Source organism: Qipengyuania aquimaris (assembly GCF_020171965.1).
Lineage (GTDB): Bacteria > Pseudomonadota > Alphaproteobacteria > Sphingomonadales > Sphingomonadaceae > Qipengyuania > Qipengyuania aquimaris_A.
The window spans coordinates 280,291-391,996 of sequence record NZ_JAIUZK010000002.1; the positions used below are offsets into that span (position 1 = coordinate 280,291).

114 protein-coding genes and 4 tRNA genes (2 of these 118 running past the window's edge) are annotated in these 111,706 nt (G+C 62.7%); 61 read left to right on the plus strand and 57 right to left on the minus strand.

Annotated elements, in window-relative coordinates; all coding sequences use genetic code 11:
• Both LCM24_RS08955 and rimO read right to left on the minus strand, forming a co-directional pair.
• A protein-coding gene (locus LCM24_RS08955; protein WP_224803713.1) for an EAL domain-containing protein crosses the window boundary here: on the minus strand, positions 1-2,149 show its 5' portion. 197 nt of this gene lie to the left of the window's left edge; the window shows 2,149 of its 2,346 coding nt (coding positions 1-2,149); it begins with the start codon at positions 2,147-2,149; the stop codon falls past the left edge of the window.
• A 250-nt stretch (positions 2,150-2,399) separates the two neighbouring features.
• A complete protein-coding gene (gene rimO, locus LCM24_RS08960; RefSeq protein WP_224803714.1) occupies positions 2,400-3,809 on the minus strand; it encodes a 30S ribosomal protein S12 methylthiotransferase RimO in 1,410 nt (469 codons plus the stop codon).
• 76 nt (positions 3,810-3,885) lie between these two features.
• Here rimO and LCM24_RS08965 point away from each other — a divergent pair, with 76 nt between their 5' ends.
• Entirely contained in the window at positions 3,886-4,296 is a 411-nt protein-coding gene (locus tag LCM24_RS08965; RefSeq protein WP_160594298.1) for a DUF1761 domain-containing protein, read from the plus strand.
• Here the strand turns inward: LCM24_RS08965 and LCM24_RS08970 are convergent, their stop codons facing one another.
• From LCM24_RS08970 to serS, 3 genes are all read right to left on the minus strand, one after another.
• Positions 4,297-5,391 carry a potassium channel family protein gene (locus LCM24_RS08970; protein ID WP_090478559.1) on the minus strand — a complete coding sequence of 365 codons (1,095 nt, stop codon included), beginning with the start codon at positions 5,389-5,391 and terminating at the stop codon, positions 4,297-4,299.
• Positions 5,392-5,465: 74 nt separating this feature from the next.
• Positions 5,466-6,230 carry a 5'/3'-nucleotidase SurE gene (gene surE, locus LCM24_RS08975; protein WP_090478093.1) on the minus strand — a complete coding sequence of 255 codons (765 nt, stop codon included), beginning with the start codon at positions 6,228-6,230 and terminating at the stop codon, positions 5,466-5,468.
• Positions 6,227-7,507 (minus strand): serine--tRNA ligase, encoded by a 1,281-nt coding sequence (gene serS / locus LCM24_RS08980; protein ID WP_224803715.1) that lies wholly within the window; start codon positions 7,505-7,507, stop codon positions 6,227-6,229. Before serS ends, surE begins: the two co-directional genes overlap by 4 nt.
• Here serS and LCM24_RS08985 point away from each other — a divergent pair.
• Complete coding sequence (locus LCM24_RS08985; RefSeq protein WP_224803716.1) at positions 7,506-8,942, plus strand: sulfotransferase family protein; 1,437 nt, start codon at positions 7,506-7,508, stop codon at positions 8,940-8,942. The two genes, serS and LCM24_RS08985, sit on opposite strands and share 2 nt — an antisense overlap.
• Positions 8,943-9,002: 60 nt before the next feature.
• Here LCM24_RS08985 and LCM24_RS08990 read toward each other — a convergent pair whose 3' ends face one another.
• Positions 9,003-11,327, minus strand: coding sequence for a TonB-dependent receptor (locus tag LCM24_RS08990; RefSeq protein WP_224803717.1), 2,325 nt, complete (start codon positions 11,325-11,327; stop codon positions 9,003-9,005).
• A 120-nt stretch (positions 11,328-11,447) separates the two neighbouring features.
• Here LCM24_RS08990 and LCM24_RS08995 point away from each other — a divergent pair, with 120 nt between their 5' ends.
• Both LCM24_RS08995 and LCM24_RS09000 read left to right on the plus strand, forming a co-directional pair.
• The gene (locus tag LCM24_RS08995) at positions 11,448-12,059 is read left to right on the plus strand and encodes a TetR/AcrR family transcriptional regulator (protein WP_224803718.1); all 612 of its coding nucleotides are present in this window, start codon (positions 11,448-11,450) and stop codon (positions 12,057-12,059) included.
• Between the two features lie 54 nt (positions 12,060-12,113).
• Positions 12,114-12,374: a hypothetical protein gene (locus LCM24_RS09000; RefSeq protein WP_224803719.1), complete on the plus strand. Its 261-nt coding sequence runs from the start codon at positions 12,114-12,116 to the stop codon at positions 12,372-12,374.
• Positions 12,375-12,433: 59 nt separating this feature from the next.
• Here the strand turns inward: LCM24_RS09000 and LCM24_RS09005 are convergent, their stop codons facing one another.
• The 6 genes from LCM24_RS09005 to sppA form a co-directional block, all read right to left on the minus strand.
• Complete coding sequence (locus LCM24_RS09005; RefSeq protein ID WP_224803720.1) at positions 12,434-14,236, minus strand: hypothetical protein; 1,803 nt, start codon at positions 14,234-14,236, stop codon at positions 12,434-12,436.
• The gene (locus tag LCM24_RS09010; protein ID WP_224803721.1) at positions 14,237-15,922 is read right to left on the minus strand and encodes a TIR domain-containing protein; all 1,686 of its coding nucleotides are present in this window, start codon (positions 15,920-15,922) and stop codon (positions 14,237-14,239) included.
• An 86-nt stretch (positions 15,923-16,008) separates the two neighbouring features.
• On the minus strand, positions 16,009-19,062 hold the full coding sequence (locus LCM24_RS09015; protein ID WP_224803722.1) for an NAD(P)-binding protein: 3,054 nt from the start codon (positions 19,060-19,062) through the stop codon (positions 16,009-16,011).
• Positions 19,059-20,024 carry a carotenoid biosynthesis protein gene (locus LCM24_RS09020; protein WP_224803723.1) on the minus strand — a complete coding sequence of 322 codons (966 nt, stop codon included), beginning with the start codon at positions 20,022-20,024 and terminating at the stop codon, positions 19,059-19,061. The genes LCM24_RS09015 and LCM24_RS09020 overlap by 4 nt, the downstream gene beginning before the upstream one ends.
• Positions 20,025-20,161: 137 nt before the next feature.
• A tRNA-Val gene (locus tag LCM24_RS09025) sits at positions 20,162-20,236 on the minus strand.
• A gap of 86 nt (positions 20,237-20,322) precedes the next feature.
• The gene (gene sppA, locus LCM24_RS09030; protein ID WP_224803724.1) at positions 20,323-22,200 is read right to left on the minus strand and encodes a signal peptide peptidase SppA; all 1,878 of its coding nucleotides are present in this window, start codon (positions 22,198-22,200) and stop codon (positions 20,323-20,325) included.
• Positions 22,201-22,311: 111 nt separating this feature from the next.
• Between sppA and LCM24_RS09035 the strand changes: the two genes are divergently transcribed.
• Both LCM24_RS09035 and LCM24_RS09040 read left to right on the plus strand, forming a co-directional pair.
• Positions 22,312-23,337, plus strand: coding sequence for an aspartate carbamoyltransferase catalytic subunit (locus LCM24_RS09035; RefSeq protein WP_224803725.1), 1,026 nt, complete (start codon positions 22,312-22,314; stop codon positions 23,335-23,337).
• Positions 23,334-24,566 (plus strand): dihydroorotase, encoded by a 1,233-nt coding sequence (locus tag LCM24_RS09040; RefSeq protein WP_224803726.1) that lies wholly within the window; start codon positions 23,334-23,336, stop codon positions 24,564-24,566. The genes LCM24_RS09035 and LCM24_RS09040 overlap by 4 nt, the downstream gene beginning before the upstream one ends.
• Before the next feature lie 63 nt (positions 24,567-24,629).
• Here the strand turns inward: LCM24_RS09040 and LCM24_RS09045 are convergent, their stop codons facing one another.
• The 3 genes from LCM24_RS09045 to LCM24_RS09055 are packed head-to-tail and all read right to left on the minus strand — an operon-like array spanning position 24,630 to position 27,278.
• Positions 24,630-25,958, minus strand: a complete 1,329-nt coding sequence (locus LCM24_RS09045) for a tetratricopeptide repeat protein (RefSeq protein WP_224803727.1) — start codon at positions 25,956-25,958, stop codon at positions 24,630-24,632.
• 42 nt (positions 25,959-26,000) lie between these two features.
• Positions 26,001-26,531: a hypothetical protein gene (locus LCM24_RS09050; protein WP_224803728.1), complete on the minus strand. Its 531-nt coding sequence runs from the start codon at positions 26,529-26,531 to the stop codon at positions 26,001-26,003.
• 30 nt (positions 26,532-26,561) lie between these two features.
• Positions 26,562-27,278, minus strand: a complete 717-nt coding sequence (locus LCM24_RS09055; protein WP_090478130.1) for a ParA family protein — start codon at positions 27,276-27,278, stop codon at positions 26,562-26,564.
• 215 nt (positions 27,279-27,493) lie between these two features.
• Here LCM24_RS09055 and LCM24_RS09060 point away from each other — a divergent pair, with 215 nt between their 5' ends.
• The 4 genes from LCM24_RS09060 to bfr all read left to right on the plus strand — a co-directional run bounded on the left by LCM24_RS09060 (position 27,494) and on the right by bfr (position 30,688).
• A complete protein-coding gene (locus LCM24_RS09060; protein ID WP_224803729.1) occupies positions 27,494-28,483 on the plus strand; it encodes an SPOR domain-containing protein in 990 nt (329 codons plus the stop codon).
• Positions 28,484-28,550: 67 nt separating this feature from the next.
• Positions 28,551-29,813: a DUF418 domain-containing protein gene (locus tag LCM24_RS09065; RefSeq protein ID WP_224803730.1), complete on the plus strand. Its 1,263-nt coding sequence runs from the start codon at positions 28,551-28,553 to the stop codon at positions 29,811-29,813.
• A gap of 66 nt (positions 29,814-29,879) precedes the next feature.
• Positions 29,880-30,071, plus strand: coding sequence for a bacterioferritin-associated ferredoxin (locus LCM24_RS09070; protein ID WP_160594314.1), 192 nt, complete (start codon positions 29,880-29,882; stop codon positions 30,069-30,071).
• Positions 30,072-30,190: 119 nt separating this feature from the next.
• Positions 30,191-30,688 (plus strand): bacterioferritin, encoded by a 498-nt coding sequence (gene bfr / locus LCM24_RS09075; RefSeq protein WP_160594315.1) that lies wholly within the window; start codon positions 30,191-30,193, stop codon positions 30,686-30,688.
• On the opposite strand, the gene LCM24_RS09080 is transcribed toward bfr, so the two are convergent.
• Entirely contained in the window at positions 30,689-31,180 is a 492-nt protein-coding gene (locus LCM24_RS09080; protein WP_224803731.1) for a DUF2721 domain-containing protein, read from the minus strand.
• On the minus strand, positions 31,180-32,613 hold the full coding sequence (gene der / locus LCM24_RS09085) for a ribosome biogenesis GTPase Der (protein WP_224803732.1): 1,434 nt from the start codon (positions 32,611-32,613) through the stop codon (positions 31,180-31,182). The genes LCM24_RS09080 and der overlap by 1 nt, the downstream gene beginning before the upstream one ends.
• A gap of 88 nt (positions 32,614-32,701) precedes the next feature.
• On the opposite strand from der, the gene LCM24_RS09090 reads away from it, so the two are divergent.
• A complete protein-coding gene (locus LCM24_RS09090; protein WP_224803733.1) occupies positions 32,702-33,280 on the plus strand; it encodes a CHAP domain-containing protein in 579 nt (192 codons plus the stop codon).
• Here LCM24_RS09090 and LCM24_RS09095 read toward each other — a convergent pair whose 3' ends face one another.
• Positions 33,281-33,565 (minus strand): DUF3297 family protein, encoded by a 285-nt coding sequence (locus LCM24_RS09095; RefSeq protein WP_160594318.1) that lies wholly within the window; start codon positions 33,563-33,565, stop codon positions 33,281-33,283.
• Between the two features lie 55 nt (positions 33,566-33,620).
• A complete protein-coding gene (locus LCM24_RS09100; RefSeq protein ID WP_224803734.1) occupies positions 33,621-33,866 on the minus strand; it encodes a hypothetical protein in 246 nt (81 codons plus the stop codon).
• Positions 33,867-34,013: 147 nt separating this feature from the next.
• On the opposite strand from LCM24_RS09100, the gene LCM24_RS09105 reads away from it, so the two are divergent.
• Both LCM24_RS09105 and tig read left to right on the plus strand, forming a co-directional pair.
• A tRNA-Leu gene (locus LCM24_RS09105) sits at positions 34,014-34,098 on the plus strand.
• 68 nt (positions 34,099-34,166) lie between these two features.
• Positions 34,167-35,783 (plus strand): trigger factor, encoded by a 1,617-nt coding sequence (gene tig, locus LCM24_RS09110; protein ID WP_224803735.1) that lies wholly within the window; start codon positions 34,167-34,169, stop codon positions 35,781-35,783.
• A gap of 68 nt (positions 35,784-35,851) precedes the next feature.
• Here tig and LCM24_RS09115 read toward each other — a convergent pair whose 3' ends face one another.
• Genes LCM24_RS09115 through LCM24_RS09125 form a run of 3 tightly spaced genes read right to left on the minus strand, consistent with a single transcriptional unit; the run spans position 35,852 to position 40,856 of the window.
• The gene (locus tag LCM24_RS09115; RefSeq protein ID WP_224803736.1) at positions 35,852-37,219 is read right to left on the minus strand and encodes a cation:proton antiporter; all 1,368 of its coding nucleotides are present in this window, start codon (positions 37,217-37,219) and stop codon (positions 35,852-35,854) included.
• A gap of 6 nt (positions 37,220-37,225) precedes the next feature.
• Positions 37,226-38,767: an amidase gene (locus LCM24_RS09120; protein WP_224803737.1), complete on the minus strand. Its 1,542-nt coding sequence runs from the start codon at positions 38,765-38,767 to the stop codon at positions 37,226-37,228.
• A gap of 40 nt (positions 38,768-38,807) precedes the next feature.
• Complete coding sequence (locus LCM24_RS09125; protein WP_224803738.1) at positions 38,808-40,856, minus strand: TonB-dependent receptor plug domain-containing protein; 2,049 nt, start codon at positions 40,854-40,856, stop codon at positions 38,808-38,810.
• Between LCM24_RS09125 and LCM24_RS09130 the strand changes: the two genes are divergently transcribed.
• The 4 genes from LCM24_RS09130 to LCM24_RS09145 all read left to right on the plus strand — a co-directional run bounded on the left by LCM24_RS09130 (position 40,855) and on the right by LCM24_RS09145 (position 44,107).
• Entirely contained in the window at positions 40,855-41,118 is a 264-nt protein-coding gene (locus LCM24_RS09130; RefSeq protein WP_224803739.1) for a hypothetical protein, read from the plus strand. The genes LCM24_RS09125 and LCM24_RS09130 overlap by 2 nt on opposite strands.
• Positions 41,115-41,828, plus strand: a complete 714-nt coding sequence (locus LCM24_RS09135) for an ATP-dependent Clp protease proteolytic subunit (protein ID WP_090478160.1) — start codon at positions 41,115-41,117, stop codon at positions 41,826-41,828. The genes LCM24_RS09130 and LCM24_RS09135 overlap by 4 nt, the downstream gene beginning before the upstream one ends.
• A gap of 191 nt (positions 41,829-42,019) precedes the next feature.
• Positions 42,020-43,285, plus strand: coding sequence for an ATP-dependent Clp protease ATP-binding subunit ClpX (gene clpX, locus LCM24_RS09140; protein ID WP_090478163.1), 1,266 nt, complete (start codon positions 42,020-42,022; stop codon positions 43,283-43,285).
• Between the two features lie 147 nt (positions 43,286-43,432).
• On the plus strand, positions 43,433-44,107 hold the full coding sequence (locus LCM24_RS09145) for a response regulator transcription factor (protein ID WP_224803740.1): 675 nt from the start codon (positions 43,433-43,435) through the stop codon (positions 44,105-44,107).
• Positions 44,108-44,181: 74 nt separating this feature from the next.
• Here the strand turns inward: LCM24_RS09145 and LCM24_RS09150 are convergent, their stop codons facing one another.
• Positions 44,182-46,935 carry a TonB-dependent receptor domain-containing protein gene (locus LCM24_RS09150; protein WP_224803741.1) on the minus strand — a complete coding sequence of 918 codons (2,754 nt, stop codon included), beginning with the start codon at positions 46,933-46,935 and terminating at the stop codon, positions 44,182-44,184.
• A gap of 108 nt (positions 46,936-47,043) precedes the next feature.
• Complete coding sequence (locus LCM24_RS09155; RefSeq protein WP_224803742.1) at positions 47,044-48,612, minus strand: hypothetical protein; 1,569 nt, start codon at positions 48,610-48,612, stop codon at positions 47,044-47,046.
• Positions 48,613-48,877: 265 nt separating this feature from the next.
• Between LCM24_RS09155 and LCM24_RS09160 the strand changes: the two genes are divergently transcribed.
• The 10 genes from LCM24_RS09160 (at position 48,878) to LCM24_RS09205 (ending at position 60,396) form a co-directional block, all read left to right on the plus strand.
• Positions 48,878-49,261 (plus strand): hypothetical protein, encoded by a 384-nt coding sequence (locus LCM24_RS09160; protein WP_224803743.1) that lies wholly within the window; start codon positions 48,878-48,880, stop codon positions 49,259-49,261.
• Between the two features lie 147 nt (positions 49,262-49,408).
• Positions 49,409-50,041 carry a lytic transglycosylase domain-containing protein gene (locus LCM24_RS09165; protein ID WP_224803744.1) on the plus strand — a complete coding sequence of 211 codons (633 nt, stop codon included), beginning with the start codon at positions 49,409-49,411 and terminating at the stop codon, positions 50,039-50,041.
• A gap of 6 nt (positions 50,042-50,047) precedes the next feature.
• Positions 50,048-50,350, plus strand: a complete 303-nt coding sequence (locus tag LCM24_RS09170; protein WP_224803745.1) for a TrbC/VirB2 family protein — start codon at positions 50,048-50,050, stop codon at positions 50,348-50,350.
• A gap of 1 nt (position 50,351) precedes the next feature.
• Positions 50,352-50,636, plus strand: a complete 285-nt coding sequence (locus LCM24_RS09175) for a type IV secretion system protein VirB3 (protein ID WP_090478181.1) — start codon at positions 50,352-50,354, stop codon at positions 50,634-50,636.
• Positions 50,626-53,061, plus strand: coding sequence for a VirB4 family type IV secretion/conjugal transfer ATPase (locus tag LCM24_RS09180; protein WP_224803746.1), 2,436 nt, complete (start codon positions 50,626-50,628; stop codon positions 53,059-53,061). The genes LCM24_RS09175 and LCM24_RS09180 overlap by 11 nt, the downstream gene beginning before the upstream one ends.
• The gene (locus tag LCM24_RS09185) at positions 53,058-54,230 is read left to right on the plus strand and encodes a type IV secretion system protein (RefSeq protein WP_224803747.1); all 1,173 of its coding nucleotides are present in this window, start codon (positions 53,058-53,060) and stop codon (positions 54,228-54,230) included. The genes LCM24_RS09180 and LCM24_RS09185 overlap by 4 nt, the downstream gene beginning before the upstream one ends.
• Complete coding sequence (locus LCM24_RS09190) at positions 54,227-55,000, plus strand: TrbG/VirB9 family P-type conjugative transfer protein (RefSeq protein ID WP_224803748.1); 774 nt, start codon at positions 54,227-54,229, stop codon at positions 54,998-55,000. Before LCM24_RS09185 ends, LCM24_RS09190 begins: the two co-directional genes overlap by 4 nt.
• On the plus strand, positions 55,000-56,133 hold the full coding sequence (locus tag LCM24_RS09195) for a TrbI/VirB10 family protein (protein ID WP_224804927.1): 1,134 nt from the start codon (positions 55,000-55,002) through the stop codon (positions 56,131-56,133). Before LCM24_RS09190 ends, LCM24_RS09195 begins: the two co-directional genes overlap by 1 nt.
• A 15-nt stretch (positions 56,134-56,148) precedes the next feature.
• A complete protein-coding gene (virB11, locus tag LCM24_RS09200; RefSeq protein WP_224803749.1) occupies positions 56,149-57,177 on the plus strand; it encodes a P-type DNA transfer ATPase VirB11 in 1,029 nt (342 codons plus the stop codon).
• Between the two features lie 201 nt (positions 57,178-57,378).
• Positions 57,379-60,396, plus strand: coding sequence for a TonB-dependent receptor (locus LCM24_RS09205; RefSeq protein ID WP_224803750.1), 3,018 nt, complete (start codon positions 57,379-57,381; stop codon positions 60,394-60,396).
• A gap of 57 nt (positions 60,397-60,453) precedes the next feature.
• On the opposite strand, the gene LCM24_RS09210 is transcribed toward LCM24_RS09205, so the two are convergent.
• Positions 60,454-61,170, minus strand: a complete 717-nt coding sequence (locus LCM24_RS09210) for a queuosine precursor transporter (RefSeq protein WP_224803751.1) — start codon at positions 61,168-61,170, stop codon at positions 60,454-60,456.
• Between the two features lie 60 nt (positions 61,171-61,230).
• Here LCM24_RS09210 and LCM24_RS09215 point away from each other — a divergent pair.
• Positions 61,231-61,307 (plus strand) — tRNA-Arg (locus LCM24_RS09215).
• A gap of 5 nt (positions 61,308-61,312) precedes the next feature.
• On the opposite strand, the gene LCM24_RS09220 is transcribed toward LCM24_RS09215, so the two are convergent.
• The 9 genes from LCM24_RS09220 to leuC all read right to left on the minus strand — a co-directional run bounded on the left by LCM24_RS09220 (position 61,313) and on the right by leuC (position 67,497).
• Positions 61,313-62,095: an NUDIX hydrolase gene (locus tag LCM24_RS09220; protein WP_224803752.1), complete on the minus strand. Its 783-nt coding sequence runs from the start codon at positions 62,093-62,095 to the stop codon at positions 61,313-61,315.
• A gap of 283 nt (positions 62,096-62,378) precedes the next feature.
• Positions 62,379-62,711 carry a Grx4 family monothiol glutaredoxin gene (gene grxD / locus LCM24_RS09225; protein ID WP_090481791.1) on the minus strand — a complete coding sequence of 111 codons (333 nt, stop codon included), beginning with the start codon at positions 62,709-62,711 and terminating at the stop codon, positions 62,379-62,381.
• 41 nt (positions 62,712-62,752) lie between these two features.
• On the minus strand, positions 62,753-62,986 hold the full coding sequence (locus LCM24_RS09230; protein WP_224803753.1) for a BolA/IbaG family iron-sulfur metabolism protein: 234 nt from the start codon (positions 62,984-62,986) through the stop codon (positions 62,753-62,755).
• 4 nt (positions 62,987-62,990) lie between these two features.
• Positions 62,991-63,317 (minus strand): DUF1476 domain-containing protein, encoded by a 327-nt coding sequence (locus LCM24_RS09235; protein ID WP_224803754.1) that lies wholly within the window; start codon positions 63,315-63,317, stop codon positions 62,991-62,993.
• A gap of 73 nt (positions 63,318-63,390) precedes the next feature.
• The gene (locus LCM24_RS09240) at positions 63,391-64,389 is read right to left on the minus strand and encodes an NADPH:quinone oxidoreductase family protein (RefSeq protein WP_224803755.1); all 999 of its coding nucleotides are present in this window, start codon (positions 64,387-64,389) and stop codon (positions 63,391-63,393) included.
• The gene (gene leuD, locus LCM24_RS09245) at positions 64,386-64,997 is read right to left on the minus strand and encodes a 3-isopropylmalate dehydratase small subunit (protein WP_224803756.1); all 612 of its coding nucleotides are present in this window, start codon (positions 64,995-64,997) and stop codon (positions 64,386-64,388) included. The genes LCM24_RS09240 and leuD overlap by 4 nt, the downstream gene beginning before the upstream one ends.
• Positions 64,997-65,839 (minus strand): N-acyl homoserine lactonase family protein, encoded by an 843-nt coding sequence (locus LCM24_RS09250; protein WP_224803757.1) that lies wholly within the window; start codon positions 65,837-65,839, stop codon positions 64,997-64,999. Before LCM24_RS09250 ends, leuD begins: the two co-directional genes overlap by 1 nt.
• A gap of 23 nt (positions 65,840-65,862) precedes the next feature.
• On the minus strand, positions 65,863-66,021 hold the full coding sequence (locus tag LCM24_RS09255; protein WP_090481808.1) for an isopropylmalate isomerase: 159 nt from the start codon (positions 66,019-66,021) through the stop codon (positions 65,863-65,865).
• Between the two features lie 39 nt (positions 66,022-66,060).
• On the minus strand, positions 66,061-67,497 hold the full coding sequence (leuC, locus tag LCM24_RS09260; protein WP_224803758.1) for a 3-isopropylmalate dehydratase large subunit: 1,437 nt from the start codon (positions 67,495-67,497) through the stop codon (positions 66,061-66,063).
• 93 nt (positions 67,498-67,590) lie between these two features.
• On the opposite strand from leuC, the gene LCM24_RS09265 reads away from it, so the two are divergent.
• The 3 genes from LCM24_RS09265 to LCM24_RS09275 are packed head-to-tail and all read left to right on the plus strand — an operon-like array spanning position 67,591 to position 69,301.
• Complete coding sequence (locus tag LCM24_RS09265; RefSeq protein ID WP_090481811.1) at positions 67,591-67,986, plus strand: acyl-CoA thioesterase; 396 nt, start codon at positions 67,591-67,593, stop codon at positions 67,984-67,986.
• A gap of 56 nt (positions 67,987-68,042) precedes the next feature.
• Positions 68,043-68,804 carry a fatty acid desaturase gene (locus LCM24_RS09270; protein ID WP_224803759.1) on the plus strand — a complete coding sequence of 254 codons (762 nt, stop codon included), beginning with the start codon at positions 68,043-68,045 and terminating at the stop codon, positions 68,802-68,804.
• Positions 68,801-69,301: a sterol desaturase family protein gene (locus LCM24_RS09275; RefSeq protein WP_224803760.1), complete on the plus strand. Its 501-nt coding sequence runs from the start codon at positions 68,801-68,803 to the stop codon at positions 69,299-69,301. Before LCM24_RS09270 ends, LCM24_RS09275 begins: the two co-directional genes overlap by 4 nt.
• A 37-nt stretch (positions 69,302-69,338) precedes the next feature.
• On the opposite strand, the gene LCM24_RS09280 is transcribed toward LCM24_RS09275, so the two are convergent.
• The 13 genes from LCM24_RS09280 to LCM24_RS09340 all read right to left on the minus strand — a co-directional run bounded on the left by LCM24_RS09280 (position 69,339) and on the right by LCM24_RS09340 (position 73,754).
• On the minus strand, positions 69,339-69,497 hold the full coding sequence (locus tag LCM24_RS09280; protein WP_090481816.1) for a YqaE/Pmp3 family membrane protein: 159 nt from the start codon (positions 69,495-69,497) through the stop codon (positions 69,339-69,341).
• 80 nt (positions 69,498-69,577) lie between these two features.
• Positions 69,578-69,928 (minus strand): YbaN family protein, encoded by a 351-nt coding sequence (locus LCM24_RS09285; RefSeq protein WP_224803761.1) that lies wholly within the window; start codon positions 69,926-69,928, stop codon positions 69,578-69,580.
• A 1-nt stretch (position 69,929) separates the two neighbouring features.
• Positions 69,930-70,337, minus strand: coding sequence for a SufE family protein (locus LCM24_RS09290; RefSeq protein WP_224803762.1), 408 nt, complete (start codon positions 70,335-70,337; stop codon positions 69,930-69,932).
• Between the two features lie 43 nt (positions 70,338-70,380).
• Complete coding sequence (locus LCM24_RS09295; protein WP_177201893.1) at positions 70,381-70,554, minus strand: hypothetical protein; 174 nt, start codon at positions 70,552-70,554, stop codon at positions 70,381-70,383.
• The gene (locus LCM24_RS09300; RefSeq protein ID WP_090481825.1) at positions 70,551-70,787 is read right to left on the minus strand and encodes a hypothetical protein; all 237 of its coding nucleotides are present in this window, start codon (positions 70,785-70,787) and stop codon (positions 70,551-70,553) included. The genes LCM24_RS09295 and LCM24_RS09300 overlap by 4 nt, the downstream gene beginning before the upstream one ends.
• Before the next feature lie 32 nt (positions 70,788-70,819).
• Positions 70,820-71,113 carry a hypothetical protein gene (locus LCM24_RS09305; RefSeq protein WP_224803763.1) on the minus strand — a complete coding sequence of 98 codons (294 nt, stop codon included), beginning with the start codon at positions 71,111-71,113 and terminating at the stop codon, positions 70,820-70,822.
• On the minus strand, positions 71,110-71,424 hold the full coding sequence (locus LCM24_RS09310; RefSeq protein WP_224803764.1) for a hypothetical protein: 315 nt from the start codon (positions 71,422-71,424) through the stop codon (positions 71,110-71,112). Before LCM24_RS09310 ends, LCM24_RS09305 begins: the two co-directional genes overlap by 4 nt.
• Positions 71,424-71,732: a hypothetical protein gene (locus LCM24_RS09315; RefSeq protein WP_224804928.1), complete on the minus strand. Its 309-nt coding sequence runs from the start codon at positions 71,730-71,732 to the stop codon at positions 71,424-71,426. Before LCM24_RS09315 ends, LCM24_RS09310 begins: the two co-directional genes overlap by 1 nt.
• Positions 71,732-72,037 (minus strand): hypothetical protein, encoded by a 306-nt coding sequence (locus LCM24_RS09320; protein WP_224803765.1) that lies wholly within the window; start codon positions 72,035-72,037, stop codon positions 71,732-71,734. Before LCM24_RS09320 ends, LCM24_RS09315 begins: the two co-directional genes overlap by 1 nt.
• Positions 72,038-72,061: 24 nt before the next feature.
• Positions 72,062-72,436, minus strand: coding sequence for an envelope stress response membrane protein PspC (pspC, locus tag LCM24_RS09325; RefSeq protein ID WP_090481839.1), 375 nt, complete (start codon positions 72,434-72,436; stop codon positions 72,062-72,064).
• Positions 72,433-72,729 carry an envelope stress response membrane protein PspB gene (gene pspB, locus LCM24_RS09330; RefSeq protein ID WP_090481842.1) on the minus strand — a complete coding sequence of 99 codons (297 nt, stop codon included), beginning with the start codon at positions 72,727-72,729 and terminating at the stop codon, positions 72,433-72,435. Before pspB ends, pspC begins: the two co-directional genes overlap by 4 nt.
• Before the next feature lie 3 nt (positions 72,730-72,732).
• On the minus strand, positions 72,733-73,515 hold the full coding sequence (gene pspA / locus LCM24_RS09335; RefSeq protein ID WP_412093801.1) for a phage shock protein PspA: 783 nt from the start codon (positions 73,513-73,515) through the stop codon (positions 72,733-72,735).
• 86 nt (positions 73,516-73,601) lie between these two features.
• Positions 73,602-73,754: a hypothetical protein gene (locus tag LCM24_RS09340; RefSeq protein ID WP_199800090.1), complete on the minus strand. Its 153-nt coding sequence runs from the start codon at positions 73,752-73,754 to the stop codon at positions 73,602-73,604.
• A 158-nt stretch (positions 73,755-73,912) separates the two neighbouring features.
• Here LCM24_RS09340 and pspF point away from each other — a divergent pair, with 158 nt between their 5' ends.
• The 11 genes from pspF (at position 73,913) to rbfA (ending at position 85,500) form a co-directional block, all read left to right on the plus strand.
• A complete protein-coding gene (gene pspF, locus LCM24_RS09345) occupies positions 73,913-74,935 on the plus strand; it encodes a phage shock protein operon transcriptional activator (protein WP_224803767.1) in 1,023 nt (340 codons plus the stop codon).
• A gap of 205 nt (positions 74,936-75,140) precedes the next feature.
• Positions 75,141-76,646, plus strand: coding sequence for a type II secretion system protein GspD (locus tag LCM24_RS09350; RefSeq protein ID WP_224803768.1), 1,506 nt, complete (start codon positions 75,141-75,143; stop codon positions 76,644-76,646).
• Positions 76,647-76,911: 265 nt separating this feature from the next.
• Entirely contained in the window at positions 76,912-78,045 is a 1,134-nt protein-coding gene (locus tag LCM24_RS09355; RefSeq protein WP_224803769.1) for a S8 family serine peptidase, read from the plus strand.
• Between the two features lie 191 nt (positions 78,046-78,236).
• Positions 78,237-78,794, plus strand: a complete 558-nt coding sequence (rimP, locus tag LCM24_RS09360) for a ribosome maturation protein RimP (protein WP_224803770.1) — start codon at positions 78,237-78,239, stop codon at positions 78,792-78,794.
• Complete coding sequence (gene nusA, locus LCM24_RS09365) at positions 78,794-80,461, plus strand: transcription termination factor NusA (protein ID WP_090481857.1); 1,668 nt, start codon at positions 78,794-78,796, stop codon at positions 80,459-80,461. The genes rimP and nusA overlap by 1 nt, the downstream gene beginning before the upstream one ends.
• Positions 80,442-81,191 carry a DUF448 domain-containing protein gene (locus LCM24_RS09370; protein ID WP_224803771.1) on the plus strand — a complete coding sequence of 250 codons (750 nt, stop codon included), beginning with the start codon at positions 80,442-80,444 and terminating at the stop codon, positions 81,189-81,191. The genes nusA and LCM24_RS09370 overlap by 20 nt, the downstream gene beginning before the upstream one ends.
• Entirely contained in the window at positions 81,188-83,704 is a 2,517-nt protein-coding gene (gene infB / locus LCM24_RS09375) for a translation initiation factor IF-2 (protein ID WP_224803772.1), read from the plus strand. Before LCM24_RS09370 ends, infB begins: the two co-directional genes overlap by 4 nt.
• Before the next feature lie 14 nt (positions 83,705-83,718).
• Positions 83,719-84,150 carry a PaaI family thioesterase gene (locus tag LCM24_RS09380; RefSeq protein ID WP_224803773.1) on the plus strand — a complete coding sequence of 144 codons (432 nt, stop codon included), beginning with the start codon at positions 83,719-83,721 and terminating at the stop codon, positions 84,148-84,150.
• Entirely contained in the window at positions 84,147-84,560 is a 414-nt protein-coding gene (locus LCM24_RS09385; protein WP_318247366.1) for a PaaI family thioesterase, read from the plus strand. Before LCM24_RS09380 ends, LCM24_RS09385 begins: the two co-directional genes overlap by 4 nt.
• Positions 84,557-85,099: a DUF1697 domain-containing protein gene (locus tag LCM24_RS09390; RefSeq protein ID WP_224803774.1), complete on the plus strand. Its 543-nt coding sequence runs from the start codon at positions 84,557-84,559 to the stop codon at positions 85,097-85,099. The genes LCM24_RS09385 and LCM24_RS09390 overlap by 4 nt, the downstream gene beginning before the upstream one ends.
• Positions 85,099-85,500, plus strand: a complete 402-nt coding sequence (gene rbfA / locus LCM24_RS09395; RefSeq protein ID WP_224803775.1) for a 30S ribosome-binding factor RbfA — start codon at positions 85,099-85,101, stop codon at positions 85,498-85,500. The genes LCM24_RS09390 and rbfA overlap by 1 nt, the downstream gene beginning before the upstream one ends.
• A 3-nt stretch (positions 85,501-85,503) precedes the next feature.
• Here rbfA and LCM24_RS09400 read toward each other — a convergent pair whose 3' ends face one another.
• Positions 85,504-87,135, minus strand: a complete 1,632-nt coding sequence (locus LCM24_RS09400) for an AbgT family transporter (RefSeq protein ID WP_224803776.1) — start codon at positions 87,133-87,135, stop codon at positions 85,504-85,506.
• A 103-nt stretch (positions 87,136-87,238) separates the two neighbouring features.
• Here LCM24_RS09400 and LCM24_RS09405 point away from each other — a divergent pair, with 103 nt between their 5' ends.
• The 6 genes from LCM24_RS09405 (at position 87,239) to LCM24_RS09430 (ending at position 93,182) form a co-directional block, all read left to right on the plus strand.
• A complete protein-coding gene (locus tag LCM24_RS09405) occupies positions 87,239-87,817 on the plus strand; it encodes a thymidine kinase (RefSeq protein ID WP_224803777.1) in 579 nt (192 codons plus the stop codon).
• Positions 87,818-87,854: 37 nt separating this feature from the next.
• Positions 87,855-88,544 carry a site-2 protease family protein gene (locus tag LCM24_RS09410; protein WP_224803778.1) on the plus strand — a complete coding sequence of 230 codons (690 nt, stop codon included), beginning with the start codon at positions 87,855-87,857 and terminating at the stop codon, positions 88,542-88,544.
• Positions 88,544-89,542, plus strand: a complete 999-nt coding sequence (gene truB / locus LCM24_RS09415) for a tRNA pseudouridine(55) synthase TruB (RefSeq protein WP_224803779.1) — start codon at positions 88,544-88,546, stop codon at positions 89,540-89,542. The genes LCM24_RS09410 and truB overlap by 1 nt, the downstream gene beginning before the upstream one ends.
• 7 nt (positions 89,543-89,549) lie before the next feature.
• Positions 89,550-89,819 (plus strand): 30S ribosomal protein S15, encoded by a 270-nt coding sequence (gene rpsO, locus LCM24_RS09420; RefSeq protein WP_090482753.1) that lies wholly within the window; start codon positions 89,550-89,552, stop codon positions 89,817-89,819.
• Between the two features lie 182 nt (positions 89,820-90,001).
• Complete coding sequence (gene pnp / locus LCM24_RS09425; protein WP_224803780.1) at positions 90,002-92,287, plus strand: polyribonucleotide nucleotidyltransferase; 2,286 nt, start codon at positions 90,002-90,004, stop codon at positions 92,285-92,287.
• A gap of 214 nt (positions 92,288-92,501) precedes the next feature.
• On the plus strand, positions 92,502-93,182 hold the full coding sequence (locus LCM24_RS09430) for a spermidine synthase (RefSeq protein WP_224803781.1): 681 nt from the start codon (positions 92,502-92,504) through the stop codon (positions 93,180-93,182).
• Positions 93,183-93,196: 14 nt separating this feature from the next.
• On the opposite strand, the gene LCM24_RS09435 is transcribed toward LCM24_RS09430, so the two are convergent.
• Positions 93,197-94,381 carry a sensor domain-containing diguanylate cyclase gene (locus tag LCM24_RS09435; protein ID WP_224803782.1) on the minus strand — a complete coding sequence of 395 codons (1,185 nt, stop codon included), beginning with the start codon at positions 94,379-94,381 and terminating at the stop codon, positions 93,197-93,199.
• Positions 94,382-94,555: 174 nt separating this feature from the next.
• Positions 94,556-95,233: a GcrA family cell cycle regulator gene (locus tag LCM24_RS09440; protein ID WP_224803783.1), complete on the minus strand. Its 678-nt coding sequence runs from the start codon at positions 95,231-95,233 to the stop codon at positions 94,556-94,558.
• A gap of 71 nt (positions 95,234-95,304) precedes the next feature.
• On the opposite strand from LCM24_RS09440, the gene LCM24_RS09445 reads away from it, so the two are divergent.
• Together LCM24_RS09445 and LCM24_RS09450 are read left to right on the plus strand one after the other, a co-directional pair.
• Positions 95,305-96,207, plus strand: coding sequence for an ABC transporter permease (locus tag LCM24_RS09445; protein WP_224803784.1), 903 nt, complete (start codon positions 95,305-95,307; stop codon positions 96,205-96,207).
• 47 nt (positions 96,208-96,254) lie between these two features.
• Positions 96,255-97,352 (plus strand): FAD-dependent oxidoreductase, encoded by a 1,098-nt coding sequence (locus LCM24_RS09450; protein ID WP_224803785.1) that lies wholly within the window; start codon positions 96,255-96,257, stop codon positions 97,350-97,352.
• Here the strand turns inward: LCM24_RS09450 and LCM24_RS09455 are convergent.
• Positions 97,342-98,130 (minus strand): DUF1499 domain-containing protein, encoded by a 789-nt coding sequence (locus LCM24_RS09455; protein ID WP_224803786.1) that lies wholly within the window; start codon positions 98,128-98,130, stop codon positions 97,342-97,344. The genes LCM24_RS09450 and LCM24_RS09455 overlap by 11 nt on opposite strands.
• A 12-nt stretch (positions 98,131-98,142) precedes the next feature.
• Entirely contained in the window at positions 98,143-98,601 is a 459-nt protein-coding gene (gene queF, locus LCM24_RS09460; RefSeq protein WP_090482756.1) for a preQ(1) synthase, read from the minus strand.
• A gap of 104 nt (positions 98,602-98,705) precedes the next feature.
• Between queF and LCM24_RS09465 the strand changes: the two genes are divergently transcribed.
• The 9 genes from LCM24_RS09465 (at position 98,706) to LCM24_RS09505 (ending at position 106,953) form a co-directional block, all read left to right on the plus strand.
• A complete protein-coding gene (locus LCM24_RS09465; RefSeq protein ID WP_224803788.1) occupies positions 98,706-99,830 on the plus strand; it encodes a hypothetical protein in 1,125 nt (374 codons plus the stop codon).
• Positions 99,831-99,867: 37 nt separating this feature from the next.
• Positions 99,868-100,701, plus strand: a complete 834-nt coding sequence (locus tag LCM24_RS09470; protein WP_224803790.1) for a sulfurtransferase — start codon at positions 99,868-99,870, stop codon at positions 100,699-100,701.
• A 2-nt stretch (positions 100,702-100,703) separates the two neighbouring features.
• Complete coding sequence (gene metC, locus LCM24_RS09475) at positions 100,704-101,912, plus strand: cystathionine beta-lyase (RefSeq protein WP_224803792.1); 1,209 nt, start codon at positions 100,704-100,706, stop codon at positions 101,910-101,912.
• Between the two features lie 2 nt (positions 101,913-101,914).
• Entirely contained in the window at positions 101,915-102,982 is a 1,068-nt protein-coding gene (locus LCM24_RS09480) for a mechanosensitive ion channel family protein (protein WP_224803794.1), read from the plus strand.
• Between the two features lie 97 nt (positions 102,983-103,079).
• The gene (gene cobA, locus LCM24_RS09485) at positions 103,080-103,838 is read left to right on the plus strand and encodes a uroporphyrinogen-III C-methyltransferase (protein WP_224803796.1); all 759 of its coding nucleotides are present in this window, start codon (positions 103,080-103,082) and stop codon (positions 103,836-103,838) included.
• A complete protein-coding gene (locus tag LCM24_RS09490) occupies positions 103,835-104,131 on the plus strand; it encodes a DUF2849 domain-containing protein (RefSeq protein ID WP_090481934.1) in 297 nt (98 codons plus the stop codon). Before cobA ends, LCM24_RS09490 begins: the two co-directional genes overlap by 4 nt.
• Complete coding sequence (locus LCM24_RS09495; RefSeq protein ID WP_224803798.1) at positions 104,131-105,762, plus strand: nitrite/sulfite reductase; 1,632 nt, start codon at positions 104,131-104,133, stop codon at positions 105,760-105,762. The genes LCM24_RS09490 and LCM24_RS09495 overlap by 1 nt, the downstream gene beginning before the upstream one ends.
• Positions 105,755-106,201: a DUF934 domain-containing protein gene (locus tag LCM24_RS09500; RefSeq protein ID WP_224803799.1), complete on the plus strand. Its 447-nt coding sequence runs from the start codon at positions 105,755-105,757 to the stop codon at positions 106,199-106,201. The genes LCM24_RS09495 and LCM24_RS09500 overlap by 8 nt, the downstream gene beginning before the upstream one ends.
• Complete coding sequence (locus tag LCM24_RS09505) at positions 106,198-106,953, plus strand: phosphoadenylyl-sulfate reductase (RefSeq protein ID WP_224803801.1); 756 nt, start codon at positions 106,198-106,200, stop codon at positions 106,951-106,953. The genes LCM24_RS09500 and LCM24_RS09505 overlap by 4 nt, the downstream gene beginning before the upstream one ends.
• A gap of 48 nt (positions 106,954-107,001) precedes the next feature.
• On the opposite strand, the gene LCM24_RS09510 is transcribed toward LCM24_RS09505, so the two are convergent.
• On the minus strand, positions 107,002-107,424 hold the full coding sequence (locus tag LCM24_RS09510; RefSeq protein WP_224803803.1) for a hypothetical protein: 423 nt from the start codon (positions 107,422-107,424) through the stop codon (positions 107,002-107,004).
• Positions 107,425-107,590: 166 nt separating this feature from the next.
• On the opposite strand from LCM24_RS09510, the gene LCM24_RS09515 reads away from it, so the two are divergent.
• The gene (locus LCM24_RS09515; protein WP_224803805.1) at positions 107,591-108,175 is read left to right on the plus strand and encodes a hypothetical protein; all 585 of its coding nucleotides are present in this window, start codon (positions 107,591-107,593) and stop codon (positions 108,173-108,175) included.
• Here LCM24_RS09515 and LCM24_RS09520 read toward each other — a convergent pair.
• From LCM24_RS09520 to obgE, 3 genes are read right to left on the minus strand one after another with little or no spacing between them, the layout of a single operon-like run.
• The gene (locus LCM24_RS09520) at positions 108,172-109,083 is read right to left on the minus strand and encodes an NAD-dependent epimerase/dehydratase family protein (protein ID WP_224803807.1); all 912 of its coding nucleotides are present in this window, start codon (positions 109,081-109,083) and stop codon (positions 108,172-108,174) included. The two genes, LCM24_RS09515 and LCM24_RS09520, sit on opposite strands and share 4 nt — an antisense overlap.
• The gene (gene proB, locus LCM24_RS09525; RefSeq protein WP_224803809.1) at positions 109,080-110,201 is read right to left on the minus strand and encodes a glutamate 5-kinase; all 1,122 of its coding nucleotides are present in this window, start codon (positions 110,199-110,201) and stop codon (positions 109,080-109,082) included. The genes LCM24_RS09520 and proB overlap by 4 nt, the downstream gene beginning before the upstream one ends.
• A gap of 7 nt (positions 110,202-110,208) precedes the next feature.
• Positions 110,209-111,270, minus strand: a complete 1,062-nt coding sequence (gene obgE / locus LCM24_RS09530; protein WP_224803812.1) for a GTPase ObgE — start codon at positions 111,268-111,270, stop codon at positions 110,209-110,211.
• A gap of 112 nt (positions 111,271-111,382) precedes the next feature.
• Here obgE and LCM24_RS09535 point away from each other — a divergent pair, with 112 nt between their 5' ends.
• A complete protein-coding gene (locus tag LCM24_RS09535; protein WP_224803813.1) occupies positions 111,383-111,652 on the plus strand; it encodes a hypothetical protein in 270 nt (89 codons plus the stop codon).
• Positions 111,653-111,661: 9 nt separating this feature from the next.
• On the opposite strand, the gene LCM24_RS09540 is transcribed toward LCM24_RS09535, so the two are convergent.
• Positions 111,662-111,706: transfer RNA gene (locus LCM24_RS09540), tRNA-Thr, on the minus strand (it continues 31 nt past the right edge of the window).

Sequence of the window (111,706 nt, forward strand, 5' to 3'; positions counted from 1 at the left end):
CAATGGCCTTGGCCTTTTCACTACGTGAAATAGAATCGACGAAAAGGCGGTCGATTTTCAATTCATCGAAGGGAAGTCCGTAAAACGTTTCGAAGTTGGCGGCGCCTACACCAAAATCATCCATCGAAACCTTCAATCCGAGGGATTTCAATTCGTCGAGAATAGTTGCTGCCTTGGCAAGATCCCCGATACGCGCGGTCTCGGTGATTTCCAGGATCAGGGACCGCGGATCGAAGCCCGTGGCCTGGAGCGTGTTACGCACGATGCCGACGATCCGCATATCGTTGAGCAGCGTCGCCGAGATGTTCACGGACATGGAAACGCCGGAACCCCGGAAATGCATCAGGCGACCGGCATTGCATGCGGTTTGCAGGACATACCGCGTGAGGTGTTCCATGCGCCCGGCCTTTTCGCACTGCGCGATGAACTTGATCGGAGAAATAAATCCGCGTTCTGGATCATGCCAGCGCACCAGCGCTTCGACGCCGGTAAGCGAGCCTGAGATCATGTCGATCTTCGGCTGGTAGACGCAGTAGATCTCGCCGGCTTCCATGGCTGCGTCGATGCGCGCGCGGAGCGAAATGTCCCACAATTCGTCATGGTGCGAGGCGATCTGGGCGATCTTGATCGGTTCATGCGCTTCGGATGTCTCTTCCGCTGCTGCTGCCGCCGCGGCGACCGAATTGCGACCCGCCTCACCGATCGATGCGACGCCGAAAGTGATGCCGACATCGACGCTTTCCGAGCCGACCTTGATAGGCGCCGCGAAGATTGCACGCAGGCCTTCGAGGTGTTCGATCAGGCGGCTGGTATCGCGCTCGGTCGAATGCCAGGCCAAGAAGTGCCCATCGATATAGACGGCGAGTTCCTGGTCGGCAGCCCGAAGGCGGTCGACGAGGCGCAAGATGTAGCTCGACCGCTCTGCCGAGCCCAGGGTCTTGAGCACTTGCTCAAGGCCCTGCAGGCGGGCAACGACGATATGGCCGCTGCGGAGAAAGTTTTGCGAAACGGCACGTTCGATGACACGCAGTTTCTCAAGGCCGGTGTCGTTATCGATATTCGCCACGCGCAGGCGCCAACGCGCTCTGGACCGCTGGACAGCATAAACGAACAGGAGGATTCCGGCGTAGGCTAACTCGGTGCGAAAGCCTAGATATGCGCCACCGAACAAGGCTCCGGGAAGAGCCAGTGCGATGGCGGCGTAGGCGAAGCGGCGGACTTTCTTGCGACGGGGAAGGAGTATCGCCGCAGCGAGCGCCGCAGCGAACGCAAGTGTCAGGGGGAATGCCCCCACGAAACCGTCCCGGCCCGATTTGAACGTTTCGGCTGCGTAGATCGCCGGATAGCTTGGCGGTGGGTTGTACTTGCCGGGAATAGAGAGGTCGGTCCCACTGGCGGAGCTTGCCGGACCGACGACAATCGCCTTCCCTTCAAGGCTCGAACTCGCGATGTCGTCGCCGATCAATTGCGCCAGCCGGAAGGCAGGGATGAGATCGGGGTCGAAGCCGTAATCGATCAGGACTTCGTCTCGCGAGAACTTTTCCTGACCGGCCAGAGAAGCTGCAAATAGCGGTGTCTCCTCGTAAATTTCGTGGGTGGCGTCCATCTTCCACGTATAGCCGAGCCAGTTCGTCCAACGGTCAGTGCTGACCCTCCCGCCACCGCTGTCGAACAGAGCGTCGGACCGGAGGACCTCTTCGTCTCCACCCAGTGACGGTTTGACCTGGTCGACCAGTATCAGATCGCTTCCGTAAGCCTTGATCGCCTCTGCGAGACGCGCGTCGGCAAGCGAGTCATCGCCCTTGTGAAGGATGAAATCGAGGTAGACCTTCGAAGCACCCGCTTCGCGCAATCGGTCCAGACCTTCGGCCAGCTGCCTTCGTTCCGCTGCCCTCGATGGTCCTTCGACATCAACAGCAGAGCCGACGAAAACGATATCTCCCGAAGGCTGTTGGTTGGCGGCCCTCGACTGGATCATCCAAAGGAACTGATCAAGCGGCCCCAGCATCATCGTCGCAAGCATGACGAACGCCACCGCGCCCGACCAGAGCAGGTGTTGCAGGCGCTTCAGTTTACCTTCGGATCGCTTGCCCGAAGGCTTTCGATCACGCGGTTCCGGCGCCGGGGCGAGGGCGGTTTTCTCGTCCATCGCCTGCCCCTATGAGGGGATTAATCTTAAAAATGTTTCAACGTCGCAGCGGATTTCTGCGGGTGACGCAGGGAAACTGCCCGTTTCGATGGTTAAGACCGCTTAAGAGGCTAGCGTTAACGACTTGTCCTCCTGGCGGGCGTGGCATTCAACGTGCGGTTTGCAAAAGTTACGCAATGCCCGTGGTTTACGGTGGAAAATGTCGGCCAGGTAATATCTTAAAATCCGGGGTCCGGGCGCGGCGAAGAATTTACGAAATGACGCCGAAAAGGTCGTGCTCGTCCGCATCTTCGATTTTCGCGGATACGATTGCGCCTGGCGCAAGGTCCTGCGGGACATTGCGCAGATAGACCGCGCCATCGATTTCCGGCGCATCGGCCTGGCTGCGACCGGTAGCTCCGACATCGCCGTCTTCATCGGGCAAGCCCACCTCGTCGATGATGACCGGAAGCGTGCGTCCGACCTTGGCCCTGAGCTTGTCCGCGCTGATGCGGGCGGTCACTTCCATGATGCGCGCATAACGCTCTTCCTTAACTTCCTCGGGCACGGGGTCGGGGAGGGCATTCGCCTGCGCACCTTCCACCGGCTCGAAACGAAACGCCCCGACGCGGTCGAGCTGCGCTTCTTCCAGCCAGTCGAGCAGGTACTGGAAATCTTCTTCCATCTCGCCGGGGAAGCCGACCACGAAACTCGAGCGGACTGCGATGTCGGGGCAGATGGAACGCCAGTTCTTGAGGCGGTCGAGCACCTTCGCCTCGTTCGCCGGCCGCTTCATGGCGCGTAGCACCTTCGGGCTCGCATGCTGGAAGGGAATGTCGAGATAGGGTGTCAAAAGCCCCTCGGCCATCAGCGGGATGACCGCGTCGACATGCGGATAGGGGTAGACGTAGTGCAAGCGGACCCACGGAGGCATCCCGCCGCCGATATCGAGCTTGCCGAGTTCGCGCGCCAGGTCGGTCATGTGCGCACGGACGAGATTGCCCTTCCACTGGCGCTCTTCATGGCGAGTGTCGACCCCATAGGCAGAGGTGTCCTGGCTTATGACGAGCAGTTCCTTCGTGCCCGCTGCAACCAGCTTTTCGGCTTCGCGCAACACGGCATCGATCCGGCGGCTGGCAAGTTTACCGCGCAGATCCGGGATGATGCAGAAGGCGCAGGAGTGGTTGCAGCCCTCGGAAATCTTGAGATAGCTGTAATGACGCGGCGTGAGCTTCACGTATTCTTCTGCGCTACCGCTCCGCTGCTTGAGCGCGGCAGGCTGCGGGATCAGGTCGACGAAGGGGCCCTGGCTCGGCGGTGCGTGCTCGTGTACGGCCTCGACGACCTGCTCGTACTGGTGCGCGCCCGTTACGGCCAGGACGCTGGGATGTGCAGCGCGGATGACATCGGCCTCTTCGCCCATGCATCCGGTCACGATCACGCGGCCATTCTCGGAAATCGCCTCGCCGATGGCCTGCAGGCTCTCTTCCTTGGCGCTGTCGAGGAAGCCGCAGGTGTTCACCAGCACCACGTCGGCGCCGGCGTAATCGGGGCTCATCGCATAGCCATCGGCGCGCAGGCGCGTGAGGATGCGCTCGCTGTCTACGAGGGCCTTGGGACATCCGAGAGAAACCATGCCGACCTTTTTCTGGTCGGGGATCGAAGAGGTTGTGCTGGTCATGATTGGGCGCGCCTCTACACCCGATTGGGATATTGCGCTAGCTTGCTGTGGGACAAGGTCCCGACGGGAGGGAAAGATGAATATCTTCGACGTGAACTGGCTGGCCGTGGTGCTGGCGGCGCTGGCGGGATTTGTCGTCGGCGGAATCTGGTACGGGCCGATCATGGGCAAGACCTGGATGGGCGCGCTCGGCAAGACCGAAGAAGACCTGAAGAACGTCAATCCGGCCAAGCTTTACGGGGCGACTTTCCTGCTCGCATTGCTGGCCAGCTGGACGCTGGCGCACACCTTCGCGACCTATGCGACCGAGCTCTCGTTCCTGGTGAAGGTGCTTACCGCGTTCGGGGTCGCGCTCGGATTTATCCTTCCGGCGCTATGGACAAACTACCTGTTCCAGGACGCGAAAAAGCCGCTTTACTGGATCGACGGCGGCTACTGGCTGCTGTTCTATACCGCCATGGGGGTGGTGCACGCAGCCTTGGGCTGATCAGGCTTCGGCGCGCTTGCGATCGTCGGCGACGTGGCCGTCGCCCTTTTTCTCGCCATTGGGCGTGGCGATGATCTCGACGATGATGTCGCCCTTCTGAAGGTTCTGGCATTCGTCTTCCCAGAAGCCGATTGCGCGTCCGTTGCGATAGACACGCAGGCCGCGCCCGCCGGTCGTCAGGTCGCCAATCGCGCAGCCGCATTCCTCTTCGGTCACTTCGCGTTCGACCAGCTGGACGCGCCCCGAAACGGAAGCGAGGTCGGCGAGATATTCCGCGATGTGTTCGCCCTTGGCGGAGCCTGCCAGCAAGAGGCCGGTAAAGCGCACCGGGTTGATGACGTTGTTGGCACCTGCCTGCCGCGCGAGCGATTCGTTATCGTCGGCGCGCACGACAACGCTGATGGGGACGTTCGGCGCGAGCGCGCGGACGGTAAGCACGATCAGGATCGAAGTATCGTCGCGCCCGGCCGAAACGAGGACGTTCTGTGCTTCCGATATGCGCACCGCCTTAAGCGTGGTGTCGCGCGTGGCATCGGCAGCCATCACGTTGCAGCCCAGCGCTTCTGCGTCGGCCAGCCTTTCCTCGCTCGGGTCGATGACGACGATGCAGGATGGGTCGGTGCCGCGCTCGATCAGTTCCGCGACCGATTCGGAACCGGAGATGCCATAGCCCAGGACCACGATATGGTCCGAAAGCTGTTCCTGGATGCGGGCCATGCGCCATTTCTCCCAGCTGCGCTTGATGATAAAATTGTAGGCTGTGCCCACGAAAATGAAGAATACTGCGAAACGGATCGGGGTCACGATAACGGCCTCCACCAGGCGCGCCCGGTCCGAAATGGGGGCGATATCGCCGAAGCCCGTGGTCGTGATCGAGATCATCGTGAAGTAGATCACGTCGAGGAAGCTGACTTCCCCGTCGAGATTGTCGACCAACCCTTCGCGGTCCCACCAGTGGACCATGACCACGATCGCGATCAGGAAAAGCGCCAGCCCCAGCCTGATGCCAAGGTCGCCCCATACAGGGATCTTCACCGCGCGGCGCAGCGGTTTGAAGCGAGGGCCGCGGTAAGCCCGCGGGCTCTTGTCCGGCATGATCCGGTCGATCTGCTTTTGCCTGCTCATTCAGACAAGTAGGTGGGCGAGCGGGGCGGGACGGTCAAGACCGCTTAGTCCTCGTAACGTTCACCCAGCGCGCCGAGCGAGGCGTGGTGGGTGAGGTCGAGATGCAGCGGCGTGACAGAAACGAAGCCTTCCTCGATGGCTTCAAGGTCGGTGCCGTGGTCCAGCGTATGCTCGATCGGATCGAGGCCGAACCAGAAATATTCGAAGCCGCGCGGGTCGCGTCCTTCGACCACGGTGCCGCGCGAATAGTCGTGAAACCCCTGCCGTGTCGCGCGGATGCCGCGCACTTCGCTGCCCGGGCGTGGCGGGAAGTTGATATTGACCAGCGTGCGCTTGGGCAGGGGCGTGTCGAGCAGCGGAGCAAGGACACGTTCGCCCCATTCCACGGCCGCACCGAACTGGACGCCATTGCCAAGCCCTTCCTTGGCGTAGACCTGGCTGAGCGCAATGGAGCGGATGCCGGCCAGCGCGCCTTCGATGGCCGCGGATACCGTGCCCGAATAGGTAATGTCATCGCCAAGGTTCGCCCCGCGATTGACGCCGGACAGGATGAGGTCGGGCGGTCCGTCCATGACCTTGCGCAGGCCCATCGTGACGGAATCGGTCGGCGTGCCGGTGACAGAAAAGCGCCGGTCGTCATGCTTGCGCAGGCGCACGGGCCGCGTCAGCGTGAGCGCGTGGCCCATGCCCGACTGCTCCTCGTCGGGTGCACAGATCCAGATGTCGTCAGAAAACTTGCGCGCGATGCCCTCAAGCACTTCGAGGCCCGGTGCGCGGATGCCGTCGTCATTGGTAAGGAGGATCCTCATGCTGCAGGCTCCAGCTTGGTGACGCCGCCCATGTAGGGGGCGAGGGCTTCGGGCAGGGTCACGCTGCCGTCCTCGTTCTGGTAATTCTCCATCACCGCAACCAGCGTGCGGCCGACTGCAAGGCCCGAACCGTTGAGGGTGTGGAGGAAGCGCGTCTTCTTTTCGCCTTCGGGCTTGTAGCGCGCATTCATGCGGCGCGCTTGGAACTCGCCGGTGTTCGAGCAGGAGGAAATCTCGCGATAGGCACCCTGACCGGGCAGCCAGACTTCGAGATCGAAGGTCTTGCGCGCACCGAATCCCATGTCGCCGACACACAGCAGCATCTTGCGATAGGGAAGTTCCAGTGCCTCGAGAATCCCCTCTGCGCATGTGGTCATCCGCTCGTGCTCCGCCTCGCTGTCTTCAGGGCGGCAGATGCTGACCATTTCGACCTTTTCGAACTGGTGCTGGCGGATGAAGCCGCGCGTGTCCTTGCCGGCAGAGCCCGCTTCGCTGCGGAAACACAGCGTGTGGGCGGTAAGGCGGATGGGTTCGACCGGTTCGGGAATGATCTGGTCCGCGACCGAGGCGGTCAGCGGGACTTCGGAGGTCGGGACGAGCCAGCGACCGTCGGTGGTCTGGAAACTGTCTTCCGCAAACTTGGGCAGCTTGTCGGTGCCATACATGGCATCGTCATTCACCAGCACCGGCGGATTGCATTCGGTATAGCCGTTTTCGCGCGTCTGCTTGTCCAGCATGAACTGGGCAAGCGCGCGGTGGAGGCGGGCCATGTCGCCGCGCAGGAAAGTGAAGCGCGCACCCGACAGCTTTGCGCCGGTTTCGAAGTCCATGCCGAGCGCAGGGCCGATATCGGCGTGTTCCTTCGGCTCGAAAGCGAAGTCGCGCTTGTCGCCCCAGCGCGAGACTTCGACGTTGTCGTTCTCGTCCTGCCCTTCCGGCACATCGTCGGCGGGAAGGTTGGGGAGGCGTGCCAGGAGGTTGTCGAGTTCCGCCCCGGCCTCGCGTTCGGCCTCTTCCCATTCGGGCATGGAGGCCTTGATCTCGGCCACTTCGGCCTTCAGCGCCTCGGCCTTGTCCTTGTCGCCTTGGCCCATCGCTTGGCCGATTGCCTTGGAGGCCTCGTTGCGGCGGCTCTGCGCTTCCTGGACGCGGGTCTGGGCCTCGCGCTTGCGGGCGTCGAGGGCGAGGATACGGTCGGAGACGGCTTCTCCGCCGCGCCTCTGCATGGCGGCATCGAAGTCGGACGGATTGGCTCTGATAAAGGCGATGTCGTGCATGGTGCGCGCTATGCCGCCTGCGCGCCGCCTTGGCCAGTGGGGAAAAGAGCGGGCACCCATCCTGATCTCGTTCATTGAAGCATCTATGGCCGCTCCCGATGCGCCCACGCCGAAAGAGAGGCCGAGACACTTGCAAAACCAGCCGCTTACGCCGCCCCGTCGCACACGTTTCATCGATATTGCCGACGCGGCGATAAGGGCTGGGCGCAAGGTCGGCTTGGTCGATCCCGCGCGGCTGGAGCCGGATTTCCTGATCGAACAGGTGAGCGAAGCCTATGGTTCTGACGATTTCGGCGACCGCTGGTTCGAAGGCGCGCTTGAGGTGCTGCTCGATTCGACGAAAGCCGAGGCAAGGCTGAACGCGGCCGGCGACTTTTCGACCATGAAGACGATCCACCACCTGCTGCGCGACCGTCTCTATGCGCAGCAATGGTTCGACCGGCACCCGGAAATACTGGCGCGGCCGATCAGGAACCCGGTCGTGATCGTCGGCCCCATGCGGTCGGGCACCACGCGGATGCACCGCCTGCTGGCAAGCGACCAGAGGTTCGCGCACTTGCGCAGTTTCGAGACGATCAGTCCGGTGCCGCGCCCGGGCTTCGAGGAGGTCATGGCAGGAGAGGCGGAGGATTTCCGACCCAGGCTTGCCGCGCGCATCATGAAGGTCGCCCGGCTCGCCAATCCGCGCACGCTGTCGATCCATCCCACCGGCCCCTTCGAGCCGGAAGAGGAACTCGGTCTGATCGCCGCGAGCATGTACGGCATGAAGTTCGAAGCGCAGTGGCGCATCCCGACTTTTGCGAAGTGGAGCGAGGCGGAATCGGCGGTCCCGGCCTACCGGCACATGGCGAACCTGTTGCGCCTCATCGGTTGGTCGCAGCAGGAAAGTTCGCTCCGGCCGTGGATCCTCAAGACCCCGCAGCACATGCTGGACTTGCCCGCCTTACTGAAGGTCTTCCCCGACGCGAGGCTGATCTTCACGCACCGCGACCCGCAATCGATCGTCGGCAGCGCCGCCTCGCTCGCGTGGAACCAGACGATTATCTATTCGGACGCTGTTTCGCCGAACGAGATCGGGCGCGAATGGCTGCGCAAGACCGAACTGATGATTTCCCGCATGCGCGACGCGCGCGACGCCATCCCGCGCGAACGCATGATCGACGTCCACTTCGATGCGATGGACCGTGACTGGCGCGGCACGATGGAACGGGTCTACGATTTCCTCGATCTCGACATGACGCCCGCGGTGCCGGGCATGGAAGCCTTCCTCGCCCGTTCCGCTGCGCAAAAGAGAATGCCGCACCAGTATTCGCTTGCAGAATTCGGCCTGGATGCAGGTGAAGTATACGAACGGCTTGGCGATTATGTGCGCACTTACGGCATCGCGGTCGACAACCCTCTCGGGGCAACCGGTTCCGCTATCGCCGCAGGATAAAGAAAGGCGGCGAACCGGTGTCCCGGTCGCCGCCTTCCTTGGAGAGCTGTTTACTCAGGCTCAGTATTCGAACGTGAGCGTTGCGAAGACCTGCCGCGGATTGCCGTAGAAGGCCGTCAGGGTTCCGTCGGGGCCGAGCGTCGGGATCGGGAAACCGTTGGTCCCGTTCTGGATTTCGCCGGTCACCGGATCGGTCAGCACGAAGGTGTAACCGCTCGTCTTGTATTCCTTGTCGAGCAGGTTCTTGCCGTAGAGCCCGATGCTCCAGCTGCCGCCCGGCGCGGTCCATTTCACGCTCGCATCGACGAGGGCGTAGCCGTCCTGGTCGAGGTAGGGGTTCGGAATTTCGAACTGGCTCACCTTGCTGCGGTAGGAGACCGTTGCGCCCATATAGAGATCGCCGCTGCCGAGATCCGCATCGTAGCTGGCGGTGAGGCTGCCGGTAAACTCGGGCGTGTTCTGGACGACGCGGAAGTCTGCGACATCGGTGGGAGTTCCGCCGATATCGGTGATATATTCGTCGTATTCCGCGTCGATATAGCCGAGCGAGCCCGACAGGCCGAAGCCGCCGCCGAAGCGCGCATTGGCTTCCAGTTCCAGACCCTTGAAGGTGGCCTTACCCGCGTTCGAGACGACGCCGCAGAAGCTAGGCAGTCCGCCCACTTCGCAGGCGACCGAACCCGGGATCTGCACATCGGTGTAGTCCGCGTAGAATGCGGCGGCCGCGATGTTCAGGATGCCGAGGCTACCCTTGTAGCCCACTTCGTAGCTGTCGACCTCTTCGGGGGCGAAGCTGAGGAAGTCGGCGACTTCGGCATCGGTCGGTGCACCGGTAATGGCCGCCGGAGCATTCGCCCCGACGCCGCGGGGATCGAAGCCGCCACCCTTGAAGCCCTTGGAGTAGCTGGCGTAAATATTGTGGTCGGGCGTCGGCATGAAGCTGATCGAGGCGCGCGGGGTGAACTTCTTGAACTCCCTGCTGCCGTCGAAATCGGTCGAGGGACCGCCGAACGGCACGCCTGCGCCGCCGAAGATTGGCGAGCCGCCGCCAAGGTAGTTCTGGCGCAGGATGCTGGCACTACGCTCGTCCCAGGTATAGCGCCCACCGAGCGACAGGCTGAGCTGATCGGTGAAGTCGAAAGTGAAGTCGCCGAAGATCGCATAGGTCTCGGTGTCGACTTCCGCCTGCGTGTAAGCGGTCAGGCCCGGGAAGGTGGTGAAGATGCGCACGTCGAACAGCGTGTCGGCTTTCGCGTCCAGGTAATAGAAGCCGAGCAGGCCGGACAGCGCGCCGCCATCGTCCCACAGAAGCTGGAATTCCTGGCTCAGCTGTTCGTTGAGATAGGCGCCGGGCACGTCGAGATCGACCACCGGAAGCGCGTCGAAATCGATCGGCGTATAGCTGTCGTCCTTGCGCCATGCAGAGATCGAACGAAGCGTCAGCGCATCGGACAGTTCCATCTCCGCGTGGAGCGAGATGCCGTAGCTTTCGACGTCCTGTTCCGGATCGTTCAGGGCGCCGCGCGTGTCGAATACATCGTCGAGGATCGGCGCGCCCGAAGCGAGACCGGGAATGAGGCGCGTACCACCGCGGGGGAGGGACTTGTCCTTGGTGTAGTCGCCCTGAAGGCGAATGAAGCCGGGCTCGTCATAGCCGCCCACTTCCAGGCTGAGCCGTCCTGCCCAGATGTCCTTGTTGTAGTTCTCTAGCCCTGTGGTGAGGTTATCACCGAACCCGCCGCGCGACAGGCGTGCGAGCGAGCCGCCGACACGGACCATGTCGCCCATCGGTACAGACGCGGTCACGACACCTTCGGCCTGGTCATACGTGCCATAAGTGGCGCGCGCCTTGAACGAAGGTTCGAGCGGCAGACGCTTGGTCACGTATTTGACCGCGCCGCCGATGGTGTTGCGTCCGTAAAGTGTTCCCTGCGGTCCGCGCAGGACCTCGATCCGCTCTACGTCGTAGATATCGAGCACTGCAGCCTGCGGACGGTTCAGATAGACATCGTCGAGGTAGATGCCGACGCCCTGTTCGAAGCCGGAGACGGGGTCCTGCTGCCCGATGCCGCGAATGAATGCGGACAGGGTGGAGTTGGTCGCACGGCTGGCTTCCAGCGTTACGTTGGGTACTGCCTGCGCGATGTCGGTGATGTCCAGTGCGCCGCGCTCTTCAAGCGCTTCGCCGGAAAAGGCCGACACTGCGACGGGCACGTCGATCAGGCGTTCTTCGCGGCGACGAGCGGTGACGACGATCACGTCTTCGCTTTCGTCGATCTCGGCCACGGCGTCGGTTTCCGACTGGGCCGAAGCGGGTGTGGCCAGTGCCGCGCAAGCGACGCCAGTCATCAATGCAGCCGTCAGGCGCACGGGTTGAAAATGCATAATGAAACCTCCCTCAACATCTCTCGGATGTCGGGATATTGAAAACTGAACCACCTTTCAAGTTTTATCTTGCACTACTCGCATTCAAGGGGGTAGCGGTGTCGGCGGGAGGAAGTCTGGATGGACAGCGACACAATCGAGAGCCCGAAGGTTCCGCGCACCGAAAGGGGGCGGAAAACCCAGCGTAAGCTGCTGGATGCGGCGGCCATCGAATTCGGCGAACGGGGCTTCCACGAGGCGTCGATCAGCTCGATCACGCGCCGGGCGGGCGTCGCACTCGGATCCTTCTACACCTACTTCGACAGCAAGGATGCGATCTTCCGCGCACTCGTGCTCGACATGAGCGATGCGGTGAAAACGGCCGCTCGCGATGCCATTGCCGACGAGACCGACCCGCTCGCGATCGAACGCGCGGCGCTCGGCGGGTTCCTGCGCTTTGCCAGCGAGCATAAGGAAATCTACCGCATCATCGACGAGGCGGAATTCGTCGATCCGGACAGTTACCGCGCCCATTATGAGACGATCGGAGAGCGTATCGCCCAGCGTCTCAGGGACGGTGCGAAGGCGGGCGTCATGCGGCCGGATCTGGGCGAGGTCGAGGCCTGGGCCCTGATGGGCATGAACGTCTTCCTCGGCCTGCGTTACGCCATCTGGAACAGGGCCGGCGACCCCACTCCCGAAGATGTTGCCAAGGCAGCCAACACCTTGCTTGCAAAGGGAATAGAGGCGTAATCTCCCGGAACGCGCGTGGCTCCTGTCCGTTGTAAGGGCAAAGGAGACACGAATATGATTGGCAAGGTTATCGGCGCCTACATGGGCGACAGGCTCGCAAAGAAGACTTCTACCGGAATCGGCGGTGCAGGCGGTGCGGCGCTCGGCGTGATCGCAGCGGCCGCGCTGCGCAGGATGAGCCTTCCGGCAATGATCGCTCTAGGCGCAGGCGGTTATCTCGCAAAGAAGCTGTCGGAAAAGAACACCGGGACCGGCGATGCCGAGACGCAGACTACCAAGCCTGCGAAGGTGAAGAAGCCTGCCAAGGCTGCCTGAACGACCTGAAATTGAAATGCATAAACGCCGTCCCGATTGGGGCGGCGTTCTTGTTTGGGTTAGCCCGGCAAGGTGATGGGCCGCGTTTCGTATTGCTGCTGCCACTGGTGGACATCCGACAGCATAATGTCGCTTAGCCTCCTGATCCTGTCGACTAGGCGCGTGTAGCCAAGATCGTCCCGCTGGAAGGACGCTTCGAGCTTGCGCAGGCGGCGGGCGAGGGCGGTGGATCGTTCTGCCGTCGCGGCGAAATCGCCCTGCATGCGGATGCCGTAGAGGGCTGCGGCGAGAGCCGGGAAGAAGGCGGTCGCGAAAGTCGTGACCGCTGCCAGGCTGACACCGGAGATATAGCCCATCTTGTCCGAGAAGATCGGGGTCGACAGGTAAAGGGCGCAGAACATGATCGTGCCGACGAACAACCAGTCGCCTGCCTGGTGCAAGCGGTGGTTGGTATGTTCCATCAAATGGGCATTGCCATCATGATAGGCGATCTGGTCGCGGATCAAGCGGATGGCCGTCTCCCGCACCCGCGCCAGGTAGTCGCGGTCCAACTGCCCGGGCGGCATATCCAGTTCGCGGGCCGTGGCACGGGCATACCAGGTGACCCAGCCCGGGTGCGTGGTCCCGTCCTCCACGTCGCGCAATTCCAGCCTGCCTAGCGTCGAGGACATTGCCAGCAACCTGAGGCGCTCTGCCAAATGGCGCCTGTCGATCCACATCGTATGGAAATCCGACCTGCGCGCACTTCGCGTGTTCAGGATGATGAGGGCAATGACCAGCAGTTCGGCGGCGATCAGGAAAGACTTGCCCGCGGGCCAGAACAGGCCCGACAGGGCGAGCAGGACGGCGAGGGCAGCTAGCGTGAAATTGGTCACGAAACTGCTTCTGAACCGTAGCGCGAAATAGCTCGCCGCCATGTCTGCTCTTGCGAAGCGGTCGGCAACTTCGTCGTTCAGCCGGCGCCCGAGGGCACCGAGCCCTGCGAAAGGTTCGACCATCGGCATGAAATATGTGCGGGCTTCGGCGACGGTGGGCATCTTGAAGCGCGTCTTGGAAAGGCTTTTCGTGCCGCAAGCCAGCAGCAGGAGGGGCCAGGCCATGCTGAACTGCTTGCGCTTCGGAGCAGGCGCGTAAAAGGTTTGCAGGCACTGCGCATCCTCGCCTTCGGGCGGCGCGCAAAGTGCTTCGAGCAGTTGCGGCAGGGCTTTCGACAGCTCGACACGTTCGACCCCGTCGATGGACGGGCGGTCCGGTATCTCATCGTGCAGACCGCTCCACAGCAATTGCGGTGGGTGGATCTCGTCGGGCCAGACGTGGATGACGGGCATATGGCTTGCCACGGCCTGGGCGACGACTTCCGTGGTGCCGCCGCGGCCACGGGCTGCATCGCCGTCCCATACTGCGATCAATATGTCCGACTGGGCCAGAACCAGGCGACCGACGGCCTCGTAGGCCCCCGGATCGCCCGGCCGGTGATCGACGAGTTCGACCGTGCTTTCCGCGGCCTCGATCAGGGCCTGCGTCTGTGCCCATTCGGAAGGCTCGAAATCGCGCGCATAGTCTTCCTTTCGGAAGGGCAGGCAGGCAGATAGCGGCAGACCTTGGGCCAGCGCCGCCTCGGCCGCGACGGTATCGGCCCCGGTTGCCATGGCGGAGACCAGGCGCACTACGGGCGCTTCGTCGGAGAATACGTCACGATTGCGCTCGTAGATGTCCTCCAGAGCGTGTTTCGCGCGCGCGAAGATATCCTCGCAGCTATGCCGCACGGCCTCGTTGCGTTCGCGCGGCAGCCTCGGCGGTCGGTGGCCGGTAATACCGATCCGCAGGGTCAGGCGCGGTTTCAGGTCGAGCTTTTCCGACATTCAGCCTGCTGCCTCTTCCCAATGTTCCTGCGCCCAGTCGCACATCTGACCGCAATGCTCCAATTTCCCGAACCAGCGCTGCAGTCTCAATCGGAGCAGCTCGAGCGTCACCTGCGGATCATGCTCCCGCATCTTCGCGAGGTTCCCCGCCGCTTCCCGGTGATTGCCCTCGTGCTTGTCGACGAGAAAGAGGCCGAGATAAGCCGCTGCACTGGTGTGGTTCAGCCGCAGGGCACGGTCGTATTGCCGCCGGGCCTCGGCAAGCTTCCCGTCGCGCAGATGCACGCTCCCTTTCCAGACATAGGTGGCGAACTGGGTATGCGCGCCGGGTGCCTGGACAATTTCGAGATCGAACTGCTCCAGAGCTTCGTCCGCATTGTGCAGCAGCGCGTGGGCGATCCCTGCGTTGTAATGCGCGAGACCGAAATTCGGGCTCTTTTCGAGTGCGCGCTGTGCATAGATCAGCGCGTCTTCGGGCTGGCCGATGTAATTGTAAGCCTCGGCGACGTGAGCGAGGACCATCGGATTGTCCGGATCGAGCGACAGGGCGCGGCCGATCTCCGCATTGATTTTCTCGATGGCGTCCGGATCGTCGGGCGAGGCGTGCATGTAAATCGTCGCATTGGCATCGGCGAGCATGGCGTGCGCCAAACCATAGGACGGCGCGATTTCGACCGCCTTCTGCGCATCCTGCAATGCGAGGAGGAGCGTCTCTCCGGTTATCTGGCGATAATTGGCAACTGCCCGTGTAACCAGTTCCCACGCGGTCAGGTTTTCCGGCTTCTTGAGTGCGCGCTCCATTTCGAGCCGGTTGACCTGCGAATTGAGATGGGCGGCGACTTCGAGGACCAGTTCCTCTTCCAGCTCGGCGAGTTCGTCGAGCGGGCGTTCGAACTTTTGCGTCCAGAGGATCGTGCCTGTCCGCGCGTCGAGCAATTGGGCAGTGACACGCAGCGATTTCATCCTGCGCCGCACATTGCCTTCGAGGATGTATCGCACCCCCAGGCTGCGCGCCATTGCCTCGATATCGGCGATTTCGCCATCGCGGTACCGGGCGACGGCGCTGCTGGAAATGACCCGTAATTCCGCCGCCTGCGACAAGGCGTCGATGACATCCTCGACCAGGCCGATCGCGAAGACGTCGTCATCCTCTAGGCCAGAGCGGTTCTTGAACGGGAGGACTGCCAACGAGGGCAATTCGCCTTCAACGCCTTCGCGTGGCGGAAGCGGGGGAGGGGCATGCGCCGTGGCCTGTGGCCTGATGACCTCGGTATCCGCCGCATCCTTGGACTTGCGCCGTTCGACCACTTCCCGGATGTCGGAAACGAGCGCCTGCCAGCGTGGATCGGACTGGTCGCCGTTCCAACCGGTGAGGTCGGCCGTCTGGGTCAGTTCGAACATGATCGGCCGCTCGCATGGCGCGATCATCGCGGGGACCAAAGCGCCGTGCCGGTCGCCGATCGTGGCTTCGGAACGGACCCAACGCGACTGAACCGAGGTTGCCGACCAGAGAACAACGACCGCAGGCGCCTGTCTCAGGGCCTTTTCGATAACCTCGTCGTAGGTATCGCCCGACCGCAGCGTTTCATCCCACCATACCGCAAAACCTTCGGCCTGCAGGGTCGAGGCGAAAAGGCGGGCGATATCTTCGTCCGCGCGGCCATAGGATATGAACAGGTCGTGCAACGCTTCCCCCGTTCGACTGCCGCAAAATTGCGGTAGTGAGCGTTCCCATTAATCCGATTTGTGCCGGTTGGCCATGGCGGGCCTGTTCAGGCCTGCCAGAGCACCTTGCCCGGTAGAATTGTCATGTCGTATTCCAGTCGCACACCGTGCAACCGCTGCTGCGGCGCTATGCCGAAATCCTTGGCGACCGGAGAGCTGTCGAGATGCTCGAGCGTCATGTCGAAAGTGGTCAATCTGGGGAAGGCATCGAACCGGGTGACCTCTCCGATTGCTTCCGTGATTGCCTGGTAGCAGGCCCTATCTCCGTCATGCACGTCGCGGAATTGCTTGAGGAAGAGCTGCGGCACGCGCCGGTGCAGCGCATCGCCCAATATCTCGAAGTCCAGCTTCAGGCTGTTATGCCAGCCATCCCCGCTCTTGCCGATGTGGTGGTAGAGAGACCTTACCGCATCACCAAAGCCGGAGATGCCGGATAGGGCAGCGCTCTCCTTCTCGCCCTGGTGGCCAAGCGTCAGGAGACGATGCCGCGCCTGTTCGGAGGTTTTGCCGAAAGACTTCGTAGCGAAGAGATCCACGTTGAGGTCGCGCGCCGAATTCCCCTCGTCGTCCGGCAGGGTGATCCAGCCCTTCTGCTTGGCATAGCCGAAAATCTCCCGGCCCGAGGCGATCGCAACGGGGTTGTCGAGCACGAGGTAGGGCATGACCATGTCGAAATGGGTGGCAACCTCCTTGCCGCCGCGTGCTTCGACCCGAACTGCGGGAATCCAGAAGGTTAGCTCACGTTCGGGCGACCAGCCCATTTCCGGTTCGTCGACGAAGCGGCCGGTGCCGATGTCGACGATGGTCATCATCATTTTCGACGACATCGGGCGCACGCGGACTTCGCCCCCGCTGGGTTCGTCGAACATCCTGCGGCAATATCCGGCCATGAGATCGTAGTCTGCATCGAGCAGGAACGCCCACATGGTCGTGTCGTCGAGGGTGATCCGGCCCGGGAAGGTGGCCATGCCGGGATGCTTCACGAAGGCGCCGCGCGCCTGCGAAGGCTTTGCCGGATATTCCGCCTGTGTCAGCGCTTCGGCATCGACGCCGCGAATGTCGGTCGGGAATTTCGAGATCGCGTGGCTGGCCAGCATCCCGGAGATCGTGCTCGCTTCGAACGAGCCGAGGTTCTGCCCGTTCTGGATCCAGTCGCCCGTGAGGTAGAGATTGGAATAGGTCGACCCGCTCGCGGTCATGCGATGCCGCGTCGAATTGCGGACGGTGAGCGTGTAGCGTTCGCTCGGATCGATGTTCGCGCGAACATAGGTGCTGCGGATGACACCGCCTTGCGGCGCGCCCGGCCCGAAACCCTTGCTCCAGAACCGCTCGCCCTGATCGGCAATGAACCGTTCCGCCAGCTCCTCAACCTGCTTCAACTGGCGCTTCGGATATTCGTGATCGGTAGAGGGCGGGATGCTGTCCTTGCAAGGCAGCGGCCCGCACATGATCTGTTCGGTGCAGATGCCCGCGTCCTTCGGCCATTCCTCGGTCGCGAGCACTTCCGAGATATCGCACCAGGTGTTGAGGTTCACCTTGTCGAATGCCCCGACCAGCGTGGGGAGGGTCCAGCCCAATTCCGTTTCGTCTTTATCCATCCAGGTCTGCAGGTTTTGCGTCGCAGTGCTGCGGATGGTCTGGGTGAAGCGCGCCCATTCCTGTTTCTGCGCAATCAAGTCGCGGCAGATGACTGGGTGGGCGGCTGGCGGAATGGCCAGCACGAGTGCATCGTAATCGTCCCCGGCCGTCAGGGTGAGCGGGGGCAGGGCATCTTCCCATTCGGTCCAGTGAGATTCGAGATCGGCCCCGGACGCCTTCAACTTGTCGCCATCCTTGATCTGCTCGAAGCGTGGACGGTCCGGCCAGACATATTGCCCGCTCTTGAGTTGGCGGAGCGGGTCGTAGTCGCCGCCGAGAAGTTCGACCTGCCGGCCAAGTTCGACGCTCTCGATCTGCTTCCCGTCTGCGGATGGCACCAGCCGATCGACGCGATGGAAGAATTCGACCTTCACGCCGCGCTGTTTCAGGACCTCGTAGATCGGCTGGACGATCGCATCGCCGGTGGCGCTGTTGAATTTCCAGATGATAGCGCCCTGATAGGTCGCCGTGTTCATCAAAGAGACCACCATGGTCCCCGCCTCGACTTCGCCCGGCTTCGTCCAGTCGCCTTGCGGATAGGCGAAGATCAGGTCGTAGAGACTGCGGATGAGCGACGAATCCAGCGTGATCTCGTCGGCACCGTGCGACCTCAGCCAGTCGCGATAGTCGAGGTGATTGACGCGCTCGAGATTGGCTTCGGGATCGAAGAGGAGGCCATCTCGAAGCGAGCCGATGAGGCTGGACAGACCGAGGTCGACGAAAATCCAGAAGTGCCGCAGGTCCGCATCTTTCTCTAGGAGAGGACGCGCGCGGCGCTGGATCCAGCTGCGCAATCCTGCGGCGGCATCGGCGAGCAGATTGTGGTGATGCGCGCCGTGCTTTGCCGGGTCCTCGACGAGCGTCTGCACAAGACCAAGAGCATCGCGGATGAGCACGCTCGCGGCCTCGGCGACGAGATGCTCGATGCCGAGGAGTAACCGCACGATCATGCGGCGCCACCACGGCAGGGACGACAGGTCGGGATGGCCGGAGAAGGTCATCCCATGCGTCCCGAGCATCTCGCTTTCGATCCACTCGAGGACTTCGGCGATCCGGCCCCATATGTCGGGCGCCTTGGTGATCCCCGGGGTCCCGGGCATTACGGGCACGCCGAAAGGCCAGGGTTCGTATTCGCCATTGCGGCGATCCATCAGCGTCAGCGTCGTCTGCTGGGTGAAGGCCTTGTCCCATGTTTCGAACGGCAGGTTCTGCGCTTCACCATAAGCCTCCTGCACCATGTGGAAGGCGTTCTGGTAGGCGCCCATGAATACGTGAAGACCGTGCTCCTGCACCCGCTCGCCGTGATCGGGATTGCGCCCGGTGGCGCACTTGCCGCCCAGCCGCCAGCCCAGCTGGTAGATCGTGATGTCGTACTTCCTGCGCTGCTCGGGCGCGCTGAGGTAGAAGGCCGTTACGATGCCCGACAGGCCTCCGCCGAGGATGGCGATGCGAGTCTTGGTCATGGCTTTACCTCCGCACGGTCCTGGAGCGTTGAGGCTACGACCTCGCCCTGCTGCGGGTAGAGCGGCAGGTCCGTACGGTTCGCGAACAGGTGGAAAGCGGCAAAGAAGGCCGGAATACCCATCACGAATGGCGAAATCAGGTGGACGTCCTCGATTTCCGGATAGCCGAGCCACGTGTCGATGAGAGCCATGCCGGCATAAAGGCCGACGGGAATGGCGATCATGAAGCGCGAATTCATGCCGGGTGCCGGGTCGAGCGGCAGGCGCCGTTCCACCAGGCGATAGAGGAAGAAGACGGTAAAGCTCGCGAGAAGCCAGCCGCGAAAGTTCTCAAGCGGCACGCCGAAATGCGGACCCGGATCCACCCAAACCCAGGCCGGGTGGCCCACCTCTCCGGGCTGCAGTTTCTTGGTCAGGCAATCCAGGCTGTGGTCGGGGCAGGGGTGATAGCTCATGACCGGGTCCATGGTCAGGTCCCATGCGGTCATCACCATGGCGCTCAGCAGGCTCAGCCAGATGATCGGGACGATCGCAGTACGGCGCGAGACCGGCCCTCCCTCTGCAATCAGGTTGGTGATGATGTAGCTGGGGTAGAACATCATGTACCAGGCAAGCGGGATCAGCAGCGGTATGCGGTCGAACAGCTTCCAGCCCAGGACGTGGGTGTAGAAATAGGGGCCGAAAATCATTCCCGTGCTCTCGCCGACGAACTCGAAGCCGAACGATATGAAGACGGCCATGAGGAACAGGGTGAGCGCGCGCTTCCAGCCGAGCAGCATGAAGGAATGGCCGAGGCAGATCGCGGCGGCGGCCGGGACAAGAATGCCCCACGGAATGCGTTCCAGCGACATGTTGAACCCGCCGGTCCTGATGCCGACGTAGAACAGCACGATCGTCAGAAGTGTCAGGATCAACCAAACGGCGGCCGGAATCCGGCCCAGCCTGCTGGTAATCGCCCCCATATTATTCCCTCCGCACAAGTGGGCGTTACCGCCTCTGTCTCATGCGACCACGGACGGCATCGTAGGATGACGCTACGGAAATGCAAGCTGCTCGCCTCAGGGGAGAGGTGAGACGGTAAGGCCGCAGGATGGGGAAATGGTGGGCGCGGCAAGGATTGAACTTGCGACCCCACCCGTGTGAAGGGTGTGCTCTACCACTGAGCTACGCGCCCGTCGCAGGCGGTCGCGGCGCGTGCCGGACGCTGGACAGGGACGCGCCTTTACGCAGCGAATCGGGCCAATGCAAGGGCGCCGGACGCTACTTTGCGAAGAGAGCCGCCAGCCCTTCGAGGAAGCCTTTGGCGTCGCCTTCCGCTTGCTGACTACGGGCGGAAGCAGGGCAGGCGAGGCAATAGGCCTGCGCTCCGCGCGTGCCCAAGAGGCGTCCGGCATCCGAGATCACGCGGTTCAGGGCTTCTGTTTCCCTGCGCGCGAACAATGCGAAGACATCGCGTCCTTGCGCGTCCTCTTCGCCGACCAGCCATTGCCGCAGCAGGGTATCGGTCGTGCTGGGCGGGGTGCCAAGGTAGGCCGCATGCCATTCCCCGTCTGCCAGTTCGGCCTGTCCGGCGACCCAGGCGAGCGCTTCTTCCAGACCGCCATATTCATCGACCAGCTGGAGCTGGCGTGCGGTACCGCCGTCCCACACGCGGCCCTGACCGACCTCGTCCGCCTGGTCCAGCGTCATGTTGCGGGCTTCCGAAACACGTGTCAGGAAGTCGCGATAGCCGTCCTCGATCGACGCCTGGAGGATACGGTCCACTTCCGGGGTAAGTCCCCCGACGAGGTCCGGCTGGCCCGACAGCGGGCCGGTGCGCACACCGTCGCTCGTCACGCCGATGTTCGCGGCCGCCTGTTCGAACGTGGGCAGGACAGCAAAGATACCGATCGATCCGGTGATGGTATCGGGCTCTGCAAAAATCCGGTCTGCCGGAGTGGAAACCCAATAACCGCCACTTGCAGCGACGTTTGCCATCGAAACGGCGACCGGTACGCCGCGCGCCTTGTGCCGCAGGATGGCATCGCGGATAGCCTCGCTGGCGAGAACCGAGCCGCCCGGGGAATCGACACGTACGACAAGGCCGGCGAAGTCGCGATCGAGCGCCGCGTCGAGGAGATCAGCGATGCGCGTGCCGCCCGCAGTACCGGGCCCCGCCTCGCCATCGACGATTTCGCCGGCGATGGTCACGATGCCGATCGGCTTGCCGTCACTCGGCAGCGGATTGTCCTTCAGCCAGGCGTCGTATTCGGTTGCGGGGAAGGCGTTGGGCAGATCGCTCCATTTGTCCGTTCCGACCAGTTCGACCACGCGCGCGTTGAAGGCATCGCGATTGCCGAGCTTGTCGACCAGGCCCGCGTCGAGCGAAGCCTGTGCCAGATCGCCTTGGGCGGCCTCGACCCATTCGGCGGGCGATTGCGTAATCAGATCGAGGTCGACAGCCGGCCGCGCCTTTTTCACGTTCGCTTGCCATTCCTCCCACAGCGCTCCGTAAAGCGCCCGGGCGTTCTCACGCGCAGGCTCGGACATGCCGGTTTGCGTGTAAGGTTCGACCGCGCTCTTGTATGTGCCGACGCGGTAGACGCGCGCATTGACGTTGAGGCGGTCGATCAGGCCCTTGTAATAGAGCCGGTGCCCGCCCGGGCCGGCCACCACTGCGCCGCCCAGCGGGTTCATCCAGACCTCGCTTGCGTGCGCGGCCAGAAAGACGCCGTCGTCTGCATAGGCGGTGGCATAGGTCAGCACGGGTTTGTCAGCTGCCCGAACGCGATCCATGGCCTCGCCAATGTCCTGGAGATGCACCTGGCCGGCACCGAGAAACCTTTCGAGGTCGAGCACGACCGCATCTATACGCTCGTCACCTGCTGCCGCATCAAGGGCGCGTACGATATCGCGCGCCTGGTATTCGCCGACCGGTGCCTGCGATGACAGCAGGGCCTGCAGCGGGTCGATCCGGCTGCGCTCTTCCACCACGACCCCGTCGATTTCCAGCAGCAGCGCACCTTCGCGCACCTGGGCGGGGCTGGGCCGGGTGGTGAGGATTACGAACAGCATGCCGAAGAACAGCAGCATAAACAGCAGGACAAGGCCGTCCTTCACGCCAACCAGAAGCCGCCAAACTTTGCCCGCAAATCGCATTGTAACTTACCCCGGAATTCTCTTCGGCACCCGATCTAGGGAAGCTTGACCGCCCATGCCAGCCGAATGTGCTTGAGGGTGCGATGGCTCTCGACTAAGGGCGTGGCTTTAATGACAGCTTCGCAAACACAGCCCCATGCATCCCGCTATCCAGCGGGAGCGCAGGCTTTCCCGCATCGCGACCTGCTTGGCATCGGCCAGCTGGAGCGCCACGAAATCCTGTTCCTGCTCGACGAGGCGGAACAGTGGGTCGATCTCAACCGGCAGCGGCAGAAGCACAGCGACAGCCTGTCCGGACTGACGATCATCAACGCTTTCTTCGAGAACTCGACGCGGACGCTTTTGAGTTTCGAGATCGCCGGCAAGCGGCTCGGTGCCGACGTCGTCAACATGCACGCCGCGCAGTCCAGCGTGAAGAAGGGCGAGACGCTGATCGATACCGCGATCACCCTCAACGCCATGCGCGCCGATGCGATCGTCATCCGGCACGGATCGAGCGGGGCGACGGGCCTAATCGCGGACAAGGTCGACTGCCCGGTTCTCAATGCAGGTGATGGCCAGCACGAACACCCGACACAGGCGTTGCTGGACGCGCTGGCCCTGCGCCATGCGCTGCGGGAGAGAGCGCAATCCGGCGATGATTTCACCGGCCTCACCATCACCATCTGCGGCGATATCCTGCACAGCCGGGTCGCGCGATCGAACCTCCTGTGCCTGCAGGCACTGGGCGCCACGGTACGTCTGTGCGCGCCGCCCGCGCTGATGCCATCCGGTATCGAGGCGATGGGCGCGCAGGTCTTCCACGATTTCGACGCGGCGCTCGACGGGTCCGACGTGGTCATGATGCTGCGCCTCCAGACAGAGCGCATGAGCGGACAGTTCATTCCCTCCGCGCGGGAGTACCACCACCTCTACGGCCTGACCGCCGCCCGCCTTGCCAAGGCCGGAAAAGATGCGCTGGTCATGCATCCCGGGCCGATGAACCGGGGCGTCGAAATCGACAGCGACGTAGCCGACATGATCGACCGTTCGATCATAACCCGGCAGGTCGAGATGGGCGTAGCCATCCGCATGGCTTGCCTCGACGTCCTGACGCGCCGTGCGCGCGGGGTCGAAGGATGGGGAGAGGTCGCATGAAGCAGACGCGCGCCCTGACACTTACCGGCGGCAAGCTGGTCGCTCCCGGTGGAATTCGGGATGGCAACTTGCGCATTGCGGAAGGCCGTATCGCTGCATGCGGCGATGCCCAGCCTCAGGACGGGGACGAGATCGTCGACGCTGGCGGCAAGCTGGTCGCGCCGGGGCTGGTCGACCTTGGCGTCTTCGCCGTGGACAAGCCCGCGTTCCATTTTGGCGGTATCACGCGTGCAGCGCTGATGCCCGACCAGTCTCCGGCGCTCGATCTGCCGAGCCGTGTTTCCTATATCGCGAAGAGCGGGAAGCCCGACCTTTGGGTTCACCCGCTGGCGGCCGCGACACGCGGTCTTGCGGGAAGTGAAATTGCCGAAATCGCCCTGATGCGCGAGGCAGGAGCACTCGGCGTTGCGACCGGACGCGGCTGGATCGCCGATTCCGGTGTGATGCTCCGTCTGCTCCAATATGCAGCCATGCTCGACATGCCGGTCATCGCTCATGCAGAAGATGCTTCCCTCGTCGGCGATGCGGTTGCAACGGCTGGCGAATATGCAACGCGGCTTGGACTCCCCAGCGCACCGGCGGAAGCCGAAGCCATCGCCATTGCGCGCGACCTGGCCCTCGCGGAAATGGCCGGTGCGCGTATTCATTTCAGGCAAGTGACGACACGGGTCGGACTTGAACTGGTACGCCGGGCGAAGGCAGGCGGACAGCGGGTCACGGCAGGCGTGACGCCCGCACATTTCATGCTGTCCGATCTGGCGACGGTCGATTTCCGCACGTTTGCGCGCCTGTCTCCTCCCTTGCGCAGCGAAGACGACCGCCAGGCGGTCCGCGAAGCGATTGCGGACGGGACGATCGACGTGATTTCCAGCGGCCACGATCCCCGCGGTCCTGAAGACAAACGCCAGCCCTTCGCCGATGCCGAACCCGGAATGGCCGGAGCGGAAACCCTGCTCGCGATGGCGCTCTCGCTCGCGACCGATGGAATTGTCGATGTGGCGCGGGTCTTCGACCTGGTGGCGGGCAATTCGGCGTCGGTCCTCGGTGTAGCGGCAGGATCGCTGGAAGTCGGCCTGGAAGGGGACGTGGCGTTGATCGATGCAGACAAGCCCTGGATCGTCCAGAGCGCGCGCATGGCGGCGACCGCGGGCAATACGCCGTTCGACGGGCAGCCTACGCAGGGCCGCGTGCTTCGCCTGTGGAAGGGCGGCGTGGAAATCGAGCTCTAACAGAAAGAAACCCCCGCCGGATCGCTCCGGCGGGGGTCAGGTCTTGGCGTTTGGCTGTGCGTCTTAGCGCGCTGCGACCCTTATTGCCGCATCGCCCAGGTGACCCGGGAGCGGATTTGCGGAGGCATAGGCGATGCAACCGCCGCCTTTGCCCTTGACGGCGGAGCACATGCTCTGTGCCGAATTCTTGGCGAAGCCTGCTGCCGCGACGCGGTAGTAGATCTTGCCGTTCACGCGGGCCTTGGTGATGACTTTCTTCGCATCGGCAAGCTCGGGATACTTTTCCTGGAACTTGCGCCAGCCGTCCTGAGCATCCGACATCGAAAAATACGAGCCGAGCTGGATATTGTGGTCGCCCTTGGCAAGCGCGATGCTCGGGGCGGCCTTGGGTGCAGGTTTTGCAGCCGGGCGGGATGCCGGGGCGGCAGCCTGTGCCTCGGCTTTCGGAGCCGCAGCTACCGCAACCGGAAGGGGCTGAACCACTTCTTCGGCGACAAACTGCTTGCGCGGAGCGGCTTCAAGGCCGGCATCGGCAAGCTGCGCATCACCGAAATCCTGTGCCTGCGGTGCTGCGTCGAATGCAGGCAGTTCGCCGGCAAAGGCGAAGCTGGGTGCGGGTTCTTCGACCACGACCTCTTCTTCGACCGTTTCGGCAGCCAGCATCGGAACGCTGGGATTGTTCGAAAGCGCCAGCATGGCGGGCTGGCCGGAATCGGCACTGAGGTCGACACCCATCAGGCGCGCCACACGAACGCGGGTCATTTGCGGGCTGGCCAGGGCTCCCCATTCGGCCATGCGATCGCCAACCTCATTGGCCGGCACGTCTTCCATGGCCATCAGCCGCGCTGCGCGCCACTGGCCCGAAAGAGCATAGGCATAGGCCAGGTTCTGGCGGGTCTTGGTGGTGTTCTGGCCGCCGCGGATGGCGTTGCTCAGCACATGGACACCGCGTTCAGGCTGGCCTGCAAGCGCGATTGCAAGACCGAAATCGGCCGGGTCGAGCGAGGCTTCCCAGCGCTCGAGCGTTTCGATCGCACCGAGTTGGTCGCCTGCGCCGATCTGCGCGAGGGCAAGGCTCACGACGGTGCGCGGACCCGTTTCGCCGAGGGCGACGGCATCGGAGAAGGTCTGCGATGCAGACTGGAACCGTCCTGCTTCGAGATAGGCATTGGCCAGCAATGTCCGGCTGTGCGCATCGCGCGGCGATGCCAGTACGGCAGCTTCTGCGTGCTTCACGGCCTTGTCGGCCTTGCCCTTCTGCAGCGCGACTTCGGCCTTGGCGGCAGAGTGCGAAGCGGTGGGCGCGACCTTGCCGGAGCAGCCGGCGAGGCCCGTGGTTGCCAGGGCCGTAGTGACGGCCAGACGGACGAAGAGTTGGTTCTTGGTCTGCATTAGTGCTTACCCCCTAAAGGCGATCCCACGTCCTTGGTTTGCTTACTTGCCGTCATGCTGAACCTGGGCAGCAAGAGCGGCGATTTCCGGCATTTCGGCCAAGAGGCCGTCGAGTGCGTCCGTCACCAGCTGCTGTGCGCTGGACCCGCGGACGGTGCAGGCGAGGCGCAGCATGAGGTGGCGTTCCTGGTCGAGGCGCAGCGTAAAGGCTGCACGTTTGCCCTGGCGCAGCGCAGACTTGCGCTGGACGGGCTGTTTTTCTTCCGGCTTCTTCTCGAGCTGCGAAGCAATGCGGTCGAGCGAAGCGCGTACCTGGTTGGGCTCGCCACCTTCGTTGGCGGCTTTCGGCGCAATCGAGACCACGTCGGCAGGCATTTTCACCAGCCCGGCCTCGGGTGCGGCGCTTTGCGCTTCGTCACCCATGTCGTTCCAGCCCAGGTCTTCCAGGTTTGCTGCTGCTGCTGCGCCGTCGACCGGGCCGATGGCCGTCGACTGCGGGCGCATGGCAGGCTTGGCGCCGCCCTTGCGTGCGAGCAGGGTGGAAGAGAGCGATGCGAAATTGGCGTCAGACATCCGGCTAGCCCCGCCTTTCCTTGTTTGCTCTTACTGGGCGACCCGACGGCCGAAGCCACCGGCGGGACGATAGACACCGGGCTGTGCCGCCTGAGTATTGGGCGCGGCGAAGACGGTGCGGCGGAAATTTTTCTCGAGTCGATCCGCAATGTATTTCCACAGGGCGGTAACCTCGGCAGCCGAACGGCTTTCGGGATCGACTTCCATCACGGTGCGGCCATCGATCATCGAGGCGGCGAAATCCGTGCGGTGGTGAAGCGTGATCGGAGCAACGGTGCCGTGCTGCGAGAGCGCGACGGCGGCTTCCGAAGTGATCTTGGCTTTCGGCGTTGCGGCGTTGACCACGAAGATCAGCGGCTTTCCGGCGCGTTCGCAAAGATCGACCGTGGCGCCGACAGCGCGCAGGTCGTGCGGGCTGGGGCGGGTCGGAACGACGATCAGTTCGGCCACCGAAATCACCGACTGGATAGCCATGGTGATCGCCGGGGGCGTATCGAGAACTGCAAGCTTGAAACCCTGCTGGCGAAGAACCGCCAGGTCGTTGGCGAGCCGTGCGACGGTGGTCTGGGCGAAAGCGGGAAGTTCCGCCTCGCGCTCGTTCCACCAGTCGGCAAGCGAGCCTTGCGGGTCGATGTCGATCAGGACGACCGGGCCTGCGCCCGCTCGCTGCGCCTGAACGGCCAAATGTCCGGAGAGCGTGGTCTTGCCCGATCCGCCCTTCTGCGATGCCAATGCCAATACACGCAAGGCTGGTCCCCCTGATTGCGCTTCTAACCAGTCGAGCCACAAGGTTGTGACCCTCTCGATCGAAGGAAATCGCAGACTACCCCTAATTTAGGGTTAATTTTGCAGCACATTCATTTGCGAGGGCCGGGCCGGGCGAGGATTGGAGTTTGTTAAGTTTGGCTTTCGTATAGGATCGCGCAAACCGGGATACGCAGCGCACAGGTCGAGGGGCAGCCATGAGATTACGGGAACGCACAGCGGCAGTCGCCCTGCTTTGCACGATCATCGCCGCTCCGGCGCAGGCCGATGTAAAAGCCGGTGTCGACGCATGGTCTGCCGGGGATTTCGCCGCTGCGGTGAAGGAATGGACCGGACCTGCCGCACAGGGTGATCCGGACGCGCAGTTCAATCTCGCGCAGGCCTATCGTCTTGGCCGGGGTGTCGAGGCCGATCTCGGTCGGGCGGAGGCCTTGTATGCGCAGGCAGCGGCAAGCGGGCATATCCGCGCTGCCGACCAGTACGGGCTATTGCTGTTCCAGACCGGTCAGCGCGATAAAGCCATGCCCTATATAGAAGCAGCGGCAGGGCGGGGTGAGCCGCGGGCCCAATACCTCCTGGGTATCGCGCATTTCAACGGCGACCTTGCCGCAAAGGATTGGCCGCGAGCCTACGCCTTGCTGACGCTGGCGAATGCTGCAGGCATGCCGCAGGCTGCGGGCGCACTCGCCCAGATGGATGAACACATTCCGCTCGAGCAGCGCCAGCAGGCACAGCCGCTTGCCGCATCGCTCAAGGCAAAGGCCGACGCCACCCGTGCACGTGAGCTGGCCGCGGTCGATCTAGCTCTCGGCACGCCTGCGCCGGTCGCTGCGCAGCCATCTGTCGAGAATCCGAAGCCGGTAGTGGTCGCGAAAGCGGAAACGGCTGCCGCTCCCGTACCTGTCGTCCGAGCAGCGTCGCCGGCGCCAGCCGCGCCGTCCAAGGTGGAGACCGCGACAAATGGCCCGTGGAAGGTCCAGCTTGGCGCATTCGGCGTGCCGGGCAATTCCGAGCGCCTGTGGTCGAGGATTTCCTCGCGCGGCGAAATCGCCGGGCGCGAACGGATCGAGCGCAAGGCCGGCAATCTGACGATCCTCCTCGCCGGTGGCTATGCCAGCAAGAAAGAAGCCTCCGCGGCCTGCGCTTCGTTGAAGCGGTCGGGGCAGGAGTGCCTCGTCACCCGCTAAGCGGGACCGATTGATCGAAGGGCTTCCAGACCGCGCCTATCGCCCTATGAGGGGGCGAGGGGGAATCATGGACCAAGACATCGCCACGCCCGACCGGCCGCAGCCGGTAGCCGTTTCAGGAAACCGCATAACCAGTCTCGACTTTATTCGCGGCATTGCCGTGATGGGCATCCTCGCGGCTAATATCTTCGCCATGGGGCAGCCGTTCACGGCCTATATGTACCCAACGGCATTCACCGTGCCGCACTCGGCGGCAGAAGGCTGGATGTGGGTGGCGCAATTCGTGCTCATCGACGGAAAGATGCGCGGTCTTTTCAGCCTGCTTTTCGGGGCGGGCCTTTACCTCTTCATGGAAAAGACCTGGGCGAAGGGCGGGACCGTGTGGCTCCAGATCAAGCGCCTCCTGTGGCTTGGCCTGTTCGGTGCGATCCACTTCTTCTTCATCTGGCGTGGGGACATCCTGTTCCTTTACGCCCTTTGCGGCCTCATTGCCGTCGCCATCTTCATCGGGATGAGCGTGCGTAAGCAGCTCGCCTTCGGTATCCTCGCCTATATTGTCGGGACACTCCTCTACGGCAGCCTAATCGCAATGCAGTTCGTCGCCGACACGGAGGTGGACAGCGCGGTCTACGGGCAAATGCAGGAAGAGCTGCAACAAGGCGCCGAAGAGGACTTGCAGGACGGCAGGCTGGAAACGCAAATCCGCCAGGATGGCACTTACGGCGACTATGTGGCGCACAATTTCTCGGCCCACACCGGGGACCTTGCCTTCGTGATGTTCTTCGCGTTCGAGACCCTGCCGCTGATGCTCTTCGGGATGGTTCTCTATCGCAAGGGCCTCTTCGACGGACGCTGGAGGCCGCGATCCCTCGGCGTCTGGGCATGGCTAAGCCTGCTGGTCGGCGGCGCGCTGACTCTATGGATCGGGCTCGCGACCAAGGTGGGCGGCATTACATATTACGGCTCGCTCGCCGCTTTCGTCGGCTGGACGCACATCCCGCGCCTGTTCATGGTGCTCGGTCTCGTGATCCTGCTGGCCATCCATGCGCCAGCAGCGGGCGGCTGGCTTTCCGACCGGATTACCGCCGCCGGTCGGGCCGCTTTCACGAATTACCTCGGCACCTCGATCGTGATGCTGTTCGTCTTCGGAAATTGGGGCCTTGGTCTTTTCGGGCGCTTCGGCAGGACGGAGCTTTACCTGGTGGTCCTGGCCAGCTGGTTCGTGATGTTGCTTTGGTCGAAACCGTGGCTCGACCGATTCCGCTTCGGTCCGTTCGAATGGGCCTGGCGCTGCCTTACATACGGCAGGATGTTTCCGATCCGCCGCTGAGGACTTGCTATTGCGAGTAAGTCGCAATATATCTGCTCTTGCGAATCAATCGCAAGGAGTTCCGCGGTGTACACCTGCATCTGCAATGCCATCAGGGAAACGGACCTTCGCGCCACCGCGCGCCGCGTGTCCGGTGACGCCGAAGCTTGCTATGCAGCGCTGGGCAAACGGCCCAATTGCGGTGCCTGCCTCGACGAGGCCGATGCGATCATCTTCGAAGAACGCGAGATGGCATTCGAGCCGGCCGGACGTTCCTGACCGCTACTGAAAATCGCTTGCAACTGTAGGTTTTCTGCCGTTTTTTGCACTCGGCGGGCTTGTCGCCCGCCAGCTCCTCGCGCATAATCCTCTCGCTCAACAAGACGAGGACCAGTGCCATGAAGGGCGATGCCAAGACGATCGAATTTCTCAACAAGGCGCTGACCAACGAGCTGACGGCGATCAACCAGTACTGGCTGCACTACCGCGTCCTTGCGGATTGGGGCGTGTCCAAGCTGGCCGAGTACGAGCGGCACGAATCCATCGACGAGATGAAGCACGCCGACATCCTCGCCGAGCGCATCCTGTTCCTGAACGGGCTTCCAAACTTCCAGGCTATCCACAAGCTCAAAGTCGGCGAGACGGTCGAGGAAATCCTCAAGGCCGATCTCGCGATGGAAAACGAGGCCATTCCGCTGCTGCGTGATGCGATCGAGCATTGCGAAAGTGTTCGCGATTTCGTCAGCCGCGAGATCTTCGCCCGTATCCTCGAAAGCGAGGAAGAGCATGTCGACTTCCTCGAAACGCAGTTCGACATGATCGAACGGATGGGGCTGCAGAATTACGTGCAGCTCAATTCCGAACCTGCGGGCGACACCCAGGTTAACGCCGGCTGATCAGCCGCGCCTTTTGCGCTGCATCATGCGTTCGTGATTGCGCCGCGCAGCTGTGCGGGTTTCGAGTAGAAAAGACGCGAGGCCAGCCATCAGCAGCGCCATCGTGACGAGCCATGACACGGCCACCAGCGTGCCGAGCGGCGTGCGCACGAAGGCGCTGATGAAGAGCAGCATGATGACGACGCTAATCGTGAATGCCGAGGCGGTGCTCAGCATGACGGCGCGCTGGGCGTAGACACGTCGTTGTTCGAGTGCGGGCAATTCCTCGACGAGGTCGCCTGCGGTATCATTCTCGTCTGCGGCAAGGATGCGCTCGATCTTGTTCGCCACCCAGATAAGGCGATTGGTCATCACATTCATGACCGCCCCGATACCTGCAAGAAGGAAGGCGGGTGCCAAGCTCAGCTGCACCACATTCTGAACGCGAAGGCTCGAACTGGTCCGTTCGATCAGGTCGATACCGGGCAGGCTGACCAAGAGGTCGAACAGCATCAGCGCCCTCCGCTGTAATTGCCGCCGCCGCCCTTGTTGGCGTTGTAAGGGTTCTTCGGGCTTTTGAGGACCACGCGCACCGGCACGGCGTCGAAGCCGAGCTTGGCGCGGATGCCATTGACGAGGTAGCGCTCGTAACTCTTGGGCAGATCGTCGAGGCGCGTACCGAACACCACGAAGCGTGGCGGGCGGGTGCTGGCCTGCGTGATGTAGCGCAGCTTGATCCGGCGGCCTCCGGGTGCGGGTGGCGGATTGGCTTCCAGCGCGTCGTCGAACCAGCGGTTGAGTGCGGCTGTGGGCACGCGGCGGCTCCATGCCTCGCGGATTTCGAAGGCTGCCGACAGCATTGTGTCGAGGCCCTTGCCGGTCTTGGCCGACACGGCGAAGAGCGGCACGCCGCGGACTTGCGAGAGGCCCTCGTTCAGTGCCTCGCGAATGCCGTTGAACAGCGAGCTGGCGTTTTCCGCAATGTCCCACTTGTTGATCGCGACCATCAGCGCGCGGCCTTCTTCCAGCGCCTGGCTGGCGATCTTGAGATCCTGGTGCTCTAGCCCCTGCGTCGCATCGAGCAGGAGCACGACGACTTCGGCAAAGTCGATGGCGCGCTTGGCATCGGCGACCGACATTTTCTCGATCTTGTCCGTCACGCGGGCACGCTTGCGCATCCCGGCGGTGTCGATGAGCCTGATCTCGCGGGTCTCGTTCGCCTTGGGGTCGAACCATTCCCAATCCACCGCGATCGAATCGCGGGTGATCCCGGCTTCCGGGCCCGTCAGCAGCCGATCTTCGCCGAGCAGCCGGTTGATGAGGGTCGATTTCCCCGCATTCGGCCTGCCGACGATGGCGAGCTTGAGAGGGCCGGCGGGGGCATCCTCATCGTCGTCTTCGAAGGATGCAGCTTCTACCGCCGCTTCAGCCTCTTCGGACTTGGCGCCGATCAACGGCCAGAGACCGCCGAACAGGTCGGCGATACCTTCGCCGTGCTCTGCCGAAACGCCCAGCGGCTCGCCCAGCCCGAGCGAATAGCTTTCGAATATGCCTGCTTCGGCTGCCTTGCCTTCCGCCTTGTTGGCCACCAGCACCACAGGCACTTCCTGCTCGCGCAGCCAGCGGGCGATTTCCTCGTCGAGAGGCGTGATCCCGGCGCGCGCGTCGATGACGAACAACGCCGCGTCTGCGCCTTCGAGGCTGACTTCGGTCTGCTTGCGCATCCGGCCGGGGAGGGTGGCGTCGTCCTCGTCTTCCCAACCGGCGGTATCGACGACCGTGAACTGCAGGCCGGCAATTTCGGCATCGCCCATGCGGCGATCGCGCGTCACACCGGGCTGGTCGTCGACCAGCGCGAGTTTCTTGCCGATCAGCCGGTTGAACAGCGTCGACTTGCCGACATTGGGACGGCCGATGATGATTACGGTGGGTTTGGTGGCGTTCATTCTGCGCGGCAAGTGGCGTTTCGCGGCCAGAATGGCAAGGAAAAGGCGCTTAGTAAGGTATTAACCACGACGCGCTATCCCTTACGGCATGGGTACGAAAAGGATCGCCGCAACGCTCTTTGTCGCCTGCCTCGCTCACGAGGCACCGGTGCTTGCGAACAGCGAAACCGACGAGTTGAGCGCCTATATCCAGTGCGCTCCTTACGCCCGCGAAATCTCAGGCATTGAGATTTATGGCGATGCGCGGACGTGGTGGACCCAGGCGCGGGCCCGCTACGAAACGGGAAACGTACCGCGCGAAGGCGCGGTCATGGCATTCCGCCCGCACCGCTCGATGCAGCTTGGGCATGTCGCCACGGTAAGCAAGGTGCTCGATTCGCGAAGGGTCCTGCTCGACCACGCCAACTGGTCGCCGATCGACGGCAAGCGGGGTCAGGTCGAGAAAGACGTTCTCGCCATCGACGTATCGCCCAACAATGACTGGAGCGAAGTGCGTGTCTGGTACGCACCCATCGCCGATCTCGGTAAAACGCCTTGGCCAATCGAAGGCTTCATCTACGCAGACAAGCGGGAGGTCCGCGAAACTGCACCGCGCCCGCGAATAGCCACAGCGCGTCCCGATCCTTCGAAAACTTTCCTGTCGGCTTTTGCCGACTACGCGGACTGATCAGTCTGCTTTGCGAACCGGCGCGTCGTCGCCGAGATCTTCGTACCAGGCCTCAACCGGACCATTGAGCTTGAGCGTCAAGGGATTGCCCTTGCGGTCCAGCGTCTTTCCGGCCTGCACACGGACCCATCCGCCCGAGATCGAATATTCCTCGATATCGGTGCGCTGACGCCCCTTGAAGCGGATGCCGACGCCGCGCTTGAGCACTTCGACGTCGAACTTGTCGCTTTTCGGATTGACCGAAAGCTGGTCGGGCGGGAGGTCGGTTTTGGTGTCTTCGCTCATGGAGCGCGCCCCTAATCCGGCTTTGGTCGTGCTGCAAGTTCAATCGGCTCGAAGCTCAGTCGGGCGGCATTACAGCCGCGTCCATGGCGATCTCGCCTGCGCCGTCCTTCCCGCCTTCCATCGCTGCGCCCATGCGCTTCTCTGCCTTCTTGTCCTGTTCATCCGGAGCGCCGCGATCCTGGAGGACATCGCCTTCGCGTTCCCCCTCTGCCGCCATTTCGCGAGCGGTCTTGGGATCGGCGTCGGGGTCGATCGCGGGCGGGGTTGCGGGGGGAATGGCCGGTTTGTCGTAATCACTCATGCGAATTTCCTTTCCCCTCACGAACGAAGGCGGTGCACAGGCTGTTCCTGCGTCCATCGCCGCGCTTGCCCTTTTCGCCCGACACGACTAGAGGCACGCGCCTATACGCGTAGCGTGCGGCGCTAACGCGCAGCTTCGTTCGGGTTAGCGGGCGTGGCGGAATTGGTAGACGCGCTGGTTTTAGGTACCAGTATCGCAAGATGTGGGGGTTCGAGTCCCTTCGCCCGCACCAATCCGTCGCGGACACGTTCAGCCTTCGCGCCTTATTAGACACTTGGAAAGTCACGAGTTCTCAAACCCATGCAGATCAAAGAAACCGCCAACGACGGCCTGAAGCGCGCCTATACGATCACCCTGACCGCCAAGGATATCGACGGCCGCGTCGATGCGGAGGTCGCCAAGATCGCCCCGCAGGTGAAAATGCCCGGCTTCCGCCCCGGCAAGGTTCCCGCGAATCTCGTGCGCAAGATGCACGGCGAACAGCTCCATGCGCAGTCGCTCAACGACATGATCCGCGAATCGGTCGACAAGGTGATGGCCGACAACGAACTGCGTCCCGCCATGCAGCCCAAGGTCGAACTGAACGAAGGCTATGAAGAAGGTAAGGACGCCGAGATTTCGGTCGAACTCGAAATCCTGCCCGAAGTCGAAGCGCCGTCGACCGACGGTCTCGAAATCGAACGCCTGACCGTTCCGGTTTCCGACGAGCAGGTGATGGAATCCATCAAGACGCTCGCCGACAACAACAAGAGCTATAAGGACGCTGCCAAGTCCAAGAAGGCCGCCGACGGCGACCAGCTGATCATCGATTTCGTCGGCCGCGTCGACGGCGAGGAATTCGAAGGTGGCAAGGCGGAGAACACCCCGCTCGTCCTGGGTTCGGGCATGTTCATCCCGGGCTTCGAAGAACAGCTCACCGGCACCAAGACTGGCGACAAGAAGACCATCGAAGTCACCTTCCCCGAAGATTACCAGGCGCAGCACCTTGCCGGTAAGAAGGCCGAATTCGACGTCACCGTCCAGCAGGTGAAGGTCGAAGGCGAAACCAAGATCGACGACGAGTTCGCGAAGAACTTCGGTCTCGACGGCCTCGACAAGCTCAAGGAACTGATGCGCGGCCAGCTCGAGCAGGAAACTGCCGGCCTGACCCGCACCCAGATGAAGCGTTCGCTGCTCGACCAACTTGCTTCGGGCCATGACTTCGCCGTGCCGCAGGGCATGGTCGATGCCGAGTTCGAGCAGATCTGGACCCAGCTCCAGCAGGAAGCCGCCCGTTCGGAAGATCCGGAAGCGATGCTGAAGGAAATCGAAGCCGAGAAGGACGACTACCGCTCGATCGCCGAACGCCGCGTGCGCCTCGGCCTGCTGCTGTCGGAAATCGGCCAGCAGAACAACGTTCAGGTCACGCCGAACGAAATGAGCATGCTCATCCAGCAGGCTGCCCAGCAGTACCGTGCCGAAGATCGCGAGCGGTTCATCCAGTACGTTCAGTCCGAACCGATGGCTGCCGCCCAGCTGCGCGCACCGCTTTATGAAGACAAGGTCGTCGACTTCCTCTTCGACAAGGCCGAGATCACCGAACGCGAAGTGACGCGCGAAGAACTCGAAGCCGCGATCGAAGCGGACGAGAGCGAAGAAGCGGCGAAGCCGAAGAAGAAGGCTGCGGCGAAGAAGAAGGCTCCGGCGAAGAAGGCTCCGGCGAAGAAGGCTGCCGCAAAGAAGGACGACAAGAAGGCTGACGAAAAGCCTGCGGCGAAGAAGGCTCCGGCAAAGAAGCCTGCAGCCAAGAAGGCACCTGCCAAGAAGGCTGCTGCAAAGAAGGACGAGGGTGAAAAGAAGGCCCCCGCCAAGAAAGCCGCTGCAAAGAAGCCGGCCTCCAAGAAGGCTCCGGCCAAGAAGGCTGCAGCGAAAAAATAAGCTCGCTAGTTTGAGCTGATCGAAGGGGCGGCGGGAGCGATCCTGCCGCCCCTTCTGTTTGCACCCTGTCAGAGAGGCTTCTTGGCCTTCTCTACCGAAAGCGGCGTCTCGTCGGGGCTGAGACAATCGATGCTGTCGTCCTGCCCTTCATGAATGTGGGCCCGCTTGCTCTCAACGTGCCGGATCAGTGGACCCGCTAGGATCCCGTGCACGACGACCGAGACAAGGATGATAAAGCTGGCTGTCGCCCATAATAGGTCGAGACCCTCGAAATTGGCGTGGTTCTGGCCGTAGGCGAGGTAATAGATCGATCCCATTCCGCGCACGCCGAGGAACGCGACAGCGAACTTCCCCATCAGCGGCAAGTCACAATTCGCCTCTGCCAGAAGGCCCGCAAGCGGGCGGATCACGAAGATCAGTGCCAGGCCGACCAGCGCTGCCGGCCATGTCAGCGCATCCAACACGCCGCTGGCCAGCATAGCTCCGAAGCTGAACAGAACGGCGACGAGGACGATCTGCTCGATCTGGTCGATGAAGTGGTGACTGAGCTTGTGATACCGGCTGCGATTTTCGCGTTGGCGGGCGGTCACCGCTCCCACGAAGACCGCGATGAAACCGTATCCTTCTACCATTTCGGCAAGACCATAGCCCAACAGGAGCGTGCCGAGCACGATCAGCCCTTCACTGGTCGAATATTTTGGATGCTTGGCTAGGTCCCCGTCTTCTTCCACGTCTTCCATTTTGGCGTCGGCTTCGCGTTCGAACACGTACCAGGCACCTGCGCGTCCCACGATCCAGCCCATCGCGACACCCGCCACGATCCGCCAGACCAGGTCCAGCGCAACCCATTCGAGCGTCCATGCGCCCAGCGACGTCATCCCAACGGCCGCAATCGCAAGGTAAGTGAAGGGGAAGGCAAGCCCGTCATTGAGGCCTGCCTCCACCGTCAGAGAAAAGCGCACATCGTGCCGCTCGTTCTCGCCGGGAGGTCCCACCTGCACGCTGCGTGCGAGCACGGGGTCGGTGGGGGCCATCGCCGCGCCGAGTAGCAGTGCCGATGCGGGGGCTAGGCCCAGGGCCCACCAGCCGAGCAGCGATACGGCGAGGATGGTCAGCGGCATGGCGATCAGGAGGAGCGGCCAGATTTGTCGCCAGTTCTTCCAGTTGGCGGGCCTGTCGATCGCAATGCCTGCTGCCATCAGAGACGCGATAACAATGAATTCGGTCACATACTCCAACGCGACCGCGTCAAAGCCGTCGACGGTCGGATTGATGTGCGGCAAGCCCAGGGGCAGCGAGAACAGGAGATATCCCGCTGCGACATAAACGATGGGCAGCGAGAGCCAGAACCGCGCCAGCCATTTCTCGAGCGATACCGCCAGGATGAGGCCGAGCCCGAAGATGACGAACATGAAGATGCGCGGATCGAATTCCATGCGGTATTACTGTTCGGCGCCGCTGTCGGGTTCCCACCTCTGGAAGGATGGCTCCGGAATTGTGGCGCTTCGGACAGCTTCGTACGCTGCACCGACCTGCAACACTTCGAAATCCTGCCACTTTGCGCCGAAGAAGCTGATGCCGACCGGAAGGCGTTCGATCGCTCCCATGGGCACGGTCAAATGAGGGTACCCGGCGATCGCAGCGGGTGACCCGAAGCCGATGCTGCCGTTGTAATTGTCGCCGTTGACGAGATCGCTCGTCCACGAAGGACCGCGCGTGGGCGAGACGAGGAATTCGACATCGTACTGCGCCAGCAGCGCGTCCAGCGTCTCTTCTCCCGCGATCCTTACGGCGTTCTTGCGCGCTTCCTCGTAAGCGGCACGGTCGGTCGTCGTCTCCGCCAACTCGAAGAGTCCCTGGCCGAACCAGCGCATCTCCTCGCCCGCGTTGAACTTGTTGAAGGCGATCACTTCAGCGAGCGTGCGCGGCAAATCTTCGCCCGGCAGGCTGGCGAGGTAGTTGCCCATCTCTTCGCGCAATTCGAACATCAGCACGGTGAAGCTGTCTTCGTACATCTGCCCGTTGACGTCGAATTCGATGTCGACCAGCACTGCACCGGCTTTCTCGAGATCGGACAGGGCCTGTTCGAAGACTTCGGCCACGTCGGCGCGATTTCCGATCTGCTTGCGCATCACACCGATCCGCTTCCCGGCAAGCGAGAAATCCGCCAGCCCGTTGAAATAGTCGGCCCTGCGCGGAACGGCGAGAGTGGCTGCGTCGGCGGCGTCTTCGCCCGCGATAGCGGACAGCAAGAGCGCGGCATCGGCAACCGTTCGGGTCATCGGCCCGGCAGTGTCCTGCGTGCTGGAAATCGGCACGACATGCGTGCGACTGACGAGGCCGACGCTCGGCTTGAAGCCGACGATACCGTTGATGCTGGCCGGGCACGTGATGGAGCCGTTCGTCTCCGTCCCGATCGCCGCCCAGGCAAGCCCGGCCGCCACCGCCGCTCCGCTTCCGGAGGATGATCCGCAGCTGTTACGGTCGATGGCGTGCGGGTTGCGGGTCAGGCCGCCGACCGCGCTCCACCCGCTGGTCGAGGAATCGTCCCGGATATTGGCCCATTCGGACAAGTTCGTCTTGCCGAGCACCAGCCCGCCTGCGCGCCGCAAGTTCGCGATAAGCGGTGCGTCGCGCCCGGTCATGTTGTCGATCAGGGCAAGACTGCCCGCAGTGGTGGGCCATTCGCGGGTTTCGATATTGTCTTTCACCAGCACGGTTCGCGCAGCGAGCAGGCTGGCCGCATTGATGGCCTGTGCTTCGTCGCCCGGATCGGGGTCATAGGCGATCACGGCGTTGAGCGTCGGCCCGGCATCGTCGAGCGCGGCAATCCTTTGCGCATAAAGCCGCGCGGTCTCTGCCGCGTCGGGAGCACGCTCCGACACATCCATCTGCTCATTGGCAGGAGGCGTCGCGACCCCCTGTGCTGCGAGCGGGGTGGCAAATGCGAACAGCGCGGCGGCGCTAAGGAGGCGAGGCGTCATGACGCCTTCCTGCCACAGCCACCAGGCTTTGCAAATCTGGCTAGAAGTCCCCGCTGACTGAGAAACGGAAGATCGGGCCGATCCGGCGGTCGACTTCCTCGCTGAAGAGCACGTCGCCATCGGGCCGCGGACCATCAAATACGGTGCGCGAGAAGTAGTTTCGCGCGCCGAACGCGTTGCCGTAATTTGCCCGGACGGTGAGGCCGAACACGTCCTTGTTCTCGATGAAGAAGTTGGCAAAGGTGGGTCCTTCCCATCCGCGTCCGATCTCGAACCTGCGCGAATAGCCCGCAGGATTGTTCGAGAACAAACTCACCCCATAAGCCCAGTCAGTGCGGGGCAAGTCGTGTCGGAAATCGACGTCGATCATGTCGATAAGGTCGTAGGAAAAGGGGCGATCTTCACCCGTGAAGGGGTCCGTCACGCTCATCCAGCGCTTCACCGCGTCGAAATCGATGCGGGCACCGGGTATGCCGAGCGGGTCGAGGTTGAGGGTCCCCGACAATTCGAGGTGCAGGCGGTCAGCGCTGCCGATGTTTCCGCGCGCCTCTCCGCCATCCTCAAGCGGGAACCAGTCGATGAAATCCTCGAACCAGCCTTGGCGCGCTTCGAATTTGACCGAGCCCCATTTCCCGAGACCCTTGTTGACCTCAAGCTCGAGATCCCAGCTCTGGTAGGGCACCAGCTCGTTATTGCCGCCGTTCTCGTTCTCGTCGTTGAGCGAGACGCTGGCGAGAAAATCGCCGAACGACAGCTGGCTGACACGGCGTGCCGCGGTTAGCGATATGTCGAGATCGTCCTCGGGTTTCCATGTCAGGGCAAGCGAACCCTTGGGGCGCTTGAAGTTGCGTGAGTTCGCAGCTGCGCCGGTCTGCTCGATAGTCGAGAATTCGGCCGATGCGATCGCTTGCAGGGAAAGCGTCGGGGACAAGCTCTTGGAATAGCTTAGCGACCCCTCGTAGCGATCCTCGCTTACACCGCCATTGCCACCGGGGAAGGGGATGGGTTCGAATTCGCCGCCGGGGCCAAGTGTGAACAGCGCCGAGACCCGGTCGAGGCGGTTGAATGCCGCTTCGCCGGATAGTTGCCAGTCCGCATCCCACATCGACCAGCCATATTCGAAGCGACCGATCCGTTCGCCTTCACCATTCGTCTGGTGATAGCGCGACCCGTTCGAAGGCGTGTCGTCGTCGAAAGTATCGATTAGGTCGTTGGTGAAGTTGTCGCGCTCGAAGCGTTCCAGCGCGATGAGCTTCAGACGGCCGGGGCCAAGCGGGAACTCGATGTCTCCGCCGATCTCATATTCCGGGCCATCCTCTTTGACGCGCACGTCGCGAAACCGCATCGGTCCGATAACCGGCGTGCCGGTTTCCGGCACATTGCGGAACAGGAAATCCTCGCCGTAGCTGAGATTGAGGTTGGCAGTGACATCCTCGCTGAAATTGTAGGTGAAATTCGTCGACAGCTTGGGGTTGTCGTAGCCGCCAGAGAACTTCGATACCTGCTCCTCGATCAGGGACCCGTCCGCGCCAAACACGAGGGTGGGGCCGTCCGCGCCGAAGCGATTGTTGTCGTTGGAAAGGGAGACGGTGTAATCCAGTCGACCGCTGCTTCCCGACAGCGAGACTTCGCCTCCGAACAGTTGTGCCTCGGTATTGTAGGCGCGAAAGCCCGTGTTCCAGCGAAACTGGCCCGACGGTCCCGTGCTTTCGTAAATCACGTTGGCAACCAGGCCGGTAAGGCCTGGAATGTCGGCTGTGTTGCCGTCCACCAATTCGATCCGGATCACGTCGTCGGCAGGGATACGGGCCAGCTGGTCGCGCAGACTGTCCGACTTGCTGGAAAAACGCTCTCCGTTCACGATGACGTTCTGGTTGGCCTGGCCCAGGCCGCGTTGCCCGTTGTCATTACCGCCGGATATGCTGAAGCCGGGAATGCGACTGACCATGTCGAGCGCGTTGCGCGGGGCGAACTGTGTGAAAAAACCGGGTTCGAAAACGCGCGACCCGCTGGTTTGCGGGGCGGGTTCGCTCGGCGGCGCGGCAACATCGTCATCCGCCTCCTGGGCGATGGCAGGCGAGCCCAGCATGGCGATTGCCGCGCAACTGCACAGCGCTAAATATCTGTTCGACAAGGGTTTTGTTTTCCTCTCCATGCCTTTCGTTTACAAACGTAGGCGATGGGCGGAATGCGGCATCGACAAAGGACTCGCTACACCCGACGAACGGCGTTTTCGTCCGACGAACGGCTTGCCGTGTGCGGTAGTGGTGCGGGCCGTGGTTAAAACCCTTGAACATCGCGGCAGCTATCGCGACATAGACGCGAACCAATCGATACGAGGAATTTCATGATCAACCTGTTCGGCGACGATGCACACGGCACCCAAGGCCAGTTTACCCGCGATCCCGTGACGGGGGCGCTGGTGCCGACCGTGGTCGAACAATCGAGCCGCGGCGAGCGCGCTTTCGACATTTTCAGCCGCCTGCTGCGCGAACGCATCGTGTTCGTGACTGGCCAGGTCGAAGATACGATGGCTTCGCTCATCGTGGCGCAGCTGCTGTTCCTCGAAAGCGAAAACCCTTCCAAGCCGATCAGCATGTACATCAACTCGCCGGGCGGCGTGGTGACCGCCGGCATGGCGATCCATGACACCATGCAGTATATCAAGCCGCGCGTGTCGACGGTCTGCATCGGGCAGGCCGCTTCCATGGGCAGCTTCCTGCTGGCCGCGGGCGAGCCGGGCATGCGTATTGCGCTCCCCAATGCCCGCGTCATGGTGCACCAGCCTTCGGGCGGCGCACGCGGCATGGCATCGGACATCGAAATCCAGGCACGCGAGATCCTGCGCATCCGCAAGCGGATGAACGATCTCTATGTAAAATACACCGGCCAGAGCCTGACCGACATCGAAAAGGCGATGGATCGCGACACCTTCCTCGAAGCCGACGAAGCCATGAAATTCGGCATTGTCGACAAGGTCTTCGAGGCGCGTCCGGAAAACGAAGGCGACGACGAGCCCACCAAGGACGAAGACAAGGGTTCGGGCGGCGCGCCTGAATAAACAGTGCTAATCGGCGCGGGATTTTCCGTCCCGCCGCCGGACTGTTGCGAAATTGTCGTAGGAATTGAGCAACCTTGCCGCTTCAGCTTGTGGCAAGGGGATGGAATTACCTAGGATATTGACCCAATCCCGCACCGGCCTAGAGTCGGCGAATCCCAGTCTGTGGGCGGATCAGCGGGGCAGAGCAGGAAATGACCAAGTTGAGCGGAACCGATAGCAAATCCACGCTGTACTGCAGCTTCTGCGGAAAATCGCAGCACGAAGTTCGCAAGCTGATCGCGGGCCCGACCGTTTTCATCTGCGATGAATGCGTGGAATTGTGCAACGACATCATCCGCGAAGAAACCAAGGCCGGCATTTCGGGCAAGAAGGACGGCGACGTCCCGACCCCGTCGGAAATCTTCGCCACGTTGAACGATTACGTGATCGGCCAGGACCGCGCGAAGCGCGTCCTCTCGGTTGCCGTGCACAATCACTACAAGCGCCTGAAGCATGCCGGTAAGGCCGGTGATGTCGAACTGGCAAAGTCGAACATCCTGCTCGTCGGTCCCACCGGCTCGGGCAAGACGCTGCTGGCGCAGACGCTGGCGCGCACCTTCGATGTGCCCTTCACGATGGCCGATGCGACCACGCTGACCGAAGCAGGGTACGTGGGCGAGGATGTCGAGAACATCATTCTCAAGCTGCTGCAGTCTTCCGACTACAATGTCGAAAAGGCACAGCACGGCATCGTCTACATCGACGAAATCGACAAGATCACGCGCAAGGCGGAAAACCCCTCCATCACCCGCGACGTTTCGGGTGAGGGCGTGCAGCAGGCGCTGCTCAAGCTGATGGAAGGCACGACCGCCAGCGTTCCGCCGCAGGGCGGCCGCAAGCATCCGCAGCAGGAATTCCTGCAGGTCGACACCACGAACATCCTGTTCATCTGTGGCGGTGCTTTCGCAGGCCTGGAGAAGATCATCGCCGACCGCCTGCAGAAGCGTTCGATCGGCTTCGGCGCGCATGTCGCCGATCCGGACAAGCGCCGCGTGGGCGAGCTGCTCGAAAAGGGTGAGCCGGAAGATCTCCTGAAGTTCGGCCTCATCCCAGAATTTGTCGGCCGTCTCCCGGTGATCGCTACGCTGCGTGACCTCGATGTCGATGCTCTGGTGACCATCCTGACCGAGCCGAAGAACGCGCTGGTCAAGCAGTACCAGAAGCTGTTCGAGCTCGAAGATGTCGAACTGACATTCCAGGAAGACGCGCTGAAGACCGTTGCCGAGAAGGCGATCAAGCGCAAGACGGGAGCCCGCGGCCTTCGTTCGATCGTGGAAGGCATCCTCCTCGACACGATGTTCGACCTGCCCGATATGGACGGTGTCACCGAGATCGTGATCGATGCCGATGTCGTCGAAGGCAAGAAGGACCCGATCCAGGTCCACGGCGGGAAAAAGAAAAAGGAAGAGGCAGCCTAAGCCTCTCTCCCATATCGAGAAACATGACGGCGCCCGCTTCCGGACCGAAGGGGGCGCCGTTTTGTTACAGCCTGCGAAAACCGGTCATATGGCAGTCACATCCCGTCGCCATCACTCCTGAAATATTGGGGCTTAAGGACTTCGCGGGTGAGCGTAACCACTATCTTGATGACCGGCGAAGACGGGGACGTCTTCGGCGATTTCGACCATGGCGATGTGCAATATGTTTTCGGGCGCCTGACGCCTGCCGGGCCCGGACGCCTGATCGAGGGGCCGATCTGCGCCTTCATCGACTGGGTTCTCACGGACATGTCCGGTCTCGAAATGTGCCGCCGCCTGCGGGCCGATCCTCGTACATCTTCGGCCCATATCACGATGATCCTCGAAAGCTGCGATGCAGAAGACAAGCGGCGCGCGCTGGCTGCCGGGGCGGATGACTATATCGTTGGCCCGGTTGACCGCACCACGGTGCTCGATCGGGTACTGGCCTTGGGAACAGGGCGCTCGGGAACGGCAGCGCTCAAGACTTTTACCCTCGGCGAGCTGGAGATCGACATGGATGCGCTTCAGTCCCGCTGGGCGGACAAGCCCATATCGCTACGCCCGAACGAATTCCGCCTGCTGCGCTACTTCGCGGAAAATGCGGACCGCGTCCTTTCGCGCGACGACCTCATCGAGGGGCTCGGAAAGCAGGAACCGCCGATCGACGAAAGAACGGTGGACGTGTGGATCGGCCGCTTGCGCCGCGCCCTGCGCGCAGCAGGTGCGGGCGAACCCATCCGCACAGTCAGGTCGCTGGGTTACGTCTATGACAGCCACTGATCGGCGACCGGATAAGAGAAAAGGGCCGCCTCTCATATCGAGAAGCGGCCCTTTTCCGTTGGGAGCTGGCGTTCCTAGAATTTGAGCGAGGCACCGAGGCTGATGCTGCGGCCGACCTGATAGCTGTTCACGTCGATGCGTGTCTCGCCATTGGTCTGGAATTCCTCGTGATCGGTACCCGTCAGGTTGCGCGCTTCGAACTTGAGTTCAAGCTCGCTGCCGAGGAATTCGACGCCCTGGCGGGCCACAAAATCGAGCTGCAGTCCGGGCTCCTCGATGATGTCGGGCAGGGGGCCTGCACCACGGCTCGTCACACGTTCGCTGGCGTATTTCACCAGCACGGTGAACTGGCTGAGACGGTCGAGGTCTTCGAGGCCCAGTTGCAGGTTGACGATGTGATCCGACTGTCCGGTCAGCGGCACGCCGTCGTCGAAGAAATTCGTCGCCGGCTGGTCTGCGAACGGGAAGACGGAAGCGATGTCATCATCGGCAACGGAGATTTCCGATTGCGTGTAGGTGTAGTTGGCAATCGCGACGAAGCGCTTGCTGTCGAACCATTCGCCCAGATCGTAGAGATCGTAATTCCACTGGAACTCGACCTCACCGCCGTAAAGCTGCGCCTTGGGGGCGTTGGCGAAGCCTGAAATAATGTCGTTGTCCGAGAAGCTGGTGAAGACCTCGATCGGGTTCTCGATATCCTTGTAGAAGCCCGCCGCGCTGATGCGGCTGCCTGCGCCGAAGTAATATTCGAGGCGCGCCTCGGCATTGATCAGTTCGCTGTCGACCAGGCGAGGGTTGCCGTTGAACTGGCGGTTCGTTTCCGGATCGAAATAGGTCTGGAAGATCAGTTCGCGGAACTGGGGCCGTGCGATCGTCTTCGATGCGCTGGCGCGGAACTGCAGGTCATCGCTGATTTCCCAGGTTAGCGTACCGCCAGGCAGCCAGTAATCGTTCGAAAGCGAGGTGCCGCTGGTGGAGCCGAGAGGTTCCGCGAACACTTCGACAGCCTGCACGGATTGGTCCGCATCTTCGTAGCGAACGCCGATATCCAGCGCGACGACATCGAAGGGCGTGATCGCCAGCTTCGCATAGGCGGCGTGGATTTCCAGGTCGGCCGCAAAGGCCGGATCGGTCTGGGTTGTCTCGAAGATGTTGTATTCGAACGGGCCGATGCCTGCCGCTTCCTGTGCTTCGCGATCAAAGCCGAGAGCGATCAGTGCATCGCCCAGGAGATTGTCCGGGCGGAATGCGCCGAATGCGTCGGGATAGGCACTTGAGGCGCGGATATCGAACTCGCGCCGCGTCGAGAAACGGCTGGTGTCGGTGTAGGCGTAGCCCACGGTCGCGCTCAGCCAGTCGGCGAAGAAATAGCTGACATCGGCGCCGCCGTAATAGAGGTCTTCCTTGAGGTCGGAAAAGGCCACGATTGCGCCGCCGCGCTGCGGGTCGAGCGTGTTGAGGAAGACACCGCCGAGCGGGTCGTTCGCATTGTTGGTGCGGACATAGGTGAATTCGTACTCGAACGGAGCCTCGCGCTTGGTCTGGGCAAAGCCGCCGCGAAGGTCGATCGAGAGATCGCCGAACTCGAGTTCTGCAACACCCTGCGTATTGAACAGCTGGCGTTCGAACCACGAGGTGTCCTGGACGATTTCTTCGTCATCATCCTGGAAGTCGATGCCGCGGGCGAGCGAGGCGCGCTTCAGCGTATCGTGGATGAACAAATTGGTGAGGCGGAACTTGTGCTGTCCCACTTCCAGCCCGAAGCCGAGCATAGCGTTTGCGAGCATGCGGTTGTCGGTCACGAACTGGTCGAAATCGGTGTCGAGATCGAGCGCCTCGTTGACCGCCGTCTGGCGCGTGATGAAGCGGTTGCGCCATTTGTTGCTGAGCGATGCTGTGGCGATCACGCCGAACTGTCCGTCCTCGAACACATCGAACGCCGTGCCGGCCGTAATGCCGCCGGAGAAATTGACCGGCAGGTCGCCCTTCTGGAGAAGGATAAGGTTGGGATCGTTGAAATCGCCAAGGATACCCTGCAGGTCGACATCGTCGTCGCCGATACGCGCACCGCTGTCGAAGAAGCCCTGCAGCGCGTCGTAATTGGAAACCTTGCGGCGGCCGTTATCGAAACCGGTCCAGTCGTAGTCGCCGCCGTAGTAGGTGTAGCCCGGGCCGAAGGTCGTCTCGCTATCGCCGCTGATCGAAGCGGACACGGTGACGAAGCTTTCGGTCGGGATGGCGCGAGTGGTCAGATTGATCACGCCGCCGCCGAATTCGCCCGGGAAGTTCGCGGAATAAGTCTTCTGGACCAGGCTGGATGCGACAACGCTGGTTGGGAAGATGTCGAGCGGCACCACGCGGCTGAGCGGCTGCGGGGAGGGCAGGGGGAGGCCGTTGAGCAAGGCAAGCGAATAGCGATCGCCAAGGCCGCGGACGTAGACGAGACCGTTGCCCTGGGTCGACAGGCCGGTCACGCGGCCGAGCGCACCCGCGATATCGCCTTCGCCGGTACGGGCGATGCTTTCTGTATCGAGGACGGTGATGACCTGGCTGGAAGAGCGGGTCACGTCGCGCTGGCGCCGACCGGTGACGATGATCGAACCGCCGGGGACCGAAATGTCTGGCTGGGCCTGTTCTTCGACGTCGGAAATGTCGCCGGGAACGGTATTGTTCGCGTCGTCGATATCGTCGGTCAGCGCCTCATCCGGCACCTCTGCTTCTGTCGGTGGCGGGCCTTCGGCGCCGGTACTCTGCGCCAGAGCGGCTGCCGGGAAGGTGAGGGCGGTTGAAAGCAGGAGCAGCCCTGCCAGCTGCTTGCCAGTGGACATTTGATGACCCCCTTGAAGACTAGGTCGAAACAGGTGGAGGCGTTGGCCTCGAAAGAAGTGAGGGCGGGGACAGCGCGTGAATGCGCCGACCCCGCCCAGTTTGTGCGATCAGTTGTAGACCGGCAGGCTGTCGCAGCCCGACACGGCGTTATCGAACGTCACCGTCGCCGAGTTGCAGGTCCAGCCGTTCACCCAAGTATCGTTGCCCGGGAAGGCCGCGCCGATGTTGCTCGGCAGCTCGAAGAAGCTCGACCATACGGTCACATCGAAGACCGGCACGGCGTTTTCGTTCGAACCGTTCACGAACAGCATGGAAAGCGTGTTGATGAAGGCCGAGTTGTTGTTGGTGCCAGCGTCGAACACGGCGGCGATTTCGGCGTCGGTCGCGCCCGAGCTGTCACGGAACGGGTCCGAGCAGTCGAGGACCAGCGAGTCGAAAGCGACCGGACCGGCTTCGTCAGGGCCGGTGGTGCGGGTCAGCTCTTCCTGGCCATCGATGCGCAGGCAAGGCGTGTCGTTTGCCGAAACCACGACCGAGTTGGCAATGCGGTAGTCCGCAAAGCCGCGGATGCGGATGACCTGATCGTCGGCCTTCTGGTGAACGAAGGTCGCGTTCGAAATGCGCGTGTCCTGACGCGGTGTCGAATCGTTGAAGGCATTGTCGGAGTCGGCTTCGATGATCGTATCGCCGGCGCCCGGGCGCTGGATCGCGATCACATATTGCAGGTTTGCCTTCACACCGGTGTCGGTATCGATGCTGTCGTCTTCTGCGCCGACCACGATCATGTTCTTCACATTCACGCGTCCGCCGAAGAATTCGACGCCGTCATCCGAGCTGTTGTAGCTCATGATGTTTTCCAGCGTCGTGCCCGAACCGATGCCGCCAGTGGTCAGCGACTGAAGTTCGTTGTCGCCCGAAAGGACGAAGCCCGAATAGCGGATCTGGACGAACTTCATGCTGCCAGAGCTGTCGCCCGGGGTCGCACCGCCGAAGATGGCCGGATCGGCTGCACCTTCGACCTGGCGTTCGCAGTTGACGCTGCCCGGCGTAGCGCCCGAAGCGATGCAATCGGTGACCGGAGCGCGGCCCGAAAGGACGACGCCGCCCCACTGGCCCGACGAGTTCGCACCATTGATACCGATGACATTGTCGCGGCTGGTGAAGATGATCGGGCGGGTGGCCGTGCCGTTCGCCTGGATGGTGTTGCCGCGGTTGACGTTGAGGAAGCTCGAGCCCGAGGCATAGATGATCACGCCCGGCTCGATGGTCAGTTCAACGTCGGTATCCGAAAGACCGTCGCTCGCGTCGGGAGCGGGGCCACCGTCGGTGCCCACGTCGACGCGGCCGTTCATGCGATAGAGCAGGCCTTCGATATAAGGCAGGGTGATGCTGGCGTTGATGCGCGAGGGCAGCGTGCAGACGCGGTATTCGCCGGTCGGGCCCGTGATCGTGCCTTCATCGGTCAGACCCTGCGGGTCGCTGATCGTCGGGCAGCCGTTTGCCGGCGTCACGGTCGACGGCGGCGGCGTCGGGGTCGGGGTGGGAGCAGGCGTCGCCGGCGGATTGTTGATCGTGATGTTGCCGCCGGTGCCGGGCGAAACGATTTCGTCGGCGCCGCATGCGGACAGGGCGATGGCAGAGCAGCCCAGGACGAGCGAGCGATGGATATTGGTCACGGGTACGGTCCCCTCAAAAACCGGATGAGTCGGATGAATTTCGAATTGCGAATTCGTGATCGCGACTCGCCAGCTAGGAGCGGCGTGTGACAGTTTGTGACGCTTCGTGACCGTTATGTTGCACTTTCAACAGCTTTCACCGCCGACCGGTGCAGTCGCGGCGGATTTCGCCAGGCATTGCAGATTTGTGACAATGTTACGGTTTTGTTGCAGTCGCTGAAATCTTCGCTCAAAAAGCCACTCAAGAAAGAGTGGGAGAGAAAAGATGTCCTTCGCCGTCGCAGCAGCGCTTCTGGTCATGGGTAGCGGCCCGATCGAAGTCGTTTCCAACGCCGAGCCGAGCTATAATATCGGTTATGAAGAGCTGGTGGCCGGGGATCCCGCCGGTGCTCTCGAAGTGCTCGAAGCGCAGTCGGGCGCCGATGCGCAGGATCCGGCGCGGCTCATCAATCACGGGGTCGCTCTGGCGCGGCTCGGGCAGCATGAGGGCGCCCGTGAACGCTTCCAGCAGGCCGCCCGGCTGGATGATCGTTATCGCTTGGAGACCGCTGATGGATCATGGGTCGACTCGCGTGTGCTCGCGCGTCGCGGCCTGGCGATGATCGAGGAAGGACGCACCAGCGGCTTCGCATCGCTGGCCAGCCGCTAGGCCGACGGAACACCACCGAGACGCCCGCTTTCCTCTACGGAGAGCGGGCTTTTTCTTTGGGGAAAGAGTTTTCCCCAGGCATTCAGCTTCTTGTCACCCTCGTGTCATGTAAGGTCTTCAGAGGGGCCGCACGGAGGGTGTTCGACGATGATTCGTACACGATGGGTGCTCCACGCGATTTGCGTAGGCGGAGCATTCGCCGCTTTCCCGGTGAAGGCGGATGTCATGGAGATCGATGCTGACGGAGCGCGCTGGATAGCCGGCGAACGCGCCGCCACAGAAGCTGCGCCCGACCAGTTCATCATCCCGGCCGATGGCAATGAGCCGGTTCCCGAAGGGCTTGCCATCCCCGACCATGCCATCGCCGACCCCGCTGCGCATTCGGCGGGCGTGCCGGAAATCTACCGCGCCAAGATAGCCGAGCTTTCGCAGCGCTTCGACCTGTCGCAATCGCTCCTCGAGGCGATGGTCTGGCAGGAAAGCCGCTGGCGGCACGACGCCGTTTCGCCTGCCGGTGCCCAGGGCCTCGCACAGCTGATGCCCGCGACGGCCCGCGAACTGGGCGTGGATCCGCGCGATCCTTTCGCCAATCTCGAAGGCGGGGCGCGTTACCTGAGAGCGCAGCTGGATCGCTTCGACGGCGATTTGGAAAAAGCGCTCGCTGCCTACAACGCCGGTCCAGGACGCGTGGAGCGCGCAGGCGGCGTACCGCGCATTCGCGAAACACAACTTTACGTGGCCTCGATCATGGGCCGCCTTGCAGATCATTCACGGGAGTAATCCGACTTGAAATCGCTTGTTACCCGCTCGGCCGCACTGGCCATGTTGCTCTCGCCGAGCGCCGCTTTCGCGCAGGGCGCAGACCCTGCAGGCTCGGGCCCGATCGTCAATGCGCTGTCGTGGCTGCAGGGCACCTTGCTCGGCAATGTCGCGACCGCCGTCGCCGTCATGGCTGTCGCTGCCGTCGGCTTCATGATGCTGACCGGTCGCCTGAACTGGCGCTTTGGCGCAACCGTGATCATCGGCGTGTTCATCCTGTTCGGCGCGGCCTCGATCGTTGCCGGTATCCAGGGCGTGGCGGCAGGCTGACATGACCGCGCTCGTCCGCCACCCCGTCCATAAGGCGCTCACCCGGCCGCAGATGTTTGCCGGCGTGACGTTCAATTACTTCATCATCAACGGGGTGGTGACGACCGAGATATTCCTCATCACGGGCAGCTTCTGGGCGCTGTTCGCCGCGCTCGTTATGCATGGCGTGGGCTATTTCGCCTGCCTGCGCGAACCGCGGATTTTCGACCTCTGGATGACCAAGGTCAGCAAGTGCCCGCGCGTGAAGAATTACAAGCGCTGGGGGTGCAACAGCTATGCCGCGTGACCGTAAGTGGATCGGCCCCGCCTCGTGGAGCGCGCGGGAAGCGAAGGCGGGCGACCGCCTGCCGTATTCGCGCATGGTGGACGAAAATACCGTCCTGCTGCGCGATGGCAGCGTGATGACCGCAATCCAGGTCCCCGGACTGCTGTTCGAGACCGAGGATAGCGAGGCACTGAACGCCCATGCCGCGACGAGAGAGGTGGTGCTGCGTTCCACGCTCGACGCGCGCTTCGTGCTTTATCATCACGTCATCCGGCGCCGCGTTTCGATCGACCTCGAAGCGGAATTTCCCGATCCCATCAGCCGCCATATCGATGCGCGCTGGAAAGAGCGGCTTGGCTCGGGCCAGCTGTTCGTCAACGACCAGTTTATCACGCTGATCCGCCGTCCAGCACGCGGGAAGGCTGGTTGGGCCGAAAAGGTGTCCAAGCGCCTTAAAGGTCGCAAGGACCGGCTGGAAGCCGATCCCAAGGACCTGCGCAGCCTGCGTGCTGCAGCACAAGGGCTCATCGCTTCGCTGCAGGCCTACGGCGCAGTGCCGCTAGCCGATTATGTCGGCGCACAGGGCAATACCAATTCCGAAATGCTGGAGCTGCTTTCCGCGCTCTACAACGGCGAGATGCGCCCGGTGCGCAAGCCTGCGGACGACGTCGATATCGGACACATGCTCCCCTATCGCCGCGTCAGCTTCGGTCTCGACGCGATGGAACTGCGCGGATCCGGATCGCCCGATTTCGCAGCCATCCTGGGCCTCAAGGATTATCCGGAAGCGACCAGCCCGGGCCTGCTCGACGGCCTGCTGCGCCTGCCGTTCGAAATGGTCGTGTGCGAAAGCTATGCCCCGGCCGAGCGCCAGACCGCGCGCGAACGGATGGACTTGTCTATTCGGCGCCTGAAATCGGCCGACGAAGAGGCCATGGCCGAACGGGCCGACATGATGGCGGCACGTGATGCGCTGGGCAACGGGGCTGTGGGCTTCGGCGACCACCACCTCACCGTGATGGTGAAAGAGCGCGATCTCGCCCGCCTCGACGATGCGACAGCGGCATGCAGCGCAGCGCTTGCCGATACCGGGGCGATTGCGGTCCGCGAGGATACCAACCTCGAACCAGCTTTCTGGGGCCAGTTTCCGGGCAACGAGAGCTATCTCGTGCGCCGCGCCCTGATCTCCAGCGCGAATATGGCGAGCTTCGGTTCTCTGCATGGCTTTGCGCTCGGACAGGCGCAGGGCAATCACTGGGGCGATGCCGTCACCCTGCTGGAAACCACCAGCGCCACGCCGTTCTTTTTCAATTTCCATCACGGCGACCTTGGGAATTTTTCGGTCATCGGGCCGAGCGGCTCGGGCAAGACCGTGGTCATGAATTTCCTCGCCGCGCAGGCTCAGAAGTTCAAACCGCGCACCGTCCTTTTCGACAAGGACCGCGGCGCAGAACTGTTCGTGCGCGGCATCGGCGGACGCTACGACAGTATCCGCGCTGGCGAGCCGACCGGGTTCAATCCGCTGGGCCTGCCGGATACGCCGACCAACAAGGCGTTCCTGCGCGACTGGCTGGGTGTTTTGCTCGGCGCGAACGGTCCGGAAGAGGAAGCGACGATCGCCCACGCCGTCGATGCGGCCTATGCGAACGACCCTTCGCTTCGCCGCCTGCGGCATTTCAAGGAGCTGCTCTCCGGCAGCAAGCGGCCCCAGCCGGGCGATCTGGCAGACCGCCTGTCGGCCTGGATCGGCGAAGGCGAGAAGGCCTGGCTGTTTGACAATGCGGAAGACCGGCTGGACCTGTCCGCCCGGGTACTCGGTTTCGACATGACGGCGCTGCTGGAAAATCCTGCGCTGCGCACTCCGACGATGATGTACCTATTCCACCGGATCGAAGAGCGGCTGGACGGCAGCCCCACGATGATCCTGATCGACGAGGGCTGGAAGGCGCTGGACGACGAGGTCTTCGCTGCGCGCATCCGCGACTGGCTCAAGACGCTGCGCAAACGCAATGCGCTGGTCGGGTTCGCGACGCAATCCGCGCGCGATGCGCTGGAAAGCCGCATTTCGACGGCACTTGTCGAACAGACGGCCACCATGGTCTTCATGCCCAACAGCCGTGCGCGGGCCGAAGATTATTGCGACGGCTTCGGCCTCACCAGCCACGAATTGGCCCTGATCCGCAGCCTACCTGCCCACAGCCGCTGCTTCCTCGTGCGCCAGCCCGACGCAAGCGTGGTGGTCCGCCTCGACCTGTCCGGCGCCCCTGAAGTTCTCACGCTGTTGTCGGGCCGCGAAAGTTCGGTTCGCCGCCTCGACCTGCTTCGCGAAGCAATAGGCGATGCGCCCGCCGACTGGTTCCCCGCTTTGACGGGATCGGCATGGCCGGGCGGTGCGCAGGACAGCGCCCATAATGACGACATCCAGCTGGGACTTGCGGCAGAATGACAAGTGCAGCCTGCCAGCAAGCGACGGACCAGGTCGGCAACGGCGTCGCCGCCGCCCTGCGCGGTGTCGACTGCATGGCAGGCGAAGCGTCGGCCATGGCGTTCGGCCGCCTGTTTGCGCCGGGTGGGGCCCTTGGCACCACGCTGACGATCCTGCTGACGCTGTACATTGCGATTTTCGGCTTCCTCCTCCTGACGGGCAGGGCCAATATCGGCGTGCGCTCGCTTGTGCCGCGCATGATGACGCTAGGCCTGGTGTTGACCTTTGCCACAAGTTGGGTCGCCTACCAGAGCGTCGTCTGGAACCTGGCGGTGGGAACGCCCGACTACCTCGCAGGCGTCCTCACCGGCACGCAAGGATCGGCCACCGATACCTTCGCCCAGAAAATCGACGTGGTCTTCATCGCCATCCAGGAAGCGAGCGGCAGCAACACCGATTTCTCCGCATTCTCGCCGCAAGGGTTGATGTGGCTCGGCGCGATGCTTTTCATGCTCGGCACGGTCGGCCTCCTGGTTACGACCAAGATCGCACTTGGCATCCTTGTCGCAATCGGTCCGGTATTCGTGGTGCTGGCGCTATTCCACGGCACGCGCGGGCTATTCGTCGGCTGGCTCAAGGGCCTGGTGATGTGCGCTCTGGCGCCGCTGTTCGCGGTGCTGGGCGGGTCCATCATGCTCGAACTGTCGGTCCCGATCCTCTCGTCGATCACCGCAACGCCCGGCACCGTTCCGGCGCAGGCGGGCATGGCCTTCTTCATGATCGGCGCGGTACACGTCGCACTGATGGGGCTGGTCCTGAAGGTCGCAGGAGCCATGGTATCAGGCTGGACTGTTTTCGGCCTTGCGTCGGGCAAGTCCGAACGCGACGAGCAACCTGCAACCGCTCCCGCTCCTGCCGGGCAGCCGCACCTCGTTGCTGCGCAGGCCGCCACGCAGGCGAGCGAACAGGCGCGCCGGATCGATATTTCGGCAACAGCGACCGCTCCTGCCGCCAACGACGCTTCGGCCGCAGCCGGCAGCGTGCGCAACACCAAGGTCTATGCGACCGCTTCAGCAAATACTCAGGCAGGGTCAGCCACGACGGGACCCAGCCGGACCATGGGAATAGGCAGCCGGTTCAAGCCTGCGCCGACCCGCGGTCCAGCACCCTCAACGGAGAAATCGTCATGAAACGCGCAGCTCTGACCGCGCTTGTCCTTGCCCTGACCGCAACCCCGGCGCTGGCCGATGCGCGGCTGAAGCAGGTCATGTACGACGAATACTCCGTCGTCACCGTGCCCGGACGCGTCAACGTCCAGGCGAGTATCGTCTTCGGTGACGACGAGACTATCGAGAATGTCGCGATCGGCAATTCGGCGACCTGGCAGGTCACGCCCAACAAGCGTGCTAACATCCTCTTCGTCAAACCGCTGGAGCCGCGCGCCGCGACCAATCTGACCGTCGTCACCAGCAAGCGGACCTACCTGTTCGACCTCGTGGCATCTCCGACGGCCAAGCCTCTCTATGTTCTGCGCTTCGACTATCCGGTCGAGCCGGAAGATGACGTTGCCGACACGCAGCTGGCCGAAGCCGATGCGGCTACGACTGAGGGTGAAGTTGTTACCCAGACATTCGATCCGGCCGACATCAATCTCGCCTGGAGCGGCGAGGGCGAAGCCTCGCTCTTGCCCGACAGCGCTTTCGACGATGGACAAACCACCTATCTGAAGTGGCCTGCCGGGCGCGACGTGCCTGCTATCCTCGTTACCAACAGCAAGGGTGAGGAGGGGCCGGTGAATTACACCGTCAGTGGCAACACAATCGCCATCGATGGTGTACCGCGTGCGATCATCCTGCGCACCGGCGAACGCACGGCGACCCTGGTGAATACCGGTCCCGAACGTGCCTCTACGACCCAGCAGCGCGGCGATGCCGTGCTCGCCCAAAGGGAGACGAAGTGATGCGTCTTGCCATGCGCCTACCTGAGAAGAAACCCGGCGACAGCAGCGCGGCAAACGATTTCGATCCGCGCGATGAAACCGATGCGGAAGTTATCGACCTCGCCCAGCGCAATGCCTTCCCCGCCGTCGCCCGACCGGGCGGAAAGTCCGACGCGCTCGGCATGGTAGCAGGGATCGCGATCGTGGCAGGCCTGGGCGCCGTCACATTGTGGAGCATGAGCGCAGCCCGGATGCCCGAACCTCAGGGCATCGGCGGGCAGCAGGCACCGCAGCCCGCCGCAGCTCCCGCGAAAGCTGCACCGGCACCTGCGGTCGTTGTGGCACCTCCGACCGCCAACCAGCAGGCCGCGATGGCTGACCCTGCACCCGCGCCCGTGCTTGCCGCAGCGCCGCAGCCCATGGCCGGGCCCAATCCCTACAGCAATCCGACAATCGTCTTCGATGCTGGCAGTCCTGCCGTCACCGGACCGGCTGCCGCAATCGCCGCAGAGGCGGCCAGCGGTGGCGCAACGGCCAGCGGCAATTCAGCGACCGATTTTGCCAGCCGCGTGGGCGGCGTGGGCGGTGCGCCTGCGCAAGCCAAGGCGATGACCAATCCCTCGACGACCGTCACGCAAGGCACGCTGATTCCCGCGATCCTCGAAACCGCGATCGACACAAATGTCCCCGGTTTCGTGCGCGCTGTGGTCAGCCAGGACGTGCGCAGCTTCGATGGCAGCAAGGTGCTGGTTCCGCGCTCCAGCCGCCTGATCGGGCAATACCAGTCCGGAATGCAGAACGGCCAGAAACGCGCCTATGTCATCTGGACGCGCCTCATCCGGCCCGACGGGGCATCGGTGAACCTCGCCTCGCCAGCGATCGGTTTCGACGGCACGACCGGGCTCGAAGGCAAGGTCTCGGGCGCCGGTTTTTTCCAGCGCTTCGGGTCTGCCATGCTGCTTTCGGTGGTCGGCGGCCTCGGCACGCTTGCGACTGGCGGAGCCGGCGGCATCGTGCTTGGCGGGGCGAGCCAGTCGGCAGCTTCCACCGCTGCACAGCAGGACGGCCAGCGCGGCCCCACGGTGCGCGTAAAGATGGGAGAGCCTATCCGCATCTTTACCGCCCGCGATCTCGACTTCTCGAAGGTCAGCTGAGGGCCCCGATCGATCATGGCCGCGGATATCCACCCCATCCTTGCCGATCCCGATACGGACGAAGCACCGGTGATTGATGCCGCAAGCGAGCGGAGCGTCTACCTCGACGCCTATCTCAAGCCCTTCGCAGAGTGGCTTGAGCGCGACACGGTCACCGAGATTCTGGTCAATCGCCCGGGTGAGGTGTGGGTCGAAGATGCCGCTGCAGGCGGGATGCACAAGGTAGAGCGTCCCGACATCGACGACCGCCTGATCCAGCGCTTGGCGGAACAGGTGGCGCGGGTCAGCCACCAGGGCATCAACCGCGAGCACCCTTTGCTTGGCGCAACACTGCCTGATGGCGCGCGTATCCAGTTCTGCGGTCCGCCCGCTGCGCGCAAGCACTGGGCCATGGCCATTCGCCGTCATCGTCGGCTCGATCTCCCGCTCGATGCGTATGATGCAGGGCCGCTTGCACCGCGGGAAGAAGGACAGCTCCCCGATGCGCAGGCGGAGCCGATCGCTTTCCTGCGCGAAGCCGTGCGCCAGCGCCGCACAATCCTCGTTTCGGGTGGTACCAGCACGGGTAAGACCACCTTCCTCAATGCCATGCTTGGCGAAATTCCAAAGCAGGAGCGCGTCGTCCTCGTCGAGGATACGCCAGAGCTCAAGCTGCCGGGCGCGAACGGTGTCGGCCTGGTCGCAGTCAAAGGTGAGCTGGGCGAGGCCAAGGTTACCGCCAACGAGCTATTGCAGGCCGCCTTGCGGCTAAGGCCCGACCGGATCGTGCTGGGCGAGTTGCGCGGTGCGGAGAGCGTCAGCTTCCTGCGAGCCATCAACACGGGCCACCCGGGAAGCTTTTCGACCATCCATGCAAACAGCCTGCGCGGCGCTCTCGAGCAATTGGCGCTGATGGTCATGCAGACGGGAATCGGCCTCACGCGGCAAGACACGATTGCCTACGCCGCAAGCGTCATCGACGTGGTCGTGCAGCTCGAACGGAGCCCGGATGGGCGGCGAGGCATTGCGCAAATCGCCAGAAGCGAGGATTTGCTCGAAGCGTGACATTTTAGCGCTGAGGTGCCGTAAGGTCGCCATGCCGTAACGTCACCAAGTGAATTGCGAGTTTTCGCAGTCGCAACATATCCATCGCAAAATGCTGTTGCAGCGCAACAATCGTGCGCCGAACCTTGCTTGCATAGGATTTCATGATAGCTTTTCTCTTCTAGGCCGCCTCCAGAGCGGCCAGGGATGAGGAGAGGGATTATGAAGATCAGAGCAGGCCTTCTGGCCGGTATCTGTGCGGGTGCGCTCGCCGTTCCAGCCTATGCACAGGATGTCACTGGGGACGACAGCGAATCCGGCATCGCGGAAAATATCGACCCTTCGCGCGTCATTATCGTGACCGCGCAGCGCCAGGCACAGAGCCTGCAGGAAGTCCCGATCGCGGTCAGCGCCTTCGATGCCGAAGCGCTCGAAGCGCAGCAGATCGAGAACGCCAGCGATCTCCAGCTCACCTTGCCCAACGTTTCGTTCACCAAGTCCAACTTCACCAGCGCCAGCTTCACCATTCGCGGGATCGGCGACCTTTGCGTCGGCGTCACCTGCGATGCGGCGACCGCGATCCATGTCAACGGTTCTCCGCTGTTCGGTACCCGCCTGTTCGAAGCGGAATACTTCGATCTCGAACGTGTCGAGGTCCTGCGTGGCCCGCAAGGCACTCTGTTCGGCCGCAACGCAACCTCGGGCGTGGTCAACGTCGTCACCGCCAAGCCCGACCTATCGGGCTTCGGCGCTGCAGCAGAGTTCGAGTACGGCAATTTCGACAGCATTCGCGCCAAGGGCATGGTCAATGTGCCCATCGGCGACAGCATCGGCGTTCGCGTTGCCGGTTATTACCTCAATCGCGACGGCTATACCGAGAACCTCTACGACGGATCGAACATCGACGGGCGCGACATGTACGCCATTCGCGGTTCGCTCCGCTTCGAGCCCACCGCTTCCACCACCATCGACCTCATGGGCTTCTATTTCCACGAGGAAGATGATCGCCTGCGTATCCAGAAGCAGACCTGTCAGCGCGACCCGACCGGCGTGCTCGGCTGTCTCAACTCGCGGCGCGACTTTGACAGTGCCAATGCGAACGCAACCCTCGCATCGGTCCTGACCTCGGCGGAACTCTTCAGGATCCAGGGCCTTCCTGACTCGCTCGCCCTGGGCAGCGTCTATGGCCCCGATGGCTTCGCCAACTTCGACGAGCCCGACGATGTGCGCGTCGTGAATACGCCGTTCACGCCGGACTACTTTGCCGACGAACTGCAATTGCAGGCACATCTCGACCAGGACATCGGATCGATGAACCTGTCGCTGACGGGTATCTACCAGGAAACCACTGTCGACAGCCGCCAGGACTACAACCTCGGCGTTCTGGACCGCAGCGGATATGCAACCGGTCTCAACACGCTGCAGTTCTTCGCGGACAATGGCGTGCCGATCACAGATCCGGGAACGGGCGCAATCCTCGGCTTCATCCCGGGATCGAGCGCTTATTTCTCGCCGATTGCGGACGCCCTCATTCCCAACGGCCCGAATGGCCAGCTGTGTACGTCCGACAATGATGATGAAAATTTCGGGGTCTATGAAGGCAACTCGATCTGTTCGGACGCGCCGCTCAGCTTCGACAGGTCCGTCCAGTACCAGACCTCGTGGTCGGCAGAGGCGATCCTGTCGAGCGATCTCGACGGGCCGTTCAACTTCCTCATCGGCGGTATCTACGCCAAGTCGGAAGTGAGCGAGAACAGCTACTATGTGAACGCTTTCGGACTGGACTACGCCACAGGTATTCTCGGCACATTCGCCGCGTTTGCAAATACCGATCCAGTGACCGATGCGCCCGCACCGTTGCCGCCGTCCTATCTCGCGACGTCGATGTACCGGAACAATACGACGGACTTCTCGCTCGAGAGCTTCGGCATTTTCGGCGAAGTCTATTTCGACATCACGGACCGGCTGAAATTCACCGGCGGCCTGCGTTACAATGACGACAAGAAAACCGTCGAAGCGCGCACGACCCTGGCGAGTTTCCTGAACCCGTTTGCCAATACGGCAGATCCGTTCACATCGCCCTTCGTGGCCGGTTTCGATGCGGATCCGGGAACCGATGGCAACCAGTTGCTGCAGACCCGCGAAGTCTCCTTCAACGAGATTACCGGCCGCGCCGTGCTGGATTACGAGATCAGTCCGGACAACACTCTCTATTTCTCCTATTCGCGCGGTTACAAGTCGGGTGGTATCAACCCGCCGCTATCGCCGATCTTCGCGGTCGAGGAGAGTTTCGGGCCCGAGCAGATCGACGCTTTCGAAATCGGTTCGAAGAACACCTTCCTCGATGGCGCAGCGCAGGTGAACCTCACCGGCTTCTATTACGACTACAAGGGCCTCCAGCTCAGCCGCATCGTCGCGCGTACTTCGGTGAACGATACGATCGATGCAAAGATCTGGGGTCTTGAACTCGAAACGATCATTTCGCCGAGTTACAACTGGCTGATCAACATGAACCTCAGTTGGCTTAATGCCGAGGTTGCTGGCGACCAGTTCTTCTCCAATCCGCGTGACCCGGGTGGCGGCGATCCCGACGCCGTGATCATCAAGGATCTCGGCAATGGATCGCTCTGCGCGATCACCGGTTCGGGGGCAGATGCCTTCGTCAACTTCCTGAACCCGTTCTTCGGGCTTCAGGGGACGAGCGAATTCCCGGCTGACGGCGGTATCGCCTCCTCGGGCGCGTTCGGTATCTGCAGCATCTACGAAGCGGCAGCTGCAGGCGCTATCGGGCTGGTCAATCCCGACCTCGCGCCGCTGCAACCGGCGATCAACAGCTTCGGACCGCTGTCGGTCCTGAGCCCTGGTGTCGAGGTGAACCTGAAGGGTAACAAGCTGCCCCAGGCACCCGAATACAAGGCCTCGATCGGCGTCCAGTACACCGCCGAATTCGGCAGCGGTATGACGCTGGTGCCCCGCCTCGACATCGCGATGACGGGCGAGCAATACGGCAATGTGTTCAACGGGTCGGTCAATCGCATCGCTCCGTTCGTGCAGGCCAATGCGCAGGTACAGCTGAACTCTGCCGACGAGCGTTGGTATGTCCGGGCATTCGTCCAGAACATCTTCGACTCCAACTCGGTCACGGGTCTCTACCTAACCGACGCGTCGTCGGGTAACTTCACCAATATCTTCACTCTCGACCCGCGCCGTTATGGCGTTGCCGTCGGAGCGAAGTTCTAAGGCACCCTTTCAAAAGGGGGAGAGGGAGGGGCGGTCCATCGGGCCGCCCCTTTCGTATCAGGCGTCCTTGCCGGTGGTCGCGAAAGGCGAAAAGTCCGTATCCGTGTCGAACACCTCGACGCCTTCCGCCGCCTTCAGCTTTCCCACGACCAGGTAGGTAAAGGGAGTAAGCACGGCTTCCCAGACGACTTTCAGCAGCCAGTTCGTGACCATCACGATCAGCACGTCGCGCGTGTCCCAGACGCCAAGGAAGGCCACCGGATAGAAAATCGCGCTGTCCACCGCCTGCCCGAACACGGTCGAGCCGATAGTCCGGCTCCACAGCGCCTTGCCCTTGGTCCAGATTTTCATTCGCGCAAGGACGTAAGAGTTCACGAACTCCCCCGCCCAGAAGGCCATGATCGATGCCAGCACGATGCGCGGAACTTGCCCAAACACGCTCTCATAAGCCGCTTGCCCGTCCCAGCTCGCTGCCGGCGGCATGGCGACGACGGCCCAGCTCATGAAAGCCATGAAGATCAAGGCAGCGAAGCCGACCCAGATGACCCTGCGCGCCTTGGCATAGCCGTATACTTCGGTCAGCACGTCCCCGATTACATAGCTGATCGGGAAGAACAGGATGCCTGCACCAAAGGTGAAACCGGCGACCGTCGAAAGCTTCGCCGCGCCGATGACGTTCGACAGCAATAGCACTGCGACGAAGCTCGCCATGACGATGTCGAAATAGCGAAAGCGGCGGGGCGGGCTGGGGGCGGGTGTATCGGGCTTATCCATAGAGCGCTGCCTATCCCCGATTGGCGCACGCGCAAAGGCACGTTATGGGCTGAACCGCGCGCGCCCGTAGCTCATCTGGATAGAGCGCGAGACTTCTAATCTTGAGGCAGCAGGTTCGAGTCCTGCCGGGCGCGCCAATCCTTCAGCTTCGATTTGCGCTTGTCAGCTCTTCGCGGGTGACCGGGTATCCCAGATCGTCCGGGATGGTGAGGTAGGATCCGTCGGCCTCCTCGACCACTTCGGGTGTGATCACGCGAACCGGGGTTTGCCGGGCGTGGTCGCGGGCCTCGTCGAAGGTCGCGAATTGCGCCAGGCGCTCCAGGTTACGGCGCGTGGGGAAGATGAGCGAGATGTCGCCGCGCTCCGCCATGCGCAACGCTTCCGCTGCGCTCACCCAGAACAGGTGCGTGTTCTCGGTCGCATCGACTTCGATATCGACCGCACCCGTGCCGAGATCCGCCAAGTAGAACATGGTGTCGAAGATCCGGTTGTGCGCAAGTCCGAGCGGGAGCCAGCGGGCGAACGGGGTCAGCGCATCGAGGTCGAGCGCAAGGTCGAACGCTTCCAGAACAGGGCCCAGCGCACGCTTCTGGAGCAAGAGCTCCCGGGCAGACGCTGCGCGCTGCGCGTCCATTGCCCCCTTCAAGCCAAGGGCGAGACCGGTTTCTTCGAGCGTTTCGCGAATGGCCGCGATGCGGTGCGCGGTTTCCTCCGGATCGCCCGCAGGACCCGAGATTTCGGCGGCGAGCTCATAGTCTTCCGGATCGACCCTGCCCCCCGGAAATACGGCCATGCCCCCTGCAAAAGACATGGTGCGCGAACGGATCGTCATCAGGATCTCGGGTTCCGGCGCCGCACGTCCCTTGCGGAAAACCACCAATGTGGCCGCGGGGATTGGATCGGGTGTGTCGGCCTCGGCGTTCATTGGCTCAGGTTGTGCAGCGAGTACCACCGCTTGCCAAGCTATAACGGGCGGTGTGTCGGACTTTTTTACATAGTTGATAGACCGTGACGTGACGTTAACCATCGGAGTTCGCCGAAATCCTAGCAAGCGCGGTTTTGGCACGGGGCCTGCATATATGTGCGCATACTGTTTGGTCTTCGAGGGGCGGATCTTCCCTGGTTTCCGATCCGCCTCACACCAAATAAAAAAGGCCCGCCTGGACGTCCCCCAGGCGGGCCTTACCCGTTTCAGAGCTGGTGAGTTTTCAGCTTTCGGCCTTGGCGACCTGCTTTTCGTCCATCATCTGCTGAAGCTCTCCGGCTTCGAACATTTCCATCATGATATCGCTGCCGCCGACGAATTCGCCTTTCACGTAAAGCTGCGGAATGGTCGGCCAGTCGGAGAAGGACTTTATGCCCTGGCGGATTTCCATGTCCTGCAGGACGTCGACGCTTTCATAGGCGACGCCGCAATGGTCGAGGATAGCGACCGCGCGATTGGAGAAGCCGCACTGCGGGAACAGCGGCGTGCCCTTCATGAAAAGGACGACGTCGTTACCGCCGACGAGATCGGAGATGCGTGAATTTACATCGGACATATGTGCCCTGCCTTTGTCTTTGACGTGAATCTGGTGAGGATTCAGGTGGGGGCTTGGGTGGTGAGTTGCAAGGCGTGGAGTTCGCCGCCCATCCGGCCACCAAGTGCGTCGTAAACCAGCTTGTGCTGTGCGACGCGCGTTCTGCCCGCAAATTGCGGGGCCGTGACCTTCGCCGCCCAATGGTCGTTATCGCCTGCAAGATCGCGCATTTCGACGACCGCGCCCGGAAGCGCCTCCTCGATCAGCGCGACAATGTCGTCTGCCTTCATCGGCATCGGATTACTTCTGGTCGCTCATGAACTGGCGGCGCGCCTCGACCGAGCATTCTTCCAGCTTGGCACGGATGTCGGATTCGCTGACATCGCAATCGGCAGCCGTCAGGTCGCCCAGCAGCTTGCGGATGACGTCTTCATCGCCGGCTTCCTCGAAATCCGCCTGGACGACGGCCTTCTTGTAGGCATCGGTCTCTTCTTCGGTCAGGCCCATCAGGCCGGCTGCCCATTCGCCCAGCAAGCGATTGCGGCGCGCGGCAATCTTGAATTCGGTTTCCTGGTCGAAGGCGAACTTGGATTCTTCGCCGCGTTCGCGATCCTTGAAGTCGGTCATGTCTATCCCCTTGGAAGAAGTTGCCTCCCGAATAGGTATCGGGAGGCAAAGGGGCAAGGGCGAGAACGCCCGATCAGTCCATTGTCACGACGAGTTTGCCGATCGCGCCGCGATTTTCCAGCTTGGCGATGGCTTCGTGCGCGCGCTCGATCGGATAGGTCTCGCTGACCAGCGGGTTGATCTTGCCTGCCTTCCAGAGGTCGAACAGTTCCGCGATGTTAGCGTTGTTGCGTTCCGGCTCGCGGGCCGTGAAAGCGCCCCAGAAAACGCCGCGGATGTCGCAGCTTTTCAGGAGCGTCAGGTTGAGCGGCATTTTCGCGATGCCTGCCGGGAAACCGATCACGAGGAAGCGGCCCTCCCAGGCGATCGAGCGCAAGGCCGGTTCGGAGTAATCGCCGCCGACAATGTCGTAGACGATGTCCGCGCCATTGGGGCCGACAGCGTCCTTGAACGCTTGTGCAAGTGCCTTGGACTGGTCCTTGTCGAATGGCGCGCGCGGATAGATCACCACTTCGTCGGCACCAGCTTTCTTGGCGACTTCGCCCTTTTCTTCGGTCGAGACGGCGGCGACGACGCGGCAGCCATAGGCCTTCGCCAGTTCGACCGCCGACAGACCGACACCGCCTGCCGCGCCGAGGACGAGGACGGTTTCGCCCTTCTTGATGTCGCCGCGATCCTTCAGGCCGTGGATGGTCGTGCCGTAGGTCATCAAGAGCGCGCTTGCCTGCACCAGATCGATGCCGTCGGGCACCTTGAAGAGGCGCGCAGCCGCAACGGCGACCTTTTCCTGCAGGCCTCCGTTACCGACCCCGCAGATGACCTTGTCGCCTACGGCAAACCCTTCGACGCCTTCGCCCAGCGCTTCGATGGTGCCGGAGATTTCGCCGCCCGGCGCGAAGGGGCGCGGCGGCTTGAACTGGTACATGTCGCGGATGATCAGGGTATCGGGAAAGTTGATCGCGCAGGCGGCAACGTCGATGAGGACCTCTCCCTTGCCGGGCGCGGGCGCTTCGATATCCTCCACCACAAGGGTTTCGGGACCGCCCGTTTCCTTCGACAATACTGCTTTCATGCTGCGTCTCTCCGATATGATTGTGGCGCATCGAGCCAGGGGAGGCTGCCAGCGCGCGATTGTTCGTGTGTCTCGATAGCCTCGTCGCGCTTCAGCGTGAGGCCGATTTCGTCCAGCCCTTCCAGCATGCAATGCTTGCGGAACGGGTCGATCTCGAACGAGAAACGATCCTGGTAGGGCGTTGTCACAACCTGGTTTTCGAGGTCCAGCGTGATGGGATCGGTCTTTGCCACTTCCAGCAGGCGGTCGACCTGTTCCTGCGGCAATTCGACGGCGAGGATGCCGTTCTTGAATGCGTTTCCGGCAAAAATGTCCGAGAAACTCGGCGCAATCACGGCGCGAAGTCCCATGTCGAGCATTGCCCACGCTGCGTGTTCGCGGCTGGAGCCGCAACCGAAATTGTCTCCCGCAATAAGGATCGGAGCACCCGCGAAATCTTCGACATCGAAAGGGTTGCCGGGAGCCTGTCTGATCGTCTCGAACGCGCCCTTGCCAAGCCCTTCGCGGCTGACGGTCTTGAGCCAGTGGGCAGGGATGATCACGTCGGTATCGACGTTCTTGAGGCCGAGCGGAATGGCACGGCCGTTAATGACAGTCACCTTGTCCATTACTTTGCCGACCCGGGAAATGCGGGGAGACGGCTTACGTGACGCGGATCGTGCTGGATCACTACGGTCGCGTCGAGGTTTTCGGCCATCTGGTCGAAGCGGTGGAAAGAGGCGAGCGTATCCGCGCGGTTGGTGTTGAACGCGGGCACGCCGCGGTTCGTTACCTGCTCCTCGAAGTGATAGAGATCGCCGGTCAGCATGACGTTCCCGGTCTCGGGAAGGCGGACCAGCAGGACCGAATGGCCGGGCGTGTGGCCGGGCATGCCCTTGATGACAACCGAACCGTCACCGAACACATCGTGGTCCGATGCGACGTGTATTGTTTCTCCCTCGGCACCTTCAGCAAGCCAGGGCGCGAGCTGCGCCCGGGTCGCTTCCATCGCGCCCGAGGTAACTGCTTCTGCATCGCCGCGGCCGATCAGCAGGGTTGCGCCCGCAAACTCGGCAGCCTGCCCGATATGGTCATCGTGGTAATGGCTGACGCCCACAAAATCGACGTCGTCAGGGGCGAGGCCGATTTCGGCCAGTTGTTCGGCGATGGTCTTTCCGACGCTGAGCGTGAAGACCATTTGCGTCACGCTGGTGCCCTTCAACGCAGAAGGCAGGCCGGCATCCCACAGCAGGTAATTCTCGCCATTACGGACGAGGTAGCAGCTGTCGGTGAGCGTGCGCGGTTCGCCGTCGTAAAGGTGGGTATCGGAGAAGGGGCCCGCATCGCTCAGTTCGATGGTGCCGCAATCCAGACGCCACAGTTCCACGTCGGCTGCGTCCTGCGCGCTTGCCGGGGCGGCGATGCCCAGGGCGAGCGCTGCGGCCGCCAGGGCGGTTCTGGTCTTTGTCATGCGGGCTCCTTGCGCTTGGGCGATCAGTCCGTTTCGGGGTTTTCCCCCGAAGGGATCGGGCCGGGCTGGTTCGGCTGGTTTTTCTTTTCGCGGCGCTTGTTCGCATAGAGCAGCGCGGCGGCGATAGCGGCCGATCCGATCGCACCTGCGATAGCGGCCTTGCCTTTGGGGAGTTTGGTCATGGCAGTCTCATGGATGGGAGAGCGGGGAAGGGCAAGACCCTACCCGCCCGATAGCTTCCTCACGTCGACGAGGTGACCGGCAACCGCTGCGGCTGCTGCCATCGCAGGGCTCATCAAATGGGTGCGTGCGCCCGGACCCTGGCGGCCCACGAAATTGCGGTTGCTGGTCGACGCGCAGCGTTCGCCCGGCGGTACCTTGTCGGGGTTCATGGCAAGGCAGGCGGAACAGCCCGGCTCACGCCATTCGAAACCGGCATCGGTGAAAATGCGGTCCAGTCCTTCGTCTTCGGCCTGTTGCTTCACGAGGCCGGATCCGGGCACGGCGATGGCCCAGCGCACATTTGCGGCCTTGGTACGGCCCTTTAGGACCGCTGCGGCAGCACGCAAATCCTCGATCCGGCTGTTGGTGCATGAGCCGATGAAAACATTCTCGATCGCGACATCTTCCAGCGGTGTGCCGGGTTCGAGGCCCATGTAATCGAGGCTCTTGCGCGCAGCGTCCTGCTTGGAAGGATCCGCGAAGGAATCGGGCGAGGGGACCGTATCGCCAATCGCCACCACATCTTCCGGACTGGTGCCCCAACTGACCGTGGGCTCGATATCGGCAGCGTCGATGACAACGCTCTTGTCGAAGACCGCGCCTTCGTCGGTGGCGAGCGAGCGCCACCATTCCACCGCGCGATCCCAATCCTCGCCTTTGGGGGCATAGGGTCGACCTTCGAGATAGCGAAAGACCGTGTCGTCGGGCGCGATGATCCCGGCACGGGCGCCACCCTCGATGCTCATGTTGCAGACGGTGAGGCGTCCCTCGACGCTCATCTCTTCGAAGACTTTGCCGCGATATTCGATGACATGGCCGGTCCCGCCCGCGGTCCCGATCACGCCGATGATATGCAGGATAAGGTCCTTGGGGGTAACGCCGGGGGAGAGAGCGCCTTCGACGCGCACTTCCATGCTTTTCGACTGACGCAGCAGGAGCGTCTGGGTGGCCAGCACGTGTTCGACCTCGCTTGTGCCGATGCCGAAGGCCAGCGCGCCGATCCCTCCGTGGGCCGCCGTATGACTGTCGCCGCACACGATCGTCGCGCCGGGCAGGGAGAAGCCCTGTTCTGGGCCGACGACGTGGACGATGCCCTGTTCGCGCGCGACGGCATCGATGTAGCGGATACCGAATTCGGGCGCGTTCTTCTCCAGCGCCGCCAATTGCGCCGCGCTTTGCGGATCGGCAATCGGGAGGCGCGATCCATCGGCTGCCAGGCGCGCCGTGGTGGGCACGTTGTGGTCGGGGACCGCGAGGGTCAGGTCGGGACGGCGAACCTTTCGCCCGGCAACCCGCAGTGCCTCGAACGCCTGTGGGCTGGTGACTTCGTGCACCAGATGCCGGTCGATATAGACAAGGCAGGTGCCGTCGTCCTGGCGTTCGACGACGTGGGCGTCCCAGATCTTTTCGTAGAGTGTGCGCGGTTTGCTGGCCATTTCGCGCACAGGTTTGCGGCAGGAATGTCACGGGCGCAAAATGGCAAATCCAGAGTCTTCCAAAGTTAACCTTTCCGTGCTTTACTGACACTCATGTCAGCAAAACCATTCGCCTTTCCGATCCGCGTGATTCCCGCCGATATCGATTTCATGGGTCACGTGAACAATGCGCGCTATCTCAATTGGGTACAGGACGCGGTCCTTGCCCATTGGAACAAGATCGCGCCTGCGGAAGAAGTGGCGAGCAAGGCGTGGGTGGCGCTCAAGCACGAGATTACCTATCGCAAACCGGCATTCCTCGATGACGAGGTTATCGCCAGCACCGTGCTCGAAAAGGTGCAGGGTGCGCGGGCCTTCTACTCCACCGTGATCCAGCGCGGGGAAGAGGTGCTCGCCGAAGTGAAAAGCGCTTGGTGCTGCATCGATTCCGAAACGCTGCGTCCCGCACGCTTGCGCGAGGAAGTGACCAAGTTCTTCTTCAAGGACTGAGCCTAGCCTGCGCGAACCGCTTGTCCTGAGCGGTCGGTACAGGGTACAACCGCTGCATGGGCGCATCCCCGAACATGACAACCGGCAACGGGCGGCAGGCCGCGATCGGCCTTGCGCTGGCTTTCGCCATTTTCGCAGGCTGGCTGTCGCTTCACCTCTTCGCCATGTTCGTGTTCGAGCTCACCTGGCAGACGCTCCCACTCGCTCTGGCGATGGCGGTCGTGCAGTGCTGGCTGTCGGTCGGCCTTTTCATCGTCAGCCATGATGCGATGCACGGATCGCTCGCGCCGGGCGGCGGGCGGCTCAACGGGTTGATCGGCGGAGCGCTGCTGTTTCTCTATGCAGGGTTCGGCTGGCGCAAGATGCGCGATGCTCACTTCGCGCACCACAAGGCTCCGGGCACTGTGGACGATCCCGATTTTAGCGCCGACCACCCGACGCGGTTCTGGCCGTGGTACGGCACCTTCCTGAAACGCTATTTCGGCTGGCAGTCGGTGCTGTTCGTCAGCAGCGTGGTGACGATATACTGGGCCGTATTCTCCATATCGGCCCTCAAGATCGTGCTGCTCTACGGGGCACCCGCAATCGCTTCCTCGTTGCAGCTGTTCTACTTCGGCACCTATCGCCCACATCGACACGACGACGTCGGCTTTGCCGACCGGCACAATGCACGCAGCGATGGCTTCTCAAGCCTTGCATCGCTCGCCAGCTGTTTCCATTTCGGCTATCATCACGAACACCACCTCGCGCCGCATGTCCCATGGTGGGGCCTGCCCCGCGCCAGAAAGACCATGTCGCTGCCAGAGATTTCCAAGTGAGCATTCCCGCCATCCTCCTTACTGTTTTCCTGTCGATCGCCGGGATGGAGCTGTTTGCCTGGTGGGCGCACAAATACATCATGCACGGATGGGGCTGGGGCTGGCACCGCGACCATCACGAACCGCATGACAATGTCCTGGAAAAGAACGATCTCTACGCGGTGACGTTCGGCACCATCGTCTTCGCGATGTTCGCCGTCGGTTATGTCTGGTCGGACCTCTTGTGGTGGATTGCCTTCGGGATCACCTGCTATGGCCTCATCTACACCTTCGTTCACGACGGGCTGGTGCATCAGCGCTATTTTCGCTGGGTGCCCAAGAAAGGCTACGCCAAGCGGCTGGTCCAGGCGCACAAGCTGCACCATGCGACCATCGGCAAGGAAGGCGGGGTGAGCTTCGGTTTCGTCCTTGCGCGCGATCCGGCCAAGCTGAAGGCTGAACTCAAGCGCCAGAAGGAAGCGGGTATCGCCACCGTACGCGAAAGCGCCGGAGCCTGAGGCCCCGGCGCTTCGTTTTCTAGTCGGTCTGTGCCGCTTAGCGGGCGTAGTTCACATACAGGCCGTGGATCAGTCCCGGGATAAAGCCCAGCAGGGTCAGCACGACATTGAGCAACGTGGTGCCGCCGAGCCCATGCTTGGCAGCGACGCCGAGCGGGGGAAGCAGGATCGTGGCGATGAGAATGAGAATTGCCATTTGAGAGTGTTCCTTTCGGTCGACCCTCCCATCCGTATGTTACCCTAACGGACTGAATTGCATCGCGTTCCTGAAAGCGCCTATTCGTTTCGAGTGGCGATCCAGGTCCCGGCGATCACGAGAATGGCGATGGAAATGTAGTACCAGGGTGCTCCCAACGTATACCAGGTGACGACAGCGCCCGTCGCCATGGCACCGATCGCCATTGTCTTTGCCCTGCGGCTGATTGCGCGGCGCTCACGCCAGTCGCGCACCTGGGGCCCCCACGTCGGGTGATCAAGGATTTTCTGTTCGAGCTCCGGGCTGGAGCGGGCGAAGAAATAGACCGCCAGCAACAGGAATGGCACTGTCGGCATGATCGGGAGAAACGCCCCGATGGCCCCCAGTCCGACGAACAGGAAACCACATGCGCGATAGATGTGGCGCCGCATTCTAGGAGGCCGCGATCCGGGCGGCATGCTCCTGCACGAGCGCGATCATGTTGGGCACACCTTGCGTGCGGTTGCTGGAGAGCTGGTTCTTGAGATCGAAGGGATCGAGAGCGGCAGCGATGTCCATCTGCGCCACCTCGCGGGCCGGCTTGTCCTGGACGGCCGAGATCACGAGAGCCACGATACCCTTGGTGATTGCGGCATTGCTGTCGGCCAGGAAATGCAGCTGGTCGGCATTGCCCGTCGGATAGACCCAGACCGCCGCCGAACATCCGCGCACAAGCGTGGCGTCGGTCTTGAGGGGATCGGGCATGGGTTCGAGATCCCGCCCGAGTTCGATCAGCAGGCGATACCGCTCGTCGCCTTCGAGGAAGTCGTATTCTTCGGCAATGTCATCGAGTGAACGCATGGCGGCGGCATCTAGCCAGCTATTCGGGCGGCGTCCATTGCGCTCAGCCGACCAGCCCTCCCGGGCGGGTGAATGCGTAGTAAATCACATAGAACCAGCCGAAAAATCCCTGGAGGATCGCCCACAGGATGGATTCGTGCTGGCTCCAGCTGATGGCGACGGCGATCGCGCTGCCCAGGCCGATACCGGCCTGCGCTGCATTGTTGGTCGCGCTCACAGGTCGACCCCGCTGGCAATCGCCTCGAGCTTCTTGATCCGCTCGCGCAGGTCCGCAAGTTCGATGCGCGCTGCCCCCATGGCGCTTCCCGTGTCCTCGCGGGCAGGTGCATCATGATCGAGCTGGCTACGCTTGAACTCGATCCAGTCGTGCCATGCCCTCAGCAGGGCGCCGGCAACGATGACCAGGCCGATCAACGCGGCGCCTGCAATAATGAGTGTCGGTTCGAACATTTCCCCATGTCCTCCTTGAACCCGGATGGTCCTCAGTTGTCCTTTTCGACCTGCTTGTCGCGCAGGGCTTCGATCTCGGCGGAAATCCGCCGCGTTTCTTTCGCGTCGAGCGAATTGCCGTCGGTGGCGATGCGCTCCAGCACCTTAATGCGTTCGCGCAGGTCTTCGAGTTCACGCTGGGCCGCAGGATCGTCCTTCGACTCGGCGAATTTTTCGTTCCCCATGTAATCGCGCGTGATGCCTTTCTCCGACCGGTACTTGGCCTTGAACACCTCTGCGATCGCAATCACGAGGACGATCAAAAAAATGGCGGTCCAGAAGCTCATCGCGCTGCCTCGTTCGCCGGGGTGCGGTCCTCGATTGCGTGGAGGTCGCGAAGCTCGTCGATCTGCGAAGCCAAGGCGTGATTGCTGTCGGTCGCGATGCGTTCGAGAACGCGGAGGCGTTCTTCGATCTTGCTGTAATCGCCGTTGGAGTAGCGTGCCTCCTGGGCCTTCGCCTCGGCTTCTCGCACCTTGAGCTCTGCACGGCGTTCTTCATGCTCGACCTGGCGCCGATGGATGAGAATACCGGTGGTCATGGCCAGCAGCGCCGCAATCAGGACGAAGCCGAAAATCAGAAACAGGTTCGGATCCATCAGTTCGCCTCCGACTTGTCGCGAAGACGGTCGATCTCGTTGGTCAGGTGATAGCCGCTGTCGGTTACAATGCGCTCGACATTGCCGAGGCGGTCTTTCAGCGAACCCAGTTCGGCGCGCAGTTCGGCGTTTTCCTGGGTGAGCAGCTTGACCCGCTCCACCGCCTGGTCATTCTTGGGATAGACCGACTTGCCCCAGCTGTTCTCCAGCGGATAGCCGTTCTTAATTCGCAACCAGGTTGTTGCCACCCAGCCGCCCGTCATGATGGCCACACCGGCGATGATTGCGGTTTCGGTGAAGAATTCCATCATGCTTTCTCCCTGTTCAGCGTCCCCAATGGAACGCCGGTGCCTTCGTCATCGACGCGGCGCTGGTCGCGCAGGGCTTCGATCTGGGTGGCGACATCGTATCCCTTGTCGGTCACGATCCGCTCGAGCACCTGAACGCGGTCTTCGAGTTGCTGCACCTTGCTGGCGTATTGCGCCGCCTGTTCGGCAGTAGCCTGCGCGGTAGTCTGGACATTCATCTCGGCGAGCTTTTGCTGGTGCTTGGTCCAGATCGCGACGATCGGGATGCTCAGCGCCAGGATCGGTATCAAAAGCGCGGGATCCATATTTCCTCTCCCCTCGGCCCGGCTTTAGCGCAGGCGCTCGATTTCGGCCGTGAGGCGCGGATTGTTGCTGACGTAGAAGGTTTCGACGTCGGCGAGGCGGCGGTCGATATCCTTCATCTTGCCGCGGATTTCGCGGGCCGTACGCTTCGGGTTCTGCCGTACGCCCTGCCAGTACTTCTGTTCGGCAGGCTCGGAGTAGAGATGCGCGGGCTTCTTGTTTAGCAGGATGCCGGCAACGAAGTACGCGAGGATCGGCCAGCCCATCGAGACGGCCAGGATCAGGAAGCCCAAGCGGATCCACAGGGCGTTGACGCCGGTGTAATCCGCGATGCCGGAGAGAACCCCCATGAACTTCGCATTCTGCTTGTCACGATAGAGAGTGGTGCGGGGGGAGTTCACTTTGCTGCTCCTTTTTTCTCGGCAATCAGCTGTTCGAGTTCGCGCAGCTGTTCATTGTCCTGCTCGCTGTCATGGACGAGGCGGGCGGGGCGGAATTCGGGGTTGTCGGAAGCGACGAGCCGCTCGACAGTGTCCATCCGGTCATCGAGGCGCTTGGCGAGATTGTAGAGCTCTTCCAGCAGCGCTTCATCATCGGTGGTGATGGTGGCGGACGTCTTCCACTTCGTGATGTAGTGCAGGACGATCCACGGGAGGGCGATGAAGATCGCCACGATTGCAAAAATCTCGTCCATGGATCAGTCCTCCTTCTTCGCGTCGGACTTGCCGAGCGCTTTCTTCATCTGTTCAAGTTCATCGTCGATCGCATCGGCGCCTTCGAGCGCGGCAATCTCGTCGGAAAGGCTCGGCTGCTTGCTGCCATCGGAGATGGACAGCGCTTCGGCGCGGCCTTCGGCATAGTCGACGCGGCGTTCGAGCTGGTCGAAGCGGCTGAGCGCATCGTCGACGCGGTCTTCGGTCATCAGGCTGCGCAGCTTGACCCGGTTCTCCGCGCTTTCCAGGCGGGCGGCGATCGCAGTCTGGCGGCTGCGGGCTTCGCGCAGGCGGTTCTGCAGCTTCTGGATGTCCTGCTCGTAAGCGCGCAGCGCGTCGTCGAGCACGGAGATCTCCTGCTTGAGCTGGTCGCTCATGTCGGCAGCCTTCTTCTTCTCGACGAGGGCTGCGCGGGCGAGATCTTCGCGATCCTTCGATAGCGCGAGGGCCGCCTTTTCGCCCCAGTCGGCCTGGAGCTTGTCCAGCTTGACCGTGTGACGGTGCATTTCCTTCTGGTCCGCGATCGTGCGTGCCGCGCTCGCGCGGACTTCCACCAGAGTTTCCTCCATCTCGAGGATGATCATGCGGATCATCTTCTGCGGATCATCCGCCTTGTCGAGCATGTCGTTGAAATTGGCGGCGACGATATCGCGGGTTCTGCTGAAAATGCCCATCAAGGGTGCTCCGGTTGAGAAAAATTCGTTGATCTTCGTATTCACTGTTTCGGGATTGGTCCAATCTCTTGCGCGCTGCGCTTCGCGATCGATCCGTGCAAGGCGCTTGCCGTGCGGTTTGGGGGGACGGGCCGAAGCGTCGGGACTAGTGCGCTCCGGCCCGAGGGGGGTATTGTCGGTCACGCGATTTCTACCTGTTCGTAGGATGCGACGACCGCGACCGGGCTGGTCAGGGAAATCTGCGAGCTCAGCACGACGAAGGCCGTCATGGCCGCGATGCTGGCAAGGGCAGCTTGTCCGAGCTGGGTCTGGAAGAATTTGCGGTCGTACATGATTGTCCTCCCTGGACTGGAATTCGTTGTTGTCCTGTGTTCAGCAAAGGGCGTGCCAAAATGCACAAACTATTGAAAATACGTGGCTTTGCATTTTTCGACAAACAGCATCGTGGCGGGTATTGCCAACCCTTGGGAAAATTCCCTATCTATTGGCCATGGAGCGGGAAAATCAGTTTATCGGGCAGTCCGGCGCTTTCCTCGACGCGGTCGAGCGCACCAGCCGTGCTGCGCCTATGCGACGCCCCGTGCTGGTCATCGGGGAGCGCGGGACCGGCAAGGAACTGATCGCCGAGCGCCTGCATCGCCTGTCCACTCGTTGGGACGAGCCGCTCGTCACCATGAACTGCGCCGCCTTGCCCGAAACGCTCATCGAAGCTGAGCTGTTCGGTCACGAGGCCGGAGCCTTTACCGGTGCTACCAAACAACGGGCCGGAAGGTTCGAGGAAGCCGACAAGGGTACTCTGTTCCTCGACGAACTGGGCACTTTGTCGATGGGCGCACAAGAGCGGCTGCTGAGGGCGGTCGAATATGGCGAAGTCACGCGGATCGGTTCGTCGCGACCCATGCGTGTGGATGTAAGGATCGTGGCAGCGACCAACGAAGACCTCCCGGCCAAGGCAGAGCGCGGGGAGTTTCGTGCCGACCTACTCGACCGGCTCAGTTTCGAGGTCATCACGCTTCCTCCCCTGCGTGTGCGCGAAGGGGATATCGGTGTGCTGGCGGACTATTTCGGCCGCCGCATGGGCGCAGAGCTCGGCTGGGAAGCCTGGCCGGGCTTTGCCGAGCATGTCGCGAAGGAGCTGGAAGAGCATCCCTGGCCCGGCAATGTGCGCGAACTGCGCAATGTGGTCGAGCGCGCGGTCTATCGCTGGGATGATTGGGACACGCCTATCGGCCATGTCCAGTTCGACCCATTCGACAGCCCCTGGAAGCCGATCTCGCCGACGACACCGACGAAGGAGCCGGCCCAGCAGTCCGCGCAGCCCGCCGCCCAGGTCGCGCCTGATCTCGACCAGGTCGAAGACCTAAAGGCTGCGGTGGACCAGCACGAACGCACGATCCTCGAGCACGCGCTCGGCAAGCATCGCTGGAACCAGCGGCAGACGGCCAAGGCCCTGAGTCTCAGCTACGATCAGTTGCGCCATGCGATCAAGAAGCATGGATTGATGGAAGAGTAATCCGTCCGGCTGGTCCCGCTCATCCTGTCGCAAACCGGCCACAGGCGGGGGAATATTCCGAAAACCCTATTGCCGCGCGGGCAATGTTCGATATGCCTGCACCCAGGGACTGGGAATTTTTCGAATAATGATGGCGGTTCACGCCCGGGTCGCAGGGCACCGTATACCTTTTGCCATTCTGGCGTTGCTTGCAGCGATTGCAGCCGTGTGGCCGCTCGCCACCGCTTCGGCACAGGTCGTGCCCTCCGTTCTGGAAGAAGTGCGGCTGGTTTCGGAAGATGAGGGCGCGGCAACCTTCATGCTGCGCTTTTCGCCCGCCGAACCGCGCGTAGCGACCATCGACAAGAACCCCACCAGACCAGAACTTGTCATGGCAACGACGCTCAAGGTCGGTCGGGTGCCCGACCGGCAAAGCTATCGCGGCCTCGTGCGCTCCCTGCAATTCGTGACCGAAGGCAGCAGCCTCGTCCTCAGGTTCGACACGGCGCGCCCTTCGCGCATCCGGGCCGAGCAGATGGGCAACAACGCGGTTCAAGTGCGCGTCGAGATGGTGAGCGACGAGGAAACGATCGGCACACGCCCGATCGGCTCGGATGGCGAAGAGGTGGTGCCGCAGCAGGAATTGCAGCGCGGGCCGGTCGACAGTTACCAGCCCGGCGATTCCTACGAGCTGGTGTTCCTAAAATATGCCGACGTGTCGGAGATCGTCGGCCTGCTCGCCGAAGGGGCGGAGATCGCGCCCAACGATGTCTTCATCCGCCGTGAGCCCGGTTTCGGGTCTCCCGGCGCGAACCAGTCGACCAGCTACATAGGCGCGCCACAGCAGGCCGAGCGCGACGACCAGCCGCTGGGACAGAATGTCGGCAACGGCCTCGCGGTGGACCGCCGCCTCAACGCGATCTGGATTACCGGCACGCCCGAGCGGATCGAGCGGGTTAAGCGCCAGATCGAACTGATCGACGTCCCGGTGGACAGCGTGATCCTGGAAACGCAGTTCGTGGAGCTGACCGAGAACGGCGCGCGCAATCTCGGAATCGATTTCACCAATTCCAATGGGCAGATCGCCGTCGGCAATCTGGCGACCGGCGGCTTCTTGCCGTTCGGGGTCGATCCCAATGACGTCCTGCCTTCCGGTCAATTGCAGGCCGCAATCTATGCGCAGATACAAAAGGGCGAGGGGCGCATCGTCTCGCGCCCGAGGATCGCTGCGCAAAGCGGTTCTACGGCCAAGATAATCACGGGCGATGCCCTGCCGATCCTCACCTCGATCCAGCTGTCGGGCGTGAACGGCGTGTCCCAGCAGGTCCAGTATGTGAACGTCGGCGTCACGCTGCAGATTGCCCCGCGCGTGAGCACGGACGGGTACATCACCTCGAAGATCTATGGCGTCGTGTCGAGTGTGACGGGCTTCAGCCAGGGCTATCCCACTATCAGCCAGCGGGAGGCGGAGACCAGCGCTTCGGTGCGTGACGGAGAAACCTTCGTTATCGGCGGCCTGACGCAGGAAAACGTCCTGACGACCAAGTCGAAGATCCCGCTTCTCGGTGACATACCGCTGATCGGTGCAGCTTTCCGCAACGAGCGGTCCACAAGCACCACTACCGAATTGTACATCGTCATCACGCCAAGGATCGTGCGCCATCGCCGGTTCGAACAACGCGATGCAAATAACGAATTAGAAACACAAGCTTCGGGGGAGATCGAAGAGTAGGGTCGCACGCCTCGCAGAAGGCGCTCGTCAAGTAAAAAGTACTCTGGATTTGGCTCGTTGGAAATGCTTCCGACGATAATACTTTTCGGCCTAAATCAAAGTGGAGATCAATTCGTCTCCTAAATGCAACAATTTGTCGATAAAGCCGAAATTTACTATTTTTCTTAGTTCTGACCCTCTCGACAGGTCTTTTCATCCGGTTACACCTCCAACCCATCAGTCCAGCACGGGTCGCGTGCTGCTGAGACTTTTGGAGGGATTATTCATGAAAGCTAAGACTCTGGCCGTGCTCGCGGCTCTTCCTATGCTGGCTGTCGCCGCACCGGCCCAAGCGAAGGCGGGCGAAAAGATCGCCAACAGCTACATTTGCGTATTCGACAAGTCGGTTTCGCGCGGCAATGCCAAGGCAGAAGCCAATCGCGCCGCCCAGGCCAGTGCTGCCCAGGTAAAGCACGTCTACTCGGTCGCCCTGCGCGGTTTTGCGGTCAATGCCGCTCCGCAGGCAATCGAGAACATGAAGCGCAACAATCCCAACATCGCCTATTGCGAGCAGGACCAGGTCGTCACCGCTATCCAGGTTCGCGCAATGGCTCCGGGTGCGAAGAAGGGTAAGCCGGGCGGTAACGGCGGCGGTGCGCAGCCTCCGCAGGAAACGCCCTGGGGTATCGCCCGCGTCGGCGGCGGTGCGCCCGGCAACTTCGCTACCGCATGGGTCATCGATAGCGGGATCGAACTCGACCATCCCGATCTCAATGTCGACGTAGCGCGTTCGCGCAGCTTCGTGCGCGGCGATGCAGGCGACCAGAACGGCCACGGTACTCACGTCGCCGGCACGATCGCGGCAGTCGACAACAACATCGGCGTGATCGGCGTCGCACCGGGCGCTCCGGTTGTTGCAGTGCGCGTTCTCGACCGTCGCGGTTCGGGTTCGAACTCGGGCGTGATTGCGGGCATCGACTATGTCGCGCAGTACGGCCAGCCGGGCGATGTTGCCAACATGAGCCTCGGCGGCGGTGTCAGCACCGCGCTCGACCAGGCAGTCATCAATGCTGCGGCTGGCGGCGTTCGCTTCGCGATTGCTGCGGGTAACGAGCGCGACCACGCGAACAACCACTCGCCGGCGCGTGCAAACGGCCCGAACGTCTACACGATTTCCTCGTTCGCGATCGGCGACAACTGGTCGAGCTTCTCGAACTACGGCAACCCGCCGGTCGATTACGCAGAGCCGGGTTCGTCGATCAAGTCGACCTGGACCGGTGGCGGCTACAACACCATTAGCGGCACATCGATGGCGACCCCGCACTTCGCCGGCATCCTGCTTCAGGGCAATGTCGGCAATGGCGGCCGCGTCAATGGCGATCCGGACGGCAATCCGGACGTGATCGGCGTAGTCAACTAAGTCGACCCACGCAGTCAAAAAGGGGAGGGGTCCGGTGTCGTGCCGGGCCCCTTTTCTTATTTCTTGCTTTTTGAGGGACTCGCACCTATCTCCCCTCGCATCCCGACATTGTCGCAACTTTGAAGGGCTGGCGCCGAAAGGGGCCGGCACCGAACCCCGTTGTCGCAATGCAAGTCCGAACCGGAGTATGAATGGCCGATATCGACCGCTTGACCGAAGTCATCGAACCCGAAGCGAATGCGCTGGGTTTCGATCTCGTGCGCGTCAAGATGATGCCGTCCGAAGCCGGTGATGGCGGGATGGCATTGCAGATCATGGCCGAAGACCCGGCGACGGGCCAGCTGGTGATCGAACAATGCGCCGCGCTCTCGCGCCGCGTCTCCGACCGGATCGACGAGCTGGAAGAGCAGGGCGACGTGCTGGTCGAAGGTGCCTATCACCTCGAAGTCAGCTCGCCCGGTATCGACCGTCCGCTGACCCGTCCCAAGGATTTTGCCAACTGGGCCGGACACGAAGCCAAGATCTCCATGGACAATGGCTTCGACGGCCAGCGCACCTACAAGGGCGAATTGAAGGGCATTGAAGGCGATGAGGTTCTCATCGTGGATGCCAAGGCGGGCGAGGTACGTCTCGACCGCCACCAGATCCATTCGGCAAAGCTCGTCTTGACCGACGCGCTCATTGCCGCCACCCAGCCGCTCGATACGAGCGGTGCCGACGACATCGAAGAAGAAAAGGCAGACGACTGATGGCCAGTGCCATTTCCGCCAACAAGGCTGAACTCCTCGCGATTGCAAATGCCGTCGCATCGGAAAAGATGATCGACAAATCCATCGTGATCGAAGCGATGGAAGAGGCGATCCAGAAGTCTGCCCGCAACCGCTACGGTGCAGAAAACGATATCCGTGCAAAGCTCGACCCGCAGACCGGCGACCTTCGCCTGTGGCGTGTCGTCGAGGTCGTCGAAGAAGTGGAAGACTACTTCAAGCAGGTCGATCTCAAGGCTGCGCAGAAGCTGGAGAAGGACGCCAAGATCGGCGACTTCATCGTCGATCCCCTGCCCCCGGTCGATCTCGGCCGCATCGACGCGCAGTCGGCCAAGCAGGTGATCTTCCAGAAGGTCCGCGATGCCGAGCGTGAGCGTCAGTACGAAGAATTCAAGGATCGCGCAGGCGAAGTCATCACCGGCGTCATCAAGTCGGTCGAATTCGGCCACGTGATCGTCAATCTCGGCCGCGCCGAAGGCGTCATCCGCCGCGACCAGCAGATCCCGCGTGAAGCCGCCCGTGTCGGCGAGCGTGTCCGTGCGCTCATCACCAAGGTGGAGCGTAACAACCGCGGCCCGCAGATCTTCCTCAGCCGTGCGCACCCCGATTTCATGCGCAAGCTGTTCGCGCAGGAAGTGCCCGAAATCTACGACGGCATCATCGAGATCAAGGCCGCTGCCCGCGATCCGGGCAGCCGCGCCAAGATCGGCGTCATCAGCCATGACAGCAGCATCGACCCCGTCGGCGCCTGCGTCGGCATGAAGGGTAGCCGCGTCCAGGCCGTCGTGCAGGAACTGCAGGGCGAGAAGATCGACATTATCCCGTGGAGCGATGACGGCGCGACCTTCATCGTGAACGCGCTCCAGCCGGCCACCGTCAGCCGCGTCGTGCTCGACGAGGAAGACGGTCGCATCGAAGTCGTCGTGCCCGACGACCAGCTTTCGCTGGCCATTGGCCGCCGCGGCCAGAACGTGCGTCTCGCCAGCCAGCTGACCGGCAACCAGATCGACATCATGACCGAGGAAGAAGCCTCGGAGAAGCGCCAGAAGGAATTCGCCGAGCGCTCGAACATGTTCGAAGCCGAACTGGACGTCGACGAAACGCTTTCGCAGCTGCTGGTTGCCGAAGGTTTCGCGGACCTGGAAGAAGTCGCTTACGTCGAGCTGGAAGAGCTCGCGAGCATCGAAGGCTTCGACGAGGAGCTGGCGGAAGAACTCCAGAACCGCGCCAAGGAAGCACTCGATCGCCAGGAAGCTGCGCACCGCGAGGCACGCCGCGAATTGGGTGTCGAAGACGACCTTGCCGAACTGCCGCACATGACCGAAGCGATGCTCGTCACGCTCGGCAAGGCAGGTCTCAAGACGCTCGACGATGTCGCCGATCTTGCGACCGACGAACTGATCGCCAAGCGGCGTGAGGCACCGCGTCGCCGGAACAACAATCCGGACGGCCCGCCGATGCGCCGTGATCGCCCCCAGCGCGAAGCCGACAAGGGCGGCGTGCTCGGCGAATACGGCCTGACCGAAGAGCAGGGCAACGAGATCATCATGGCTGCCCGCGCGCACTGGTTCGAAGACGAAGAGGAAGCTCCGGCTGCTGCCGAGACGACCGACACGCAGGAGGCCGCCGATGCGGACTCCACCCAATGAGCGCCTGAGCCCCGACATCGCTGAAGTCTCGCGGCCCCGTAAACCGGAGCCCGAGCGGCGCTGCGTGCTGACCGGCGAAACCGGTTCGCGCGATGCGCTGGTGCGCCTCGCCGTCTCGCCTTCGGGTCTTGTCCTGCCTGACGCGCAGGAGAAAGCGCCGGGGCGCGGGGCCTGGGTATGCAGCGACCGTGCCGCGATCGAAGAGGCGTTTGCGAATGGCAAGCTGAAGGGCGGGCTGTCGCGCGCATTCAAGACGGGCGATCTCGAGATACCGGAAAATCTGCCCGCGAAGATAGAAGATGCCCTGACCCGTGTATTTCTCGACCGGCTGGGTCTCGAAATGCGCGTCGGAGCGCTTATCTTGGGTACGCAACGCATTGCCGAGACCGCCCGTAACGGAGGTGTGGCGCTGTTGCTGCATGCCAGCGATGCGAGCGAGGACGGGCGCAAGAAGCTGGACCAGGCCTGGCGCGTCGGCAGCGATGCCGAAGGGTCGGGAATGCGAGGGTGGACACTCCCACTGGACCGTGACGCACTGTCTGTGGCATTGGGCCGCGACAATGTCGTCCATTTCGCTTTGGCCGACGATGCATCGGCCGCAAGGATACGCAAACCCTTGATGCGCCTCATGCATTACCAGGGGCTCACTATCCCGGCCGACGATGGGCGTGCCTCTACGCGCGCCGAAGACGATACGAACGATACGCAGAAGAGAAACGAGCAAGAATGAGCGACGAAGAGAAAAAACCTGCCCGCAAGCCGCTGACCCTGAAGGGTGCTCAGCCGGGCGAGGTCAAGCAGACCTTCAGCCACGGTCGCACCAACAAGGTTGCGGTCGAGGTGAAGCGCCGCCGCAAGCTCGTCAAACCCGGCGAGGCGGCTCCTGCCCCCGCGCCTGCACCGGCTCCCGAACCGGAAGCGGCCCCTGCGCCCGCTCCCGCGCCCGCAGCCAAGAAGCCTGCGGCCAAGAAGCCCGCTGCCGATGCCGAAACGCCGCAGGAACGCGTCGCTCGCCTCCAGCGCGAGGCCGAGGAAGAGCGCCTGAAGCTGGCGGAAGAAGCGCGCAAGCGCGAAGAGCAGCAGGCGAAGAAGGCTGCCGAAGACGAGAAAAAGCGCGCCGAAGACAACCGCAAGGCCGAGGAAGAAGCGGCCAAGCAGGCGAAGAAGGCTGCCAAGGAAGCTCCGGCCGAGACCGCAGCGGAAGAAGCTGCGCCTTCCGAAGAAGCAGCGGAAGCTACCCCGACCCCGGCTGCGCGCAAGTTCACGCCCGTGAAGCGTCCGGAAATCAAGAAGCCGGAACGCAAAAAGAAGGACGAAAAGCCCGCGCGCACCGCAGAAAAGCCGGACAAGCGGCGTTCGGGCAAGCTTTCCGTCAACAAGGCGCTCAACGAGGACGAAGGCCGCCGTGCACGCAGCCTCGCCGCGCTCAAGCGTGCGCGTGAAAAGGAACGTCGCCTGCAGGGTGGCGGTTCGAACAAGCCGCGTGAAAAGCAGGTCCGCGACGTCGTGGTCCCGGAAGCGATCACCGTCGGCGAGCTGGCCAAGCGCATGGGCGAGAAGGGTGCCGACCTCGTGAAGGAGCTCTTCAATCTCGACATGATGGTCACCGTCAACCAGACGATCGACCAGGATACGGCGGAACTGCTCGTCGAACAGTTCGGCCACAATATCCAGAAGGTGTCGGAAGCCGATGTCGACATCGCAGCCGAAGAGGATGTCGATCCGGAAGACACGCTGAAGCCGCGTCCTCCAGTCGTCACCATCATGGGACATGTCGACCACGGCAAGACCAGCCTGCTCGACGCGCTTCGCGGCGCAAACGTGGTGAAGGGTGAAGCCGGCGGCATTACGCAGCACATCGGCAGCTACCAGGTGAAGACCAAGGGCGGTGATGAAATCACCTTCCTCGACACGCCGGGCCACGCCGCTTTCACCGAAATGCGTCAGCGCGGTGCCAATGTGACCGATATCGTGGTCCTGGTGGTCGCTGCCGATGACGGCATCATGCCGCAGACGATCGAGGCCATCAATCACACCAAGGCTGCGGGCGTCCCGATGATCGTGGCGATCAACAAGATGGACAAGCCGGAAGCCAATCCGGACAACATCCGCAATCGCCTGCTCGAACATGAAGTCATCGTCGAGAAGCTGTCCGGCGATGTGCAGGACGTGGAAATCTCCGCCAAGGAGAAGACCGGTCTCGACGAACTGCTCGAGAAGATTGCGTTGCAGGCCGAACTGCTCGAACTGAAGGCGAACCCCGATCGCATGGCGGAAGCCACCGTGATCGAGGCCCAGCTCGACAAGGGACGCGGCCCGGTTGCGACCGTGCTCATCACGCGCGGTACGCTGGAGCGTGGCAACACCTTCGTCGTCGGCACCGAAAGTGGCCGTGTGCGTGCGATCGTCAACGATCAGGGCAAGCAGATCAAGAAGGCCGGTCCTTCTATGCCTGTCGAAGTCCTGGGTCTCGGCGGCGTGCCGAGCGCAGGCGACGTGCTGACCGTGGTCGAGAACGAACAGCGTGCCCGGGAAGTGGCCGAATATCGTCAGGAAAAGGCGACCGAGAAGCGCACCGCGCTTGCTCCGACCAGCTTCGACACGATGTTCAACAACCTCACTGCGAATGTCATCGAATTCCCCGTACTGGTGAAGGCCGATGTGCAGGGTTCGGTCGAGGCGATCACGACTGCGCTGCACAACCTTTCCAACGACGAGATCAAGGTCCGCGTCCTGCATGCAGGCGTTGGCGCGATCACAGAAAGCGACGTGTCGCTGGCAGCTGCCTCAAATGCGCCGATTATCGGCTTCAACGTGCGTCCGAATGCGAAGGCACGTGAGCTGGTGAAGCGCGATGGCGTGGAGATGAAGTATTACGACGTCATCTACCACCTGACCGAGGAGATCGCGAAGGAGATGGCAGGCGAGCTTGGTCCGGAGCGGATCGAGAACGTCGTCGGCCGTGCCGCAGTCAAGGAAGTGTTCCGCTCGGGCAAGAAGGACAAGGCCGCCGGCCTGCTGGTCGAGGAAGGCGTCATTCGCAAGGGGCTGCACGCCCGTCTCACGCGCGACGACGTCATCGTCTCAGCCACGACCATCGCTTCGCTGCGCCGTTTCAAGGACGACGTGGACGAAGTCCGCGCCGGTCTCGAATGCGGTGTGGTCCTTGCCGACACCAACGACATCCAGCCGGGCGACCAGCTCGAGGTGTTCGAGGTCGAGGAGCGTGAACGCACGCTGTGAAGGAGCGCGAGTGAATGGCTAGGATTTACGAAGGCCAGCGCTCGCCCTCTGCCGAGCTGATGGGATCCGAGTTCGTCTCTTTCGATGAGGAAAGGGGCGAACTTACCACGCGCTTTACCCCGCCGCCGAGCTTCGCGTCCCCGCGGGGCGCGGTGCAGGGCGGACTGATCGCAGGTTTTCTGGACGAGGTCATGGGGGGCGCACTGCTCGCCGTGACTCAGGCGAAGTTCGGCGAAGAAGGCATTCGCCTGCCGCTCAATCTCGATATGAATTTGACCTTCCTGCGCATGGTCCCCCTCGAACCCATTACGGCCAAGGGGCGGGTGGTAAAGGCAGGCAAACGCGTCGCCTATCTTGAGGGCGAACTGCTCGATAGCGAGGGACAAGTCCTGGCGCGGGCCACATCCACTGCGCTTCCGACACCCCTGCCGGGCCGCGAGACGTGAACGAAAGACAGCATAATCGGGACGCGGCCCATGCGGACCTGATGGGCGTCGAGTTTGACAGCTTTGACGCGGAGCGTGAGGAGATCACGCTCCGCTTCACTGCACCCGACAGCTTCATCACGCCGCGTGGCACCGTGCAGGGCGGACTGGTCGCGGGCTTCCTCGACGAAGCCATGGGCTGGGCGCATGTCTGGGCCACCGACCACGTGGAAGCACCGCTCAACCTCGACATTACCATGACGCTGATCCGGCCCGTGATGGCTGGGCCGCTGATCGGCAAGGGCCGCGTAATCAAGCGCGGTCGCCGTGTAATCTATCTCGAGGGTGAGTTGTTCGACGACGCGGGCAACCTGCTAGCGCGTTCGACCAGCACCGCCATTCCGACACCGCGCCCCGGCAGCGAGGCATGAGCACTCGCATTGCACTGCTCGGCAGCATCAATATCGGCGGCAACCGCATCAAGATGGCGGACTTGCGCGATCGCATGAGCGCCCGTGGCTTCGGTGAAGTCGAAACTGTGGCAGCCAGCGGGAACGTCATCCTGAGCAGCGAGGAAGAAGAAGAGGTGCTTCGCGGCCGGATCGCCCGGCTGATCGAGGAAGAATTCGGCATCACCGGCTTCGTCGTCGTGCGGACAGTCGAAGAGGTTCGCTCTGCCATCGATGACAATCCGTTTCACGGCGAAGGTTCGGACAAGATGGTGCACACCATCTTCCTGCCGCAGCAACCCGTGGCGGGTGGTTTCGAGGCATTGCTCGAAGCGCACCGAGATCGCGGGGCGGAACGACTCGCGCTGGGGGACCGCGTGCTCTATCTCGACTATGTGGACGGGGTCGGTGTTTCCGATCTCACCGGCCGTTTTATCGAGAAGCGGCTCGGCTGCCGAGGCACGGCACGGAACATGACCTCGCTCAAACGCATTCTGGCAAAAATGGAAGAGTTCGCCTGATGGCCAAGCACCAGCAATCGACACCCGAACAGCAATCCGTTCGCGTCCTCAAGGTCGGCGAGCGGGTGCGGCATATCTTGTCCGAACTTCTTGCACGCGGCGAAGCGCATGACGACGTGCTGCGCGCATCGAACATCGCCGTGACCGAGGTGCGGATGACGCCGGACCTCAGGAATGCGAAGGCTTACGTGAAACCCTTGCTCGGCCAGGATGAGGCGGCCGTGTTGAAGGCATTGCGCACGAACACCGCATTCTTCCAGAAGGAAGTGGCCAAGCGCCTCGGTCTAAAATTCGCGCCCAAGCTTTCTTTCCAGCCCGACGAAAGCTTCGACGAGGCGGACCGGATCGAACAGCTCCTGTCCGACCCCAAGGTCGCGCGCGACCTCGGGGAAGAAGAGTAGGGCTTACTGCATGATTGCCGGGGCCGCCGCCGAGGGCAGGGTGTAGCCGACCGGTGCATCGGGCCCGAGCGGGATGCCGAGATAGAACCAGCCCACGATCAGCACGACGCCCGAGATCAGCAGCCATACCGAATAGGGCAGCATCATCGCGGTCAGGCTGCCGAGGCCGAAGTCTTTCACCCAGCGCTGGGCGAAAACCAGGATCAGCGGGAAGTAGACCATCAGCGGCGTGATGATGTTCGTCGCACTATCGCCCACGCGGTAGGCCGCGGTCGCGCCTTCGGGGCTGATGCCAAGCAGCATGAGCATCGGCACGAGGATCGGGGCGAGCAGCGCCCATTTCGCACTGGCCGAACCGACGAAGAGGTTCAGCAGGCCCGCGAAGATCACCATGAGGCCGAGGACTAGTGGCAGGGGCAGGCCCGTGCTCTCGATCCCCGCAGCGCCGTGGACGGCGGTAATAAGGCCGAGGTTGGACCAGCCGAACATTGCGACGAAATGCGCGGCAGCGAAGGCGAGGACGAGGTAATAGCCCATGTCCTTCATGCTTTCCGCCATCATGTTCACCAGGTCGCGGTGGTCCTTGATCGTGCCCGCAGCGCGGCCATAGGCCCAGCCGGTCAGCAGGAAGAGCAGGAAGAAGCCTGCTACGAGCGACTGGTAAAGCGGACGCAGTTCCGTGTGGATCGAACAATCGGCTGCCGGAATTCCTTCGCAAGCGGCCTCGTCGACCAGCGGGGTGCCGGGGGCAAAGACCATCAGCACCCACAGGCCAACCACGAACAGCGCTGCAAGACCTGCTGCGCGCAGGCCCTTGCTGGCCTTTTCCTCGTCGACTTCGACGGGCGCATCTTCATCCGCACCCGCAACCGCGCCCTTGGTCCAGGCACCCAGGCGCGGTTCGATGACCTTGTCGGTCACGTACCAGATGATCGGCAGGTAAAGCACGGTCATCGCCACGATGAAGTACCAGTTACCGGCGATGTTGGCTGTCCATGTCGGGTCGAGTGCGCTGGCGCCGACGGCTTCCTCCGTAATACCGAACAGCAGCGCATCGAGCTGACCGGGCGAGACATTGGCGGAGAAACCGCCCGAAACACCGGCGAATGCGGCCGCAATACCGGCAAGAGGATGGCGTCCGGCAGCCGCAAACAGGATACCGGCGAGCGGGATAAGGACCACATAGCCTGCGTCGGCAGCGTGATTGCCGATCATTGCGACCAGAGCCACAACCGGGGTCAGCAGGGCCTTGGGAGCGCTTTTCACCGCCTTGGACATGCCGGCGGCAAAGAAGCCGGAGCGTTCGGCAACGCCTGCGCCGAGCATGACGACAAGGACATAACCAAGCGGGTGGAAGTGCGTGAATGTCTTGGGCATTTCGACCCAGAGCCGCTGGATATTGTCCGGCGACAACAGGCTGACCGCCTCGATGACCAGCGCGCCGCCCGTATTCTCGTCCAGCGCGGTCGGGTGCTGGGCCGAAACGCCGCTAACGGCGGCGATCACCGATATGACGACCAGCGCGATGATGAGGTAGAAGAAGATGAAAACCGGATCAGGCAGTTTGTTGCCCGTTCGCTCTACCCATCCCAGGATGCCTGTCTGCCTATTGGATGCGGTGCTCGCCTCTGCCATCGAAATCCCCGTCGCTTATCTTGTGCGTGTTGTCGGGGCGTCATCCCCAATCCTGTCTGACGGTCTCCTTAACAGCTATGGCTGTGCGCGCTAGGGCTGGCCCATGGCCAAGCTGTATTTCTATTTTGCCAGCATGAACGCAGGGAAGAGCTCGACCTTGCTCCAGACCGCGTTCAATTATGGCGAACGCGGAATGCGGGTATCTTTGTGGACCGCCGCACTCGACGACCGGCCGGGCTTCGGCGCGATTTCCAGCCGGATCGGCCTGGCGAGCGATGCCAACCGCTTCGAGCAGCAGACCGACATCGCGGCGCACGTCCTGGCCGAACATGCCGAAACGCCGCTTGCCTGTGTGCTGGTGGACGAGGCGCAATTCCTCACCCCCGACCAGGTCTGGCAATTGGCGAAACTGGCCGACGAGGCGGGCATTCCCGTTCTTTGCTACGGCCTGCGCACGGATTTCCAGGGAGAATTGTTTCCCGGCTCCGCTACCCTGCTCGGCATTGCGGACAAGCTCGTCGAGATGAAGGCGGTTTGCGATTGCGGGCGCAAGGCGACGATGAACCTGCGGGTAGATGAAAACGGCAAGGCGGTGAGCGAGGGCGCGCAGACCGAAATCGGTGGCAACGACCGCTACGTTGCCATGTGCCGCAAGCATTTTTCGCAGGCGCTGGGGCAATAGGGGTGCGCAGGCGCGCTCTGCACCCTATCTTGGTTCGATGACGGAAACACTCATTCTCGCGGCGATCCTGATCCCGTGCCTGATAATCGCCATCGTGTTTCATGAGGTCGCCCATGGCTGGGCGGCGCTGGCACTGGGCGATCCCACGGCCAAGGAGAAGCGCAGGCTATCCTTCAACCCGGTTCGCCATGTCGATCCGGTCGGCACATTGCTCGTTCCCGGTGCGCTGGCGCTGTTCGGCGGGCCCGTTTTCGGTTGGGCCAAGCCTGTACCGGTGAACCCCCGCCGCCTCGACAATCCGCGCTACGGCATGATGGCTGTGGCAGCAGCCGGGCCCGGGATGAACATTGCCCTCGCTTTCCTAGCCGCGATCGTCGTCGGGATTGCTGCGGCTTTCGCGACCAATTGGGGATCGTCATTGCCGGAATGGGCGCTGACCGCCTTCACCTATTTCATTCTCATCAACACCTTCCTTGCCCTGTTCAACCTCCTACCCATTCCGCCTTTCGACGGCTCGCACATCCTTGGCGGCCTTTTGCCGCGTAACTGGGCGAGGCACTGGCAGAAGCTCCAGGCGCTGGGGATGACCCTGATCTTCGTGATCATCGCAGCTGCCTGGATATTCCCTGATGCGCGGTGGATCGAGAGGACAATCTGGCCACCGGTCATGTGGATCATGGAATTCTTCGTGGGCATCGCACAGTCGGTCGAACTGGCGCTGTCCTGATGAGCGCTGCAAAACCCGCACCGAACGGCTGGATCGTGCTCGACAAGCCGCGCGGGCTTGGTTCGACGCAGGCCGTGGGCATGGTCAAGCGCGTGCTGCGTCAGGGCGGCCATGCCAAGCCGAAGGTCGGCCACGGCGGCACGCTCGATCCGCTGGCTGAAGGCGTGCTGCCGATCGCGCTCGGCGAGGCGACCAAGCTGGCTGGACGAATGCTCGATGCCAGCAAGATCTACGATTTCACCATCCAGTTCGGCGAGGAGACCGACACGCTCGACACCGAAGGCGAGGTGATCCAGCGCAGCGACCGCCGACCGCCCATGGCCGCAATCGCTGCGGTGCTTGAGCACTTCACCGGAGAGATCGAACAGATTCCGCCGAAATATTCCGCCCTCAAGATCGACGGCAAGCGCGCCTACGACCTCGCCCGAGCCGGGGAGGAAGTGGACATGAAGACGCGCCGCGTCACGATTCACAGCCTGACGATGGCCGGAGAGCGCGAGGATCCGGAACTGAAGTCCGCTTTCCAGACCAGCGCAGGGCGTCCCGACCCATACGATGTGGCGGCCCCGCTCGAACTGGCTGATGCCGTGACGCTGACAGCGCATGTGTCCAAAGGGACATATATCCGCTCTCTTGCACGGGACATCGCGCGTGCGCTTGGAACTGTCGGTCACGTTACCTATCTCAGGCGCGTCAAGGCCGGTCCCTTCCATGAAAATCAGGCGATTTCGCTGGACAAGCTGGAGGAAATCGCTAAGGGCGCGCCTCTTGAACACCTACTCCTGCCGCTAGAGGCGGGGCTGGACGACATCCCGGCTCTATCCCTCGATCCCGACAGCGCGCAGGCGGTCCGCCAGGGCCGGGTATTGTCGGACCTGCCCCACACCGACGGGCTCTATTTCGCGAAGCTGGAGGATACTCCCGTTGCGCTGGTGGAACTTATCGGAGGGACGGCCAAGGTCGTCCGGGGCTTCAACCTACCGGATGTCGCGGAGTAGAATGAATATGACGATTACCGCCGAGAAGAAGCAAGAGATCATCAAGGACAACGCGCAGGCAGACGGCGACACCGGCTCGCCCGAAGTACAGGTCGCGATCCTGACCGAACGTATCCGCAACCTGACGGATCACTTCAAGGCCAACCACAAGGACAACCACTCGCGTCGCGGCCTTCTGATGATGGTCAACAAGCGCCGTAACCTCCTCGCCTACCTCAAGAAGAAGGATGTGGAGCGTTACAACGCCCTGATCGCGAAGCTGGGTCTTCGTAAGTAAGAGTTTCGAGGAGGGCGGCTCGGCAAGGGTCGCCCTTCTTCGCATTTGGCCTCCTGCGCAATCCGGCACAGGAGCTTCAATGAGGCAGTATATGACGCCTCGCACCGGACCGGGACGGTATACCCGGCACAAGTAGGCCCCGCTCCGCAATATGGCGGCCCGCGGGTTCATAAGGAAAATACATGTTCGACAAGAAAACCGTATCGATTGAATGGGGCGGAAAAACCCTCACTCTCGAAACCGGTCAGATCGCCCGTCAGGCTGACGGCGCCGTTCTGGCCACCTATGGCGAAACCGTGGTGCTGTGCGCCGTGACCGCCGCCAAGAGTGTACGCGAAGGGCAGGACTTCTTCCCGCTGACCGTCCACTACCAGGAAAAATTCTCCGCCGCGGGCCGTATCCCGGGTGGCTTCTTCAAGCGCGAAGGCCGCGCCACGGAGAAGGAAACGCTGACTTCCCGCCTGATCGACCGCCCCGTGCGTCCGCTCTTCCCGGAAGGCTTCTACAACGAAATCAACGTCATCGCCCAGGTCCTGTCCTATGACGGCGAGACCGAACCCGATATCGTTGCGATGATCGCCGCTTCGGCTGCACTGACCATCTCGGGCGTACCCTTCATGGGCCCGATCGGCGCTGCACGCGTCGGTTTCTCGAACGATGGCGAATACATCCTCAACCCGAGCCTGGGCGATGCGCTTGGCGAAGACGGTCGTCTCGACCTCGTCGTCGCTGCGACGCAGGACGCGGTGATGATGGTCGAATCCGAAGCCAAGGAACTGACCGAAGAGGAAATGCTCGGCGCCGTCATGTTCGCGCATGAGGAAAGCCGCAAGGTCATCGGTGCGATCATCGATCTGGCCGAACAGGCCGCCAAGGATCCGTGGGAAATCGACACCTCGGACGATACCTCGGCGATCAAGGAAAAGCTGCGCGGCATCGTCGGCGACGACATCGCTGCTGCGTACAAGCTGACCAACAAGTCGGAGCGTTCGGATGCGCTCAACGCCGCCCGCGAAAAGGCCAAAGAAGCCTTCGCCGACGAAGAACCGCAGACGCAGATGGTCGCCAACAAGGCGGTCAAGAAGCTGGAATCGGAAATCGTTCGCGGCGCCATCCTCAAGGACGGCCAGCGCATCGACGGCCGCAAGCTGAACGAAGTTCGCCCGATCGAGGCGATGGTCGGCCTGCTGCCCCGTACCCACGGTTCGGCCCTGTTCACGCGCGGTGAAACGCAGGCGATCTGCACCACCACGCTTGGCACCAAGGATGCCGAGCAGATGATCGACGGCCTCGAAGGCCTGTCGTACAACCACTTCATGCTGCACTATAACTTCCCGCCCTATTCGGTCGGTGAAGTGGGTCGCTTCGGCTTCACCAGCCGCCGCGAAACCGGTCACGGCAAGCTCGCGTGGCGCGCGCTGCACCCGGTCCTGCCCGATCATGAAGACTTCCCGTACACCATCCGCATCCTGTCGGACATCACCGAATCCAACGGCTCGTCCTCGATGGCGACCGTGTGCGGCGGCTGTCTGTCGATGATGGACGCCGGTGTGCCGATCGAACGCCCGGTTTCGGGTATCGCGATGGGCCTCATCCTCGAAGGCGACGACTTCGCCGTCCTGTCGGACATCCTGGGTGACGAAGATCACCTCGGCGACATGGACTTCAAGGTTGCCGGTTCGGAGAAGGGCATCACCTCGCTCCAGATGGACATCAAGGTCGCCGGCATCACGCAGGAGATCATGAAGACCGCACTGGCGCAGGCCAGCGAAGGTCGCGCGCACATCCTGGGCGAAATGCAGAAGGCCCTGGGTTCGGCTCGTGGTGAAGTGTCCAAGCACGCTCCGCGTATCGAAACGATGCAGATCGACAAGTCGAAGATCCGCGACGTTATCGGCACGGGCGGCAAGGTCATTCGCGAAATCGTCGCAGAGACCGGTGCCAAGGTCGACATCGACGATGAAGGCGTGATCAAGATCAGCTCCTCCAACGCCGACGAGATCGAAGCCGCGAAGAAGTGGATCGAAGGCATCGTCGAAGAGGCGGAAGTCGGCAAGATCTACACCGGCAAGGTCGTTAACATCGTCGACTTCGGCGCATTCGTGAACTTCATGGGCGGCAAGGACGGTCTCGTCCACGTCAGCGAAATGAAGAACGAGCGCGTTGAAAAGCCGACCGACGTCGTGTCGGAAGGCCAGGAGGTCAAGGTCAAGGTCCTCGAGATCGACAACCGCGGCAAGGTTCGCCTGTCGATGCGGGTCGTCGACCAGGAAACCGGTGAAGAGCTGGAAGACACCCGCCCGCCGCGCGAACCGCGCGGTGACCGTGGCCCGCGTGGCGGCGGTGGTGGTCGTGGCGGCGATCGTCGTGGCGGCCGTGGTGGCCCCCGTCGCGATCGCGGCGACCGGGACGGCGGAAACAAGGACGGTGGCGGCGAAGCCCACGTCCCTGACTTCCTCAAGGACTGATCCGGCACCAGCCGATTGAAGAGGGGCCGCGGGGAAACCTGCGGCCCTTTTTTCGTGTGCTGGCGGGATTTGCTATCGTCAGGTCAGGATGGCGCCGCAGCACAACGCGCGAGTCGCCCCTCTTAAAACCACAGGTCGCATCGAAGTCACCGGCTAGCTATCGCAGGCGAGGCTTAGCCGCTATCGGGGCGGTCAACACCTGCTGGAGATCCCGATGCTGCCGCGCGAAACCGTCGCCACTGCCGAAGTGCCCAATGGAGAAACGCTGACCCTGATAAGTCATGGTCGCGACTTCATCATCATGGTCGGGCGCGACGAACTGATGGGCACGCGCATGCAGTTCAGCGAAGAACAGCTGGCAGAGCTGACCCTTGCCGAGCTTGATCGTGCCAATCCACGCGTGCTGATCGGTGGCTATGGCATGGGCTTCACCTTCCGCAAGGCGCTGGAGAAGGCGAGCGAGGGTGCCGAGATCGTCGTGGCGGAAGTCGTCCCGGAAATCCTCGAATGGGCGCAGGGTCCGCTCGCGGAATTGACGGGAGACACGCTGTCCGACCCGCGCGGGGACGTGGTCCTGTGCGATGTCGCCGCGCTGATAGACGATGCGAATGACGGGACCTGCGACAAGTGGGATGCGATCCTGCTGGATGTCGATAACGGGCCCGACGGCATCGTGCGCGATGGCAACCAACGGCTTTATTCTACGACGGGGCTTGGCAAGGCTCGAGACGCCTTGCGGTCCGGGGGCATTCTCGCGGTCTGGTCGGCGGCGCCCGATTACAAGTTCACCCGCAGGCTCAAGGAGGCGGGCTTCGAAGTGGAGGAGCGCCGTGTGAGGGCTCGCCCGAATAACAAGGGCCCGCATCACACGATCTGGTTCGCCCGCAAGCGCTAGGCGGGGTCAACGCATCAAGCGACCTGCGAAAGAGGGGCGCTTTCCGGCTGGAATTCTGCGATCGAAACGCTCCGGTCGCGGCCTGCTTCCTTGGCGGCGTAAAGGGCCTTGTCGGCGCGGTTCATGGCCACCGAAAGCGCATCGGTCCGCGAAAGGGCGGTAAGACCGGCACTGGCGGTGACCGGCAGTTTCATGTCCGGAACGGCCGCCCTGACGGCCTGCGTAATGCGCTGGCGCGCTTTCTCGGCCGTGTTTTCCCAATCGTCGGAATAGATGAGGATGATGAATTCCTCACCGCCAAGGCGCGCCGCGAAGACATCGTCGGACCGTATCGCCTGTGCTGCTGCCACAAGTACGCGATCGCCGACCTCGTGACCGAAGGTGTCATTGACGCGCTTGAAGTGATCGCAATCGATGATCGCCAGCCCCGCGGGGTGGCGCGCGGTATCGAAAGCGAAATGCTGTTCGAGACCACGGCGATTGGCGATATTCGTCAGGGGATCGATCAGCATCATCTGTTCGGCTGCCTCGATGTTGGCCAGCGCACGGTCGCGTTCGAGCTTCACCCGGCCGAAGCCGTTCATGATCCCCAGGAAGGTGATGATCAGGTCGAAGGACAGCGCGCCCAGCACCAGGCGCGGCCATTGCGGGATGGTTGCGCGGGCAAAGAATTCATAAGCAAAGGCGCACACACCCAGCAGGACGAGCGGTCCCCATACGATCGCCTGGATTTTTGCAACGCGGCTGTTCCGGCGGATAGCCGCAAACAGGCTATTGCCGAGCAGGAAGGTCGCGGCAAGTAGGGCGAAATCGTGCAACTGGTGGAAAATGGGCCAGCTTCCGCCCAGCAGGGTCGCTCCTGCGGCGAAGATGCCGAGTGGCAGGATGTACCAAAGATGCCGGCGATGGTGCGCCAGATCGATATGCTGTTCCACGTAGGTGGCAAAGAACGGTCCGGTGCATGCGACGCCTAGCGCAAGCGCGACTTCGCCAAGCGCCAGGTTATCCAGTCCCGCAAACAGGCTCTCGCCGGGGCCGAAAGACAGCAGCGCAATGGTCATCGCTGCGAAACAGGCGATGCGGAGCGAACACCACAAGAGATAGCTGCGGCGGACAAAGGGATAGAGGGCCAGCGAGGTTACGCTGACCACTATCGCTATTCCCATAAAGGCGCCGAATGACGCGCTTGCCCAATCCATGACGATCCTTGTCCTCGAACGTGTCCGTTAACATAGGACACACTCCCCTTTTCGCAGGAAGAGGTGACAGGGTGGTCAATCGATATGGTTTAAGCCGAGGAAAGATTTCGCGAAAAATGGCGGATATCTACCATTCTTCGCGAAATTCAGCTCTTTAGACTTTGGCCAACCCGCTTAGCGGACGCGCGGGCCCCCAAAGGGAAGGGGCGGAGGGGGACGGCGTGCACCACGGGGCAGCTGTGCCTGGTAGGCCCGTCCGCAATGCTCGACGCAATAGGGGAAGCCGGGGTTCACCGCTTCGCCGCAGAAGTGGAAATCGGGTTCGCCCGGGTGGCCCATGGGCCAGCGGCAGACCTTGTCGGACAGGTCCAGCAGGCTGGTCTTGTCCGCGATCGACGGATCGGGTTTTGCCGGAACCAGTCGGCGCGGTGGCGCGGGCGGGATCGGCGGCTGCTGGTCGCCGGGGCCCTGGCGCAGGAAGCCGCCCGGTCCGACCGACACGATCTTGGGCAGGTCGGGCGTCTTGTTGGGCAGCGGCTGCGAAGGCGTTGTGTCCGAACGTGCGGCAGTTGCAGCAGGCTTGGGCGCCGGTGCAGGCGCTGCAGGCTTGGCCGGTTTTGCAGCCGCCCGTGGTGCAGCCTTCTTCGGCGCAGGCTTGGGAGCCGGCTTGGCAGCTTTTTTCTTCTCGCCGCTTTTCACGGGCGAGGGCCGGGATTTGAGGCCGAGGCGGTGCGCCTTGCCGATTACCGCGTTGCGGCTGACGCCGCCGAGTTCCTCTGCGATCTGGCTGGCGGTGGAGCCGCCTTCCCACATCTTCTTCAGCGTCGCGATCCGTTCGTCGGTCCAGCTCATACCTAATCCGTATTCCTTACATGGCCCGACGTAGCTTGCCAGCCGGGATGCTTGGCCCTAGGCGCACGCCCATGGCCGATCAAGTCCAACCCGCCACTCCCGCCGTGCCGCAAGGCGATGCTTCGTTCACCGAGAATAATGCCGGGAGGAAGGGTCGTTTTCCCGCTCGCGGAGAACCGGTGATTACCGGGATCAACCGCATCGGGTTATGGAGTCTCTATATTAAGGAGGTTCGGCGTTTTCTCAAGGTCCAGACGCAGACGATCTGGGCTCCGGGCGTATCGACCTTCCTCTTTCTGGTCATTTTCACCGTCGCGATGGGCCGCGAGGGGCGTGAAGTGCTGGGCGTGAACTTCGCCACCTTCGTTGCGCCGGGTCTCATCGTCATGGGCATGATGCAGAATGCCTTCGCCAATTCCAGCTTTTCGCTCCTGTCGGGCAAGATCCAGGGCACGATCATCGACCTCCTCATGCCGCCCCTGTCGGAAGGCGAACTGATGGGCGGTATCGTCGCTGCAGCGGTAACCCGAGCGATCTTCGTCGGCGGTGCGGTCGCGCTGGCCATGGCATTCTATCCCGGTGTCGATTTGTCGCTTGCGCATCCTTGGGCGGTGGTCTGGTTCGGCCTCATGGGCGCCGTCATGCTGGCGCTGCTCGGACTGCTCGCATCGATCTGGGCGGAAAAGTTCGACCACAACGCTGCCGTCAGCAATTTCGTGATCGCACCGCTCAGCCTGCTGTCGGGCACCTTCTACCTGATCGACAACCTCGCGCCCGTGTTCCAGACGATCAGCCGTCTCAACCCGTTCTTCTACGTGATCAGCGGTTTTCGCTTCGGCTTCCTAGGCAAGAGCGACATCGGCGATACCAACGAAGCCGTCGTGAACGGCGCGATCGGCCTTGGCATATTCAACCTGCTGCTCGCCTTTGCGGTCTATCTGGTACTCAAGTCGGGCTGGAAAATCCGCAACTGAACGATGCCGCAGTTCCGCTGGCGGGCGATTGGCGGTAGACCGCCGGAATGAGCGGCAAGACCCTTTTGCTGATTGGCGCCGGACACGCGCACCTCGGCGTCATCGACGATATCCGCAAGAACGGTTTGCCCTGTGAGAGGGTTGTCATCGTCGAGCCGCGCAAGGCGATGCACTATTCCGGCATGATTCCCGGCTGGCTGGCGGGGGAGTACCGCGCAAGCGAAGCGATGATTCCTCTGCACCCGCTGGTCGAAGAGGCCGGGATCGATTGGATCCGGGCCTCGGCCAGGGGGATCGACGCTTCCGGGCGGACGGTCCTGCTGGACGATGGCACACAGATCGCCTTCGACATCTGTTCAATCGCTGTGGGTGGAGCTGGCCGTGCGAGGCGCGTCCTTGGAGATGATCCGCGCCTCCTCGATATTCGTCCCATCGATCGGTTCGTCGACCGATGGCGCGACCTGCGTGATGGCGCTGCAACGCCGCGCCGTATTGCTGTCGTGGGAGGCGGGGCAGGCGGGCTGGAGCTTGCTTTCGGCTTCGCCAATGCGCCCATGCCGAAGAAGACGCACGTTACCCTGATTTCCGGAAAGGGCGGACTGTTACCCGATCACGCGCCCTCAGTACGGCGCAGGGCGCGGGCAGAACTGGCCGCGCAGGCCATCAGGCTGATCGAGGCCGACGCCTCCTTCGAGGACGAAGGCCTGTGTGTTGCCGGGCATGAGTTGAAACCGCCGGAACTTGTCGTCGCCGCGATCGGCAGCGGAGCGCCGGACTGGCCGCGAGAAAGCGGGCTGGCTGTCGACGAGGACGGCTTCATCGAGGTCGACCGTTACCAGCGCTCCTGCAGCCACCCTACTATCTTCGCGGCCGGAGACGTCGCGCGCCGCACCGACCGGGGACTGCCGCATTCAGGCGTCCATGCAGTTTACGCGGGACCGGTGCTTGCGGACAATCTGCGCCGCGCCTTGAATGGGCAGGCACCGACGAACACCTATCGCGGCAGGGGAATGGATTTCTACCTGTTCAATACGGGTCGCGGAGAGGCCATCGTAAGCTACGGACGAATTGCGCTGAAGGGTCGCTGGTTGCGCAAGCTCAAGGACTGGCTGGACCGGCGCTGGATCGACCGGTTCACTCACTGAGGCGGTTTTCGATCGCTTCCGACAATTCGCGCAGGCGCGCCGCGTTGTAGCCAAGGTCCGACAGGCCGACGCGGCTGACCGAGCGCAGGTCGATCTCGCCATCGCGCACGCGGGCGACCACATCGTCCTTGAACCCGAACAGGAAGGTTTCCGCCACGCCTTCGACCCGTCCGCCGTCGACATCGCTGGTCACATCGGAAAGCCCGATATCTTCCATGGCGAGCGAGACTGCGACCATCGCATCGCTTGCATCGCCCGAATAGGGAATCGTGGCGAGGTCGGGGTAGCTTTCGGCGATGATCTGTGCGTGCGATTGGGAGGCAAGCGGGCTGTCCATATCGCTCCAGGCGTCCAATTCGCCGAGCGGTGTGGCATAATCGTTGAGCGGATTGGCCGATACCTGGGCCCGTTTTTCGCGGGTCCATTCGGTGAACTGTGGCGGATCGCTGACGTCGGTGGCGACGTCGTGGATCGGCGGAACGCTTTCGGCGGTGGTTGCGACCGAAGCGAGGCCACCCATCAAGGCGGCGGGAATGGCAAGCGCGAGGGCAGCCTTCCACCATTGGCCGCGCGGGCCTTTCCAGAGAATCGCAACAAGTGCGATGACGGCCACCAGCGCCGTGATGCCGATCAGGATCGGTCCCCACTCCCGCACCATCGTGCCCAATGCAAAGCGCCAGTCGATCAGCCCAAACTTCGGTCCGAAGACGGCAGCGGCAAACCACAGGACCAGCCCTACGGCCAGCCAGAGGGCGGTTTTCGGCAGCTTCGCAATCATCGCAATTTCTCCCTATCCGCGGCCACGATAGGACGAGACGCCCTGATCTGGAAGCCAAAGGTCGGCAGGCGGGGCACCGCTCTGCCAGAAGACGTCGATCGGGATGCCGCCGCGCGGATACCAATATCCGCCGATGCGAAGCCAACGCGGCTTCATTTCATCGAACAGTCGCTGGCCGATGCCGACCGTCACATCCTCGTGAAAGCCGTTGTGATTGCGGAAGGAACCGAGGAAAAGCTTCAGGCTCTTCGATTCCACGATCGTTTCGCCCGGCGCATAGTCGATCACGAGATGCGCGAAGTCGGGCTGGCCGGTTACCGGGCACAGCGAGGTGAATTCCGGCGCTGCGAACCGGACCAGGTAAAGCTGGCCCGCACGCGGGTTGGGCACGTAATCGAGTTCTGCCTCTTCGGGAGAAGTGGGCAGGGGGCTGTTCTCGCCAAGGAACTTGGGTGTCGGTGTGTCGCTCATGCCGCGCATCTGCCGCGAATGTCGTCCCGGCGCAAGGAGGGGGCTTGGATGCGCATCCTTCACCGCCTATTCAGCGCGCCTCCCCGACCAGACCGGCCGTTACCATGAATATGCGTTCTACCCCTCTTCTTGCTGCCCTCCTGCTTGCCCTGCCTGCTTCTGCAGCGGCGCAGCGCGTACAGGATTTCCAGCTCCCGCCGTCGAACCCGACCCCGACGCCCACGCCGCAGGTGCAGGGCCCGGTGGATGACGAAGCGCCTGTCACGACCCGTCCGCGGGTGATCGAAACCGCGCGGCCCACGCCCGCGCCGACCCAGCAACCAACCCCGGCGCCTCAGGGCGCGTCGACGCCCACTCCGACGATTGCTGCAGAGCCCGTCCTGGAAACCGCGCCGCGCCGCGTTCCTCAGCAGACCCCGGCTGTGGGACCGGCGCGCCCGGCAAGTCCGGCAGCAGATGCCCCGCAGGATACTGTTCCGGAACCGGCTTCGCCTGCAACGGACACCGCGATCGATCCTCCCGGCTCGATATCTCCGCCCGCACTCGAACCGATCGCGCCAGACGAGCCGGTCGAGGATGTGGCCGCGCAGGACACGGAGAGGTTTCCCTGGCCGATCATCCTTGCAGCGCTGGCGGGACTGATTGCCATGGGCCTCGCGTTCTTTGCCTGGCAGCGCAAGCGCGCGAGCGCGCCGCCCCCAAGGATCGAGCGACCCGTCGTGGCGCCCAAGCAGGCGCCCGCTGCCGCACCGGTCGCCAAGCCCGTGCAGCTCAAGGTCGAAGCGATAAAGCTGACGCTTTCCTTTGCGAATGCAACGCTCGACTACCGGGTCAGCGTGCTGAACCGTGCGACCTCGGCCATGTCCGGCGTGTCGGTCTTGGGCGACCTCGTCTCCGCGCATGGAAACCTGCCGGTTGAACAGCAGGTTGCATCGCCCGGACAGGAACTGCCCCAGCAGCACGTCTTCGACCGGATCGCGCCCGGCCAAAGCGTGCGGTACGAAGGCAAGATCCAGCTCCCGCTCGCGAATGTCCATGCGGTGCGGCAGGGGCAGATGGCGCTGCTGATCCCGCTCCTGCGGCTGAAAGTAAGCAATGCGAAGGGCGAGCCCACGGTCCGGACCTTTGTCATCGGGCAGGGCGAGGCGAATGGCGGGCGTGTCGCCCCGTTCCGGCTCGACGAAGGGCCGCGCAGCTGGAGCCCGATTGCGGCCCGCGCCCTCGACTGACGTCGACAGCCTTGCGCCTGCGCGCTAGCACGGGGTGATGGACAAGCTTGTTTCGACAGAATGGCTCGCCGCGCGCATCGGTGCCGATGACGTAATAATCCTCGATGCGACCATGCACCTGCCGGATAGCTGCCGGGATGCACTGGCGGAGTTCGGGCAGCGGCATATTCCCGGTGCGCGGTATCTCGACCTCGCCACGCTTACCGATCCCGCTTCCAGTGTCCCGAAGGCCGTGCCCACCGCAGAGCAGTTCGCCGACCGGATGCGCGAGCTTGGTGTCGCACACGGTGCGCGCATCGTCCTTTATGACGACAGCGATATCCGCAGCGCGGCCCGGGCCTGGTTCCTCTTCGACCACGCGGGCGAGCCCAATGTGGCCGTGCTCGACGGCGGGCTGGCCAAGTGGATCGCCGAGGGTCGAGAGGTAGAAGAGGGCAATCCCGCCCATGCCCCGCGCGATTATCCGGAGCAGCATATGCGGCGCGATGTGCGCGGCAAGCAGGATATTCTCGACGCTATCGAGAATGGCGAGGCCCAGCTTGTCGATGCCCGCGATGCGGCGCGATTTGCGGGTGAAGAGGGCAGCGGTTCGGAGGGACATATTCCGGGTGCGGTCAATGTCCATTTTTCGCGGCTGCTGAACGAGGACGGCACTTACCGCAGCGCCGATGAGATAGGCGGCATCTTCGAAAGCGCAGGCGTCGACCTCGACAAGCCGGTCATCACGAGCTGCAATAGCGGCATGACTGCTTGCGTCCTGCTGTTCGCACTGGAAGTTGCGGGCAAGGACAATGTCGCGCTGTACGATGGCAGCTGGATGGAGTGGGGCGCCGATCCCGATACGCCCAAGGCCAAGGGCTCGGCTGGCTGACCATGGCGGGCTCCAAGGGAAAGCAGGGCAAGGGCACACGCCTGGTGACGACGGGGCGGACGGGCGATTTCGCCCAGCATGTGGTCAATCCGCCGGTCTGGCGGGCCAGCACGCATCTCTACCCCGATTGCGCCGCGCTGCGCGAAGGGCCGAAGGCGAATGAGGACGGGCGCTTCTTCTACGGCAGGCGCGGCGCGCCGACGCAATGGGCACTGTCGGACGCGCTGACCGAGCTTGAGCCGGGCGCCCATGGCACGGTCCTCTACCCCAGCGGCGTTGCGGCCATCGTCGGGGCGCTGATGGCGGTGCTGAAGGCAGGCGATGTCCTGCTCGTTACCGACAACGCCTATGACCCGACCCGCAATACCGCCATGGGCCTGCTCAAGCGTTTCGGTGTCGAGCACCGGTTCTTCGACCCGCTCGATCTTGATGGTTTTACAGAAAAGTTCTGCGACCGGACCAAGGCGGTCATGCTGGAAAACCCCGGCAGCCTGACAATGGAGCTATGCGATATTCCCGCGCTCGCCGCGATTGCGAGGGATCAGGGTGCGGTCAGCCTGATGGACAACACCTGGGCGACATCGCTCGGTTTCCCGGCGCTGGAGAGCGGCTGCGACATAGCGATCATGGCGCTGACAAAGCACGTCGGCGGCCATTCAGATTTGATGATGGGTTCGGCCAGCGCGGGCGAGCGCTGGTATCGCCGCCTGCGCATGACGGCCCAGCAGCTCGGCCACGTCGTATCGCCCGACGATGCCGCCCTCGCACTGAGGGGGCTGAGGACAATGGGTGTGCGGCTGGAACGCGAAACCGCGACTGCCCTCAAGATTGCAAAATGGCTCGAAGCGCGCGGCGACGTGGCGCAGGTGCTGTGCCCCGTCCTGCCCGGATCGCCGGGTCATGACCTATACGAACGCGATTTCACCGGCGGCTGCGGCCTGTTCAGCTTCGTCCTCAAGGACCGCGACGATGCGGCAAGGGTCCGCCTGATCGATGCGCTGGAGCTGTTCGGCATCGGCTACAGTTGGGGCGGCTTCGAAAGTCTTGCCCTGCCGTTCGACGTGCCGAGCGTGCGCAGCGTGATGGATTGGCCCAAGGAAGATTGGGGGATTGGCGATAGCTGCGGAATTCGCCTATCGATCGGTCTCGAAGATGCAGACGACCTGATCGCCGATCTCGATCAGGCCTTCGTGGCAATGGATAAAGGATAGTCGTGCAGGGCGATACACCACCCGCAAGCAGCGAAACCCCGCAAGCCGACACGGTAGAGCAGGCGTGGTCCCTGGCCGAACCCGCGCCGGAAGAGACCGCCGTGGCCGCATCGGAAGGTATCAAGGAGGCGGTCAGCGAGAAGAGCGCCACGGTCGGGTCGATCGTCGACACGCTCGATTCCCTGGCGCTGAGTTTCGGCGACATGCGCATTTCGCTGTTCGACGTGCTGATCGTCGCCACGATCCTCGTCGGGGTGATCGCCTTCGCGTGGTTCATCAGCAAATTGTCCCGGCGGCTGGTGCGCCGCATCCACCGGCTGGACGACACGCAGCAATTGCTGGTCGAAAAGATCGTTACCATCGCCATCTGGGCGGCGGCGTTTTTCCTAGGCATCGACCTGCTCGGCATCGACCTGACCGCGCTGGCGGTGTTCTCCGGTGCCTTCGGCCTCGCCATCGGTTTCGGTCTCCAGAAGACCTTCGGTAATTTGATCGCGGGAATCATCCTGTTGATGGACAAGTCGATCAAGCCGGGCGACGTGATTGCCGTCACCGACATGGCTGGCAATGAAAGTTTCGGCCAGATCCGCAAGATCGGCGTGCGCGCGGTTTCCGTGACGACCCGCGACCAGCGCGAATACCTCATCCCGAACGAAAACCTGATGATCAACCAGGTCGAAAACTGGTCCTACTCTTCAAAGAACGTGCGGATGCAGGTGCCGGTGGGCGTCAGCTACGAGGCCGATATGAAGCTGGCCGAAGAGCTCATGCTCGAAGCCGCCAGGGCAAGCGACCGGGTCCTCAAAGCGCCGCCGCCGACGGTGTGGATGTCCGAGTATGGCGACAATTCGGTGAATTTCGTGATCCACTGCTGGATCAGGGATCCCGAAGACGGGGTCGGCAATGTGCGCAGTGCCGTGCTCAAGAAGCTGTGGTGGCTGTTCAAGGAAAACGGCATCGAAATCCCGTTCCCGCAGCGCGACCTGCACATCCGCTCGAGCGACCAGCTCGACCGTTGGTTCGAGATGATGATGGCCCGCAGCGGCGGCGACCAGGTTACAAAAGAATAGTTTTGCGCTCGCACAGCGCTGATTTCAAAATCTGCGCTACCTGCCCACGCACTCATTCTGATTGGCGCTCAAAAGCCATGCAGCGCATCTTTGTCTCATGGCAAATACCGGAACCATCTATCTCGTCGGCGCGGGGCCGGGCGATCCCGACCTCCTGACGCTGAGGGCTGCGCGCCTGCTCGATCGCGCGCGGATCATCGTCCACGACGGTCTCGTCGACCCTGCAATCCTGGCGCTCGCCCATCCCGAGGCCGAGCTGATCTCGGTCGCGAAACAGCGTTCGAAGCATACCATGGCGCAGGAAGACATCTGCGACCTGCTGGTGCGCATTGCCCGCTCCGGTGAGGACGTCGTGCGCCTGAAGGGCGGCGATCCCTTCATTTTCGGGCGCGGCGGTGAAGAAGCGGAAGCGGCCCGCGCGGCGAATGTGTCGGTCGAGGTCGTCCCGGGCATCAGTGCCGCCAACGGCGCGGCGGCCGCGTCACAGATTGCGCTCACCCACCGCGATGCATCCTCGATCGTCAGCTTCGTCGCCGGCCAGTGCAAGGGGCTGAAGGACCAGGATTGGGCCGGACTTGCCGGCAAGGGTCGCACGCTCGTCATTTACATGGGTGTGAAAACCGCGCCGCAGATTGCCGAAAAGCTGATGGAAGACGGCCTCGCGCCCGATATGCCGGTGGCCGTGATCGAGAACGGTGCGCGCCCCGAAATGCGCGTGCTGCGCGGCCCGCTGGCTGCTCTTCCCGACCTTGTCGAAGCTGAACAGGTGGTCAGCCCCGCGCTGATCGTCATCGGCGAGGTGACGGCACGCGATAATCTCTCGCTCGCGGCTCTTGCACAGGAGGCTGCGCGATGAGGATATTGACCGGCAACGACCTCAAGACGGGGGCAGTCACCTGGTGGACCGGCAGCGACTGGTCGCTTCATGTCGAAGACGCCGTCGATGTGACCGGCAGCGAGGATGAAATCGCCCGCCGCGAGGAATCCGCCCGCCGCGTCAATGCGCCCTATGCGATCGATGCCACGATGGACGAGGGCAGCCCGCGTCCTTCGCACATCAAGGACCGCGTCCGCGCGATCGGCCCGACGGTGCGCCCCGATCTCACTCTCAAACCCGCCGATCCCGACATCGGCAACTGGGTGATCTGATGTATAAGTACGATTCATACGACCAGCAGATGGTCGATGCCCGGGTCGAGGAATTCCGCGACCAGGCACGCCGCCGTCTGGAAGGGAAGCTGACCGAAGACCAGTTCAAGCCGCTGCGGCTGATGAACGGTCTCTACCTGCAATTGCACGCCTATATGCTGCGCGTCGCCATTCCCTATGGCACGCTCGACAGCCGGCAGATGCACGCGCTGGCCGATATCGCGGACAAATACGACCGCGGATACGGGCATTTCACCACGCGCCAGAACATCCAGTACAACTGGATCAAGCTGGAAGATGCGGCCGACATCCTGGCCGACCTCGCCAAGGTGGAAATGCACGCGATCCAGACCAGCGGGAACTGCATCCGCAACATCTCGTCCGACCATTTCGCGGGCGCTGCTGCGGACGAGGTGGTCGACCCGAGGCCATATGCCGAACTGCTGCGTCAGTGGTCGAGTTTCCACCCGGAATTCAGTTACCTGCCGCGCAAGTTCAAGATTGCGGTGATCGCCAGCGATACCGATCGTGCAGCCATGCGGTTGCATGACATCGGCATCCAGATCGTGGAGCAGGACGGCGAGTTGGGCGCTGCCTTCTACGTCGGCGGGGGCATGGGCCGCACGCCGATGATTGCGCCGTGCATCAACCCCTTCGTCCCGCTCGACCAGCTGGTCACCTATGCCGAGGCATGCCTGCGGGTCTACAACCGGCACGGTCGCCGCGACAACAAGTACAAGGCGCGGATCAAGATACTCGTCCACGAAATGGGCGCGGAAGAATACACGCGCCAGGTCGAGGCGGAATTCGCGCACTTGCTGGAACAGGGTGTCGAGCCACCCTTCGCCGAACTCGAGCGCATCCGCACATTCTTCGAGGACCCGCTGTTCGAAGCGGACCTGCCTGCTGAGATCGACCGCTCCGATCCCGATTTCGCCCTCTGGGTCGACCGCAATACGGTTGCACACAAGGCCGACGGATACGTGTCCGCCGTCATCAGCCTGAAGCCGGTAGGCGGCATTCCCGGCGATGCGACGGCAGAGCAGATGCACCTCATGGCGGACCTCGCGCGCGATTACAGTTTCGACGAACTGCGCGTGATGCACACGCAGAACATCGTCCTGCCGCACGTTCGCAAGGCCGATCTCCACGCGCTGTGGACCGCTCTCGATGAAGCAGGACTGGGCAGCCCGAACCTCGACACCGTCGAAGACATCATCGCCTGCCCGGGCCTCGACTATTGCAGCCTCGCCAATGCGCGCTCGATCCCGGTCGCGCAGCAGATTTCGGAGCGTTTTGCTGCTAATGGCAAGACCGAGGCGCTCGGCCAGCTCAAGCTGAAGATCTCCGGCTGCATCAACGCCTGCGGGCACCATCACGCCGGCCACATCGGCATCTTGGGCGTCGATAAGAAGGGCGTCGAGAACTACCAGCTCCTGCTCGGCGGAAGCGAGGCGGAGGACGTGAGCCTCGCCAAGATCACCGGCCCCGGCTTCGATGAAGCAGGTATCGTCGACGCGGTTGAAACCGCTGCCGACGTCTACCTGCGCGAGCGCCAGGACGGCGAACGCTTCCTCGACACATACCGCCGTATCGGCATGACCCCCTTCAAGGAGGCCCTTTATGGCTGACTTCGTTTCCGACACCGACACGCTCATCCGCTATCGCGAAGACGAGCCCGTCGATCATGCGGCGGTAACGGTCGATTCCTTTCTCGACCAATCGAATGCCAGCGCCGTTCGCGTTGAACCGGGTGACGACGCGCGCGAACTGATCCCGCATCTGGATCGCCTTGCGCTGGTGGAAGTGAACTTCCCCGCCTTCGGTGACGGGCGCGGATATTCTTCCGCCCGCCTGCTGCGCGAGGCCGGCTACGAGGGCGAACTGCGCGCCGTGGGCGATGTGCTGGTGGACCAGGTCGCTTATATGCGCCGCTGCGGCTTCGACGCGTTCGAGCCTGACGCAGCCCTTAACGAAGAAGACCTCGAAACCGCGCTCTCGCGCTGGCCGGAAGTGTACCAGCCCGCCGCCGATAGCCGCACGCCGATCTGGGCCAAGCGGCACGCATGAACGAGACACGCGCCATCGACCGCCTCGATACGGGGCCACGCTTCACGGATCACGATGCGATCCGCCTGAACCGCATGTTTCGCGGTAGCGAGACCGAAGACTGGCTGCGCGCGGTGGTCGAAGGCAATCTGGTGGGCGAGATCGCCCTGGTTTCCAGCTTTGGTGCGGAAAGTGCGGCGCTGCTGCACCTCGTCTCGCGGATCGACGACAGCATTCCGATCCTGTTCCTCGACACGGGCAAGCATTTTCCCGAAACGCTCGCCTATCGCGACGAATTGACGGATTTGCTCGGCCTCAACCGGGTCGATCTCTATCCCGAGCTTTCCGATCTCGAAAAGCGCGATGAAACCGGCCTTCGCTGGTCATACGACCCGGACGGATGCTGCGAATTGCGCAAGGTGCGCCCGCTGGAGAAGGCGTTGGAGCGCTATGATGCGAGCCTCACGGGTCGCAAGGCGTTCCAGTCCACCACCCGCGCCAATCTGCCGCGTTTCGAGGTGGACACTTCTGATGCGCAGGGGCGGATGAAGATCAACCCGCTGATCGACTGGGACGCGGACCGCATCGCTGCCTATTTCGAAGAGCACGAGCTACCGCGTCATCCGCTAGTGGAACGCGGTTTCCCCTCGATCGGCTGCTCGCCCTGTACCCGCGAGGTAAAGCCCGGCGAAGATCCGCGCGCGGGCCGATGGAGTGGCTGGGACAAGGTGGAGTGCGGCATCCACAAGCCGGGCGAGGAACCGTTCCTCTAAGAAAAAAGGGCGCGAAGCACAGGTCCCCCGCGCCCCGATTGGTTCAATTCAGCTTTCTACGCGTTCGACCACGGCCGTCTCGCCGGCGGGATTGGTCGATGTCCAGACGCCGTCTTCGCCGATCTGTTCGGTATTGCACTGCTCCCCGGCGGGAGTGTCTTCGTCGACATAGGCTTCATCGACCGTGTAGCAGTACTGGCTCGGCGACTTCTGGTCCCACCTGCCGGTCTCGACGACTTCGCCATTGAGCGACTGGGTGTAGGTGCCATCGGCGCGAACATCCTCGTCGTATACGTTGCCGTCCGAAGACGTGACGCGGTACATTCCCGGGGTTGCCTGACCGTCCGCCGCGATGCCGGATTCGTCCACCATGGCGGGCTCTTCCACCGGTTCGTCTACGACTTCTTCTTCGGCAGCCTGCGAACAGCCTGCCAGGATCGCCGCGCTTGCGACGAGTATCAGTTTTCTCATGAAGACCTCCACAGCGACCCGTGAATGAAGGCGGATATTTCCGCTCACGACTCGCAACCCTGACGCGAGACTAGGGGTGGGGGTGGAGGGTGGCAACGTTCCCCGGATTTGGGCGCGTCACCCAGCTCGTGTTGACTTGCTTTTGTGTGCGGATAGGCTCCTTCCGATGTCGATCGCCCTCCTATCCGTTCTCGCACTGGCGCAAGCCGCCGGTACGCCCTCTCCGCCCGACTGCACCTATGATCGCGAGAAAATGCTCGCTCTGTCCCAGCAGGAGTTCGATCAGGACCTCGAAGGGGGATGGCGGGTATTGGCGAAACGCGGCTGCAGCGAAGAGGCCGCCGAACTTATCCGCGACTGGCGCCACGAAAAGCGGGCCCATGCCAGCATTCTATACTGGCACGAGGGGCAGCTCCGCGCGGAAATCGGCCAGACGGAGCAGGCGATCGCGCTGTTCAAGCTGACCTATAAATCGCCCGAATGGGACCGCGATTTCGGCTGGAATCACTATGTCGACGGGAGCATCGCCTTCCTGTCACGCGATCGCGAGATGCTGGCGCGCGCGATCGATCGGCTGAAAGAGGTGCCTGCACCCGACAATCTGACGTTCAAGCGCCCGGACGGATCGAGTTTCATGATGGCCTGGCCGCCGAACCTCAACGTGCTCGAGGCATTCGACAGGTGCTGGGACCTGCCCTACGCGGAAGCCTATGCGATGAAAGAGTGCGTGACGCCGGAGCAAGCAGGCTAGAGCCAGCCTTCCTCGCGATACCATTGCGCGGTCATCTTCAGGCCGTCGCGGCTTTCGATATAGGGCTCCCAAACGGCGGCGGGCACTTTCATTGCGGAGCGCGAAACCCAGTTCGGATGGGTCATGTAGCCGACCCGGTCGGCAGTCAGGCGCGCCTTGTCGCCGCGAAGTAACTTGTCGGCCTTCGCGCCCAGTTCCAGCACGTTCCTGGGGAGGTGGGGGGCGAAGACCCTGCGTCCCACGGCCTGCCCGATGGCTTTCGCCAGTTCGTCATGGCCCCAGCCGCCTTCGCGCCCGTCGTCGGGTTCGAAGGTCTTGCGCCTCACCAGGGCGGGTGAGGCATCGACCAGGTCGAGCAGGAGGCGCGCAAGGTCGTGGACGTGGATGAGCGAGCTGGCGCCGCGCGGGGGCAGGGGGAGGAAGCCGAACTTCGCGCTGCGGAACATCTCGAAATAATCGACATCGCGCGGGCCATATACGCCGGGCGGACGCACGGTCGTCCAGTCGAGGCCGCTCGCCTCGACCAGCTTTTCTGCTTCTGCCTTCGACGCGCCGTAGGCCGACAGGCCCGGCTCGCGTGCGGCGAGGGAGGAGACGAAAACGAAGCGCTTCACCTTCTTGGCCTTGGCGGCCTCGATCAGGCGGACGGTTCCATCGACATTCGCCTCGCGGAAAGCAGCGGGGTCGGGGGTGTTGGTGAGGCCTGCCACGTGAATGACGGCGTCGGCGCCTTCACAGAGTGTTTCCAGAGATGTGGTGTCGGACAGGCTGCCCTCGATCCAGTCCACCCCTGCCATTTCGTCCTGTGAACGGCGGGTCAGCGCCCGAACCGTGATTTCCCGGTCGCCCGCGCCGTCGAGCACTGCGCGGCCGACGAAGCCGGTGGCCCCTGTCAGCGCGACAATCATGCCCGGACCATGTGGTCGCGATGGACGACGGCGGCGCGGGGCGCATAGCCGAGTTTGTCGGCCTGCTCTTCTTCGCGCAGGCCCACGATCTGGCGGCATTCGGCGGCGCTGTATTCGACCAGGCCCTGACCCAGCCGTTCGCCCTTCGCGCCGTGGATCGCCACGAGGTCGCCGCGCTGGAAATCGCCCTCCACCGCCGTGAGACCTGCCGCAAGCAGGCTGGCGCCATTGGCGAGTGCAGCGGTACAGCCGGGGTCGACGGTCAGCACGCCTGCCGGGGCAAGCCTGCCGGACAGCCATGCCTTGCGTGCGCTCTCCTCGCCCTGTGCGGTGAAGAGCGTGCCGGTCCCGCTGTCCAGAGCCCTGCCGATCGGCGCGTCGTGCGTGCCGTTGATGATCGCGAGGCAGATACCGGCGCGCTCGGCAATGCGCGCGGCTTGCAGCTTTGCCACCATGCCGCCCGAGCCCATGCCCGAACCCGATTCCGTGCTCGCCATGGCGATGACTTCGGGTGAAACGCCCTCGACCTTTTCGATCAGCTGCGCGCCATCTTCGCTCGGGTGGCGATCGTAGAGCCCGTCGACGTCGGAGAGCAGCAGGACCGCATCCCCGCCTGCAGCCTGCGCCACGCGGGCGGCCAGTCGGTCGTTGTCGCCGAACCGGATTTCTTCGGTCGCCACGCTGTCGTTTTCGTTCACCACCGGCACCGCGCCGGTTTCGACGAGCCGCTGCAGCGTTGCGGAGGCGTTGAGATAGCGCCTGCGATCCTCGAGATCCCCCAGCGTCACCAGCATCTGCGCGGCGAGCATTCCACGTTCCGCCAGCGCCTCTCCCCAGACCCGCGCCAATTCGACCTGCCCGACCGATGCCGCCGCCTGTGCATCGGCAAGGCTTGCGCGGCCACCCTTCGGCAGGCCCAGACGTGCGGCACCCAGCGCAATCGCGCCCGAGGATACGACGATGATCTCGGTGCCTGCCTCCCTCAGTTCAGCCAGTTCGCCCGCCAGTGTCGCCAGCCAGTCGCGCCGCGCTTCGCCGTTTTCGATCAGCAGGGCCGAGCCGACCTTGACGATCAGCCGCTTGGCGGAACGGATATCGGCGAGGGAGGCTATGGCCATCGCGCGGTCAGAGAGGCGACCAGTCGGAGGCTTCGTCCGCCTCGTTATCGTCGACAGGCGCGGCCTTGGTTTCGGTCGCCGTGCGATCCGGCAAATAGCTCAGGACCGCGTCCATCAGTTCCTCGATCCCTTCGCCCGTCGCGCCGGAGATGGAGAAGACCTTTTCCGCCCCTGCAGCCAGCAATTCGTCGGCAAAGGCCGCGCCCAGTTCCTTGTCCGCAAGGTCGAGCTTGTTGAGCACCACCAGCTGCGGCTTGTCGAGCAGGCCCGCGCCATAGGCTTCGAGCTCGGCGTTGACCGTCTGGTAGGCGTCTGCAGGATCCTCGCCCGCGATGTCGATCAGGTGGATCAGCACGCGGCAGCGCTCGATATGGCCGAGGAAGCGATCGCCGATGCCGGCCCCGTCCGCTGCGCCCTCGATCAGGCCGGGAATGTCGGCGAGCACGAATTCGCGCCCCTTGTGGCGCACAACGCCCAGTTTCGGGACCAGCGTAGTGAAGGCATAGGCCCCCACCTTGGCCTTGGTATTGGTGACCTGGTTGATGAAAGTCGACTTGCCCGCGTTCGGCAGGCCGAGGAGGCCCACATCGGCGAGCAGCTTCAGCCGCAGCCAGACCCACATTTCCTCGCCCGGTTCGCCCGGCTGGTGCTGGCGCGGCGCGCGGTTGGTCGAGCTCTTGTAGCTCGCGTTGCCGCGGCCACCCATGCCGCCTTCGAGGAAGACGACCTGCTGGCCGACCTCGGTGAAATCGGCGAGAACTTCTTCCTTGTCCTCGGACAGGACCTGCGTGCCGACGGGGACCTGGATCACCAGGTCGGGCGCGCCTGCGCCGGTGCGATCGCGGCCCATGCCGTGGCCGCCGCGCTTTGCCTTGAAGTGCTGCGAATAGCGAAAGTCGATCAGCGTGTTGAGGCCTTCGACCGCTTCGAAAACGATGTCGCCGCCCTTGCCGCCATTGCCGCCGTCCGGGCCGCCATACTGGATGTATTTCTCGCGCCGAAAGCTGACGGCGCCGGGGCCTCCGGAACCGCTTTTCAGGTAGATCTTGGCTTGGTCGAGAAAGTGCATTGCGCGCCTCTAATCGTTTTTCCCGCCGATGGCGAGTATTGGTGGCCGTCAAGCTGGGCGCCCTGCCGAATTGTCTTTACGCCGCGCCGCTTTCGCACCTACTCCGGCGCTCATGCAGTTCGACGATCTCATGCGCCGCTACTTCGCCACCCCGGACCTGGCCGAAGTAACTCCGGCAGGTTTGGAAGCAGGCATAGAACGCTGCCGCGTGGACCTTGGCCTCGAAACGGACCCGGGCAAACGCTTTGCCCTGTGGACGCTGCTCTTCATGCTCGGCGCGGCGCCCGATCTCGACGTGGCATTCGAAAACGAAGACGAGCGCGAAGCCGCACGCAACTTCATGGACCTGATGGCCGCAAGCGAGGCTGAAAGCGAGGGTTGAGGGGGCGGGTGGTGCCGGCTGCAGGAGTCGAACCCGCGACCTGATGATTACAAA

Coding starts and splice junctions, on each gene's coding strand:
- LCM24_RS09470 (WP_224803790.1), top strand. CDS start 99,868: ATGGACAAGCTTGTTTCGACAGAATGGCTCGCCGCGCGCATCGGTGCC.
- proB (WP_224803809.1), bottom strand. CDS start 110,201: ATGGCCATAGCCTCCCTCGCCGATATCCGTTCCGCCAAGCGGCTGATC.
- leuC (WP_224803758.1), bottom strand. CDS start 67,497: ATGGCCAGCAAACCGCGCACACTCTACGAAAAGATCTGGGACGCCCAC.
- LCM24_RS09015 (WP_224803722.1), bottom strand. CDS start 19,062: ATGACCAAGACTCGCATCGCCATCCTCGGCGGAGGCCTGTCGGGCATC.
- LCM24_RS09500 (WP_224803799.1), top strand. CDS start 105,755: ATGGCTGACTTCGTTTCCGACACCGACACGCTCATCCGCTATCGCGAA.
- LCM24_RS09490 (WP_090481934.1), top strand. CDS start 103,835: ATGAGGATATTGACCGGCAACGACCTCAAGACGGGGGCAGTCACCTGG.
- pspB (WP_090481842.1), bottom strand. CDS start 72,729: ATGGACGAGATTTTTGCAATCGTGGCGATCTTCATCGCCCTCCCGTGG.
- LCM24_RS09210 (WP_224803751.1), bottom strand. CDS start 61,170: ATGGATAAGCCCGATACACCCGCCCCCAGCCCGCCCCGCCGCTTTCGC.
- truB (WP_224803779.1), top strand. CDS start 88,544: ATGAGCGCTGCAAAACCCGCACCGAACGGCTGGATCGTGCTCGACAAG.
- LCM24_RS09065 (WP_224803730.1), top strand. CDS start 28,551: ATGGACCAAGACATCGCCACGCCCGACCGGCCGCAGCCGGTAGCCGTT.
- LCM24_RS09135 (WP_090478160.1), top strand. CDS start 41,115: ATGATCAACCTGTTCGGCGACGATGCACACGGCACCCAAGGCCAGTTT.
- LCM24_RS09205 (WP_224803750.1), top strand. CDS start 57,379: ATGAAGATCAGAGCAGGCCTTCTGGCCGGTATCTGTGCGGGTGCGCTC.
- LCM24_RS09455 (WP_224803786.1), bottom strand. CDS start 98,130: ATGATTGCGAAGCTGCCGAAAACCGCCCTCTGGCTGGCCGTAGGGCTG.
- queF (WP_090482756.1), bottom strand. CDS start 98,601: ATGAGCGACACACCGACACCCAAGTTCCTTGGCGAGAACAGCCCCCTG.
- LCM24_RS09080 (WP_224803731.1), bottom strand. CDS start 31,180: ATGCTGTTCGACCTCTTGGTCAGCCTGCCCGGTATCGACCTGATCGAA.
- LCM24_RS09310 (WP_224803764.1), bottom strand. CDS start 71,424: ATGGATCCGAACCTGTTTCTGATTTTCGGCTTCGTCCTGATTGCGGCG.
- tig (WP_224803735.1), top strand. CDS start 34,167: ATGCAGATCAAAGAAACCGCCAACGACGGCCTGAAGCGCGCCTATACG.
- LCM24_RS09435 (WP_224803782.1), bottom strand. CDS start 94,381: ATGGATTGGGCAAGCGCGTCATTCGGCGCCTTTATGGGAATAGCGATA.
- LCM24_RS09000 (WP_224803719.1), top strand. CDS start 12,114: ATGATTGGCAAGGTTATCGGCGCCTACATGGGCGACAGGCTCGCAAAG.
- LCM24_RS09410 (WP_224803778.1), top strand. CDS start 87,855: ATGACGGAAACACTCATTCTCGCGGCGATCCTGATCCCGTGCCTGATA.
- LCM24_RS09060 (WP_224803729.1), top strand. CDS start 27,494: ATGAGATTACGGGAACGCACAGCGGCAGTCGCCCTGCTTTGCACGATC.
- LCM24_RS09290 (WP_224803762.1), bottom strand. CDS start 70,337: ATGCGTTCACTCGATGACATTGCCGAAGAATACGACTTCCTCGAAGGC.
- LCM24_RS09095 (WP_160594318.1), bottom strand. CDS start 33,565: ATGAGCGAAGACACCAAAACCGACCTCCCGCCCGACCAGCTTTCGGTC.
- LCM24_RS09040 (WP_224803726.1), top strand. CDS start 23,334: ATGAAGCAGACGCGCGCCCTGACACTTACCGGCGGCAAGCTGGTCGCT.
- LCM24_RS09505 (WP_224803801.1), top strand. CDS start 106,198: ATGAACGAGACACGCGCCATCGACCGCCTCGATACGGGGCCACGCTTC.
- LCM24_RS09340 (WP_199800090.1), bottom strand. CDS start 73,754: ATGTACGACCGCAAATTCTTCCAGACCCAGCTCGGACAAGCTGCCCTT.
- LCM24_RS09305 (WP_224803763.1), bottom strand. CDS start 71,113: ATGAGCTTCTGGACCGCCATTTTTTTGATCGTCCTCGTGATTGCGATC.
- LCM24_RS08970 (WP_090478559.1), bottom strand. CDS start 5,391: ATGCCGGACAAGAGCCCGCGGGCTTACCGCGGCCCTCGCTTCAAACCG.
- LCM24_RS09115 (WP_224803736.1), bottom strand. CDS start 37,219: ATGGAATTCGATCCGCGCATCTTCATGTTCGTCATCTTCGGGCTCGGC.
- nusA (WP_090481857.1), top strand. CDS start 78,794: ATGGCCAGTGCCATTTCCGCCAACAAGGCTGAACTCCTCGCGATTGCA.
- der (WP_224803732.1), bottom strand. CDS start 32,613: ATGAACGCCACCAAACCCACCGTAATCATCATCGGCCGTCCCAATGTC.
- leuD (WP_224803756.1), bottom strand. CDS start 64,997: ATGGACAAGGTGACTGTCATTAACGGCCGTGCCATTCCGCTCGGCCTC.
- LCM24_RS09160 (WP_224803743.1), top strand. CDS start 48,878: ATGTCCTTCGCCGTCGCAGCAGCGCTTCTGGTCATGGGTAGCGGCCCG.
- obgE (WP_224803812.1), bottom strand. CDS start 111,270: ATGCACTTTCTCGACCAAGCCAAGATCTACCTGAAAAGCGGTTCCGGA.
- grxD (WP_090481791.1), bottom strand. CDS start 62,711: ATGTCCGATGTAAATTCACGCATCTCCGATCTCGTCGGCGGTAACGAC.
- LCM24_RS09265 (WP_090481811.1), top strand. CDS start 67,591: ATGTCAGCAAAACCATTCGCCTTTCCGATCCGCGTGATTCCCGCCGAT.
- LCM24_RS09220 (WP_224803752.1), bottom strand. CDS start 62,095: ATGAACGCCGAGGCCGACACACCCGATCCAATCCCCGCGGCCACATTG.
- LCM24_RS09440 (WP_224803783.1), bottom strand. CDS start 95,233: ATGAGCTGGACCGACGAACGGATCGCGACGCTGAAGAAGATGTGGGAA.
- LCM24_RS09380 (WP_224803773.1), top strand. CDS start 83,719: ATGGCTAGGATTTACGAAGGCCAGCGCTCGCCCTCTGCCGAGCTGATG.
- LCM24_RS09180 (WP_224803746.1), top strand. CDS start 50,626: ATGCCGCGTGACCGTAAGTGGATCGGCCCCGCCTCGTGGAGCGCGCGG.
- clpX (WP_090478163.1), top strand. CDS start 42,020: ATGACCAAGTTGAGCGGAACCGATAGCAAATCCACGCTGTACTGCAGC.
- LCM24_RS09185 (WP_224803747.1), top strand. CDS start 53,058: ATGACAAGTGCAGCCTGCCAGCAAGCGACGGACCAGGTCGGCAACGGC.
- LCM24_RS09235 (WP_224803754.1), bottom strand. CDS start 63,317: ATGACCGACTTCAAGGATCGCGAACGCGGCGAAGAATCCAAGTTCGCC.
- LCM24_RS09355 (WP_224803769.1), top strand. CDS start 76,912: ATGAAAGCTAAGACTCTGGCCGTGCTCGCGGCTCTTCCTATGCTGGCT.
- LCM24_RS08995 (WP_224803718.1), top strand. CDS start 11,448: ATGGACAGCGACACAATCGAGAGCCCGAAGGTTCCGCGCACCGAAAGG.
- LCM24_RS09515 (WP_224803805.1), top strand. CDS start 107,591: ATGTCGATCGCCCTCCTATCCGTTCTCGCACTGGCGCAAGCCGCCGGT.
- LCM24_RS09370 (WP_224803771.1), top strand. CDS start 80,442: ATGCGGACTCCACCCAATGAGCGCCTGAGCCCCGACATCGCTGAAGTC.
- LCM24_RS09280 (WP_090481816.1), bottom strand. CDS start 69,497: ATGGCAATTCTCATTCTCATCGCCACGATCCTGCTTCCCCCGCTCGGC.
- virB11 (WP_224803749.1), top strand. CDS start 56,149: ATGGCCGCGGATATCCACCCCATCCTTGCCGATCCCGATACGGACGAA.
- rbfA (WP_224803775.1), top strand. CDS start 85,099: ATGGCCAAGCACCAGCAATCGACACCCGAACAGCAATCCGTTCGCGTC.
- LCM24_RS09520 (WP_224803807.1), bottom strand. CDS start 109,083: ATGATTGTCGCGCTGACAGGGGCCACCGGCTTCGTCGGCCGCGCAGTG.
- LCM24_RS09255 (WP_090481808.1), bottom strand. CDS start 66,021: ATGACCAAACTCCCCAAAGGCAAGGCCGCTATCGCAGGTGCGATCGGA.
- LCM24_RS09405 (WP_224803777.1), top strand. CDS start 87,239: ATGGCCAAGCTGTATTTCTATTTTGCCAGCATGAACGCAGGGAAGAGC.
- rpsO (WP_090482753.1), top strand. CDS start 89,550: ATGACGATTACCGCCGAGAAGAAGCAAGAGATCATCAAGGACAACGCG.
- rimO (WP_224803714.1), bottom strand. CDS start 3,809: ATGACCAGCACAACCTCTTCGATCCCCGACCAGAAAAAGGTCGGCATG.
- LCM24_RS09195 (WP_224804927.1), top strand. CDS start 55,000: ATGCGTCTTGCCATGCGCCTACCTGAGAAGAAACCCGGCGACAGCAGC.
- LCM24_RS09100 (WP_224803734.1), bottom strand. CDS start 33,866: ATGAGTGATTACGACAAACCGGCCATTCCCCCCGCAACCCCGCCCGCG.
- LCM24_RS09230 (WP_224803753.1), bottom strand. CDS start 62,986: ATGCCGATGAAGGCAGACGACATTGTCGCGCTGATCGAGGAGGCGCTT.
- infB (WP_224803772.1), top strand. CDS start 81,188: ATGAGCGACGAAGAGAAAAAACCTGCCCGCAAGCCGCTGACCCTGAAG.
- LCM24_RS09190 (WP_224803748.1), top strand. CDS start 54,227: ATGAAACGCGCAGCTCTGACCGCGCTTGTCCTTGCCCTGACCGCAACC.
- LCM24_RS09315 (WP_224804928.1), bottom strand. CDS start 71,732: ATGGAATTCTTCACCGAAACCGCAATCATCGCCGGTGTGGCCATCATG.
- LCM24_RS09020 (WP_224803723.1), bottom strand. CDS start 20,024: ATGGGGGCGATTACCAGCAGGCTGGGCCGGATTCCGGCCGCCGTTTGG.
- LCM24_RS09150 (WP_224803741.1), bottom strand. CDS start 46,935: ATGTCCACTGGCAAGCAGCTGGCAGGGCTGCTCCTGCTTTCAACCGCC.
- LCM24_RS09430 (WP_224803781.1), top strand. CDS start 92,502: ATGCTGCCGCGCGAAACCGTCGCCACTGCCGAAGTGCCCAATGGAGAA.
- LCM24_RS09390 (WP_224803774.1), top strand. CDS start 84,557: ATGAGCACTCGCATTGCACTGCTCGGCAGCATCAATATCGGCGGCAAC.
- LCM24_RS09120 (WP_224803737.1), bottom strand. CDS start 38,767: ATGACGCCTCGCCTCCTTAGCGCCGCCGCGCTGTTCGCATTTGCCACC.
- LCM24_RS09125 (WP_224803738.1), bottom strand. CDS start 40,856: ATGCTGGGCTCGCCTGCCATCGCCCAGGAGGCGGATGACGATGTTGCC.
- LCM24_RS09165 (WP_224803744.1), top strand. CDS start 49,409: ATGATTCGTACACGATGGGTGCTCCACGCGATTTGCGTAGGCGGAGCA.
- LCM24_RS08985 (WP_224803716.1), top strand. CDS start 7,506: ATGGTGCGCGCTATGCCGCCTGCGCGCCGCCTTGGCCAGTGGGGAAAA.
- sppA (WP_224803724.1), bottom strand. CDS start 22,200: ATGCGATTTGCGGGCAAAGTTTGGCGGCTTCTGGTTGGCGTGAAGGAC.
- LCM24_RS09050 (WP_224803728.1), bottom strand. CDS start 26,531: ATGTCTGACGCCAATTTCGCATCGCTCTCTTCCACCCTGCTCGCACGC.
- LCM24_RS09285 (WP_224803761.1), bottom strand. CDS start 69,928: ATGCGGCGCCACATCTATCGCGCATGTGGTTTCCTGTTCGTCGGACTG.
- LCM24_RS09535 (WP_224803813.1), top strand. CDS start 111,383: ATGCAGTTCGACGATCTCATGCGCCGCTACTTCGCCACCCCGGACCTG.
- pspF (WP_224803767.1), top strand. CDS start 73,913: ATGGAGCGGGAAAATCAGTTTATCGGGCAGTCCGGCGCTTTCCTCGAC.
- LCM24_RS09300 (WP_090481825.1), bottom strand. CDS start 70,787: ATGTTCGAACCGACACTCATTATTGCAGGCGCCGCGTTGATCGGCCTG.
- LCM24_RS09495 (WP_224803798.1), top strand. CDS start 104,131: ATGTATAAGTACGATTCATACGACCAGCAGATGGTCGATGCCCGGGTC.
- rimP (WP_224803770.1), top strand. CDS start 78,237: ATGGCCGATATCGACCGCTTGACCGAAGTCATCGAACCCGAAGCGAAT.
- LCM24_RS09465 (WP_224803788.1), top strand. CDS start 98,706: ATGAATATGCGTTCTACCCCTCTTCTTGCTGCCCTCCTGCTTGCCCTG.
- LCM24_RS09175 (WP_090478181.1), top strand. CDS start 50,352: ATGACCGCGCTCGTCCGCCACCCCGTCCATAAGGCGCTCACCCGGCCG.
- metC (WP_224803792.1), top strand. CDS start 100,704: ATGGCGGGCTCCAAGGGAAAGCAGGGCAAGGGCACACGCCTGGTGACG.
- LCM24_RS09005 (WP_224803720.1), bottom strand. CDS start 14,236: ATGTCGGAAAAGCTCGACCTGAAACCGCGCCTGACCCTGCGGATCGGT.
- bfr (WP_160594315.1), top strand. CDS start 30,191: ATGAAGGGCGATGCCAAGACGATCGAATTTCTCAACAAGGCGCTGACC.
- LCM24_RS09450 (WP_224803785.1), top strand. CDS start 96,255: ATGAGCGGCAAGACCCTTTTGCTGATTGGCGCCGGACACGCGCACCTC.
- LCM24_RS09510 (WP_224803803.1), bottom strand. CDS start 107,424: ATGAGAAAACTGATACTCGTCGCAAGCGCGGCGATCCTGGCAGGCTGT.
- LCM24_RS09270 (WP_224803759.1), top strand. CDS start 68,043: ATGGGCGCATCCCCGAACATGACAACCGGCAACGGGCGGCAGGCCGCG.
- LCM24_RS08965 (WP_160594298.1), top strand. CDS start 3,886: ATGAATATCTTCGACGTGAACTGGCTGGCCGTGGTGCTGGCGGCGCTG.
- surE (WP_090478093.1), bottom strand. CDS start 6,230: ATGAGGATCCTCCTTACCAATGACGACGGCATCCGCGCACCGGGCCTC.
- LCM24_RS09090 (WP_224803733.1), top strand. CDS start 32,702: ATGGGTACGAAAAGGATCGCCGCAACGCTCTTTGTCGCCTGCCTCGCT.
- LCM24_RS09320 (WP_224803765.1), bottom strand. CDS start 72,037: ATGGATCCCGCGCTTTTGATACCGATCCTGGCGCTGAGCATCCCGATC.
- LCM24_RS09250 (WP_224803757.1), bottom strand. CDS start 65,839: ATGACAAAGACCAGAACCGCCCTGGCGGCCGCAGCGCTCGCCCTGGGC.
- LCM24_RS09240 (WP_224803755.1), bottom strand. CDS start 64,389: ATGAAAGCAGTATTGTCGAAGGAAACGGGCGGTCCCGAAACCCTTGTG.
- LCM24_RS09445 (WP_224803784.1), top strand. CDS start 95,305: ATGGCCGATCAAGTCCAACCCGCCACTCCCGCCGTGCCGCAAGGCGAT.
- LCM24_RS09400 (WP_224803776.1), bottom strand. CDS start 87,135: ATGGCAGAGGCGAGCACCGCATCCAATAGGCAGACAGGCATCCTGGGA.
- LCM24_RS09130 (WP_224803739.1), top strand. CDS start 40,855: ATGGCGATTGCCGCGCAACTGCACAGCGCTAAATATCTGTTCGACAAG.
- LCM24_RS09045 (WP_224803727.1), bottom strand. CDS start 25,958: ATGCAGACCAAGAACCAACTCTTCGTCCGTCTGGCCGTCACTACGGCC.
- LCM24_RS08990 (WP_224803717.1), bottom strand. CDS start 11,327: ATGCATTTTCAACCCGTGCGCCTGACGGCTGCATTGATGACTGGCGTC.
- pnp (WP_224803780.1), top strand. CDS start 90,002: ATGTTCGACAAGAAAACCGTATCGATTGAATGGGGCGGAAAAACCCTC.
- LCM24_RS09035 (WP_224803725.1), top strand. CDS start 22,312: ATGACAGCTTCGCAAACACAGCCCCATGCATCCCGCTATCCAGCGGGA.
- serS (WP_224803715.1), bottom strand. CDS start 7,507: ATGCACGACATCGCCTTTATCAGAGCCAATCCGTCCGACTTCGATGCC.
- cobA (WP_224803796.1), top strand. CDS start 103,080: ATGGCAAATACCGGAACCATCTATCTCGTCGGCGCGGGGCCGGGCGAT.